Source organism: Nocardia sp. NPDC005366, from assembly GCF_040606855.1.
Lineage (GTDB): Bacteria > Actinomycetota > Actinomycetes > Mycobacteriales > Mycobacteriaceae > Nocardia.
Window position 1 is genome coordinate 1 of record NZ_JBEXFQ010000021.1, and the last position, 114,040, is coordinate 114,040.

Consider the following 114,040-nt stretch of genomic DNA (forward strand, 5'->3'; position numbering starts at 1 on the left):
GGAGGCGGGCGGTTGCGTGTCGAAGCGCGGCGGCGGCGCGGAGCGCCGCCGGGGCGCTCTTGACTCTATATAGCGAAATTCAGCAACCACATCCATGAGTGCTGGGACGGGGGCTACGAAGGGGTTCGTAGCTCTTCGACTGCGGCGGAAGCTGTCCGAGACCGCTTGTACCTGCTGTCCGTCGTGATCAGATTCGACAGTTCCCCGACTCGTTTGCGAATCCAGGAGATCTGTCGATCGTTGGGGAGGTCCAGCACAGGACGAACCGCGGCCATTGCGCCTTCGATCTCGCCTAGCTTGATCCGAGACGTTGCGAGATAGACATGGGTCAATGCCTCATCGTCCAGCGAGCGTTGCTCTACTGGCTCGTGCTCCCAAATCGCTATGGCTCTGGTTGCGCTTTCCTCAGCCACCTTCAGCGCCGCTTGGTCGGGCAACCACATGAGCGCCGAGGCAGTGTAATACTCCTGCTTTGCGGGCGAGAAGGTGAACAGCCCTTCGACCGCATCCTCTCCAGCGATGTCCCGCGCTTTTTTCGCCTGTGCGATGTATTCCATTGCCGCGCGGGTATCACCCAGGTTTGCAGAGCACTGGGCGAGTCCACAGAGTACGCGAATGGCTGACGTTCCGGCCCCGAGGTACGGACCCGCACTTAACAGCAAGTCCCGCGCGTGCTCGTAATGCTGATCAAACCGTTCAATCAGGGATTCTGTCCCATAAGCCCACGCCACCAGGTCGCTGCTCCCGGCCAGCGTTCCCATCTTGCGGGCAACCTCTGCGTGGAGCATTGCGGTGGTGGACTGCCCAAGGTCAAGGGTCGCATACGAGAGAACGCCGGATACCCGCCCGAGCGCGGTGAGCAGGTCCAACCTTTCACGCGGATGAAAAGCGCCCGACTTGACTCGTCGCACCAATTCACCGCGCAAGGCAATCCCCTGATTGAACATGGGTTCTGCCGGATTTGCCAAGTATGCAACCGCCAGATCAGCAACCGACTCGTTTATTGTTTCGATGTCGGCCGTGTCAGGTTCGATAGAAAGCAGAAAATGCGCTTCCCGTTCGGATTCTTTTATCGCATTCTTAATGCGGATATCACTGTCACGCTGAGAATTCTCGATTTCCCAGGCTGGCAACAGAGATTCCGTGCGAAGTATTGCTTGCGCACTCAGAACCCACTCCCGCGACGGCCAGCGGCGTCCAGCTTCGACATTGTTGATCCATCCACGCGATGTGTAGGTGTCGCGAGCGAGGTCATTCAGTGATGCGTTTACACTGTTCCGCGCGTCTCGGAGGACGGCTCGGAATTCCTGTCCGTGGGGCACGTGAGCGGGCTTCTCGGTCATGACATCGAGTATCGACCTGAGTCGACTGTCTCCACAGCCCTGCCTTCGTCTCCAATCATGTTGGGAGACAGACGGGAGACAGCGACAGGCTTCCTTGGGGGTCGACACCAACGGACAGTGGAAGCATGACCGAGCACAGTGATTACGACTCGCTCAGCTTTGTCTCAACAGCGCGGAGTCGCTTGTCAAGGTCGGCAACCTGCTTGGCCAAATCGGCGGCGGTGGCTGGCAACGAGTCGGCGACAAAGACACCCAGCGACGGAACGGTGACAATCCAGCCTTCGTCAGCCAGTGCTCGTATGGCCTTGCTGATGGTCATGGGGGCTACCTCATGCCTCTCGGCCAGCGCTCGAGTGGACGGAATCTTCTCCCCCGGCGCTAGCGCACCCGTTTCGATCTGCGCTCGGAGGCTGGCGGCTACCTGCTGGTACGGAGCCTTGGGAGTCGATGCGGCGCTCATCCACAAAGGATAGATAGACCCTGCCCTATATCGCCATAGGTAGGGGTGGACACTTTGCACTGTCCTATGGTGTACTAGGTTGGCATAGAACAGTGGACAAGCTGAGACATCGGGAGACCAAAACTATGAACGCACAGTCTGTTCGGACAGCTGCCACCAAATCCCTTCGCCCCTCGCGCTTGAATCTCGCGGGTTTCTGCATCTACTGCGCCAAGCGTGGTTGCTCGTCGGCTCAGTGTGTGGCCGATTACGCCCGTTCGGTGTGGGTGCTGTGCGACCGGTGCGGTGGCAGCGAGTGGGTGAACGGTCATGTGGACCCGGAGGCGGCCTGCCATCGGTGCGACTGCTTCGGCGGTCTGACCGATGCCTCCGACGACGGGGAACTGGCCGAGGTGATCGACTTCCCCGGCGCTCCCCAGGTGAAGGTGTCTTCGGGGCCGGTGGTGATCGGTTACTCGGCGCAGGGCCGTCCGGTGATCCGTGATCACGCCGGTCGGGTCTCCGAGGTGTTCGACATCAATGATCCCGAGGCGTGGTTCTGATGGCGCGGGGTAGGAGAGTGCCGCCTCCCTCGCGTGTGAACGCGGCTGGCGTGTGCCGGTACTGCCTGCGCAAGCGGTGCGAGCGGGTGTCGTGCGTCGCGACTCACAAGGTGACGGTGTGGCGGGTCTGTGAGGCGTGCAAGGGCACCGAGTACATCAACGGTCACCGGTTCCCCGATGAGGCGTTCCTGCGTTGCTGGTCGTGCTTCGGGGGTCTGGTGGCCTCGATCGAGAAGAGGGCGTGATCATGGCCGCGAATGCTGTTCTGCGGGAAGCGATCCTGAACGCCGGGATGACGCCGGGGATGTTGGCCGAACGGGTCCGGGTGGACGCGAAGACGGTCGAACGCTGGATCTCCCAAGGGCGTCGTCCGCATCCGGTGACTCGTCACGCGGTGGCGGTGGCGGTGGGTCGTTCGATGGCCGAATTGTGGCCGTCCGAGGACTCGGTACCGGTCGCCGCTGCGGTGGAGGTCGGGTCGGAGGTGTCGTTGTCGGTGGTGTTGGACCGGTTGCTGATGGTCACCGCGCATCTGGATCGGTTGACCGAACGTCTGGAGTCGCTGGAGAAGGTCACCGCGTCGATGGGAGTGATGGCGTGACGGCGGTGTCGGCTCCGCTGGGTGCTGTGGCCCCGAATCGTCAGACGGCGGCCGAACGGCGCGCGATGCCCGACCTGCGCGACATCGCCGAAGCTGCCGCGGAGAAGCACGACGTGTGTGCGCGGGTGGTGCCGATGCGGGCATTCGACCCCCACACCGCCCGCGTCTCCTACATCGGTGCCCCGTGCAAGGCCACCGTGACCTCCACCTGCCCCGCCTGCGCGAAAGCGAACAAGTACGTCCGAGTGACCCAACTCAAAGAGGGGTGGTGCGCCGAACACGAACCCGTCACCCCCGAACCCGTCGTCACCGAAGCACAGGCCCAGGTGCTCGGTGCTCGCGCGGCGCTGTTCGACTCCTTCCACGAAGCTCGCCGCGACGGTGACGGCGAACTCGCGGACGCGGTCAAGGCTCTGGTGGCCGACCTCGACACCGAGCTACGCGAACTCGGTGTGCGTGGCCGTCTCCCGGCCCTGGAGGAGAAACCACGACGTAGGGCGAAGTCGACCAAGCGGCGTGACGATCTGCCGGACCTGCCCCGCAAGAAGGTCGCCCGGACCACGGTCGGGACCGCCTACGCCAACGGCAAGTACCGACCGTCTACGTTCTGGACTCTCACGATGGGCTCCTACGGCCGCATCAATCGGGTGTGGGATCCCGAGGGCGGCAGGGACAAGCGTGGGGCGTGGGTGTCGGATGGTTCCCCGGTCGACCCGGACTCCTACGACTACGCACGCGCTGCCCGCGACATCATGCACATGAAGGAACTGTTCGATCACTGGATCATCAACCTTCGCCGCGCGGTCGGGTGGAACGTGCAGTACTGGGCCAGTGTCGAACCCCAGAAGCGCGGTGCACCCCACATCCACCTTGCCATCCGGGGATCGGTCCCGACCAAGATCCTGTACGCGGTGACCGCGGCGACCTACCGCAACATCTGGTGGCCCCACCACGGCCCCGAACACGAGGTCTATTCCGGCGATCACATGCCGGTCTGGGACCACACGGCGGGCACGTTCGTGGACCCGCGCACTCGGCGGGCGTTGACCCACTGGGATGATGCCCTGGACGTGATCGCCTCGGTCGATGAGATCGAACCCGCCCACACCCTCAAGTTCGGTGCCGAGTCCAAGCCCGTCCAGATCCTCGCGGGCACACCGGAAATGGATCGCAAGGTCGCCTACCTGACCAAGTACCTCACCAAGTCGGTCGGCGAAATCCTCGAGTCCGACAGCCCGCGTGTGAACCGCCACTACGAACGGCTCCACGCCGAACTCCAACGCACCCCGTGTTCCAAGACGTGCGCGGTGTGGCTGCGCTACGGCATCGTCCCCCGGGGCGCGAACGAGAAGACCCAACCCGGTCACTGCCGAGGCAAGAACCACCGCCGCGAACTGCTCGGCGTCCCCGGCAAACGGTGCAACAACTCCCGCCAGTGGTCCGGCAAGACGGTCCCGGATCACAAGGCCGAACGCATGGAGTACGTGCGCGAGAAGCTCTCCGCGCTCGGCATTTTCCCGCCCGACACCTCCCATCTGCGGATCACCCCGGTCGGTCCCGGTGATCGGGACGCGCCCCCACGTTCACACCTGGTCATGGCCGCGGTCGCGCTCAAGATCCGCCAGCGCGCCGAGTACGACAGGGCTTGCCTCGTGCGGGACGAGGGACCACCAGGCGACCTGGTTTCACGTGAAACCGTTGCACTGCAACAAGATTCGAGCTTTCCGGAAGCGGCCTGAGAGGAATTGATCATGAACGAGAACGACACCTTCCTACGTGCGAAGCAGTGCGAGGAACTGACCGGGATTCCGGAAGCGACCTGGCGGTGGTGGGCGCACGTCGGGCGCGGCCCGGAGAGCTTCAAGCTGGGTCCGCGTCGCCGGGTGTGGCGTAAGTCGGTGGTGCTGGCCTGGATCGCCGAACAGGAACAGGCCACCGGTAGCGGCAGGGCGGCGGCGTAGTGACTACCCGGCGCAATCCGCGTTCCGGAATCGAGGATCGCTGGTTCCCGACTGTGACCGTGGTCGATCCGGCGACCGGAGAGAAGCTGCGGAAGAAGGTGAAGTCTGCGGAGCGACACGGCAAGGTCAAGCGGTGGCGTGCGCGGTATGTCGATCCGAACGGAGTAGAGCGCACGGCGGCGTTCGCGGTGAAGGCCGATGCGCAACGGTTTCTCGACGGCGATGTAACCACGAAGGTGGTGTCTGGTACGTGGGTCGATCCGGATCGCAGTGCGGTGTTGTTCGCGGTCGTGGCCGAGAAGTGGTTTGCGACCAAGAAGCTGCGTAAGCCGAAGACGGTTGCCGGATACCGTTCGCTTCTTGACAGGCTTGTGATTCCCCGATGGGGACGAACACCGTTGCGAGACATCGAGTTCGAGGACGTACAAGCGTGGGTGGTGACCCTCTCGGAGTCGGGGGGCTACCGCTTCAAAGGGCAGGGCTTGTCGGCGTCGCGTGTGATTCAGGCGTACCAGGTGCTCGACCAGGTGCTGCGGTTCGCGATCAAGGCCAAGCGACTGGCGGTGAATCCGGCTGAGGAGATCGACCTTCCTCAGAAGTCCCCGGCTGAACGGCGGTACCTCACCCATCGGCAGGTTCTGGAAGTGGCGCTGGGATCTGGACGATTCAGGACGCTTGTGTTCGTGCTGGCGTATACCGGTATACGGTTCGGTGAGGCCATCGCGCTCCGGCGTTCGGATGTCGACCTAGATCGTCGGCGGATCATGATTTCGCGTTCAGCAACTTATGTCGTGGGTCAGGGCATTGTGCAGACCGACACAAAAAACCACACGTCACGGTCGGTGCCGGTGCCCAGATTCCTGGTTGACCAACTGACCAGCTACCTCGACGGTCGGGACCGCGAATCGCTGGTTTTCGAGGGTCGACACGGCGGACACTTGCCGCTCGGCGAATTCCGATGGGCGTTCGATCAGGCAGTTTCCGCCACTGGGTTGGACGGCTTGGTGCCGCATGGACTTCGCCACACTGCGGCGTCCCTGGCGATCAGCGCCGGGGCCAATATCAAGGTCGTTCAGAAGATGCTGGGCCATAAAACGGCCACCCTGACCCTCGATCTGTACGGCCATCTGTTCGATGACGACCTCGACCCGGTCGCCGACGCGATGCATCAAGGAGCGCTGGCCGCTGCGGACTCATTGCGGACTGACATGACCGCCGAGGAGGCCGACAAACACGACAATGGTGATCTACCTGCGGTTTCGTAGTGCCCCCAGTCGGACTCGAACCGACACTTGGCGGATTTTAAGTCCGCTGCCTCTGCCAATTGGGCTATAGGGGCGTGCGGGTCAGCCTACCGACCCGTACGCCTGTACCGGAATCCCGATGCCCCCCGGTGAGTCGAATGGGCGGCTCAGATCAATCGGCGGTATTCCACAGAATTGCCAGAGGTCAAGGTGCACAACGAGATTTGCGGGGGACGCGCGTCCGGCGGGTGGGAAGGGTGGGTGAAGGATCACAGTCCGGACGACGGCCAGGACACAAACCCTCTTCCCTACTCCGAACCCCGCTCCGGCGACGATGCCAGCCCGAGCACGGAGTGCCGTCGCCCGTAGGCGAAATACACCACGAACCCGATCAGCATCCACACCAAGAACCGCAGCCAGGTCTCCATCGACAGGTTCAGCATCAACCACAGGCAGGCCAGCACCCCGAGAACAGGGATCAGCGGTACGAGTGGGACGCGGAATCCGCGCGGCAGGTCCGGCCGGGTGCGACGCAGGATGAGAACCCCGACCGCGACGAGAACGAAGGCGAACAGGGTGCCGATATTGACCATTTCCTCGAGGGTGCCGAAGTCGACGAAGCCGGCCAGTAGCGCACAGCACACACCGACGATGACGGTGAGCCGCACGGGGGTTCCGTTCGCGCCGGTATGCGCGAGGCGGCGCGGCAGCAATCCGTCGCGGGACATGGCGAACAGCACGCGGGTCTGCCCGAGGTACATCACCATGACCACGGTGGTGAGGCCGGCGAGCGCGCCGACGGAGATGATGTTCTTCGCCCAGTCCGCGCCGTTGAGCGCGAAGGCCGTGGCCAGGGTGGCATTGTCACCGGACAGTTCGGTGTAGGGCACCATGCCGGTGAGCACCAGCGATACCGCCACGTACAGCACGGTGACGATGAGCAGCGAGCCGAGGATGCCGCGCGGCACATCGCGTTGGGGGTTCTCTGTCTCCTCCGCGGCGGTCGCGACCACGTCGAAACCGATGAACGCGAAGAACACCAGGCTCGCCGCGGCGAGCAGGCCGTACCAGCCGAAACTGCTGTTGCCCGCCCCGGTCAGGAATGAGAACAGCGACTGGTGGATGCCCTCGTCGGCCGCGCCGGACCGCGAGGGCGGAATGTAGGGACTCAGATTCGACCTGTCGAAGTAACCGATTCCGACGACGAGCACGACCGCGATGACCGCGAGTTTGATGGCGACCGCGATGGCCGAGACACGCGAGGAGAGTTTGGTGCCGACGGCAAGCAGCACGCCGAGCACCGCGATCAGTAGCACCGCGCCCCAGTCGAAGGTGACCGGACCGATATCGACGACCGCGGCCTTGCGGTCCATCAATTCCCCGAGATACTGCGACCAGCCTTTGGACACCACCGCGACGGCGAGCGCGAATTCGAGGATCAGATCCCAGCCGATGATCCAGGCGACCAACTCACCGAAGGTGGCGTAGGAGTAGGTATAGGCACTGCCGGCGACCGGCACGGTCGAGGCGAATTCCGCGTAGCACAGCGCCGTCAGCCCGCAGGCGATGGCGGCGAAGACGAAAGCCAGCGAGACCGAAGGACCGGCGACGTCACCGGCGGTGCGGGCGGTCAGCGTGAAGATGCCCGCGCCGACCACGACGGCCACGCCGAAGATGGTCAGATCCCACGCGGTCAGGTCTTTGCGGAGCTTCGAGTCTGGCTCGTCGGTGTCGCGGATGGACTGTTCCACCGATTTGGTGCGGAACAGTCCGCCGCGGCCGGAACGGCTCGAAATCGTCACGGTGTACTCCTTCTACCTCGGTTCTGCCGGGATCGATGCAGTGGACGCCCGCCGTATAGCGGCTTACCCAGGGCGCGAGCCCAGCAACAACCGCGCCGACGGCAATTGTCACCAGTCCGGTGATCGGGAAGTACACGACCTCGTGATCCGGGTCGCGGAAGACAGCCGCGGGCGCCGACGATGGCGCCCCCACCTGCCGCACAGGCCTCAGCGGTCGATCAGCGCCCGACCGGCCCGATGAACGGCAGGACGACCGCGCACGACGCGGGTTCGGCTCGCGCCGGTTCCAGAGCGTCGAGCACCGCGCGCACCGCGACCGGATCCGCGGTCAATTCGTAATGTTCGGTGTAGTCGGTGGCGCAGAGATCCTGGAGCACGATGTTGTGCACGTTCGGCCCGTCGAGCAGGCCGGTGGTGTACGGGGTGGCGATCTCGTCGTAGCGACTGACGATCATGGTGAAACGGATGTCGGGAGCGATGGCCGGATCGGCGTTGAGGGTGCGCAGGAACGGCGCGCCGTAGGAGAGCTGGCAGGGGCCGCACCGGCTGGTGAGCAATTCGTCGATGGCGGGCTGTTCGAGCAATCCGGCGAACATCGATTGCAGACCGCTCAATGTCGTGCCGTGCAGCGGTGCCCCCATGGCGATGTAATCGTCGATCTTCGACACCCCGCCGAGGTGGTTGAGGTAGTAGAAGGGCACCGCCCCACCCATCGAATGACCGACCAGGTCCACCTTCGCCGCGCCGGTGACCGTCAGCACGTGGTCGATGAATGCGCCGATCTGGACCGCGCTCTCCTCGACCGGAGTGATGGCCCCGATCGGGCCGAGCGGGCCGGTGCCGTACGTCGTGGTGAAAACGCAGAATCCGGCTCCGGCCAGAACCGGCGAGAGCGAATTCCAGGTGATGGTGTCGTTGCTCAGACCGTGCAGCAGCACAACCGGATTCGGATGGACCGAACTCGGACGGCAGGACCAGTCGTTCGCGCCGGGCGGCGGTCCACCGGGTCGGGTCACCTGCGCGGCCAGTCCGCCGACGTAGCTATAGGACGGCGCGACCGGCTCGTCATCGGCGGCGGCGACCTGGATCGCGCTCGCGACGGTCAGGGCGAAGGCGGCACAGACGCCCGCGACGTATTTCGGCCAGCGTGACATCGACTCTCCTCATCTGGTTCCAATGGACGCCCGCCGAAACGGGCGTGACCGACCGGTCGGTCATAGACTAGCGTCGGTGTGCCCGCACGCAAAGAGATCGGGGAGGATGCACCTATGCCACGACCAGCCGAGCCCGGCCGCACCGCCCTCCTGACCGCAGGCGCACTCGTCGCGGAAGACCGTGGGCTGCGCGGGCTGTCCGTCAACGCCGTGGTCGAGGCCGCCGGTATGGCGAAAGGCACCTTCTACCACCATTTCCCGGATCGGCGCAGCTACGTCATCGCCCTGCACCGCCGGTACCACGACGCGCTCGCCGAGCTCATCACCGCGCAGATCACTGATATCCCGCCGGGCGCCGAACGCATCCGTGTGGGCGTCACCGCCTACCTGGACGCCTGCCTGCAGACGCGCGGAACCAAAGCCTTTCTCGCGCAATCACGCACCGATAGCGACCTGTTGGACGAGGTCTACGCGCGGAATCGAGAGTTCGCGGGCGTCATCGAAGCCGACCTGACCGTCCTCGGCTGGCCCGATCCCAGCGCGGTGGCGCACCTGCTGGTCGCGATGGTCGCCGAGATCGCGCTCACCGAGTTGTACGGCGAGGGTTCACGCGGTGATCTGCGCGCGGCCGTCATGGATCTCATCGACCGAGGCGGGCCGGGCACTCGGTAGCGGCCAACGCGCCCGAGGGGGCACGCGACACATCCCGGAGGCGATTGCCAACCGGGAATCGCCCGCCGCCCGAGCCGGTCACGCCGGTCGGCGCGGGCGGGATCAGGCGATGGACAACGCGATGCCGTCGAGAATGTCGTGCTCGCTGACGACGAGGGCGGAAATTCCCGCGCGGCGGGACAATTCGTAGGCGAGCACCTCCGCGATCACGGCGCCGCCGCCGATCACGTCGACGCGTCCGGGGTGCATCGGGCCGAGCGCGGCACGCTCGTCGTGATTCATCCCGATCAGGCGATCGCAGACCTCGCGCACCTGATCCAGCGTCAGGCTGGTCAGGTGCACTCGTTCGGAATCGTATTCGGGCAGATCGAGTGCGACGGCGGCCAGCGTCGTCATGGTGCCAGCGACCCCCACCCAGGTGTGCGCGCCCTCGACCGGAACCCGCGCGAAGGCTTCGGTCAGGCGTTCGGTGGCGAATTCCCTTGCCGCCGCGATTTGTTCGGCGGTCGGCGGGTTGCCCGGCAGGCACCGTTCGGTGATCCGGACACATCCTATGTCGGCGGAATACGCCGCCTTCACCCCGCCGCTGTCACCGAAAACCAATTCGGTCGAACCGCCACCCAGATCGACGACGACGAAAGGTCCGGCCGCACTGGATAATTCACCGATCGCGCCGGCGAAGGACAGTCGCGCTTCCTCGTCGCCGGTGATCACCTCGGCCTGCGCGCCCGCCACGACCGAGCCGAGTTCGGCCCTGGTCATGCCGAAGAAATCCTCGCGATTGGAGGCGTCGCGGGTGGCCGAGGTGGCGACCATCCGCACCCGGCTCACCCCCGCCGCACGCATGAGTGCCGCGTAGTCGGCCAAGGCGACGCGGGTGCGTTCGATCGCTTCCGGTGCGAGTGAGCCGGTCGCGTCCACCCCCTGTCCGAGCCGGACGATCCGCATTTCGCGATGCACATCAGTCAGGCGGCCGTCGGACGAGACGTCGGCGATCAGCAGGCGGATCGAGTTGGTACCGCAGTCGACGGCCGCGACCCGGTTCCGTCCACCTGCTCCGGCCGCCGCGGTGGGTGATGCGTTCATCGGTCTTCTTTCGTCCGCTCATATGTCGGCCAATCGGCCGGGATCGCCTTGCCGCGCAACCCGTTATCCGCCGCGATCGCCACTGCCTCGTCACCGAAGGGGTTGACGCCCGGACCCTTCGCCAGCGCGTGCGCGATCAATACGTGCAGGCATTTCACCCGGTCCGGCATGCCGCCGCCGGTGAAATCGGTTCCGAGCGACTCGATGTCGTCGCGTTCGGCCAGGTAGCTCTCGTGGGCGGCGCGGTAGGCTGCGGCCAATTCCGGGTCGGAGCCGAGACGTTCGGTCATCTCCCGCATCACACCCGCCGATTCCTGCCTGCTCGCCTCGGCGGTCAGCCGTGGATCGGTCAGGTAGTACAGGGTCGGGAAGGGGGTGCCGTCGGGCAACCGCGGCGCGGTTTTCACCACCGCGGGCAGACCGTCCGGCGTCCGATAGGCGACAGCGAGAACTCCGCGCGGGGCACGGCCGAGTTGTCCGGCGATGATCTCGAGATCGCGGTCTGTCGGTGCGGTCACCTTGGTCCTTCCGGTGCGGGCGGGGCGGCGGGCTGCGGCCTGGCAGGCGACATCGGCGCGGTCGCGGCAGTGGATTGCGGCTGCGAGATGGTCTCCCACAGTTCGGTGTACCAGGGGTCGGGAGCCTTCGAGCGGGTGGGCGGCGCGGGGCGGGGCGGGGCCTCGATACCGGGCACCTGCACGATATAGGGCGTCTCCCCCGGCATCACCAGCCGCAACCGGTCGCGTGCCTCGGCGCGGATGTAGGCCGGATCCCGCTGTTGCGCACGCCGATCGCGCAGTCGTGCGAGATCGGCCTCCAGTTCCTGGCGCTGCTGGGCCAGATCCGTCGCCTCGGCCCGCTGGGCGAAATACGTGCGCATCGGCACGGCCAGGGTCAGCGCCAGCGCGCACACCACGGCCGCGAGAACGACGGCCTTACCGGTGGGCAGGCCGAGGATCGTGCGCTCGTGCCTGTCCCCCGGGTTGCCGCGCGCCGCGATCTTGCGTGGGCCCGCCTTCTTGTCGGCGTCGGTCCGCCTGCGCGCGGCCCGTTTGGCCGCCGCGGGCCTGGCCGCGGTTTCGGTATCCGCGCCTGCCCGTGGCCGCGATCCGGCGACTCGCGACGTGCGGCGGTCCCCGCGTCCGGCCGGACTGGTTCCACGCGCACGCCGCTCCGTCATACCGCTCCCTGTGCCTGTGCTGCGGTGCTCACGCGGCCTCGGCGGTGGCGTCGGCTACCACCTCCGAGCCCGGCGTTCGCACCGCGGTGATCAGCCTTCGAACGCGAACCGAGGGAACGCGACGTCCCCGGCGTACCGGGCCGAATCGCCCAGCGCGTCCTCGATGCGCAGCAACTGGTTGTACTTGGCGACACGCTCGCTGCGCGCCGGCGCGCCGGTCTTGATCTGGCCGCTGCCGACCGCGACGGCGAGGTCGGCGATGGTGGTGTCCTCGGTCTCGCCGGATCGGTGCGACATCATGGTCTTGTAACCGTTGCGGTGCGCCAACTCCACCGCGTCCAGGGTCTCGGTCAGTGTGCCGATCTGGTTGACCTTCACCAGCAACGCGTTGGCCGCACCCTTGGCGATACCCTCCTCGAGACGCTCCGGGTTGGTGACGAACAGGTCGTCGCCGACCAGCTGCACCTTGTCGCCGATCTGATCGGTGAGCGCGACCCAACCGTCCCAGTCGTCCTCCGACAGCGGATCCTCGATGGAGACCAGCGGGTAGGCGGCCAACAGGTCGGCGTAGAACTGCGCCATCTCGGCGGCGGTGCGGACGCTGCCCTCGAACTTGTAACCGCTACCGGCGGTGTAGAACTCCGTGGCCGCGACATCGAGCGCGAGCGCGACATCGGTGCCGAGTTTGAGGCCGGTCTTGTCGATGGCGACGCTGATCAGGTCGAGCGCCTCCTTGGTACCGGCGACATCCGGGGCGAATCCGCCCTCGTCGCCGAGCCCGGTGGCGAGCCCCTTCGACTTCAGCACGGCCTTGAGCGCGTGGTAGACCTCCGCGCCCCAGCGCAGCGACTCCTTGAAGGTCGGCGCTCCGATCGGGGCGACCATGAACTCCTGGACGTCGACGCCGGTATCGGCGTGCGCGCCGCCGTTGAGGATGTTCATCATCGGGACGGGCAGGACGTGCGCGTTCGGGCCGCCGAGGTAGCGGAACAGCTCGAGGCCCGAGGATTCGGCGGCGGCGCGGGCCACCGCGAGCGAAACGCCGAGCAGGGCGTTCGCACCGAGGCGGGATTTATCCGGGGTGCCGTCCAGATCCAGCAGCACCTGGTCGACAGTGCGCTGCTCGACCGCGTCCAGTCCGATGACGGCGGGAGCGATCTCGTCGAGGACGCCCTCAACGGCCTTCTGCACGCCTTTACCGAGGTAGCGATCGCCGCCGTCGCGTAGTTCGACGGCCTCGTGCTCACCGGTGGAGGCGCCCGACGGCACCGCCGCCCGGGTCAGGGTGCCGTCGTCGAGGGCGATCTCGACCTCGACAGTGGGGTTGCCACGAGAATCCAGGATCTCGCGAGCTCCGACCTGTTCGATGATGGCCACGAAAACGACACTCCTTCGCTGCTGGCACGGTGGATATCACGGGATGGGCCGTGCGGTGCCGAGCCTATCGCAGTACGCGACAGGTGCGGTCCCGGCACGGCGGGTCGAGTCGGACGCCCCTACGCGGAGCGCGCGGGATCACACTCGGCGCCCGACGCTATAGGCGGCGGCGCGATGGCGGACGGTGAGTAAATAGCTGTTGGACTGGTTGTAGGTGAGCAGGGCCTTCTGCCAACCGGGTTCGGAGGTGAGGTCGCCGCCGCTCGCGCACAGGTATCGGGCCGCCGTCAGCGCCGCGTCATCGATGTTCTGCGGGTCGGCCACACCGTCGCCGTTGGCGTCGACGCCCCAGCGCTTCCAGGTTTCCGGAATGAACTGCAGCGGGCCGACGGCCCGGTCGTTGACGTCGTCGCCGTCGAGTGCGCCGCCGTCGGTATCGCGGATCAGTGCGACGCCCGGCGAACCGTCGAGTGCGATGCCGACGATCGGCGGGCGCACGGTTCCATCGTCGTCCAGACCGGAACGGCCATGCGTCCCGTGCCTGCTCTCCACGCTGGCGATACCGGCGATGGTGGTCCAGCCGATACCGCATTCGGGTTTCGCCCGGCCCATCACCGCGGCCGCGTATCCGTATGCCTCCAGCGCGACGGAGGAAATTCCGGTACCCGACTGCTCGGAGGCCCAGTTCCGCAATTGCAGCGCGGTGCGCCCCGGACCGTCCAGATCGATCACGGGGATCACCGCGCCGGGCCCCGGCGGGATCCCCTCCGGAATCGGCGGCAGCTCCGGACCCGCCCCGCAACCGGCGATCACCAGGGTCACCAGGGCAGCGGCCATGACACCGAACGTCTTCGGGAACACCACTCCATCATCCAGATCCGCGGCGATGCCCCGGCCGATCGTGACCGAGGACTCCTTCGCCGCGCGCGGTGCGTGGCATCCTCGGCCCGGTGTGGGCGATTTTCGGCGCCGGTGCTGTGGCATACGTTCCCCCTTCGGCGGCACCTTCGGCCACCACACCGAGATTAGATCGGGAACGCCGGAACACATTCCGAGTTATCCACAGGCGGGTCGCGTGTCGCTCGCTATCCACAGGCCGGCTTCGCCGCCGGGTGACGGAGTGCGCGGTGCAGGGCCGCGACCGAGCGCGAGGATGTGTTGGGGCAGTTCGCATCTAGGCGGTCGCGAAAGACCGCGTCCATTCCCGGATCCGGCCGCGCCGACGGATGCCGCGAATCTGCTCCGGCCGAGCCGTTCTCGCGTACCCTCGCTGATGCGCTATCGCTCTCATCCGCGACTCGCCCGGGCATTCTCCGCCACGGGAACGAGAAACGCAGGCTTCCCAGATCGGATCGTCACCACCATCGTTCGGCCGATACGAAGGAAGGTACTTCCTGGTGAAAAGCGTTCTCTCCGAACGTAAGACGCTTCACCCACACGATATCGAACGACGTGAACTGCCACCGGAGGCCGGGCGGGCGGTTCGTGCTCTGGCAGATCGGATCTGCACCTCATTGGACGCGGGCCCCGGCGACCCGCGCACGCGAGCGCGCACGCTGGCCGATCCGGCGCTCATCGCCCGGATCGATGCCGGTACCTCGGAACTGCCCGCGGCGATTCGCCACGCCTTTCGCACCCCGACCGGCGCTGCCGGAGCGACGATCGTCAGCCGTTTGCCCGTCACCGACGACGAATTCGGGCCGACGCCGCCCGGATGGCGTGAGGCTGCCGCATGGAGCGGCGATCGACGGCGCCGCGCACATTCCTTCCACTTCGATGTCGTCATGCTGCTGCTCGCGCGCGCGGTCGGCGAACCCTTCGGCTGGGTCGGCCAGCAGGGTGGCAGGCTGGTCAACAACATCCTGCCGACCCCAGGACACGAATTCGAGCAGTCGGGTGCGAGCAGCACGATACTGCTCAGTCCGCACACCGAGGACGCGTTCCATCCGCACCGGGCGAACCTTCTGATGTTGGCGTGCCTGCGCAATCCGGACGGTGTCGGCACCACCATCTCCTCGGTGCGACAGGTCACGCTGACCGAGAATCAACGTCGGCTGCTCAGCACACCGATGCTGCCGATTCTGCCCGACATCTCCTACGGCGACGGCCATCAGCGTTACCCGTCCCCCCCGGTGCCCACGCTGTGGAGCGAATCCCGTGACAGCACAGCAGATTCCACGCTTCGCTACGACCCCGCCTATACCCCGCTCGCCGACGCCGGTCCCGAATTCCGCCGTGCCTACGCCCGTCTCAGCGCCGAACTGGAGCGGGTCTGCCGCACCGCTGCCTTAGGGCCCGGTGAGGTTCTGCTGGTCGACAATGATGTCGCCGTGCACGGCCGGGTGCCGTTCACCGCGCGTTACGACGGCACCGACCGCTGGCTCAAACGCATCAATATCCGCCTGCCCGAACGACGGCGACGCGGCGACGAAGCGCACGAGAGCGGGTACGGGCAGCACATCATCGCTCCGTTCCGAGGCGGAACCGAGACAGCGCGGCGCGCCACAACGCTCGATCGAGAACAGAACTAGGACAGCCGGCTTCACGCGGACACGACGGGAAGGCCGACTCGGCACCGGGGCCGAGCCGGCCTTCCCGACCGGTTACTCAGATATTGACCCCGTAATCGCGGGCGATCCCCGCCAGCCCGGACGCGTAGCCCTGACCGATCGCGCGGAACTTCCACTCGGCGCCGTGGCGGTAGAGTTCGCCGAAGATCATCGCGGTTTCGGTGGACGCGTCCTCGGTGAGGTCGTAGCGGGCGAGTTCGGAGCCGGACACGGAGTCGACGACCCGGATGAACGCGTTGCGGATCTGACCGAAGGACTGGCCGCGCGCGTCGGCATCGTGGATGGAGACCGGGAAGAAGATATTGGTGATCGTCGGGGGTGTGGCGGCGAGATCGATATTGATCGACTCGTCGTCTCCCTCCCCCTCGCCGGTGAGGTTGTCACCGGTGTGCTCGATCGTGCCTTCCGGCGAACGCAGATTGTTGTAGAAGACGAAATGCTGGTCGGACAGCACTTTCAGATTCGAACCGGTGGCGAGTGCACTCGCATCGAGGTCGTAATCCGCCCCGGTGGTGGTGCGGGTGTCCCAGCCGAGGCCTACCGTGACCTTGGTCAGGTTCGGGGCCTGCTTCGACAGCGAAACATTTCCGCCCTTGGCCAGTGTGACGCTCATGATCCCCTTCCGTTCGGCGCGTGCGCGCCGCCTTTCTTCACGATTATTACCGTTGTTCCGATTTTTGTTGCACCGGTTTCCATTTGGTGTCCGACCCGTTGTGAAAACCGGATCACTGGGAATGGCCGGCCCACTCGCGCAGAGTATCGACCCTGCCCTGCAACGCATGCAATTCACTCGCGTCGAGGACGGTGCGCTGAATGCCGTCGACGACCGCGAACGCCGACTGCCGATGATCGTCGATCACCTCGACATCGATACGCACCGCGACGTAATCCTGCGCGTCGGGCATCTCTTCGGCAATCACGTGAGCGGTGCCGCGCGCGCAGAGCGCGACATTACCGCCCCCGAGAATCAGCAATGCCACCGGCGGCCGTTCCCTCAGCCGGGCCAGTGAACCGCGATCGTACTTGAGACTGATGAGTATGGTCCGGTCGCCGGCGCGGACCGGCCACGACACCGGAATCGCATGGGGCGCTGGATCGGTGGTGACCAGTACCGCGATGGTTTGGCGTGGCCATTCCGGTAGCACGTCCAGTTCGGGATGATCGGTCGAGTGGTCCTGTCGCGTCGGGCTCGCTCCGGCTGCCATCGTGGTTCACCTCGTGGATCGCTGCGCGACGGGCTGTGCCGCGCTGATAGCAGTCTAAGTCGCTGCGGCCCTTCGCCGCTGACGGTGCGGCATTTGCCCGATCCGATCTCAGGTGGTTATCAGGCTCCGCGACCCGTCGGCTCCTTCGCGGCGATCGCACCGCCGCGGTCGGAGGTATCGGAGGTATCGGAGGTGTCGCCGAATACGGCATCGCCGAGAGGGTACACTGATGACCTCGGGAGTGCAGGCCAGACGCTGTTCCGAGCGCCGAAGGCGATTCCGATTGACGGACGCCGAAATGCGATGCATCATTCGTAGCAACTCCCTGTTCATCAGGAGTTCTTCCATCCGCCGGCCGATGATTGTCCGGTCTGTGTGCTGATTCCACCGCCATCGGCCGTCCCCGGCCCTACGCGTCAGCACCTTCCCGCACGACGTGTGAGCGTCTGTCCACGAGTGAGGTGAGAACGACATGGTTCACCGCCCGTCTGAGCATCCGGCGACGAATTCGTTCTTGCCTTACAGCACCCTCCCCCATCCCTGAATGCGACCGCGCCGGACGCGGCGTCTCCGGACCGGCTGCCGCCGGTCGGGGTCGTCGGCTGCTATCCGGCGCGGTGCCCTGCGCTTTCCGATGGAACGACCCGACGGATGGGACAAGCAAATGATGGATATGGGAGCAGCGGAATCGCGCACGGTGGATATGGTCGCCCGGCCGACCGCGGGTAACCTCGTGGTCTCGGACGCGATGATCGCCGATCTGATGTATCTACGCGGCGAGTTGGCCACGGCCGAGGTGCCGTTCCTGCTGGTGCGCGACAGTGGGCACCGGCTCGTACTCGCCGCGGACGCGGCGCACCGGACGATGGTGCAGCGGGTGCTGACCGCCGCGCTCGCCGCCGGATTCGCCTGCGTCGAAACGCGAGACAACGTCGTTCGGCTCGGCCGCGACGGCGATCCGGCCCACCATGTCGAGCTCGAACTCTGGGACTACCACGGCGACACCGTCGAATGCCCGCGTCCGAACGCGCTGACCCGCACCGTGTTCGATCTCGCCGATGTGACGCAGACCGACGTCGTGCTGTTCGAGCGCACCTGGCCGACCCTGACCGATATGTTCGCTCCGCATCCGACCGACATCGACTTCGATATCGACATCGTCTTCTCCTGGGTCGACGGGTCCGATCCCGAATTCCGCGCGCGCCGTGCCGACATGCTGGCGCAGGTCGTGGTCGGCGAGGGCGACGACTCCGACGCCAGGATCCGCCAGATCGATGAGCTGAAATACGCCCTTCGCTCGGTGTACAAGAACGCGCCGTGGATCCGCCGCATCTTCATCGCCACCGACTCCGCCGTTCCGTCCTGGCTGGCCGAGCATCCGGCGGTCACCGTGGTACGCGCACTCGACCACTTCACCGAGACCAGCGGGTTGCCCACCTTCAACTCACACGCCGTGGAATGCCAGCTCCAGCACATCGAAGGTCTCAGCGAACACTTCCTGTACTCCAACGACGACATGTTCTTCGCCCGCCCGACGCGGCCGTCCATGTTCTTCACCCCGGCGGGCATCAGCCGGTTCATCGAGGCCGACACCCGCATCGGACCCGGCCACAACACCGAGCGCCGCAGCGGTTTCGAGAATGCCGCGAGAGTGAATCGCGCGCTGCTGGCGGACCGATTCGGACATGTGATCACCCGGCATCTGGAACACACCCCGGTGCCGTTGCGCCGCAGCGTACTCCTCGAGATGGAAGCGGAATTCGCCGAGGATTTCGCGCGCACCAGGGCGAGCCGCTTCCGCGCCGCGACCGATATCTCCGTCACCAACTCGCTCTACCACTACTACGCCCTGCTCAGCGGGCGTGCGGTGCCGCAGGAGTCGGCGCGGATGCGATACGTGGACACGACGAGTCGCGCGGGGCTCGGGCTGCTCACCGGGTTGATCGAACGGCGCGACGTCGATTTCTTCTGCCTCAACGACGGCAGTTTTCCCGAGATCGCCGAAACGGAACGTGTGCGCACCGTGTCGGAATTCCTCGCGGACTACTACCCCGACCCGGCTCCGTGGGAACAGATCGACTCGCTGTCCCACCCCGTCATTCCGGAGTCGGGCGCGGCCTGACCGGTTCGTCACCCGATTCCTGAGCCGGCTGCGCGTTGCGCATGACGTGGGGAATGCGGGCCGCGGGCGGAATCACGATGCCCGCCTCCCGCAACGTCGCCGCCGCTTCCTCCGGGGTCGACGGAGCGCCGACGGTCGGACCGCGATCGATCGGCACCACTGAATGCACCACCGTGTCGGGGTAGATGTGCACGTAGTTGAAAGCCTGTGCGCCGTCACGACCGCGCAGCCCGCCCACTTCGACACCGAGATCCTGGGTGTAGCAGCTGGCCGAGGCGACCGAGACCGGGATGCCCGCGAAGGTGGCGTAGGTGGAGAAGTGCAAATGACCCGCGAGGATCGCCCGCACATCGCTGCCGTCGAGCACATCGGCCAGGCGAGGCTGATCGCGCAGTTCCACGGTGACCGCGAGATCGATCACGCACGGCACCGGTGGGTGGTGCATGGCGAGCACAGTGCCGAACGGGGCCGGTTCCGACAGCACCGAACGCAGCCAGCTCAGCTGTTCGTCGCTGATTTCGCCGTAGTGGTGGCCGGGCACCGAGGTGTCGAGGGCGATGACGCGCAACCCATCGATCATGTGCACGCGGTCCAGCGGCGCGGTCGACGGGTATTCGCCGAGCAGTCGCTGCCGCAGTGCCGCGCGATCGTCGTGATTGCCGGTGACCCACACGATCGGGGCCTGGGCCCGCCGCGCGAACGGCTCCATGATGTGGCGCAGTTTGTCGTAGGCCGCCGGCTCGCCCCGGTCGGTGAGATCACCGGTGACGACGATCGCCGTCGGACGGATACCACTACTCAGAGCCTGGTCGAGCAGCTGTCGCAGCCGCAGGTCGGCGTCGACGGCGTCGTAGAGGTCGCCATCATCCGCGATGAGATGGGTGTCACTGAAGTGGAACAACACGTGATCCGGTCGCGGGTACTCCGCGACTCTGCCGATGTGCACCGGACCGTACATCCCTCCCGGCGGTGTCTCCGCCCTTGGCATCGGGAATCCCCGCAAGAATAGCGAAGACGTACCGACAGGATTCCCGACGGACGGTGACGACAAGCTTGCGGGTAGATGTGACTTCGGTGTCGGACCGCCCGGCGTTAACGATCTACCACGAGGTGGGAGTGTCGTCACACCCAGTATTCGCGCCAGTCGGCCGGAGTGAGCGCACGGCGATCCCCACGTGCCGCTTCGGCGGCATCCTCCGCGGCGCGAATGGCGATGACGAAGGTGAGGGTGGCTTTGCGCAGGCGTTCCTCGGCGCTGTCGGGGCCGCCGAGATGGACAACGCGCAGGTCGTCCGGAATCAGGTCGGTGGGCAGACCGGCTCTGGCGCTGCGCGCGACGACCTTTTCGGCGAGAGCGAGGGCGGGCTGGGCCATCGCGATACCGTCGAGGCAGGAGCGACGCGATTTCTCCGCTGATTTGCGTTCCTCCCAGGCGGCTTCCTGGGCGGCGATCTTGGCGGCGATGTCGGCGGTGGGATCGATTCCGGATTCGATCAGATGCGGGCTGCGGTTAACGAGTTTGGCGACGAGGGCGGCGGCGACGTCATCGACGGTGAATTCCCCCGCGGCCTGGGCGATCCGGGAGTGGAAGAGAACCTGCAGCAGCAGGTCGCCGAGTTCCTCCTTGATGGTTTCCGCGTCCTCGTGCTGGATGGCGTCGAGCAGTTCGTAGGTCTCCTCCAGCAGGTACGGGCGCAGGGAGTCGTGGGTCTGGGTGACCTCCCAGCCGCCGAAATTCCACAGCCGATCCATCACCTCGACCGCGTCGGCCAGCCCGGCCGCCACCACCGCGGTATCGGTGCGCGTCGTCGGGCCGGCGGGCTCGTCCGCCACATCCATCAGCTCGCCGCCACCTCGGTCGCCACGGTGAGATCCACCGCTCCCTTGGCCTTGCCGTCCAGGGCCAGCAGCAGATCGGCGACGAATTGGAGCAGTCGGACGTCGCGTACCCGGTCAGCGCCCACGCTGTCCTGCACCCGGGGCAGCGGCAGCTGCACCACACCGCTCGCGGGTTTGTACGCCGCGCTGGGATAGATGCGCTTGAGCCGAAGTTGTTTGGAATCGGGCAGATTCAGCAGCGGCGAAATCTTCAGCGTGGTTCCGGCCACCGCGATCTCGGTGACGCCGTACTCGCGCGCGAGCAGTCGCAGCTTCGCCACCGACACCAGGCGACCGACCTCGACCGGCAGTGCGCCGTACCGGTCGACGAGTTCCTCCACCACCAGGGCGAGCGCCGAATCATCCTGGGCCGCAGCCATTTTGCGATACGCCTCGAGGCGGAGCCGATCGCTGGCGATGTAGTCGGGCGGGATATGCGCGTCCACCGGGAGGTCGATGCGGACCTCCTTGACCTCCTCGGTGAGGATCGGCTTGCCGTCGGCCGCGGCCCGGTATGCCTCCACCGCTTCGCCGACCAGTCGCACGTACAGGTCGAAGCCGACTCCGGCGACGTGGCCGGATTGTTCCGCGCCGAGGACGTTTCCCGCGCCGCGGATCTCGAGATCCTTCATGGCGACCGCCATGCCCGCGCCGAGATCGGAATTCTGCGCGATGGTGGCGAGCCGGTCGTAGGCGGTTTCGGTGAGCGGTTTCTCCGGCGGATACAGGAAGTAGGCATACCCGCGCTCACGGCTGCGCCCGACGCGCCCACGCAGCTGATGCAACTGCGAAAGGCCAAGGGCATCAGCACGTTCCACAATGAGGGTGTTGGCGTTGGAGATGTCGAGGCCGGTCTCGATGATCGTGGTGCACACCAGCACGTCGAATTCGCGTTCCCAGAATCCCTGGACGGTCTGCTCCAGCATGTCCTCGTGCATCTGGCCGTGCGCGACGACCACCCGCGCCTCCGGTACCAGATCGCGAATCCGCTTGGCGGCCTTATCGATCGAGGAAACCCGGTTGTGCACGTAGAAAACCTGCCCGTCACGAAGCAGTTCACGCCGGACGGCCGCGGTGACCTGCTTGTCGTTGTAGCCGCCGACGTAGGTGAGCACCGGGTGGCGTTCCTCGGGCGGGGTCAGAATGGTCGACATCTCTCGGATGCCGGCCAGACTCATCTCCAGGGTGCGCGGAATCGGGGTGGCCGACATGGTCAGCACGTCGACATGGGTGCGCAGCGCCTTGATGTGCTCCTTGTGCTCGACGCCGAACCGCTGTTCCTCGTCGACGACGACGAGGCCGAGATCCTTCCAGCGCACGCCGGTCTGCAACAGCCGGTGCGTGCCGACCACGATATCGACCGAACCGTCGGCCATACCCTCCAGCACCTGGCGCGATTCGGCGACATCGGTGAAGCGGGACAGCCCCTTCACCGTGACCGGGAAGCCCGCGACCCGCTCGGTGAAGGTCTGTAAGTGCTGCTGAGCCAGCAGGGTCGTCGGTACCAGCACGGCCACCTGTTTGCCATCCTGCACCGCCTTGAACGCGGCGCGCACCGCGATCTCGGTTTTGCCGTAGCCGACGTCACCGCAGACCACGCGGTCCATCGGCACCGGCTTCTCCATATCGGATTTGACCTCGGCGATGGCGGTCATCTGGTCGACCGTCTCGGTGAACGCGAACGCGTCCTCCATCTCCTGCTGCCACGGGGTGTCCCGGCCGAAGGCGTGACCGGGAGCCGCCTGCCTGGCCGCGTACAGCTGCACCAGCTCGCCCGCGATCTCGCGAACCGCCTTGCGCGCCTTGCGTTTCGTATTGGCCCAGTCGGAGCCGCCCAGTTTGGACAGACTCGGCAGCTCGCCGCCGACATAGCGGGAGAGCTGATCCAGCGATTCCATCGGCACGAACAACCGGTCGCCCGGCTGCCCCCGCTTACCGGGGGCGTATTCGATAACCAGGTATTCGCGGCGGGCCCCGCCGACGGTGCGTTCGATCATCTCGACGAACCGGCCGATACCGTGCTGATCGTGGACGACCATATCGCCCGCGTTGAGGGCGAGCGGGTCCACCTGATTGCGGCGTTTGGCGGGCAGCCGCTTGCCCTCGCCGGGCGCGGTGACCCGGTTTCCGGTGAGATCGGATTCCGCGACGACCACCAGTCCGGCGTCGTCGAAGACCAGGCCGTCGTGCAGAGAACCGCACAGCACACCGACCAGCCCGGGACTCGGCTCCGCACCGCCGTCGAGCACTCCGGCGGGCACTTCCGCGTCGGCCAGCCGTTCCAGCACCCGCTGGGCGGTGCCGTGGCCCGCGACCACCACCACCGCGCGTCCCCCGGTCGCGACGTGCGCGCGCAGGGACGCGAAGATCGTCGCGACCAACTCCTCGGAGCCGCGGGCGGTCGGGCCTGCCAGCAACGGCAGCACGACCTCGGCCGGATCACCCGAGGTGAGCGGGCTGAGGGTCCACCACGACAGACCGCGCCGGTCCGCGCTCTGGTGGACCTCGGACAGTCCGCGATATCCGGATGCCGCCAGATCCAACCCGTGCCCGCCCAGCGGCGCCGCGCCGCCGAAGGACGCGGCGGTCCACGACGCCTCGAGGAATTCCTCGCCGGTACGGACCAGGTCGGCCGCGCGGGTGCGGATCTTCTCGGGGTCGCACAGCAGCAGGTGGGTGTCGTCGGGCAGTACCTCGGTCAATAGCCGCAGCTCGCCGGGTTGCAGTACCGGCAGCAGCGCCTCCATCCCGTCCACCGGAATACCCTCGGCGAGTTTCTCCAGCATTTCGACCAGCGCCGCGTCGGCCGCGTTGTCGACGGCCGCCGCGCCCGCCCGATCCCGCACCGCCTCGGTCAACAGCAGTTCCCGGCACGGCGGCGCGACGACGAGATCCACCTCGACCTCGCCGAGCGAACGCTGATCCGCCACCGCGAACGGCCGCAGTTCGGTGACCTCGTCACCCCAGAACTCCACGCGAACCGGATGATCGGCGGTCGGCGGGAACAGGTCGAGAATGCCGCCGCGCACGGCGAACTCGCCGCGCTTACCAACCATGTCGACGCGCGTGTAGGCGAATTCCACCAGCCGCGTGAGCAATTCGTCGAAATCGAATTCCGCGCCGACCCGCAGCACGATCGGTTCGATATCACCGAGTCCCGCCGCCATCGGCTGCATCAGCGACCGCACCGTCGTCACCACCACGCGCAGCGCAACGGGGTAGACCGAATCCTCCGGATGCGCCAGCCGTCGCAGCACCTCCAGCCTGCGACCGACCGTGTCCGCGCCGGGCGACAGCCGCTCGTGCGGCAGCGTCTCCCAGGAGGGGAATTGCGCGACCGCCGCACCCAGCATCTCGGTCAGCTCGACGGTCAGGTCATCGGCCTCGCGCCCGGTGGCCGTCACCACAACGAGCGGCCGTTTGGCCGCGATGGTCGAGGAGACGAACGGTCGCGCCGCCGACGGCGCGACGAGTTCGACCGAAGACTTCCCCACCAGGTCGGCAACGGTCCGTAAGGCGGCGTCGGCACCGGCCACCGCGGCCAGTCCAGCGAGGGGTGGACGGTGGGTGGGCATCACGACTCCTGAGCTCAGGCGGTGGTTCAGAACAGCCAACTGAGTCTAAACACCACGACCGACACCCTGATCACCCCTACCGCCGGTACAGGCGGTAGGGACGATGCCGTCGGACACCCCCTGACCAACCCGGCCCCACTCCCGACTCCGCACACCCGGCCCCACACACCCGGCCCCGCACTGTCGGCCCCGTACTCCCAGCCCCGCACGGAGCGAGTCTTACGAGCGACCGTTCTCGGCCGTCTCGCTGCCGAGCGGTCGAAGCGCATGCGACGAAGTCGCGAGTCTCGACCGCTCGGCGGCGAGACATGAGGGCCGAGAACCGCCGCGCCGCAGGCGCGGCAAAATGTCACGGCACGTAGCGGCGGAGCCTGCGCGCGGCGAATTCGCGGAAGTACGAGAGCTTCTCGCCCGGTACGACGGACGGCAGCAGGAAATACCACGCGCGTTCCATGCGGGTGGCCATCTGGTCGATGGAGTCGGTGCCGACGGCGACGATGTGCACGCCCGCGGTGACTTCCTGCAGTAGCATGCCGACGACCTCGGGGTCGAGGTCGGGTTCCAGATCGCCTTGGGCGATGGCACGTTCGGCGAGCACGCGGTAGGTGTCGCCCCACGTCTTGGCGATGTTGTCGCCTTGGGCGCCGCGGTAGTCGCCGATCTGGTGCGTCAGTTTGAGCATCGCGCCGACCATGGGGTCGTTCATGGATAGGTCGGCTACCACGTAGGTGATGCCGATACATGCCTCTAGCGCGGGCACCCGGGGATCGAAGAATCCCTGGCACGAACTGACCAGGCGCTCGTTGCCCTGGTCGACCACCGCGCGTGCGAGTTCTTCCTTCGAACCGAAGTGAAAGTACAAGGCGCCCTTGGTCACGTTCGATTGCGCGATGATCTCGCTGAGGCTTGCATTCGCATACCCCAAGCGAAGAAAGACATCGGCAGCGCCCGCAAGGACGGAGTCGCGGGTGATTTCCGCGCGCGCTTGCCTAGCCATCAGATCCGCCTGTCATTCTTGAACCCAGCCATCCTGAAGTAGACCGACATCCCGAAGTAGACCGATACACCGCCCGAACAGCACCCAGAGGATGCGTGAACCGTACCACCAGGTGTACGCCCGGTAACCAATTCGAGCATTCAGCCGGGCCTCCATCGCAATTCGCTGGTTACCACCCGAGTCAGTCGGTGGTGGCCGTCGGCCACTCCGAGTTCAGTTGGGGATCGGCCTCCAGGTGGCTCAATCCGTTCCAGCAGAGGTTCACCAAATGGGCTGCCACAACCTCTTTGGACGGTGTCCGCTCGTCCAGCCACCAGGTCGCGGCGGTGGACACCATACCGACCAGAGCCTGCGCGTACAGCGTGGCCAGGCTCGTGTCGAGTTCGCGGCGCTCGAAATCTCCGGCGAGTATGTGCGCCACCTGGTTCACGGCCTCGTTGAGCAGGCTGGAGTAGCGACCGTCGTCGGTCGCGGCGGGCTGGTCGCGCACCAGGATTCGAAATCCGTCGGTGCGTTCCTCGATGTAGGTCAGCAGCGCGAGCGCGACCTGTTCGAGGCGCACCCGCGACCGGTTCCTGGTGAGCGAGGAGGTGATCATGTCCAGCAGCATCGACATCTCGCGGTCGACGACCACCGCGTAGAGACCTTCCTTGCCCCCGAAGTGTTCGTACACTACGGGTTTGGAGACTTGGGCGCGCTGCGCGATCTCCTCGATCGAGGTCGCTTCGTAGCCGCGTTCGGCGAACAGCGCACGACCTATCTCGATCAGCTGCTGCCGCCGCTGCGTCCCCGTCATCCGCGGACGCGACGGCGACGCGCCCCTGCGCAGTTTGTCGCCGGTCGGCGGCGTCTCGACGGGTTCCCTCCCCGCCGATCGCTTGGCGGCGGGCCGGCTCCTGGAGGATCCTCGCGGATTACCCATGGCCGTGCGGGGTCGGTCGTTGCGTGGGGAAGTGTGTCGTGCGCATCGTTTGCCTCCCTGCACGGACATTTACCGGTCCGCCACAACTGTTCCAGACAGCTCTGTTCGCCGCCGCGCCGACCCGCGGACTCGTCGAAAGGCGGCGGCCGATCTCGCGCGGCGGCCGGAGTGCGCCGGATTGCCCGATCGCCCGCCCTCGTAGGCGCGCGGGACGGCAAAAACCGCGGGCAGAAGGGCTAGCTCGACGTAGGGCGGGGTCTCATGCGAGGATTCATGCCGTGCCGCGGGCACAGCGGCGGGTTTCCCGATCCGCCGGTGTGACGATCCGCCGTAGTGTAATGGCAGCACCTCTGATTTTGGTTCAGATAGTTCAGGTTCGAGTCCTGGCGGCGGAGCACACCGGCACGATGGCCTATCGTTGGCCGCGCACGATCGCGGACCACGAATACGCGGACCACAAGCACACAGCGCTGACCGAGAACGAAGCCGCCGAAGCACGAATGACAGGCAGCCGAGGGAGATCCATGCCACAGCAGACCGCCGTCGTCGTTCTCGCAGCCGGAGCCGGAACTCGAATGCGGTCGAAGACCCCCAAGGTGCTGCATTCGCTGGCCGGTCGAAGCATGCTCGCGCACGCGCTGCATGCGGCGAACGAGATCGACCCCGCCTATCTCATCACCGTGATCGGCCACGACCGGGACCAGGTCGGCGCCGCAGCGAACGCCGCCGGCGCCGATCTCGGCCGCGAGATCAGTCTCGCTATCCAGGAAGAACAGCTCGGCACCGGCCACGCGGTCCGGTGCGCGCTGGATGCGCTGCCCGCCGATTTCACCGGTGATCTGCTCGTCACTTCCGCCGATGTGCCGTTGCTCGACGGCCACACCCTCGGCGCGCTGCTCGATGAGCACCGCAGCTATTCCGAACGGTCCGCGGTGACCGTGCTGACCTTCGTTCCCGAGGATCCCAACGGCTACGGACGCATCGTGCGCGACGCGGACGGGCAGGTCATCGAGATCGTCGAACATGCCGACGCGACACCGGAGCAGAGCGCGCTCACCGAGGTCAACTCCGGTGTGTACGCCTTCGACGCGGCGGTGCTTCGCGCCATGATCGGCAGGCTCTCCACCGCCAACGCCCAGCACGAGCTGTACCTGACCGACGTGTTGCGGTTGGCCCGCGAGGCCGGTCATCCCGTACACGGCGCGCGTCTGATCGACGCGGCCAAGGTGACCGGCGTCAACGACCGGGTGCAGCTGTCGCAGGCGACCCGCACGCTCAATCGCTACATCCTCGAACGGCATATGCGCGCGGGCGTCACCGTCATCGATCCGGCGAGCACCTGGGTGGACATCGGCGTGCAGATCGGCAGGGACGCGGTGCTCCGCCCCGGTGTCCAACTGCTCGGCAACACCGTCATCGGCGAGGACGCCGAGGTAGGGCCGGACAGTACGCTGACCGACGTGCTCGTCGGCGACGGCGCGAAGGTCGTGCGCAGCCACGGCGAGGGAGCCTCGATCGGGGCCGGTGCGACCATCGGCCCGTTCTCCTACCTGCGCCCCGGGACCGTGGTCGGCGAATCCGGCAAACTCGGCGCTTTCGTCGAGACCAAGAACGCGTCCATCGGCGCGCATTCGAAGGTGCCACACCTCACCTATGTCGGCGACGCGACCATCGGTGAACACAGCAACATCGGCGCGTCCAGCGTGTTCGTCAACTACGACGGTGTGCGCAAACACCACACCGTCGTCGGCTCGCATGTGCGCACGGGAAGCGACACCATGTTCGTCGCGCCGGTGACCGTGGGTGACGGCGCGTATACGGCGGCGGGTACTGTACTGCGGAGAAGCGTTCCACCCGGGGCACTCGCGGTGTCCGGTGGACCGCAGAAGAATATCGAGGGCTGGGTACAGCGCCACCGTCCAGGGACGGACGCGGCGCGCGCGGCGGCCGCGGCAATGTCTGCGGCCGATGAGATGTCGAGTCAGGTTATAGAGCAAAAGGATGGCAAACAGTAGTGACCGCGTCATGGATCGACAACCAGAAGAACCTGATGCTCTTCTCGGGACGCGCTCATCCTGAGCTGGCCGAGCAGGTCGCCAAGGAACTCGATGTCCACGTCACCCCCCAGACCGCACGTGATTTCGCCAACGGCGAGATCTTCGTCCGGTTCGAGGAGTCCGTTCGCGGCTCGGATGCCTTCGTGCTGCAAAGCTTTCCGGCACCGCTGAACCAGTGGCTGATGGAACAGCTCATCATGATCGACGCGCTCAAGCGCGGTTCGGCCAAGCGGATCACCGCGGTCCTGCCGTTCTACCCCTACGCCCGCCAGGACAAGAAGCACCGCGGTCGCGAGCCGATCTCGGCCCGTCTCGTCGCGGACCTGCTGAAAACCGCTGGCGCGGACCGCATCATCACCGTCGACCTGCACACCGATCAGATCCAGGGCTTCTTCGACGGCCCGGTCGACCATATGCACGCGCAGGTACAACTCGCGGAGTACATCCGCAACAACTACACCCTCGACCACATCACCGTGGTCTCCCCCGATTCCGGCCGCGTGCGCGTCGCCGAGAAATGGGCCGACTCGCTCGGCGGCTCCCCGCTGGCCTTCATCCACAAGACCCGCGACCCGCTGGTGCCGAACCAGATCAAGGCCAACCGCGTGGTCGGTGACGTCGAGGGCCGCACCTGCATCCTGATCGACGACATGATCGACACCGGCGGCACCATCGCGGGCGCGGTCAGTGTGCTCAAGCAGGCGGGCGCCGGTGACGTCGTCATCGCCGCGACCCACGGCGTGCTGAGTAATCCGGCCGCGGAACGGCTCGCGAACTGCGGCGCGAAAGAGGTCGTCGTGACCAATACGCTGCCGCTGACCGAGGACAAGAAGTTCGCGCAGCTGACGGTGCTTTCCATCGCGCCGCTGCTGGCCCGCACCATTCGCGAGGTCTTCGAAAACGGTTCCGTCACCGGCCTTTTCAACGGTAACGCGTAATCCGACGTCAGTAGGCGGCGGCTCGGACTCCGGTCCGGGCCGCCGTCGGCGTTACGCGGGGGCTTCGGCAGGCGATAACGCTGTGACATCGCCGTACGCCCGTGCTGCTCATCGGTGGGGGCATCGGATCATCAGGAGGGGGATCACCATGACGACACCGCGGGAACCGCAACCAAGTGTGAATCCGGAGAAGGCGCAGGACAGCACCGACGATCCGGCCAGAGTCGCCGAAACCCAGATCTACCGGCCCGCTGCCGCCCCAGAGGGGCCCGCGATACCAGCGGCGCGGCCCTCGGATGCCGGGATACCGCAATTCACGCCGCCCGGGGGTTATCCTTCCTACCCCGCGACCGATGTGCCACCGGCTCCCCCGAGTTACCCGACCTACTCGCGGCAACCGGAGACCGCCTACCCGCAGCCGGGTTATCAGCAGCTACCCGGGGCGCCTCGTCTTCAGCCGGGCTACCCGCCGCAGCACGGCTATCCGCCGCAGCCCGGCTATCCGCAGGGTGGCTACCCTCAGCAGTACGGCGTCCCCGTCTACCAGCCGTATTCGTCCTACGGGCAACCAGCCGCGCCCGTCCAGGCGTGGTCGATCGCCAGTTTCGTCTGCCTCGGACTCACCGCGGCGAGCTTCCTGCTGTGCGTCGTCCCGGTTATCGTCACCGCGCCGACCGGCCTCATCCTCGGCCTGGTCGGCCACGCGAAAGGCGAGCCACTGGGCAAGTGGGCCGCGATCGTCAACGGCGTCGTCCTCGCCCTGGCGATCGTGCTGGTCGTGGCGTTCGTCGGCATCATGGGAATCAACCGCACCTGACCCGGCTCGCGCGAATTCCACGTCCGATTCGCGTTGTCTTGGCCGGATCCGGGAATACTGTCCAGCATGGACCGTGAACCGTTGGATATGAATATGGGCGACGACGACCAGGCCGACGAGATCCGCGAGTACGAGCGAAACATCGAGGATCCGCCGGACGATCTGCGCATCCGCTACCGGGAGAACGAAGACGACGGCAGGCTCGGGATCGGTGACGAACTCGAGCAGGAGTCGGCCAGGGGCGACCGGGCCGAGGAGGAGGCGCGTGACGACCGCCCCGCCGAGGCTGCCGCGATCGAGATCGTGAAAGACACCGATCTGTAGGTAGTCATCGGCGAGCGACCGAACCGAGCGGAAGGCGCTATGACCACACCGCGGCAACCCGGCGACATTCCCGACCCGGAGCCGACCGGATATCCGGCTCCGCCGCACCACGAGCCGTTCGACCCGGCCCCGAGCACCCCTGGCCCGCCGATGCTGACCGTCATCGGCTTCATCTGCGCGGCACTCGCCCTGTTGCTGTGCCCCATCCTCTTCGGCCCGGCGGGCATCGTCTTCGGCTACATGGCGAACAACAAAGGGGAGAAATACGGCAAATGGGCCGCCCTCGCCTCGGCGATCGCGTTGATACTCGGGTTGGTCATCGGGCTGATCGTCTACAACCGGTAGCACGAAGCGGGTACCGGTCCGGGCGGACATTCCGGTGCGGCGAGCGCGGGAATCCCGCGTTCGGGCAGAGGAATGTCCGCGCGGACCGCCCGGAGCCGACGCGCGCACCGAACACCGCTACGCGGCCCACCTCACCGTAGGTGGGCCGCTGTCGCGGCGCGCCGCAGTTTGCCCGACGACGTCTTGGGCAGCGCACCGGGACCGAGCACCGCGACGGTGCGCGGGCGCACGCCGACCTCGGAGAACACCGTGTGCACGATGTCGCGCTCGATGCGCTTGACCTCGTCGGCGTTCTCGTGATCGTTGGACTCAACCACCACCGCGAAACTCTCGCGTTTCTGTCCCGCGTCGAGGCGAACCGCGACCGCGTTGCCCGCGCGAACGCCTGCCACCCGCATGGCCGCGCGCTCGATATCGGTGGGGTAGATATTGCGGCCGCCCATGATGATGACGTCCTTGATCCGCCCGCACACCACGACGAGACCCTCGTCGGTGAAGTAGCCGATGTCGCCGGTGTCGAGCCATCCGTCCGCGTCCTGGGCCGAGCGGAAACCTTCGACCGTGACGTAACCGGAAGTTACCGCGGGACCGCGCAATTCGATGACGCCGACGGATCGAGCGGGCAGCGACTGCCTTTCGCCGTCGACGACGCGGCCTTCGAGGTGGTCGACGAGGTAGCCGAGAGTCGGCAGTCGGCGCACCGTGCCGTGATGGCCGTTGGTGTCGTGCACCGGCACGGCCTTACCGAGGGCTTCGAGCAGGTCGGCGTCGACGACGTCGAGCACCTGCCCGTACCCCGGGTCCGGTACCGAAACGGCCAGCGTGGTCTCGGCCATGCCGTAGACGGGGGTCAGCGCCATCGGGTTGAGTCCGAAGCGCTCGCCCGCGGCGGCGAGCGCGTCCATGGTGTCGGGGTCCACCGGTTCGGCGCCGTTCCACATATAGCGCACACAGCTCAGATCCAATGCGCCGTCGGGGGCCTGCCGCAGCCTGCGAGCAAGCAGCGAGTAGGCGAAATTCGGTGCGGCGGTGACTGTTCCGCGATACTTGTCGATCAGCTCGGCCCACAGCAGCGGGCGCGTCAGGAAGTCGATCGGCGTTATGCACACCACTTCGGCGCCCAACTGCATCGGCACGCTGAGGAACCCGACCATGCCCATATCGTGGAAAAGCGGCAGCCAGCTGATCATGACATCGCTGTCCAGCTGGAATTTGACCCGGTCGAACATCGCGTAGGCGTTGACGAAGAAGTTCCCGTGGGTGATCTGCACGGCCTTGGGCGAACCGGTCGACCCCGATGTCAATTGCTGTAGGGCGATATCGTTTTCGTCGGTCGGCACCGGATCGATCTCGTCGCCCGCACGCAACTCGTCGATGCGCACCACCGTGATCCCGCGTTCGCGCAGCAGCGGTTCGGCCGCATCGAACGGGGCGCCGAGCACGACCGCGCGCGCCTCGATCATCCGCAGTACGGTTTCGGTATCGCGGGCCCAGACCATCAGATCGGTGCGCGGCGTCGGCTGATGCAGCATGGTGATCGACGCACCGCGCATCCAGACGGCCTGGCACGCCGGAGCGATATCGACGGGCATACCCGCCAGCACCCCGACCGCGTCGCCCGGTCCTATTCCGGCCGCCGCGAGTCCGCCTGCCATCCGCCGGGCGATCCCGTGGATCTCGCCCCAGGTCGCGCGCCGCGGCGCATCCGGTTCCCCGGTTACCAGACCGCGGTCGGAGCTGCGCGCGGTCGCGTACATCTCATCGGTGAACCTGCTCAACGTTCGGACTCCTCCGTGTGAAACGGGCCGAGCACCCGGCCTGTTCCAACTATCCCGCTGAACAGCCCCTACGTTAACCCCTTCGCCATACCCGCCGGTCACGACCGGGGTGCCGCGCCGGGATCTCTGACGCGCGCCTTCGCGAAACGCCAGCGGCGGCTACCACGCGGGTTGACGCGATCGGTGCCGGACCGCACGACGGGAACCACGGGAGCGCCCGTGGTGACGACGACCCGCTCCGGTCGGCTCGGGTGATCGAATTGCGTTTGCCCTGAACGGTATTCACAGGCGGGGCGGGAAAGGGATACGCGACAAGTCCTCGGCGATGACGATCTCGCCGGAGAAATGACGTTCGGCTTCGGCCCGGTGACCGTCGAGCGTGCGATAGCGCTGGGAGAAGTGGGTGAGGGCAAGGGTGCGCACCCCCGCGTCGGCGGCCACCCGGGCGGCTTGGGCGGCGGTGAGGTGACCGTGTTCGGCGGCGAGGTCGGCCTCCGATTCCAGGAAGGTCGCCTCGATGACGAGAAGGTCGACGCCGGAGGCCAATTCGTGGACGCCGTCACACAGTCTGGTATCCATGACGAAGGCCATGCTCTGTCCTGGCCGTGGCTCGCCCACTTCCGCGAGGGTGATGGTGCGCCCGTTGTGTTCGACCGCGCCCGAGCGCCGCAACTCCCCGACGACGGGACCGCGCAGACCCAACTCCCGCAATCGTCGTGGCGACATCCGGAAGCCGTCCGGTGCGGTGATCCGGTAACCGAACGCCTCCACCGGATGCGACAGCGGCACCGCCGAGACGGTGAACGGTGCGCCTGGGGCCTCCAACTGTCCCCGGTCCGCGATGGGATGCGGGCGCAGATCGACGGTCCTGTGGTAGGCGGTGGCATTGACCAGCCGCTGGAAGTACACCTCACCCGAGGCCGGGTAGTACACGTCCACCGGATGCGGCACCCGGTCCAGGTTGATGCGCTGGACGATCCCCGGCAGGCCCAGGCAGTGATCGCCGTGGAAATGGGTGAGCGCGATCCGGGTGATATCGGTCGCCGAGACACCCGCGTAGGTCATCTGCCGCTGGGTGCCCTCACCGGGGTCGAACAGCACGCCCTCCGCACCCCAGCGCAGGAGGTAGCCGTTGTGATTACGCGTTTTGGTCGGCACCTGGCTCGCGGTGCCGAGAACGACGAGTTCGCGCGGCGACACGGTCGCTACAGCGCTGAGACGGCCGCGACGAAGCGGTCGAGTTCGTCGAAGCCGACGAAGCAGTGCGGCGAGGCGCGTACCACCGAGGCGAGGCCGCGATCGGTCATATCCAGCAGCGTGGAACTCGCGTGGCTGACCGTCACGGTGATGTCCTGGTCGGCGAGCCGATCCCGCACGGCGAGCGGATCGATGCCGTCGACGGTGAAGGAGACGATGCCGCTGTGCCTGATACCGAGATCACGCACCGTGACCCCGGAAATCTGCGGCAACGCCTTGCGCAGATGTTCGGCGCGGGCCGCGATGGCCGCGTAGACGTCGTCGGGCCCGAGTTCGAGCAGGTATCGCACCGCGGCCCCGAGACCGAGGCGGGCCGCGACATCGCATTCCCAGAATTCGAAGCGCGACGCGTCGTCGGCCAGCTGGAAATCGTCCGGGCCGATCCACCGGGCGCCGTGCAGGTCGAGCCGCTGCGGCTGCATCGTGGCGGCGAGTTCGGGCCGCACGTAGAGGAATCCGGTGCCGCGCGGGCCACGCAGCCATTTGCGCCCGGTGACCGACAGGGCGTCGACGCCGAGCTCGGCGACGTCGAGCGGAATCTGCCCGGCCGACTGGCAGGCGTCGAGCAGCACAAGGGCACCCGCGGAATGGGCGATCCTCGTCGCCTCGGCGGCCGGATTGACCAGACCGCCGTTGGTCGGCGCGTGCAGCACCGACACCAGCTTCACCCGCTCGTCGACGATCTTCTCGAAGGCGTCGAGGTCTAGCTGACCGCTGCCGTCGCTCGGTATCCGTTCGACCGCGGCGCCGACCGAACGGGCCCGCTGCAGGGCCGCGATGGCATTGCTCGCGTAGTCCGAGCCCGAGATCAGGACGCGATCGCCCGGCCCGAGCGGCACCGAGTAGAAGAAATCCGCCCAGGACCGGGTGGCGCTGTCGCTGAGCGCGATGCTGCCGGGCGCGGCGTTGATCAATTCGCCGATCGCCGTCTTCACCGCGGTGAGATCGGGAAGACGTTCGCTCGCCGCCCGGTAACCGCCGATCGCGGCCTCCCGACGCAGATGTCCGATGACGGTGTCGACCACGACCCGCGGGGGTAACGAGGATCCGGCGCTGTCGAGGAAGACCATCCCCGTGTCCGAATCGTAAGCGGGGGTGTCGGCCCGCGCACGCCTCACGTCAAACATGTGATCGACCCTAGCGGGTGACGATCGCCACGGCCCGGGGCCGAGTCCGTCACCCAATCGTCGGTTTCTTCTCGCCCTACCTGTCAGTGCCGCTCGCTAGGCTGGATTGACCCGATGCGGGGAATAAACGCTCGCAACAGTGCGATACGGAACTACAAGACCGCGCTCGAACCAGGCAACACGAGCCACGCGACAAGAACATGCGGCGTTGGACCGGGGTCCGGCCCGCGCAGGAACTCACGGTGGAGGTTGGCATGGCGGTCACACTCGAGCATCCGGAATCGGCAGGCTCCGCCCCCGCGTCGGAGGAACTGTCCTCGCGTGCCGCGGCCGAGGCCTATGTCGGGGGCGTCTGTTTCAAATTGGGTCCACCGACGCTGATCGGCGCCGAACTCGAGTGGCTCACCGTGCAGGGTGAGTGTCCGGCGTCAGGCTCGACAGCCGCCCCACGCCCGCAGTTGGCTGCACTGGCTACTGCACTCGGACCCTACGCACCGCGGTCCATCGCCCCCGATTCGCCGGCCGTCTCGCTGCCGGGGGGCAGCCGGGTCACCATGGAACCCGGCGGTCAGATCGAACTCTCCAGCGCCCCCTTCGCTACCGCCGCCGAATTGTGCGCGCGCCTGAGCGAGGACGCCGGGCTGCTGCGCGAACTACTCGGATCCCAGTCGATCCACGCGATATCCGCCGCCGCCGACGCGGACCGCCATCCCGAACGTCTGCTGCCGCTGCCGCGCTATCGCGCCATGGAGAAATCCTTCGGCGGCATCGGCCCCTTCGGCCGGCTCATGATGTGCAATACCGCGGCCACCCAGGTCAGCGTGGACGCGGGCGCCGATGCCGCCGAAGTCGCCGCGCGCTGGACCGCGACCCATGTCATCGGCCCGGCGCTGCTGGCCGCCTTCGCCCGCTCCCCCGCCCTGAACGGCGCGCCCGCGGGGGCATGGGCCTCGCAGCGCATGCGCACCTGGCTCCGGCTGGACAACGCACGCACCCGCCCGCCCGCCGAGGACTGGTCCGATCCCATCGCCTCCTACGGTCGCTGGGCCCTGGACGTACCCCTGCTGTGTGTGCGCCGCCCCGAGGGCAGCGCCAACGGTTCGAGCGACAACTGGGCGGCGCCACCGTGCGCGACCTTCGCCGACTGGCTCGGCGGCGCACTCGACGAAGAGATCGGCCGCAGGCCCGGCCTCGCCGACCTCGACTACCACTTGACCACGCTGTTCCCGCCGGTACGGGCCTCGGGGCATCTGGAGATCCGCTACCTCGACGCCCAGCCCGACCATGTGTGGACCGTGCCGATCCACGCCGTCGACGCGCTGCTTTCGGCCCCAGAGGTCGTCGCCGAGGCGACCGCACTCGCCGCTCCGTTGACCGGCCGCTGGGTCGACGCGGCCAAGCACGGCTTGGCCGATCCTCAGATCCGCGACGTCGCGGCCGATGTTCTCGCCCTCGCCGCCGCACACGCGGCCACCCCGGCCGCGGCGACCGAACTCCACACCGCCGCGAAACGCTGCCACGCGGGGCGCACGCCGACCGGAGATCGGGTCGGAGCGAGTTCGTGAGCGGAGCGATCCGCGCCGGATATCAGCGCGAGCCGCCGCAAGCCGCGTCCGCCCACCCGTTCGCGCCGACCTACCCTCGGAGAGTCTCGTGACCACCCAGTTTTCCGCCGCCACCGATAATTCCGACGTCGAGCGATTGCGCGACAGAATCGCCTCGGCACTCGCGCGGGCCCGCGCCCGCACCCTCGGCCTCACCGATGTCATGGACGAAGCCGAACTGGTGGCCCAGCATTCGCGGCTGATGAGCCCGCTCGTCTGGGATCTCGCGCATATCGGTAATCAGGAGGAGTTGTGGCTGGTCCGCGACGTCGGTGGCCGGGAGCCGGTCCGCGCGGATATCGATGAGCTCTACGACGCGTTCAAACACGCCAGGGCCAACCGGCCGGAGCTTCCATTACTCGATCCGGCCCAGGCGCGCGAATATGTCGGCACGGTGCGCGACAAGGTGTTCGAGGTACTCGAGCGCAGCGCACTGCGCGGTGATCCCCTGGTCGACGACGGTTTCGCCTTCGGGATGATCGCCCAGCACGAGCAGCAGCACGACGAGACGATGCTGGCCACCCACCAACTGCGCACGGGTCCGGCGGTGCTGTCCGCCCCGGCAGCGCCGTCGGCTGTCACGCCGGTCGACGGCGAGGTGATCATTCCCGCCGGCGCGTTCACGATGGGCACCTCCACCGACCCGTGGGCATTGGACAACGAGCGTCCCGCCCATCCGGTGCACGTTCCCGCGTTCGCCATCGACGCCGCCCCGATCACCAACGAGCAGTACGCGGCCTTCATCGAGGACGGCGGTTATACCCGCCCGGAACTGTGGTCCGAGCGCGGATGGTCGCATCGGCAGGAGGCCGGATTGGTCGCACCCCAGTTCTGGGAGCGCGACCCGGCAGGGCAGTGGTGGCATCGCGTCTTCGGGGTGATGGCCCCCCTGCGTCCGCGTCAACCGGTGGTGCACGTCTGCTGGTTCGAAGCGCAGGCCTACGCGCGGTGGGCGGGCAAACGACTGCCGACCGAGGCGGAATGGGAGAAAGCCGCCCGCTTCGACCCGACGACCGGCCGCACCCGCCGGTATCCGTGGGGTGACACCGAACCCGACGCCGACACCGCGAATCTCGGTCAGCGCCATCTCGAGCCCGCCGATGTCGGCGCGTATCCGAAGGGCGCGTCCCCGGCTGGTGTGCATCAGCTCATCGGAGACGTATGGGAGTGGACCGCATCCGGTTTCGAGCCCTATCCGGGTTTTCGCGCCTTCCCGTACGCGGAATACTCCGATGTCTTCTTCGGCGGCGACTACCGGGTACTGCGCGGCGGATCGTTCGGCACCGATCCGGTGGCCTGCCGCGGCACCTTCCGCAACTGGGATCATCCGATCCGGCGGCAGATCTTCGCGGGGTTCCGGCTGGCCCGTGACCTGCGTCCGGCGCGACGTTGATGTGCAGACATCTCGGCTACGTCGGTCCGCCGGTGCGCGTCGGCGACATGCTCACGCTCGGCGAGCATTCCCTGCGCACCCAGGCGTGGGCGCCGCGCGATATGCGCCGCGGCGGCACCATCAACGCCGACGGTTTCGGCGTGGCGTGGTGGCGCGGGGATTCCGACGGCACGGTCACGGTGAGCCGCTACCGCAATCCGGCCCCGATCTGGACCGATCCCGCGGTGGAAGAGGTTCTGCCGCAGCTGGAATCGTGGGCGGTACTCGGCGCGGTGCGTTCGGCCACCGTCGGGATGCCGGTGGAACGGTCGGCCTGCGCCCCGTTCACGCACGGCCGCTGGGCCTTCAGCCACAACGGTGTCGTACCGGATTGGCGATCGGTGCTGACCTCGGTCGCCACCGAGTTCTCCGTCACCGCGACCGAACTCGGCGCCGGCGGCCTGTTCGATCCCGCCGCGCTGCTGGAGGCCGAATCGGCCACCGACACCGCGACGCTGTGGGTGCTGCTGCGCGGATTGCTCGCCACCGATGTACCGGACGGCGCCTGGTCGGCCGCCCCCGCGGCGCTGCGACTGTTGGTCGCCGCGGTCGTGGCCCACACCCCCGACGCCAGGCTCAACTTCCTACTCGGCGACGGCGCGCAACTGTGGGCGACCACCTGGCACCACTCGCTCTCGGCGCTGGTCACCGAGGATTTCGCCATCCTGTCCTCCGAACCCTTCGACGACGATCCGCGCTGGCAGTCGATCCCGGACCGCAGTCTCGTCATCGCTCGTCCGGATCACCTTGCCGTCGAACCGCTTTCCGATCCCGAAAGGCCCGCGCCATGAACGCCGTACCGACTCTCGAGATCCACCTCTCCGACGACGACCTCACCGCGGCATTGCGCTCCGACGCACGCCTCGGCCTGACCTCGGACCCGAAATGGCTGCCGCCCAAGTGGTTCTACGACGCCCGAGGCAGCGAACTCTTCGAGCAGATCACCGAATTGCCCGAGTACTATCCGACCCGCACCGAGCGGGCCCTGCTCGAACGGGTGGTCGGCGAGATCGCGCGCGGCGCCCGCGCCGAAGTGCTGGTGGAACTGGGCTCCGGCTCGGCCGCGAAGACCCGGCTGTTGCTGACCGCGTTGACCACCGAAGGGCCTCTCAAAACGTATGTGCCCCAGGATGTCTCATCCTCCGCATTGCGGGCAGCGGCCGACGAGGTCGCGGCCGAATTCCCGGCCCTGGCCGTGCACGGTGTGGTCAGTGACTTCACCGAAACCCTGCACAACCTGCCGCGGGGCGGACGTCGCATGATCGCCTTCCTCGGCGGCACCATCGGCAATCTCGTCCCGGCCGAACGCGCCGAATTCCTCGCGGGCATCCACGAGGTGCTGGAACCGGGCGAACAGTTGCTGATCGGCGCGGGACTGGTGACCGATCCGGCGGTCCTGGTGCCCGCCTACGACGACGCGGCCGGAGTCACCGCGGAATTCAACCGGAATGTGCTGCACGTTTTGAACAGTCGCCTCGACGCCGATTTCGTACCGGAGAAATTCGACCATATCGCCGTGTGGGACGCCGACAACGAGTGGATCGAAATGCGGCTCGCGGCCACCGAGGATATGACGGTGCGGGTGCGGGAACTGGATCTGACCGTTGAATTCGCCCGAGGCGAGCAGATGCGCACCGAGATCTCGGCGAAATTCCGGGTCGACGGTTTGCAGGCGGAACTCACCGACGCGGGGTTCCGGACCGGACAGGTGTGGACCGATCCGGACGACCGTTTCGCACTGGTCCTCGCCGGGCGAGTCTGATCCGCTACCCGCCTCGACACGACAGGTGAAGTACTGAAAACGAATCGCGCTCTACTGCGTGAAATCAGCGATGAGTCCCGCCCCGGTCCGAGCAGCACGCGTGAGGGCCGGGGCGACTATCCCGTCGGCCCGACCACCGCGGTCAGCCATTCGATGAACGGCCGCATGGTTTCCCAGGACTTGCGAACCTCCGTGGCGGTACGGGCGGTGGGCAGCCAGTCGGGCGCGCCGAACTCCTTCGAGCAGGTGATGGACTTGTGGCGCAGCAGGCCGATCCGCGGGTGGTCGGCCTCGTACCCTTTGGGCTTGGTCTTCAGTGTGTCACCGCCGATGGTGAACCCGGCCTTGCGTAGTTTCGCCAGGATCGCCTCCAGTTCCGCGCCACGCACGTCGTCATCGATGGTGGTGCGCAACTGGGCGATCTGAGCGGGGGTACCCGAGTAGAACCCGCCCCCGACGAACAGCCCGGCCGCACCGATCTGCACGTACCACCCGGTGCCCGGCGCGGTGCCGACCACCGCGCCCTGCGCGGTCTTATATGGCAACTTGTCCTTGGAGAATCGCACGTCACGATAGGGACGGAAGATCTTCGCCGTGCCGAAATCGGGTTCGAGCTGCGCGGTGAGCGCGACCATCGGCGCGCGCACCGACTCGTCGTAGACACTCTTGTGCGCGTTCCAGAACGTCTTCGAGTTATCGGCCTCTAGGTCTTCGTAGAAATCAAGTCCCGCCAGCGGGAAGCCGGTGAATCCGCTCATGGCTCGAACTTACGCCGGGCCTGTGACATGGCCACCGGGTGTCTTGATCTTCGTCTGCCGAGGTGCACCCCCGAACCCCGAATCCGTTCGAGGGACGGAGGACGACTCGAGGTGCCGTTCCGACTTCGCCGACCGGGATCGGCCGACACCGACGACGACTCAGTGCAAGCGGTTCTGGGCCGGCTCCAGCCCCAACTTCAGCAGCAGTTCCACCGCGTCGGCGGCCTGCTCCACGATCACGGGGACTTCTTTGCGTTCCGGCGCGGCGAAAGGTTTCAGCACGTAATCGGCCGGATCCTGCCGACCCGGCGGACGGCCGATACCGATGCGAGTGCGCAGATAATCCTTGGTGGTCAATGCGCTGGAGATGGAGCGCAGACCGTTGTGGCCGCCTTCGCCGCCGCCTCGTTTGAGTTTGATCTCGCCGAAGGGCAGATCGAGTTCGTCGTGGACGACGATCACCTCGGTGGCGGGCACGGAGAAGAATTTGGCCAGTGCGGCGACGGAGCGGCCGGAGAGGTTCATATACGACCGGGGCTTGGCGATCAGCACCTGACGGCCGTCCAGGCGCGCCTGCAGCAGGTCAGCGCCGGATTTCTTGTGTACGGCGAAACGGCCGCCGACGCGCTCGGCGAGCACGTCGGCGACCAGGAAGCCGATGTTGTGCCGGGTGCGCTCGTATTCGGAGCCGGGATTACCCAGTCCGACCACGAGCGCGGGCCCGGATTCGGTCATGATGAAGAACCGATCGGAATGCTTATCAGGCGCTCTCGGAGCCCTCTTCGCCCTCGGCGGCCGACTCTGCGGCAGGCGCGGCGATGATGTTGACGATCAGCAGATCAGGATCGGCGGCCAGGGTGACGCCCTCGGGCATGATCACATCGCCCGCGTTGATCTGGGTGCCGGCCTCGGCGCCCTCGATGGAGATCTCGATGGCCTCGGGCAGGTTCATCGCGTCGGCCTCGATGGAGACGGTGATGGCGTCCTGGGTGACCAGGGTGCCGGACGCGGCCTCGCCGACCAGGGTCACGGGGACATCGGCGGTGGCCTTGTCACCGGTCTTGAGGACAAGCAGGTCGGCGTGCTCGATGTAACGACGGATCGGGTGCACGACAACGGATTTGGTCAGCGCGAGCTGCTTCTCACCGTCGATGACGAGATTCAGCACCGCGTTGGTGCCGTGCTCGCGCAGGATGGCGGCGAACGCCTGGGCGTTCAGCGACAGGTGCTGCGGGTCGGACTGGTGGCCGTACAGGACGGCGGGGACGTTGCCGGCACGACGGGTGCGGCGGGCGGCGCCCTTACCGAACTCGGTGCGTACGGCGGCTTCGAGAAGGTTGGCGTCGGACATGACTGGATCTACTCCTACGGCTCTTCCGGGCTGGTCAACGGGTGCTCGCCAGTGATTATCGAAACCTGGGGTTGTCGAAATCATGGCGCGGTTGGTCTACTCGTCGGGCGAAGAGCGAACGAGGACGGCCGGAAGCCGAGCCGCGTCGATCACGGTGAACGCAAAACGTCTGCGGTCACCCTCGCCGAGACAACCCGAACACCATACCGCAGCAGCGCAGACAGATTGGAATCGGGTGGTCAGCGGTGCGCGAGCGTTGACATTCTTCCTGGCGATCATCTGCCGTCACGTACGCTGGACCGGTTGCCGATCCGGTCCTGTGAAAGGTTGTTCCGTGACCGCCCCTGAGCATGTCGTCGCTCCCACGCCGCGCGGACTACCCGCCGAGGTCTCGCGGCGGCGCACGTTCGCGGTGATCTCACACCCCGACGCGGGCAAGTCGACGCTGACCGAGGCGCTCGCGCTGCACGCGAGGATGATCTCCGAAGCGGGCGCCATCCACGGTAAGGCCGGACGCAAGTCGACGGTCTCGGACTGGATGGAGATGGAGAAGGCCAGAGGCATCTCCGTCAGCTCCACCGCGCTGCAGTTCAACTACCGCGCCGCCGGCTCCGATATCGACAATGTGATCAATCTGGTCGACACCCCCGGCCACTCGGATTTCTCCGAGGACACCTACCGCGTGCTCACCGCCGTCGACGCCGCGGTCATGCTGATCGACGCCGCCAAGGGCCTGGAACCGCAGACGCTGAAACTGTTCCAGGTCTGCCGCCACCGCGGCATCCCGGTCATCACCGTCATCAACAAATGGGACAGGCCGGGTCGGGCGCCGCTCGAACTGCTCGACGAGATCAACGAACGCATCGGCCTGACCCCGACCCCGCTGTTCCTTCCTGTCGGCATCGCGGGCGATTTCCGCGGCCTGCTGCGCCGCGGCACTGACGGCGCCGCGGTCGAGTACATCCACTTCACCCGCACGGCGGGCGGGGCGACGATCGCGCCCGAGGAGTCGCTGACCCCGGAGCAGGCCGAGGCCCGCGAGGGCGAGGCGTGGGAAACCGCGGCCGAGGAGAGCGAACTGCTGTCGGCGACCGGCCAGGACCATGATCAGGAAATGTTCCTGGCCGGTCAGACCTCACCGGTCATCTACGCCTCCGCGATGCTGAACTTCGGTGTCAGGCAGTTGCTGGAGACGCTCGTCGCCCTTGCCCCCGCGCCCGCCGCACGCGCCGATGTCAACGGCAATCCGCGCGAGACCACCGCGCCGTTCAGCGCTGTGGTGTTCAAGGTGCAGGCGGGTATGGACGCCGCGCACCGCGACCGGCTCGCGTTCATGCGGATCGTTTCCGGCGAATTCGAGCGCGGCATGGTGGTGACGCACGCCCAGACCGGCAGGCCGTTCGCGACGAAATACGCGCTGACCGTCTTCGGCCGGGAACGCACCACCGTCGACACCGCCTACCCGGGTGATGTCGTCGGACTCGTGAACGCGACAGCCCTCGCCCCCGGTCACACCCTTTTCGTGGACAAGAAGGTGGAATTCCCGCCGATCCCCTCTTTCGCACCGGAACATTTCGCGGCATTGCGCGCCGAGAGCGCGGGCAAATACAAGCAGTTCCGCAAGGCCATCGACCAACTCGACTCCGAGGGCGTGGTGCAGGTGCTGCGCAACGACGTGCGCGGCGACGCCTCCCCCGTGCTCGCCGCCGTCGGGCCGATGCAGTTCGAGGTGGTCACCGCCAGGATGCTCGCCGAATTCAATGTCGAGACCAAAATGGAATTCCTCGGCTATACCCTCGCACGGCGCACCGACGCGGCGTCGGCTCCCGAACTCGACCGCCAGCGCGGCGTCGAGGTATTCACCCGCACCGACGGCGCCATTCTCGCCCTTTTCAGCGATAAATGGCGGCTCCAGTACATCGAGAAGGAACATCCGAAACTCACGCTGGAACCTCTGGTCGCGACCGCGGACTGATTACTGTTCCGCTTCGGGTTCGCGACGAACCGGTGTCATGCCGGGATCCCTTTCCACGGGCGCGATTCCGTCCTCCCGCGCGATCAGCCCCCACCGGCTCGAGGTCACGCGCAGGCTCGGCAGATCGCTGAGCGAGAGCACGACCTCGTAGGACCGCTCGTAACCGGTGTGCGCGATCCGCCAGTAGCCGTCCTCGCAGCGCACGTAGCGGTCGGTGTAGAACGCCGCTCCGCGCAGCAGCATATTGTGCTCGGGAATGAGGACGGTGTCGGCGAGATACCAAGTGCCGGTAGCGGTATCACCGTCCACGTCGATTTCGGGGTGATCGCAGCGATGTTCGGTGATGACGTGGGGACCGAGGGTATTGCGCATGAATGCCATGAAGGCGTCACGGGATTCGAATTGCAGATATTCGCTGTAGGTGGCTGTCGCCTCGGGAATCATCGTGTCCGCGAACTCTTCCCACGATTTGGTGTCGAGTGTGCGCAGATAGCGGAATTTCAGCCTGCTGATCGCCGAGATATCGTCGAGCCCGCGTTCGTCGCGACGCGGCGGTGTCGTCCTGACCCGGGGGTCACCGTTGACGTCCGCACTCTCGGTCGAGGTGTCGGAGCCATCGGGTGAGGTGGCGGTCGGACCGCCTATCGGGGAGGTCGAATCCTCGGTCGAGGTCGCGGCATCACCGGCCGGACTGTCCGCACCGTCGGCCGGGGTCGCACCGGCGTTGCGACCGGCGGCTCCGCCGGTCGCGGCAGCGGTCACGGCGCTATCGGGGGTCGAATCGCCGCTCGGCCCTTCGGCCGCGTTCGCCCCCGGGTCGCTACGCCACTGCTCGCCGCTTCCCTGGTGCATACCTCAACAATCCCATCCGGAGCCGCCGCGCTGCACAATTTGGGAGATTTGTATCAGATTGCTATCAAAGGTCGAGCATATTCCGTGTTCGGCGGAGTAGGAAGATCAATGACCGATCGTGAAGCAGGTCCGGCAGAAATCCTCGCCGAATTCGGTCAGGCGCAAACTCTTGCGGACGATCTTCGGCGCGCGACCGGCCTTCTTCAACGCGGCCTCGACCACCGGCTGCACTTCCAGGACCATGTATCGGCTGAGTACCACCGGATCGTCGGAGGTCGACGTCAGGCCGAGCCGGTTGAGGTTGATCAGGTACGGACGGGCGCGATCCGGGTAACGCACCCCCGCCTGCTCCGGCACCGAGGTGAGATCGCCCTGCACCAGTTCCGAACCGATGCCGAGTGGACGGTTGGTCCGCACATCCACCGAGGGCTGTGGACCGTTGAGCGCCATGAAGCGAAGGATGCGCGCCTCGTCGGGGGCGAGTTCGTCGAGGATGCGGTCGTAGGCGGGATGCACATCCTCGGTGAAGTAGACGTCGGCGGAGCGGGCGAGCAGTGCGTCACCGCGACGGCGCAATTCCTGCGTGGTCGCCGAATGCAGATGCGAGCCGATCGCCACCGGCGGTTGTCCGCTCGTGCCGTTGCTCGGAGTCGGTACATAGCTGACGATTTCGCGGACGGAACCCTCGGTCACCCCGAGCGCGCTGCGGGCGATCGCACGCAGGGCGTTACCGGTGCGGTCGGCGATATCGGCCGAGGACTCACCGTCGAGCGCGGCCTTCGTAATCTCCTTGGTGACCTCGTAGGAGGTGTTGACCGCCCACTGTCCACCGCGCACAGCGGTGCCTGCCGCGAGTCCCGCCGCGCGGAACACACCGCGGATGAGCCGGGCCTCATTGCTGATCTGCCGCTCCTCGGCATCCGAGCTGCGTTCGATGGAGCGGGAACCGGCTCGGGTGATGTCCTGTCCGGCCCTGTCGTCTGCCACGTCTACTCCGATGTATTGCCAAGTTTACGAGTCTGCCCACAGATTATTGTCCGTCAGCCTTCCAGGTACGACGAACCTCGCGTTCCCCGGGCTACCCCTGTGCACATCCGTGCCGCCCCGCGCCGGAATGTGGTGGAGGCCATTGTCGCCGCCCGCCTACCGCGGCGCGACATTACCGCTCGCCGCTGTGACAGATATCTCCGGCATCCGAGTGCCGGTCACGGCGCCGAACTTCGACACGGCTCGGCGCCGCACAATGGGGTCCGCCACGGCCAGGGGTGCTAGTTTGGGGTGCCGGTGAGGCGGCGGACCACCGGTGTATCGGCAGGAGGGTGTCGTGTTGGAGAGCATTTTCGGAATCCATCCGACAATCCTTATCGAGCTTGTGACCATTCCGCTTTTCACAGGCGTCATCGGTTACATCACCAACTGGACCGGCATCCTGATGCTGTTCAAGCCGATCGCTTTCCACGGGGTCCGGCTCCCCGGTCTCCGTGCGGTTTTCCCGTTCCTGCCCAAGCGTATTCAGGTTCTTCCACTGCTGAGTTACGACGGGCGAATCGGCTGGCAGGGCATCGTGCCGTCGCGTGCGGACAAAATGGCGAGCATCGCCGTCGACAAAGGTCTGGCCAAACTCGGCAGCGTCGCGGACTTCTATCGGGAGTTGGAGCCGGACAGACTCGCCGAACATCTGACGACCATCGCCGACGCGCAGATCCAGGACATCGTCGAAGAAATCCTGCGGCGTGAACATCCGCAGTTGTGGTACAACCTGCCGACGCAGGTGCGCGAGATGGTGCACGCCCGCGTCAAACAGCAACTTCCGGAGATACTCCGGGAACTGACCGATGAACTCGGCGCGAATATCGACCAGCTCATCGATGTCAAGCAAATGGTGATCCGCTACTTCCAGGCCCGGCCGCACCTGCTCAATACGCTGTTCCAGGTGCTGGGCGCGAAGGAACTGCGGTTCATGCAGAATTTCGGTTTCTACTTCGGCGCGCCGATGGGTGTGGCGCTGGTCGGCATCCTGCATCTGACGGGCTGGTCGACGCTGGTGGTATTGCCGGTCGGCGGTGTGATCATCGGCTGGGTGGTCAACTATGTCGGCCTCAATATGATCTTCGCGCCCGCCTACCCGAAGTGGTGGTGCCCGTGGCGGCAGGGTCTGCTCATCAAACGGCAGGACGAGATCACCGCGGGCTACGCCGAACTGGTGTCGAGCCAGGTGATGACCGTCGCCAATATCGGTGACGAGTTGCTCAACGGCCCGCGCTCGGACCGCACCATGCAGATGCTGGAGGACACCCTGCGCCCCGCCGCCGACCGTGCGCTCGGCGCGGCGAGGCCCGCGGTCAAGTTCATGCTGGGCAGCCGCGAATACGACTCGTTGCAGTCGACGCTGACCACCGAGGCCATGTCGATCGCCCCGATCGCCTTCGCCGACCCGGAGTTCAACATCCGGCAGGGCAGACAGATCAACGACTACATCGCCAAACAGATGTCGGCGCTCTCACCCAACGACTTCGTCGACATGTTGCGTGCGGCCATCAAACAGGACGAATGGCTCCTTTTTCTGCATGGCGGTGTGCTGGGGCTCTTCGCCGGATACGCTCACATTCTGATCTTCGGAACGGGAGTGGCGACGACATGGCTATGACGGATGCGGACGGCGGCGAGGATACCGAGGCCGTCGAGCCCTCCGAGCCAGCTCAGCCCACCCAGTTCTCCTCGGAGATCGCGCGACGGCCGATCGGCGCGGTCGAGTTACCCGACGCGAGGCGCGGACGCGCCCTTCCCACTCCCCGCCAGACCGTGCGAGCGGCAACCGGTGTCGCCAAGGTAGCGGTCTCCGCCGCGGGCGCGGTGACCGCGTGGAGCGTCGACACCGCCCTCGGGGTTGGCTCCACGGTCGTGCGGGGCAGTATGGCGGGCACGCCGACGCGAGAGGTGCTCGCCGAAGCCGAGGCCGAATTCAAGGGCGCGGTGCGCAAAGCCCTCGGCCTGCCGGGCGCACCGGCCGCCGGCGACGCCGCCGAGGTGCCGACGCTGCGCGAACAGGGCGCGGAACTGCTGCGACTGTCCGCGAGCACCCACGCCGAGGTACAGGAGATCCACCCGGCCTTCGCGCGCATGCTGGCGGACCTGACCCCCGACGAGGCACGCATCCTGCGTTTCCTGCACCTGGACGGCCCGCAACCTTCCATCGATATCCGCAACGGACGTCCCCGCGGCCTCGGCGTCGAACGGGTCGTCTCCGGACTCAACCTGATCGGCGACCACGCCGCGCTGCGGTTCCCCAACCGGATCCAGCAGTATCTGCCCAACCTGCGCAGGCTCGGGTTGATCGACTTCGCGCGCGAGCCGGTCGGAAATCCGAACCGCTACCAGATCCTCGAGGCGCAGTCGCCGGTACGAGAAGTGCTGAAACGCTCCGGATTCGGGACCAAGGTGTACTACCGCAGCATCGTGCTCACCGGATTCGGCGCGGACTTCGTGCAAACCTGCTTACCCGTGGTCGTGCAGGACGGCCGCGCCTCCGGCACCAGCTGACTCAGGACTCGTCGGCCAATTCCAGCCAGCGCTCCTCGGCGGTTTCCTTCTCCGCGAGGACCTGTTTGAGTTCGGCGCCGAGCGCGACGAGTTTATCCGGCTCGGTGGCGGCGTCGGCCAGTGCCGTATGCAGTGTGCGCTCGCGTTCGGTGAGCTTGTCGATGGCGCGTTCGAGCTTGGACAGTTCCTTGCGGGCCGCGCGGTAGGCAGCCGAGTCGGTCGCCGCGGCGGCGGGTTTGCCCGCCGCCCCGACCTGGGTATGTCCTTGGGCCGCGCGCTTTTTCAGGTATTCATCGATACCGCCGGGCAGGTTGGTCAGTTTGCCGTCGCCGAACAGCGCCCAGGTCGAATCCGCGATGCGCTCGATCAGATAGCGATCGTGGCTGATGACGACCAGCGTGCCCGCCCAGTTGTCGAGCAGATCCTCCAGCTGCTGGAGGGTGTCGATATCGAGATCGTTGGTCGGCTCGTCGAGCAGCAGCACATTCGGCTCGGCCATGAGGATGCGGGTCAGCTGGAGTCGCCTGCGTTCGCCGCCGGACAGGTCGCCGACCGGGGTGCGCTGGCGCGCGGGGGTGAATCCGAGCCGTTCGGCCAATTGACCGGCGGAGATCTCCTTGTCGCCCAGCATGATTCGCTGCGCGACCTGCTGCACCGCCTCCAGCACCCGCATATCGACGGGCAGATCGTCGAGTTCCTGTCGCAGCCAGCCGATCTGCACGGTCTGGCCCTGAATCCGTTTGCCCGCGGCGGGTTCCACTTCGCCAGCCAGCGCGCGCAACAGTGTCGTCTTCCCCGAACCGTTGACACCGACCAGGCCGACCCGCTCCCCCGGCGCGAGACGCCAGGTCAGATCGCGCACCAACTCCCGCCCGTCCGGGGTGGTGAGGGTGGTGTCCTCCAACTCGATCACCACGCGGCCGAGGCGTTTGCGGGCGAACGCGGCCAGCGACACGCTGTCACGCGGCGGCGGCACGTCGGCGATCAGGGCTTCGGCCGCTTCGACCCGGTAGCGCGGCTTGGACGTCCGCGCCCGCGCGCCGCGGCGCAACCAGGCCAATTCCTTGCGCGCCAGATTGCTGCGGCGCGCCTCGCTCGCGTCGGCCTGCCTGGCACGTTCGGCCCTGGCGAAGATCCAGTCGCCGTATCCGCCCTCGTAACTTTCGACCTTGCCGCCGACGACCTCCCAGGTGTTGGTGGCGACGGTGTCGAGGAACCAGCGATCGTGCGTGACGACGACGAGCGCGCTACGCCGGGCGAGCAGATGCTGGGCCAGCCATTGCACACCTTCGACGTCGAGGTGGTTCGTCGGCTCGTCCAGGACGAGGAGGTCGAGGTCGCGCACCAGCGCGGCGGCCAGTGCGACCCGGCGACGCTCACCACCGGAGAGATTGTCGATCGAGGTGTCCAAGCCGAGGCCATCGATACCGATGCCATCCATCACCGTGCGGATACGCGGATTCGAGGCCCACTCGTGTTCGGCGAGATCGCCGGAGCCGCCGAAACCATCACCCTTCTGGTCGTCGGCCAGGCCAGCCAGCACCACCGACCCCACCGTCGCTCCGGCGGGCAGCACCCCGCGCTGGGTGACCACGGCTACGCGCAGCCCGCCGACCCGGCTCACCCGGCCCGAGTCCGGTTCCTCGATCCCGGTCAGCACCTCGAGCAGCGTGGTCTTACCGCCGCCGTTCAGGCCGACGACACCGATTCGCTCACCAGCGTGCACACCCAGCGACACATTGTCCAGGAGCGGGGCGATGCCGAAGCTCTTGGACACCTGTTCGAGGTTGATCAGGTTGGACATGGATCCTTCCGAAGGTCGCGCAGGCAGCGCGGTGCGTGCCCGAGCAAGCGTAGCTCGCCCGCCATGTCCGGTTTTCGGCCGATCACGGGTGCGGACCGACTCGGCCGACATCATCGCGTGAACAGCGGCGACGGCTCGCGCTCAGCGCTTGGGCTGCACCTCGCCGCCGATCACGCGCGCGCCGGGAACCGGGCCACTGGCGGTGCGCACACTACGCGCGACACCCGCACCGGCGAGTTCCGCCGCGACCGCGATGGCGGAATCCGCACCGTCACAGAGGAACGCGCAGGTTGGCCCCGAACCCGACACGATTCCGGCCAGCGCGCCCGCCGTGACTCCCGCGCGCAGGGTGCGGCGCAGTTCCGGCTTCAGCGACAGCGCCGCCGCCTGCAGGTCGTTACCGAGTAACGGGGCCAACTGCTTCGGATCTCCCGAGGCCAGCGCCTGCATCAACTCCTGCGGCTCGCCCAGCCGGGGCGGATCGCCGTTGTCCCGCAGCCGATCCAGTTCCGCGAAGACGGAGGGGGTCGATAATCCGCCCTTGGCGAGGGCGAGCACCCAATGAAAGGTATTGCGGGACAGCACGGGAAGCAGCCGCTCGCCGCGGCCGGTGCCCAGCGCGGTGCCTCCGTGTAGCGAGAAGGGCACATCACTGCCGATTTCCGCGGCGATGGCGGCCAATTCGTCGCGGGAGAGCCCGAGTTCCCAGAGTTCGTTCAGCCCGACCAGCGCGGCGGCGGCGTCCGCGCTGCCGCCCGCCATACCGCCCGCCACCGGAATGCCCTTGGTGATGGCGATCTCCACCAGGGGTGCGCGGCCCGCCAGGTGCGCCAGTCGCACCGCGACCTTCCAGACCAGATTGGTGCGATCGGTCGGCACCTGCGCCGCGCCCTCGCCGGTGACGCGCACACTCAACACCGCGGACGGGGAGATCTGCAGATCGTCGCTCAACGATAGGGCCTGGAAGACGGTCGTCAGATCGTGATAGCCGTCCGCGCGCAGGTCGCCGACTCCGAGGTGGAGATTCACCTTCGACGGCGCGCGCACGATGATGGGACCTGGCACTACTGACAACACGGTGGTCAAGCCTAATGGGTGGCTACGACACTCGTCGCGCCCCGATATGAGCCGTTCATCTGCCGGTCGTGATTCGGTGACCACGGTGGCGAGGGATCGCGGCGTCAGTGCTGCGACGCCGGGCCGCGGACACCAGCCTTGCACCGAATACCCTTAGGGGGTATGTTGTGAACGTCCGGATACCCCCGGACCGTATAATCGATGACGAGCGAAGGAGTCGGAGATGGCCACAACCACCTACACCGTCAAGGGCATGACCTGCGGACATTGCGTCAGTTCCGTCAAGACGGAGATCGGCAAGATCGACGGGGTGACCTCGGTCGACGTCGATCTCGCGACCGGCGCCGTCCGCGTGGACAGCACCGAACCCGTCACCGACGCCGCTATCACCGCCGCCGTGGACGAGGCAGGGTACGAGGTCGCCGTCTGATGCGGGACCGGCTGGGGTTCGCCGCGGAATTCACCGCCGCGGCGGAGGGCTCCGAAAAACTCACAGGCCCATCCACATCCGGTGACGGCCACGACACCGACGGTGCTCACCGCTGAGATCTGCGGTGGACGACATTCGATCGCATCGCCCGATCGACGCCTTGAACTGCACTGACGCTAGCTCGTAGCGCGAGAGGCTGTTCCGCGAACCGGTCGGCGGGACCGCCGCCGTCGGCCGGTCGAAGTAAATGACAAAAGTCGGTTATCCACAGTTGGTTTCGCCGCAACGAGGTTCAGGATTGCGCGGCGAGGCGGACGAAAGCCGCGGTGTCGAGAGTCTCACCGCGGGCAGTGGGGGCGATCCCGGCCGCGATCAGCCTGCGTTCGGCTTCCGGCGCCGATCCCGCCCAACCGGCGAGAGCCGCGCGCAGGGTCTTTCGGCGTTGCGCGAAGGCGGCGTCGACGACGGCGAAAACGCGGCGACGGTGTTCGTGGTCCATCGGCCACGGCGGTTCGGCGTAGCGCTCGACGCGGACCAGTCCCGATTCCACGCGCGGCACCGGCCAGAAGACCTGGGTGCCCACCGCGCCCGCACGGCGCACGGTGCCGAAGAAACCGGCCTTGACGCTGGGCACACCGTAGACGCGATTGCCGGGTTCGGCGGCGAGCCGGTCCGCTACCTCGGCCTGCACCATCACCAAAGACGTGGTGAGGCTGGGAAGTTCGGCGAGCAGATGCAGCAGTACCGGAACCGCGACGTTGTACGGCAGATTGGCGACCAACGCGGTCGGCACCGCGGGCAGATCCGTCGCGGCCACCCGCATCGCGTCGGCTTCGACCACCCGCAGGCGTTCGGCCAGTTCCGGCGCACGGTCGGCCACGGTGACCGGAAGATGTCGCGCGAGAACCGGATCGATTTCGACGGCAACCACCGAATCCACCACGTCGAGCAGCGCGAGGGTCAGCGACCCGAGCCCGGGCCCCACCTCGAGTACGGTGTCCGCGCGCCCGACACCGGCGGCGGCGACGATCCGCCGCACCGTATTGCCGTCGTGCACGAAATTCTGCCCGAGTTGTTTGGTCGGACGTATCCCGAAGCGCTCCGCCAGCGTCCGCACCTCGGCGGGGCCGAGCAATGCGGCGCTCCCACGCACGGAGGTATCGGGTTCGGACACCCGAAGAACCTACCAAGTCCGCGGCGTCGCGAATGTCGCGGACTCCCGAGGCCCGACTACCCCAGGCCGAGGCGTCCGGTGCAGGCGGGCCAGGCGCCCCAGCCCTGGCGGGCGCGGGTGACTTCGGCGATCGCGATCTGCTCTTCCCTGGTGGCGAGATCGGCGCGGGGAGCGTAGCGCGTTCCGCCCTGACGTTCCCAGGTGCTCTGGTCGAACTGGATACCGCCGTAGTAGCCGTTGCCGGTGTTGATCGACCAGTTGCCGGTCGATTCGCAGCGGGCGAGCGCGTCCCAGATCTCGCCGTCGCGCACCGGGGGCACCTCGGTACCCGGCTTGGCGCCCTTGCGTACGGTCTTCGGCTGCGCGGGCGTGGTGACCGCATTGGCGATCGGTTCCCTGCCGACTTCGCGGCCGTTGAGCATGGTGACCGCGAAGGTGACGTCCTGGACGCCGGGCGCACCCGAACTCTCCACGATGGTGCGGCTCATATTCATGGTGACGTCCTCGATGACGTGCTCCGGCGGATCCAGCGGCATCGTCTCGACGCGCTTCTCGATCCGCTTGCGGGTCACCACCACCTTGATCCCCTCGGTGAGCGGGGTGTCGGCGGCCGGTTCCACGCTGTCCTGCTCGATGAGCGGGATGCCGGCGACCGCGAGGAATTCGCCGACCGTCGGCGCGGCGAGGCGGACGTCGACGAAGTTGCCGACACCGTCGAGCAGCGAAATGGTGCGCGGGCTGGATACCCGCAGCGCGGCGCCCGCCAGCGGCAGCCGTTCGTCGCGCGCGGGCGAGACGAAGTTGTCGGACGGGATCTTCAGCTGTTCGAGGGCTTCGCCCGCGGTCAGGCCGGTGGTCCAGACCTTCTGCGCCTTGCCGTCCACCGTCAGCGTGATCTGCCTGGCGCGGTTGAAGACGATCGTCGCGCCGTCGACGAGCGCGGCGGCCGGATTCGGGCGCACCAGATCGCGGTCGGAGATATCGAAGCCGGCGGTGCGCAGCAGTCCCGCGACATTGCGCGACATGGTGGTCTGCGTGTACTTCTCGCCGTCCACCACGACCGTGACCGTCTTGCGGTTCACGATCGCCATCGCCGCACCCACGATCAGTGTCATCAGCAGCGCCGCGATCGCCGCGTAGAGCAGCGGCGATCGGGACCGATTGATATGCACGAAGTGGGACATGGTCACAGTACGATAACGAAGGCGGGCGGGGTCGACAAGCGATGACACGCGAGCAGTCCATACCGGTATCACGAACACATCTCGACGCCGCAGGTAAATCACGAATCGGGTTCACGAAAGTGACATAGAACACATGGCGGGTAGCTCGATTTCCACGCGGGTATCGCGTGAATTCCTCAGATTCGGTAGACCCGCCTGGCATTGAGCGTGGTGAGTTCCGCCAACTCGAACGGATCCTGCTCCCGCAATTCGGCCAGTGCGCGCACGGTGTACGGCAGGCAATACGGTTCGTTCGGCGCGCCGCGGAACGGATGCGGCGTCAGGTAGGGCGCGTCCGTTTCCACCAGGATCTGCTCGACGGGCACCACCGTGGCGGCCTCGCGCAATTCGTGCGCGTTGCGGAAGCTGACCGTTCCGGAAAAGCTGAGGAAGTATCCCTCGTCCACACACGCCAACGCCATATTCGTATCCGACGAGAAGCAGTGGAAGATCACCTTCGATGGCGCGCCCTCGTCCAGCAGCACGGTGAGCAGATCGTGGTCGGCCTCGCGATTGTGGATCATCAGCGGTTTGCGCAGCCGTTTCGCCAGATCGATATGCCAGCGAAAACCCTCGACCTGAGTCTCGATATCGGCGCAGCCCTCCAATTTGCCCGGCCAGTAGTAATCCAGCCCGGTCTCACCCACCGCGACCACCCGCGGATCAGCGGCCAGACGCTCCAATTCGGCCATGGCATCGTCGTCGAGGGCGTTGGCCCGGGTCGGGTGCAATGCCACCGCGGCGTACACCCGCGAATCCCAGTGGGCGGCGCGCACGGCCCACTGCGCGGCGGCCAGATCGTCGGCGACGGTGACGATGGTTCCGACCCCGACCGAGGCCGCGCGATCGGCCATCACCGCGACCGAATCGGCATCCGTCGCACCGCAGGCGTCCAGGTGGGTATGGGCATCGACCAGCGGCTCCAGCGGTTCCGGCAGATCGGGAGCGGGCCGATTCGCGCTCATCGGCGACCTCGGGGCAGCGGCGGCGCGCAAGCGGGGATATTCGATCGAGCGGCTGGATGCACGCGCATTACAGTAGACACACCATGAGCGAGCGAAGCGAGCGATCCACCGACACCGACGAGCGCCCCGCGTTCTACATCACCACGGCCATCGCGTATCCCAACGGTGCGCCGCATATCGGGCATGCCTACGAGTACATCTCCTCGGACGCCATCGCCCGGTTCAAACGGCTCGACGGATACGACGTGTTCTTCCTGACCGGCACCGACGAGCACGGCCAGAAGATGCAGCAGGCCGCGGTCGCCGAGGGCGTGCCCGTCGAGGAACTGGCGACGCGCAATTCGGACGTATTCGAGACGCTGGACAAGACGCTCGACATCTCCTTCGATCGCTTCATCCGCACCACCGACGAAGATCACCAGGTCGCGAGTGTGGAGATCTGGGAGCGGATGCTCGCCAGCGGCGACATCTACCTGGGCAACTACTCGGGCTGGTACTCGGTGCGCGACGAAGCGTTCTACACCGACGAGGAGACCACCGTCCTCGAGGACGGCACCAGGCTCTCCACCGAAACCAGGACGCCGGTCGAATGGACCGAGGAGTCCAACTACTTCTTCAAACTGTCGCAGTACCAGGACAGATTGCTCGCCCTGTACGAGGAGCATCCGGAATTCATCGCGCCCGCAACGCGGCGCAACGAAATCGTCAGCTACGTCAAGGCGGGCCTGAAGGATCTGTCCATCTCCCGCACCACGTTCGACTGGGGCGTTCCGGTGCCGGGCCACCCCGATCACGTGATGTACGTCTGGGTGGACGCGCTGACCAACTACATCACCGGCGTCGGCTTCCCGGATACGGAATCCGCCGCGTTCCAGAAGTTCTGGCCCGCGGACGTGCACATCATCGGCAAGGACATCACTCGCTTCCACACCGTCTACTGGCCCGCCTTCCTGATGTCGGCCGGTGTGGAATTGCCGAAACGCGTTTTCGTGCACGGGTTCCTGTACAACAAGGGCGAGAAGATGTCGAAGTCGGTCGGCAATGTGGTCGACCCGCTCGAACTCGTCGAGGAATACGGCCTGGACGCGGTGCGCTTCTTCCTGCTGCGTGAGATCTCCTACGGGCAGGACGGCAGCTACAGCCACGAGGCCATCGTCGGCCGGATCAATGCCGACCTCGCCAACGAATTCGGCAATCTGGTGCAGCGCAGCCTCACCATGGTGAACAAGAATTGCGATGCCGCGGTGCCGATCCCGGGTGAATTCACCGAGGAAGATCGGGCGCTGCTCGATCGCGCGAATTCCCTGCTCGACCGTTGCCGCGCCGAATTCGACGCCCAGCAGATGCATCTCGCGCTGGAAGCGATCTGGCTGACCCTGGGCGAGACGAACAGGTACTTCTCCGCCCAGCAGCCGTGGGCTTTGCGCAAATCGGGTACCGAGGCGGATCTGGCGCGGATGGCGACCGTTCTGTACGTGACCCTCGAGGTGGTCAGGATCGTCGCGATCCTGGTCCAACCGGTGATGCCGGGTTCCGCGGCGAAGATCCTGGATCTGCTCGCCCAGCAGAATCGCGCCTTCGCCGATATCGCGACGCCGCTGACACCCGGTGTCGCCCTGCCCGCGCCCGCGCCGGTGTATCCGCGCTACGTGGAGCCCAAAGAGGTTTAGGCCCAAAAGAGGTCTAGGCCCAGCGGTTCCGGATGACGCCGACGTACCGCGTACGTCGGCGTCATCCGTCGTGGCCTATTTCCAGCGGTCGAGCAGCCGATTGGCCTCCTCCGCCAGCGCGAACTGGAGGTAGGGCCCGAAACTGATCCGCGCGACGCCCTGGGCGGCGAGTTCGGCCTTATCGGAGGTAGCCGGGATACCGATCGCGTTGACAGGCAACGGCAATTCGGCGGTCAGGCGGCGCATATCCGCGTCCGAATGCCTGCCGACCGGGTAGAGCACATCCGCGCCCGCCTCGGCCGCCAACGTCAAACGCGCGATGGCCCGGTCGACCCGGTCGGCCTCGTCGCCGTTCTTGCGCAGGAACAGGTCGGTGCGCGCGTTGACGACGACGTGCACGCCCGCGGCATCGGCGAATTCACGCAGGCCGCGCACGAAATCGGCGTGCTCTTGCGCGGTGCGCAGCCGCCTGCCCTCGCTGTGCACGGTGTCCTCGATATTCAGCCCGACCGCGCCCGCCTCGAGCAGACCTTCGATGAGTTGGGCGGGTTCGAGTCCGTATCCGGATTCGATATCGACCGAGACCGGCACGGTGACGGCGTCGGTGACCTGCCGGACCCGGGTCAGCAGTTCGAGGAAGGTCATACCCTCGCCGTCGCTGCGCCCCACCGAATCCGAGACCGGATGACTCCCGAGCGTAAGAGCGGGAAATCCGGCGGATACCGCGAGGTTCGCCGACCAGGCGTCCCATACTGTCGGCAGCACGGCCGGATCCCCCGGCCGGTGCAGCTCGAGAAATACCTTTGCCTTCTTCTCCAGTGAAGTCATGACCCGATCATCCTCTAATCGGCCGAACGCGCCGAGAGGACCGCGTCGTACAGTTCGCGGCGCGAGACGCCCGCCATCGCCGCCACCTCGCCGCACGCGTCCTTGAGCCGCATTCCGCTCGCGGTGAGGGTCTCGACTTCGGTGACCAGATCGGCCGGGTCCGCGGATTCGGGCGCGGCGCCGGCCAGTACCACGGTGATCTCGCCGCGGACCCCGTTCATCGCCCATGCCGCGAGTTCGGCGAGGGTGCCGCGCACGACCTCCTCGTAGGTCTTGGTGAGTTCGCGGCACACCGCCGCGCGGCGATCCGGGCCGAGTACCGATACCGCGTCGGCCAGGCAGTCGGCCAGCCGGTGCGGCGCTTCGAAGAACACGCACGCCCGCGATTCGGCGGCGAGGGTTCGCAGCCATTCGCGGCGCGCGCCGGATTTACGTGGCGGGAAACCGTCGAAACAGAAACGTTCGACCGGCAGCGCGGACAGGGCCAGCGCGGTGGTCACCGCCGATGGGCCGGGCAGGCAGGTCACCGGCAGATCGCGCTCCACGCACGCGGCCACCATGCGATAACCGGGATCGCTCACCGAGGGCATCCCCGCGTCGGTCACCAGCAGGACGGTCCGTCCGCCCTCGATATCGCCGAGTAGCGCGGGGATACGGGCGGTCTCCACGTGATCGTAGAAACTCACCACGCGGCCGGTGATCTCCACGCCGAGCGCCTTCGCCAGCGCTCTGGTGCGGCGGGTGTCCTCCGCGGCGACGATATCCGCGGTGGCCAGCGCCTCGCACAGCCGCCGCGACGCGTCGCCGACATCGCCCATCGGCGTCGCCGCCAGCACCAGTCTGCCGCTCGCGTCCCCGCCCGCCGATTCGTCCGCCGCCGATTCGTCCGCCACCGCACTCCCGCCTCGACCGGATCGCCCAGCGATCGCCGGATCCGAGAGCCAAGCCTAGTGGGCATCGCCGGACTCGGGTCCGCCTCATGCGCGTTGCGCGGTCGGACGTACGCCGGTGGCCGAGGCACACGGCCGGACGTGCCCTTGCCCGCCGCCCGGCGGACAGCGCTCACCGATGCGCGACCAACGAACGGAGACCGCATACGATCGGGGCGTGACCCAGGTGACCTCCCGCACGAGCACACCGTTCGGGACTGTGCCTCAGTGGTCGAGCCCCGCCCCGCTCCGGCCGACCTCCGATTTCGGGCCGACCGACACCCTGCGGGGCTGGATCGTCACCGCGATCCTGACCGCTGTCGCGGCGATGACACGGTTGTTCCTGCTGAACAGTCCCACCGACGCGCGCACCCCGGTTTTCGACGAAAAGCATTACGCGCCACAGGCATGGCAGATGCTCACCGGCGGCGGCGTGGAGGACAACCCGGGCTATGGCCTCGTGGTGCACCCGCCGGTCGGCAAGCAGATGATCGCGATCGGCGAGGCGATCTTCGGCTACAACAGTTGGGGCTGGCGTTTCAGCGCGTTCCTCGCGGGCACGGTGCTGGTGCTGCTCGTCATCAGGATCGTGCGGCGCATGGCGCGTTCCACGCTGATCGGCGCCATCGCGGGAATCCTGCTCATCGCGGACGGCGTCACTTTCGTCTCCTCGCGCATCGGCATGCTCGACATCTTCATGGCGTTATTCGTCACGGCCGCGTTCGGCTGTCTGATCGTGGATCGCGACCAGGTGCGTCAACGGATGGCGACGGTCGACGCCGAGGGACGCATCGGTGTCACGCCGTGGGGGCCTCGGCTCGGAGTGCGGTGGTGGCGCTTCGGCGCGGGCGTCCTGCTCGGGCTCGCCTGCGGCACCAAATGGTCCGGTATCTATTTCATCGCCGCCTTCGGGCTGCTCAGCATCTTCTTCGACCTCGCGGCGCGGCGCGCGTACGGGGTGCGCTCGCCGTGGTTCGGCACGGCCGTGCGCGATATCGGGCCCGCTCTGTACGCGCTGGTCGTGATCCCGCTCGGGATCTATCTCATGAGCTACTGGGGATGGTTCGCCAGCGAGACCGGGGTGAACCGGTACGCGGTCGGCAATCAGATCGGGACCGGCGGCACCTGGTCGTTCCTGCCCGACGCGGTGCGCTCGCTGTGGTTCTACAGCGGCGAATCACTGCAATTCCACGAGGGACTGACCAATTCGGCGGGAAACCACCACCCGTGGGAATCCAAGCCGTGGACCTGGCCGATGGGCCTGCGGCCCATGCTCTACTACTACGCCGACGCCAATGTGCAGGGGTGCGGCCAAGCGCAGTGCGTCAAAGCGGTCATGCTCGTCGGAACCCCCGCCATCTGGTGGATATCGCTGCCGATCCTCGGCTGGATGCTGTGGCGCGCGATCACCACCCGCGACTGGCGCTACACCGCCGTGCTCGTCGGTTACGGTGCGGGCCTGCTGCCCTGGTTCCTGACCCTCGACCGGCAGATGTACTACTTCTACGCGGTTCCCCTCGCACCGTTCCTGGTGATGGGTATCGCGCTGGTACTCGGCGATATCCTCGGACCCGCCAGGGAATTCGCGATACGCCGAAGTCATACCGGCGCTCTCCTGCCCGCGCTGCCGAGCGAACGCCGCAGCCTCGCCCTGCTCGCGATCTGCCTCTATCTCGGCCTGGTCGTCGCGAATTTCATCTGGCTGTGGCCGATCCTCGTCGCGCATCCCATCACACCGAGCAGCTGGCACGACCACCTGTGGTTACCGAGCTGGCGCTGACGACGCTCAGCTCGATTCGAGTGCGGATTTGACGTAGCGCACGGCGGTGTCGTCATCCACGCCGAGACGACGGATCGTCGCGACGTATTCGGTCGCCGCCCGTCCCGCCGCGTCCCTGGTCGGGTCGCCGGAGGACGCGATGAACGAACCCTGTCGGCCCCTGGTCTCCAGCACCCCGTCCGCCTCCAGCTCGCGGTAGGCGCGCGCCACCGTATTCGGCGCGATGCCGAGTTCCGCCGCGAGCGCTCGTACCGTCGGTATCTTCGTGCCCGCTGTCAGCTCACCGGCCCGCACCCGGGCGATGATGCCGAGGCGCAATTGCTCATAGGGCGGAACCGGGGACGCGGTGTTGATCGTGAACAGGAACATGGCGGCTCACACGTCGTCACGGGCGAGTGGACAGGACAGGCAGCGGGGGCCGCCACGACCGGACCCCAGTTCGGAGCCCGGAACGGGCAGCACCTCGATGCCCGCGTCCATCAGTCGCGCATTGGTCATTTCGTTGCGTTCGTAGGCGACGACCACCCCGGGCGCCAGCGCCAGGGTGTTGTTGCCGTCGTCCCACTGTTCCCGTTCGGCGGTGACTCCATCCAGTCCGGTATCGATCACACGCAGTTTGCCGATACCCATCGCCTCCGCGGCGGCGGGCAGGAACGGGTCGGGCCCTCGCATGGACACCCCGCCGCCGTCACCGCGGCCACCGTAGTTGTCCTCGCGGTGAATCGTGAACGCGAGCAGCGAGTCCCGCACGGCGGGATACATCACCACGGCGTCGGTGTCGACCATCGTGCACACCGTGTCCAGATGCATGGTCGCGCGATTCTGCGCGATCGGCACCACCAGGACCGTGTGGGCGAGTTCGTCGTCGAAAAGGCTGCGCGCCAGGGCTTCCGCACCGGCGGGCGAGGTGCGCTCGCCGACGCCGACGGCGAGCACCCCCGGCGCGAGCAACAGGACGTCACCGCCCTCGATGGGCGCGGTATGCGATTCGTAGGCGCGACGCACCCCGAGAAAGCGCGGGTGGAACGCGTAGATCAGATCGGTGAGCGAGGTTTCCCGCATCCGGGCGGGCAGCGCGAGAGAGGTGATCGCGACCCTCGGGCCGACCCAGAACGACGAGTCCCTGGTGAACAGCAGATTCGGCAGCGGATCGATGACGAAATCGGCCCCATGGTGCATGCGGCGCACCAACGAGGCGGCATCCGGGCCGAACGGCAGCTCGTCGAAGGTCATCCCGGCCATGAGGATATCGGCCAGATCGTGGGCGGGCACCCCGCGTAGGAAGGCCGCGAGATCGTCGGCGAGGGCGTGCCCGAGCCTGCGCGCGTCCACTCCCGCGGAAATACCCTGGATGCGGGCGGCCCCGCTGACCTCGATGGTTTCGGCGAGCAACTCGGCCAGCAGCAGCACCTCGACGCCGCGCTCGCGCAGCACGCCCGCGAAGATGTCGTGTTCCTGCTGGGCCCGCTCCACCCATGGAATGCCGTCGAACAGCAGCTGATCGTTGTTGCGCGGGGTCAACCGGCGCAGCTCGTCGCCCGGACGGTGCAAGAGCACCGCACGCAGTGCGCCGACCTCGGATGTCACGCCGAGGCTCGTACCGTCGGCGAGGTCGGGCGTCTCGTCGGGCGGATTCGCTCCGCGCCCCCCTGGCACAGCGTCTGCTCCCATGGTCCGACCGTAGTTCGCAAATCGCCTCGGAGCACGAAATTCGCCGTTCGAATACGCCGGTGTCCGAATCTCACACCCGCCGACCCCAACCTGAAGTATTGTTGAGGTGAATGGAGGAGCGTGCATGTCGACTGCCGATTGGCGAGCGAAAGAACTAACCCCCGGGCAGCTGTCCGAGCGTAGCGGAGTGGCCGTTTCCGCGTTGCACTTCTACGAACGCGAGGGCCTCATCACCAGTCGTCGCACCAGCGGGAATCAACGCCGCTACACCCGTGAGACATTGCGCAGGGTCGCGTTCATCCGCATCTCCCAACGGGTCGGCATACCGCTCAGCGAGATTCGAGCGGCGCTGGACAAACTGCCCGAAGGCCGTACCCCGACCAGACGCGACTGGGAGACGCTGTCCACCACCTGGCGGACCGATCTCGACGACCGCATCAATCAGCTGATTCGCCTGCGCGACAATCTCACCGGCTGTATCGGCTGCGGCTGCCTGTCACTGGGCAGCTGCAAACTGGTGAACGAACACGACCGGCTCGGCGTCGACGGCCCCGGCGCCCGCGTCCTCGACACGCACCTCAACTGTTCTTCGAAACCAGCAGTCTGCTGAACGTATCGCTCACCCGGCGCATGACCACGTCGTACGGATACGCGAATTTCCGTACCCACCAATAGCCGAAACGAATATCGAACGAGCTGTAGACGAGGAACCTGTTGCGTTCGACGCCACGCAGAATCGCCGACGCCACCCGCTCCGGGGCAATGGCATGTTCGGTGAATTTCGCGGTGAGCTTGCGCACCCTCGGATCGTCCTTATCCACCCCGACCAGTTCGACGCGCTGCACCAGCGGCGTATTCACCGCGCCGGGAACCACCAGGTGCACCGAAATCCCGTGGCGCCGCAGATCGATGCGCAACACCTCGGAGACTCCGCGGATCCCGAATTTGCCGGCGCTGTAGGCGGCGTGCCACGGCAGTGCGAGCAGCCCGGCCGCCGACGACACATTCACCAGTGCGCCCCCGCGGCCTGCCCTGATCATCGGCGGCACGAAATTCTCGATCACGTGAATGGGCCCCATCAGATTGACATCGACCATCCGACGCCAGTGCCGGTGTTCCAGCGTCTCCACGGTGCCCCACGCGGAGGTGCCCGCGATATTCATGACGATATCGAGGGTGCCGTGTTCGGCGTGCACATCGGCGGCGAAGGCGGTGACCGCCTCGTAATCGGTGATATCCAACGCGCGCGTGGCCAGGACGGTACCGCCCGCCGCGCGAATGGTTTCCGCCGTGTGCTCCAGTCCGTCGGCGTCGATATCGGTGAGCACGAGCAGCGCCCCCGCCTCGGCGGCGGCCAGCGCCGTCGCCCTGCCGATCCCGCTCGCCGCACCCGTGACCAAGACCTTCGCGCCCCGCACCGTCTTACGCCCGAGTTGTCGCACCGCTGCTCCCTCACTCCAAGTCCACCCGATTCGTCCCCGCAGGCTACTCGGCCGATCCCCCGGGGGCCGCCCATGACGGAACATACGCACCCGCGTGGCCGGGAACCACTAGCGGCCGAGCACCTCCAGCATGCCCGCCACCGCGCGCGGCCAGGTGAACTGCTCGGCCCGGACGCGAGCCGCTCTGCGGCGTCCCGCGGTCGGAAGGGCGAGCACATCGGTGACGGCGTGCGCGAACGCCGACGGGTGATCGGCGGCGACCGCGCCGCAGTCGGCGGTCACGATATCGACCAGCGCCGAGGACCGGCTCGCGACGACGGGAGTACCCGCGGCCAGCGCTTCCAGCGCGGCCAGCCCGAAGGTTTCGTGCGGACCGGGCGCGAGCGAGACATCCGCCGTCGCGAGCAGTGTCGCGACCATTGTGCGGTCGGTGATGAATCCGGTGAAATGCACGGCCGACGACCCGTCCGACAGCGCGGGCAATGCCCTCGCCCGCCGTTGCAGCGCGTCCCTGCGCGGTCCGTCACCGGCGACGACCAGCCGAGCCGCCACCCCGGCCTTGCGCAGTTCACCGATCGCCTCGATGCTGCGGTCCACCCGTTTCTCGACCGACAGCCGTCCACAGTGCACCAGCAGCGGGTGCCCCGTCACGCCGAGATCCGCGCGCAGCCGGTCGTCGCGGCGACGCGGGCTGAACAGATCCAGATCCACCCCGAGCGGAACCAGCTCCACGTTCGGCGCATCGATGCGCAGGAATTCGGCCCGCGCGAATTCCGTTGTGCAGACGACGATGTCGTACTCGGCGGCGGTGCGGCGATTGGCGACGTCGGCGCAGCGGCGGGCGAGCGAGCGCGGCATGACCTGGCCGAGCAACCGGTCGAGCCGTTCGTGCGAGATCATCACACTCGTCACGTCGCGACGCCGCGCCCACCGTCCGAAACCACGCAGGGTCAGCCGGTCGGACACTTCGAGGACATCCGGTCGCAAACCGGCGAGCACATCGGCCACCCGCCGTGGATCGGCGGCCCGATATCCGCCGGTCCACGGAATCGCCAGCGCGGGCAGGGTGATTCGCACCGCCCCGGTCGGCAGCACCACCTCGTCGCGGCGCGGACCCGGCACGATCAGGACGACTTCGTGCCCCGCCGCCACATACCCCTCGCCCAGATGGTGCAGTGCGGTGCGCAGCCCACCGGACCGCGGACCGTAGAAGTTCGCCAGTTGCACGATGCGCACCAGCCGATCGTCCAGCCGACGCGGTTACCCCGGGCACCGTAGCGCTCAACGGGATGTGAACAGCAGTGGAAGAACCGGCGAAACCGCCGCTCAGCGCGCTGTCTGGGTGCGCCCGACCCGCGGCAGATCCAGATCGAGCGGTATCCGCCCGAGCGCCAGATGTGCCTCGACCTGATCCGATGGCATAGGCCGGGCGATCAGGAAGCCCTGGGCGCGATAGCAGCCGAGCCCGACGAGGGTGCGTGCGGCGACGGCGGTTTCGACACCCTCGCCGACGACGCCGAGGCCGAAGGAGCCGGCCAGGCTGATGATGGATTTCACGATCGCCAGATCGTCGGTGCTCGCGCCGAGTCGCTGGACGAAACCGCGATCGATCTTCACCGCGTCGACCGGCAGCGCCTTCAGATGTGAGAGCGAACTGTAGCCGGTCCCGAAATCATCGATGGCGATCTGCACGCCCATGCGCTTGAGTCCGCGCAGGGTGACCTGGGTCCTCGCCAGATCCTGGACGACCACGTGTTCGGTGATCTCCAGGCAGACCGAACTGCCATCGATGCCGAACAGCCGCAGGATGTCCTCGATGCGTTCGACGAAATCCAGGCTCACCAACTGCACCGGCGAGACATTGATGCGCATGACCACATTGTTCGCCAGCCCGCGCCGCCGCCATTCGGCGAATTGCGCACAGGCCGACCTGATCACCCAGCGGCCGAGCTCACCGGCGAGGTTGGTGGCCTCGGCGACGGTGACGAAGGCGGCGGGGGGTAGCAGGCCCCTGGTCGGATGCATCCAGCGAACCAGCGCCTCGAGTGCGACGATCCGCCCGGTGCGCAGATCCACCTCGGGCTGGTAGTGCAGGAGCAGGGAACCGTCGGAGACCGCGCCGCGCAGATTGAGTTCGACGTCGTCCTGCAATTCGAATTGCGCCCGCATCGCGTCGGTGAAGACCGCGACACCGTTGCCGCCCCCGGATTTGGCGGACAGCAGGGCGTGGTCGGCGCGGCGCAGCACATCGGCGACCGTGGTCTCCCCCGGAATGCCGACCGCGACACCGACGCTGGCGCCGCGACTGACCGATTCACCGCCGACCGTCACCCGCCGACCGATCAACTGCTGGATTCGCGTCGCCTCGTATTCGGCGGCGACCGCGTCCATCGGCTTGGCGGGCACGATGACGAATTCGTCGCCGCCGAGGCGGGCGATCATATCGTTCGGGTCGAGATGTTCGCGCAGCCGCGACGACAGCGTCCTGATGAAATTGTCGCCCGCGGTATGGCCGAGGAAATCGTTGAGCGCCTTGAGGCGATCCAGATCCAGAAAGAACGCCGCCACCGGTCCCGGCGCGCCCGTGCGCAATCGCTCTTCCATGTGTTCGAGCAGCGCGCGCCGGTTGGCCAGCCCGGTCAGATCATCGTGCAGCGCGATGTAGCGCAGCCGCTCCTCGGCGACCACCCGCGCCTGGAGCTGGGCGAACAACGCGGCGATGGCCTTGAGCACGTTCAGTTCCCTGGTGCTCCACTCGCGGTCGCCCTCCTTGACGAACCCGAGCACTCCGGTGGACTCACCGCGCGACAGCAGCGGCACCGCGGCCGAGGTCACCTGCGGGATACCCGACGCGCGCCGGATCGTCTCCTGATAGTCGGCGAATTCGGGTGTCGGCCTGGCTACCATCGGTTCGATCGAATGTTCGAGCTGGCGGAAGACGCCGTCGGCGTTCTCGAAGTAGATGATGCCGAGCGGATCGGGATCGGGCACCTGCTGACGGTGCGGCCACTCCGCGACCAGTACCGTCGCCCGTCGTTCGCGGTCGGTATGGCGCACGTAGCTGAAATCGACGTCGAAGTAATCGACGAGCTGGGCGAGTACGCGTTCGGTAGCCGCCACCATGGTCGTGGCGTCCACACCCATCAGCTCGGAGGCGACCTGGGTCACCAGTGAGTCGAGTGTCCGCCGAGGCACTTTGTCTCCGATCGCGCTAGCTACGGCTGTCCACGCCAGGCAGCGGACGCCGCCTGCTCCGCACCGGGGCAGTTTCGGCGGCCGGGTAACTCAGGCGCAGAACCAATGCCATGATCTCATGCCCTGGCACTCCCAGTAGGTTCAGGAAACGGCTCTGAAGTGACGTTAGTGTATCCACGTAGTCCGGTGAAATCGCGCGGAGTTCGCCGGAACCGCGCGCGTAGAGGTGCAGCGGCGATATCGGTTGCACCGCCAGACCGCGCCGTTGCGCCTCGATCCACACGCGCTGCACCGCCGCCCCCGCCCGCGCGTAGCCCGCGAGTCCGGAGTCCGCCGCATCGAATGTCACCGCGACGAGAGCCGAGCCGGTGCGCACCCGGTCCCTGGTGTAGGAGCCAAGTGCCGTGCCGCCGTCCCACGACCGCAGCCGCGCCATCACATCGGCTCGCCGTCCGATCTCGAATCCGGCCGCTTCCTTCGGGGTCAGTTCCAGGCTCCGCGCGTCGATGCCGCTATCGGGATCGTCCTCGGGCCAGCGCACCTCGTCCATCATCTCGGCGTGCGTGCGCGGTGTCAGATACCGCACCCGGTCGGATTCGCCGAGGAGCGCGGCGGCCAGCGCCAGTTCGTCTCGGCCGGTGAGCGCTCGCAGATTCGCCCCGGCGTCGACCGCGATGGCGGTCAGCGCGGGAAGGACGTCGGCGGGCAACTCCGCGCCGGTACCGAAGGCGCGGTTCGTCTCGCGGGCGAGTACGGCGGGATAGTCCGCCGCGAGCGCGGGATCGTCACCGTCCCCCAGGCTCAACACCCCGGCCAACGGAACGCGGCCATCGGATTCGACGAATTCGTGCGCGCCGAGCAGCCCCTGCGCGGCCGCGGCGGTCCGCGCATTGTACATGGCCGCACCCAGCGCGACCGCGCTGCCCCTGAACTCGATATCCATCGCGGAGGAGTACTCCGCCGCTAGCTCGACGCGGATTTCCGCGGTATCGGCGCGCAGCCGCCACGGCTGGGAATTGCCGCCGGACGGCGCCCGCCGCGCGGCTTCCATGATCGCGCCGATCGGATCGGCGGCGGGGGCGGGCTCGGGCGGGTCGTCCCAGACCAACTCCCCGTCGGGAGCGGGTTCGGCGAGATCGTCGAGGTGGTCGTCCATGTCGATCCGGATGCGGCCCGACGGCAGTTTGTGTCCGAGACCGATCCGCCTGGCCGCCGCGGCGACACTCGCCGCGCCCTGCATGACATCGCTGCCGAGCTGCGGCCAGCTGGACAACGTCTCGCCGACCTCGAACATGCTGGCCGCCAGCCGCGCCGACAATCCGCGCGCGCCGAGCAGGCGCACCACGAACGGCGCCTTGTCCTGCGCGCTGAGACCACGGAGATCCGCGGCCCGCAGGCCGCCGAGCAACCCGTGGAAGGGCGGGCGTTCCGGTTCCAGATCGAAGCGCTCGACGTCGAGCAGGCCGCGGTCGCTGGTCTCCATCAGCAGCGGTATCCGGTGCCTGCCCGCCGCCTCGCGGATCACGAGTTTGATATCGAGCGAATCACATTCCTCGACGACAATCGAAAGACCGGTGAGGAACTCATCGATGGAATCGTCGTCCACACCTGTTTCGAAGACCTCGACCGGCAGATAGGGATCGAGTTCGGCAATCTTGCGCGCCGTGACGACCGCTTTGTTGATTCCGATATCGAACAGCGTGGCTGGCACCCGATTCAGATTCGATAGTTCGATGCTGTCCAGGTCGGCCAGCCGCAGCGTGCCGCCGACGCCCTCCAGCGCGAGCAGGTAGGCGACCGCGTGCCCGACGCTCTGGCCGACGACACCGATTGTCAGCGCGCGCAAACGGTCCTGTTCCGCACGAGTCAACTTGTTGCGATTGCGATCCAGTCGAATCGCGCGGAACATACGCGGACCGGGGAGTCCGATCAGCGCGCGACGCCACGGGTAGTGGATCCATCGATCCGATTCCGGATCCGCGCCGGGAATTCCGGCATCCGCGAGCCGGTCGAACTCGGCGCGCAACGGCCCGCGCAGATCGATGGTCTCGATATGCGGCCGGTTCCGCAGTTCGGCCAGAATTCGGGCGTCTTGCGGGTCGGCCTCGTCGAGGATCAGCGGGCGGTATTCCGGCGTCAGGCCTGGATCATCGCCCATGTCCGACCGGGCCCTTCGATCCATGCCACGCGCTGGCGAGCCGCCTGCCATCGGGGCGGGGACGGGTCACCGCGAGCTCGCGCATCTCGGCACGCGTCCGCGCGCTCTGCGAGCGATCGGCGACCGCCGGATACGTGTGCGTGTCCCACCAGATCGGGACCGTCTCGTAGCGTGCGTCCGGGTACGGCACGGACGGGATGTGCTCGGCGACCACGGCGCCGCTGGCCCGGTGTCGCTGCACCGTGAAGGTGGCGACAGTGGCGAAACCGAAGCGGGCGTCGAGCAGGCGGGCACCGTGTAATACGGTGCGCGACACGACGTCGCTGAGCGCCGACCGGTGCGGTGCGTCACGCGCCACCCAGGCGCCCTTGGCCTCGATCACGCCGGCCGGAATCCGGTCGGCCACCATGCGCCGCAGATCCTCCGCGCCGCGATGTCCGGCCCAGTCACTCACGCCGCGGACCTGATCCACATCGGTGTAGCTGCCCTGCATCCGGACCCCTGCCACCGCGGTGCCCGACGGATCGATGCCGAGAAAAAAGAGCGCGGTCGACATTCCGTCGCGGATCTGTTCGTATTCGAGAGCGCTCTCCACGCCGAAATGGCGGTAGACCTCCTGCGCGCCGCGCAGATACTCGTCCCACAGCGCCGGACAGGCAGCGGGGGCGGCGACAAAGAATGTGCATCCGGATCGCTCGTCCAGAAACCGCGAGATCCCCCCGTCGAGGGAGTCTTCCGGAACGACTGCAATCGCTTCGACAGTCATCGGTATTCCTACTCCGTAGCTCCGCACTCGCGCACGGTCGTTCATACCCCATCCGACGAACCCCACACCTCGATCCACCCGGCGGTGAAGTTGCCTAGGGCAGTATCCGTCATCCGACAGGAATTCACCAGACGTCCGGCTAATCTTCCGAAAACATACAGATAGAACACGAGTTATCGCAGGTCAGATGGCTTACATTAGACCGAAAGCACAGCGAATAGACCAGTTGGTTCCTTCGTGGCAACTATTCAGCTATCAGACGAGGATGGAGATGAACAGTTCGACGGATTCCGGCCCCCGCCAGACCTCGATTTCCTCACGGTAGGCGCGGGTTATCTCGGCGGAAGCGGTCGCATCGTCGACCTGCGCCCAGACATCCTCGACCGGATCGTGATAGTCGCCATTCGGCTCGAAGCGGGCGTAGACCCCCTTCGGCACCTTGACCAGGAGGTCACCGACCGGAACCGCCTCCGGCGTCCGGTACTCGAAGCACACCATCGCGTTGTAGTTGCCCGCGGGATCGGGTACGTACACCGTGAACATGGGCTGGGCCGCGCCGGCCCGGTCGCGCAGCCGATCCTTGAGGAATTCGATCAGATCGCTGTTGCTGACCTTGAAACTCGGACGCACGCGCGGAACGACCAACCCACCGTAGATCGCTTCGTTGCGGACGACGATCGCATAGCTCATCGGGGATCTACCGCCAGATAGAGATCGATCTTGTAGGCGTGCGGATAACACTCGAAATCGCCGGTATAGGTGCGCTTGATCTGGTTGTGCTCCTCGGCATAGGCGATCTGCGTCCACAGGTCCGTCATCACCTGCGGAAAGTTACCGACCGAAGAGAATCGGGCATAGGCGCCGCCCCGCAGCCGCGCGACCAGATGCCCGCGCGTGACATCCTCGAACGCCGCGCACTGATACCCGACGATCTGGGTGTGATAGGTGCCGAGTTCACCGCTGTAGTCGGTATACGCGCTGGCCAGCGGGCCGCCGAGATCCTGATGCAGTACGGCCGCCCAAGCCGCCTCCAGATCGCGATCACGCAATTCCCCGAGCGCACGTTTCGGGCTGCGCACCGGCAATCCGGCAACCCACGTCTCGTCCCGCTCGACGATTTCAAACTGCATGAAAAGACTCTTTCGAAATAACATCCGGGGGCGGCGCCCGCATCCGGTCGGCCAGAAAGGCCATGCTATCAACACGGTCCGAATGGAAACGCTTACCTCGGCCGCCGGGTTCCCGTCAACGCACCCGCGCTGAACTGGACAGATGTCCGCCAAGGGGGGTTGCGCATCGGGGAGACCACCGTGGCCCGCCGGGCGTGCCGGGCCGTCACGTGCGCCGTCAACGCCCCCGCCGCAATCTCCGGGCAATCGATCGAGGTGCCGTCACAGCATGCTCGCGAGTCGAACGGCATCGTGAGCAGACTCGCCGCTATTCGATCATTCCTAGCGGCGTGTCGGGTCCGACGGGCCGAATCAGACAGACCAGGAATCGTGGCGGGCCGTGCGGAAGCCGGATGCAGGACAATTCGACCGGCTGCCACCCCCTCGACAAAGTGAGCAATCGCACGACCGCGCGCCCACGCTCGGTGCGGTACTCCACCAGCGCCCGCAGCGCCCGCAGATACGTCACGGCGTCCTCGGGATGGATGAGATGGGTGGTGGCAAGGTTGAATTCGCCGTCGCCCGCCGGATCGGCGCCCCGTGACGCGGGATGGTGACGCCAGGCGATATCTCCGAGCGGAGGCGTCAGCCATTCGATGATCTGCATGGTCTCGATATCGATCAGCGCGGTGGTGCCGCCGAGCAGCGCGACGGCCGCGTCGTCGTGATAGGTCGGGGTGACCAGATCGGGCGCCCGCGCGGGTTCCACCTGAAGTAGCAGCCCCCGCAGCACGTTCGGCCCGTGATGACGGAAGAACGCGAAAACGCGGGTGCTGCGATCATCCGGAGTGAGCACCTGCATCGTGCCCTGCCATTCGGTACCCGGTCGCGAATCCAACGCCGCCGTCATCAGCCGGTCGCGATCCTCGCATTCGAGGATCCGGGACAGGAACCACGCGCCGTGCAATCGCGGATGTCCCGCGGGCAGCACGGTCCCGCCCTTTCCTTCGGCCATCACGGTCCATTGCCTGCCGTCCCACAGGAACACATCGATGCCGGGCGGATCGTCGCGCCGCCGCCTGCCCACCCACAACCGGACGGCCAGCGGTTTCCCGTCCGGACCCGGCACCGGTTCGGCGTGCACATCCCGTCGTTCGCCCCGGACCAGCACCTCGCGATCGCAATGGTCGTTGGTGTCGATGGCCTGCGCCACCGCCGAACTCGCCACCGCGGAGAGCGAACTCGGCCGCACCAACCGGTGCAGCGAGCGCTCACGCGCCATCCCCTCCTCTGGCACATGCCTGATGGCCCGATCGGGCTCGGCCGCATCGATCAAATACCACATATCCCACCCCTCGATTTCGCCTCGACCGGTTGCCTACCCCTGCCCCGTCTCCGCGTGAGCGATCCGGTCCCTGTCCCGCCGGACGCTCATCGCACCGACTCTACGACCACTGGCGCGCCGCGACATCGTCGACCAGACTCGAGATCATGCGGATCAGGAACCTCGACGACGCCGCCGAATGCGCGCTCCGACAGCACAGCCGCCCGGTCGGGACCGCGATGCGGAGCCCGTGTCACCGTCGAACCGGTTCCGGCGCATGAGTCCCGCGGCCGTTCCCACCATCCGCTGCGGCGAACGGACCCGCGAGCAGCCACTGGCACATGAGCGCGCTGGACGCCTCGCCGCGACACTCACCGCGAGAGGAATCGGGCGCGGCGATCGGGTCGCGGTCATGCTGCGCAACGACATCGAATTCCTCGAGGTCTCCCTCGCCATCGCCGCCTGCGGCGCGAACCCCGTGCCGATCAACACCCGGTGGCAGCCGCCCGAAATCGCCCATGTGCTCGCCGACGGCGGCGTCGGAATCGTCCTCGCGCACACCACATTCATCGACACCGTCGAACGGGCGATCGAACTGGCCGCCGTCACCCCGCTGGTCGTCGAGGTGGCCATGCCCGTCGAACTGCTCGACGAGGCCGGACTCGACCGCGCCGCGGCGACGCCAACCGGCAGATATCCCACCCTCGAGGAGTGGATCGACGACAGCGACGCACCGCTCGGCCACGTGGCGGGCGCGATCGCCGATTCGATGGGGTTGATCTACACCTCCGGCACCACGGGAACACCCAAAGGGGTCCTGCGCGAACGGATGACCCCGCAGCAGTTGCTCGCCGTCGCGGGCGGCACCGCGCAGCGGATGGGACTGGCTCCCGGCGCACGGATGCTGGTCGCGGGGCCGCTCTATCACACCAGCCCGAACGCCGTCGCCGTGCTGGCGCTGCGCATGGGCGCCGACATCACGATCATGCCGCGCTGGGATTCCCTGCGGTTCCTGCGCCTGGTCGCCGAACGACGTATCACCCAGGCCAAGGTCGTGCCGACCATGCTGTCGCGACTGCTGTCCGTTCCCGCCGAAATCCGTTCCCGCTACGATGTTTCGAGCCTGACCCACCTGATCCATTCCGCCGCGCCCTGCCCGCCCGCGGTGAAACGCGCTGCCATCGACTGGTTCGGTGACGCGCTGATCGAGTTCTACGGATGTACCGAGGCGGGCACGATCACCTGGATCACCGCCACCGAATGGCTCGCGCATCCGGGCAGTGTCGGCCGCGGCGTCGACGGGTCCGCCGCCGTCGTCGCCACCGCGGACGGAATCCCGCTTCCCCCGGGGGAAATCGGCCAGGTCTTCGTGCGCGGCGCCGACTATTGGCCCGCCTTCCGCTATCTCGGTCGCGACGGCGAGAGCACAGGGCCGATGCCCGGCTTCCTGACCGTCGGCGATACCGGCTACCTCGACGAGGACGGTTACCTCTACCTGACCGGCCGCTCCAGCGAGATCATCATTTCCGGCGGGGTGAATATCTATCCCGCCGAAATCGAGTCGGCACTCCTGGAATTCGACGGTGTCGAGGACGTCGCCGTATTCGGCATCCCGCATCCTGGCGACCTCGGCGAGGCCGTCGCCGCCCATATCGTGCCGCGCCCCGGCGCGCGTCTTGACGCCGCCGAATTACGCGACGGATTACGCCAGCGGCTGGCCGGCTACAAGATCCCCGGCGAATTGCGGATCGTCACCGAACTCCCCCGCGACGATTCGGGCAAGGTCTACAAACGACAACTGCAAGCGCTCTACCAGCCCTAGCCAGCCACAGTCGCCTACTGGGCTTCGACGTACGCCTTGATCCGGTTCAAGGTCTCGCGCATACCTTCGCGATTCGTCTTCCCCCGCAGACGCCCGGCCAACAGCCAGTACAAACGCAGCGGCAACGTCTTGGAGAGTTCGAACGATTCGGTGACGTCGGTGCCGCCATCGACCGCGTCGAGCACGTAGCGCCAGGTGTTGATCCCCATTCCACCGGGACCGAGCACGATGAAGGCGAATTCGCGGCCGGGTTCGCTCGCGATCACGCGGCATACCGTCGAATATTTGAGTCCCCAGCCGTTGCGGTTCACATGCCCGCGGAATTTCGCGCCGACAGCGGGCCCCGTCGCGCCGCCGACCCATTCGGCGGCGAACGTCTCGGGGCTGAACCGCCCGGTATTGGTGATATCGCTGACGAGTTCCCAGATCTGCTCGGCGGGTGCGGCCATTCGAACTGTCACGCTGTCCTGCATATCCGCACGCTAGCAGTCCCGGCGGAACCCAGATCCGATCAGGCGGGTACCGGTGGCTCATCGAGCGGCGACGGCCGCTCATCGACCGCCGCGGTGAATTCGCGCAACCGGGTCCGAAAATCGATCAAATCCTGCGGATCCCAGCCGATGGCGCAGGCCAACTGCCGCGGAATGCCGCGCGCGCGTTCCCGCAGCTCCGCGCCCTCGGCGGTCAATCGGACCCGCACCGATCGTTCGTCCTCGGCGGCTCGGCTGCGGGTCAGCAGACCATTGGCCTCCAGCCTCTTCAGCAGCGGCGACAGGGTGCCGGAATCCAGTTCCAAGGCCGCACCGAGATCTTTCACCGCGACCGGTTCGCGCTCCCACAGCACCAACATCACGAGGTATTGCGGATAGGTCAGGCCGAGTGGTTCGAGCAGCGGACGGTACAGCCTCGTCACCGCGCGGGAGGCGGCGTACAGCGCGAAACACACCTGGCTGTCGAGCCGCAATTCCTCATCACGGGCGGTCTCACCCTGCGTCATGGTCACACACCTCCTCCATGAACGGTAGCGAGCAACTCAGTTGTGCACAATAACCGCAGGTGGTACTCCCCGCGCGCCGAATAGCTCGGACACCGCCCGACCGGCGAATATTCCGAGCGGGATGTGATCGGATGGTATCGATCCATATGTCGTCCTTGTCCTGTTTACCCGATTCGCATACGATCCCGCCTCCGTGAGGACAAGCGCGGCGATCGAATCGCGAAAAGAGAGATACACGTGGGGGTCGGTTACCGCGTTCGGAGTGATCGCCGGATACGCAGCAGTCCTGCTGGCAGACGTCAGGCACTACTACACCGACGACACCGAGGCCCAGTACGCGCCGATGTGGGTCAGGCTCGGAAACGAGATGCGCGAGGGGCGTTTCCCCGCTTTGGTGCCGTCGGAGTGGATGGCGGGGAACTATTCCCTGGAAGAGGCCGGTCTCTACAATCCGCCCCAACTGCTGGTCCACTTCCTCGCGCCGTCGATCGATAACCTCGCCGTATACGCCACGGTGGTGAAGCTGGTCTTCTCGATCATCGCAGGACTCGGCGTCTATCGAATCTGCCTCGCCTACGGCGCACGCGCGCCGTGGTCGGCCCTCGCTGGCGTCGCGTTCCCGCTGAGCGGATGGTTCCTATTCTTCGACCAGGCCAGTTGGATGACCTCACACACCGCCACCGCCTGGCTGGTTAACGCCTGGGCATCAGCGGTGCTCTACGCGCGCGGCCGCGGCGGGCCGATTCCGCTGTTCGTCTTCCTCTATCTGACGCTGACTGTCCAATACGCCTTTCCCGCCGTGATCGCCGGGTTGATGATCGCGGCGGTCGTCGCCGGCGAGTACATCTACCGGCGCGACTGGGCGGTGGCCGGACGGTTGATGCTCGCCTCCGGCTGCGCTGCACTCACGGCGTTGATCGCCAACCTGCCCGGCATCCTCTCCTCGCAGGTGACCTGGCGGGGCAATGCCAAGATCCACAACGACCCCTTCCTCACGGTGCCGTGGTCGGAATCCCTGAACGCGAGCCTGCCCAGCACCACCCCGGCCTTCACCGCCTGGTGGGGGCATGTGCAACCGCTGCCGATGGTCTATATCGCGTGGTTCCTGATTCCGGCCCTCGCCTTCATCGACTGGCACGCGGCGGCTCGATCCGCCCGTGAACTCAGCGGTGTCGGGTTCTTCGCGACGGCGATGCTCATGTGGACAGCGGGACCTGGCGCGATCGGCCCGCTGCGCTGGCCTGCCCGCGTCCTGCCGATGCTTGCCGTCGCCCTGCTCGTGCTGGTGTGCATCCTGCTCAGCCGCCACGGCATCTTCGGCTCATCGCGGCGGCGCGCCGTTGCCACGGCGGCACTCATCGGCCTGCTGTTCGTCCGCTCCGTCTCGGCCGCGCCGGAACTCGTCCTTCGGCATCTGATCGCCGTGGCGACCGTCGCCGCACTCGGCGCTATGGCGGTGTGGCTCGCGCGCCACCGGGGCGCCCCGGTGGCCTGTGCCCTTGCCATCGCGGCCATGCTGCCCATCGCCTTCGTCCAGGTGCGTAGCGCGCCGAGCACCCCACTGTCCTACAACTTTCCCGAACGCCGTTCGACGATGACCGCCGCCTTCCCCGACTTCGACGGCCGCACACTGCAACTCGCCGATCGGGCCCTGCTGACACCGCAGGACAGGAGTGTCACCGGCGCGTACGGATCCCTCGCCATCGGCAACTACGCCAAGAATCTCGGCCTCGAATACGTCAACGGCTACACCCCCATCGGGCATGCCGCCTTCGCCGGTCTGCTGTGCATGGCCTGGGACGGCAGCACCTGCGCCGATGCCTTCCGCCGCGCCTTCGCGACCGAATCATCCACCGGGCAAACCATTGTCGACCTGATGAAAATCGACCGGGTAGTGCTGCATCGGGCCCAGTATCCCGATGTGCGCGATCATGCCGCACCTGCGGGCTGGCGATGGGTCGACTATCCGGGCCACGAACGCTACATCGTCGTGCTCGAACGCGTCGACGGCCTCATCTCCACCCGCGACGGCATGATCGCCTACACCGATGGCGTGCTCGCCACGACGACCCCGCACAGCAGTTTCACCAGCAACGCGCGGGTGACCTCACCCAACGGCGGTCGGGTCGTCCTGTCCAGGCTCGGTTGGCCGGGACACCGAATCACCTTGAACGGTAAAGAAAAACCGTTCACCACGGTCGCGGGCACCTTCATCGCCGTCGACATCCCGGCGCACACCGAGAACGCCGAGCTGATTCTCACCTGGCGTCCGCCCGGCTGGGAACTCGGCATCGGCGGCGCCTCGGCCGGCCTGGCCGGAATCGGGCTGCTGCACTGGGCCTTTCAGCGACAGCGCCGACGCGACCTCGACGTTCCCCCGGACGAGCCGACCAGCGGTGAATCAGGCCGATCGCTGGTCACCACTGCCTGAGACCCTGCGCCGGTGCAGAACGCGGTCCCGTCAGGACCGCCCGCGCCGCGTCCGAACACAGCGCACGCGATCAGTCGACGGTCACATCCGAACTCGGGCGCGATGACGCCAGCAACTGCGATTCGTCGACCCGCTCGGGCAGCCGACCGACATCGACAACCGCGCGCCGCAACCGTCGCACGAGAACCCCCGCGCAGCCCAGCACCGCGAAATACGCGATGACGTAGGCGTTCATCAGAATCGGCGACACCGGCCAGGACGGCGGGAGCAGGAAGACCCCGATCGACACCCAGGTGGGGCTCCAGTGATAGGCCCACGCGCCGATCGACACGTAGAGCGCGACGGCGGCGATCCACCAACTCCGCCGATACTGCGCCCGATGCACCAGGTAGACGAGCAGGGGAACGAACCACACCCAGTGATGTCCCCACGCGTACGGCGAGATCACGCAGGCGGTGAGTCCGGCCAGGGTGACCGCCAGCAGCGATTCCCCGTACCGATACAGCGCCGCGACGATCGTCGAGCTGACCGTCGCGACCACACACGCGAGGATCAGCCACAGCCACACCGGCGCGGGACGCCCGAGCAGATGCGCCATCGCGCCGCGTAGCGACTGGTTGGCCGGATGCGTGTCGACCGCGATCCGGCCGGACTGGAAGAACGTCGACGTCCAGTACTGCCGGGAATCCGCGGGCAGCACCACCCCGCTCACCACGACCGTCGCGACGAGAACACCTGACGCCGTGGCGGCGGAGCGCCACTGCCGTAGGGCGAGGAACTGCAGAATGAAATAGCTTGGCACCAGTTTGATCCCCGCGGCGATGCCGACACCCAGCCCACGCCCGCGGCTGTGGGGGGCACGCGAGAAATCCCACAGCACGAGCAGCATCAGCAGCAGATTGATCTGCCCGTAGTACAGCGTCGTGCGCACCGGCTCGATGAAGACGCATGTCGCCGTCAGCAAGACGCTCAGCCCGAACAGCCTGCGGCCGATCCGATAGCCGAGAATGCGCCAACTCAGCAGAACACAGCCGAGCAGCACCACCATATTCACCGCGAGCCAGGTATCGGTGACGGCCGCCCACGGCACGCGCTCTATCGGGAGAAAGGCAAGGGCCGAGAACGGCGTATAGGTGTAGAGCAGTCCGTAGAAGGTGGGCTCGGTATAGAGCGGACGTCCGTGCAGAATCCGCCAGGCCCCGTCGCGGTAGACATGCACGTCCAATCCGCCGACCAGGATCCCCGACTTGTCCAGCCACGGATCGACCGTCGCGAAGAGCAGGATCAGCGCGACGACCGCGCCGACCGCGAGCACGATGAACGTCGGCCTGGTGCGAGGAAAATCCAGCGGCCGCGTATTACGCACGAACAGTGAACTTACCTAAAAGCCGAATCTCAAACATGCCACCGGGTTTCGGGTCAGCTCCGAAGGCAGCTCATTCCCGGGAAAAGGCGGGTGTGAACTGGCTATAAACCCGATGCCGATAGATTTCCGAGTGGGGCGTGTCACCCTATTGTCGATCGTTTCCCAGTTCGGGAAAGCTGTCGCGGAGGTTGTCGAGGCAACGACGGACCTCGCGCAGTTCACGTTGCAGCAACTGCGACTCGGTGTTCGCTCTCGGCGTTCCCCTGCTCGTCAGCCCCATGGCCGCGATAGCGGCGGCGAGCGTCTCGGCCTCCGCGACGAGCAGGTCGTGAAACACTCGCGCCTGTTCCGCGTCGGATCGATCCCGCACTCGTCCCTCATCCCGCCGCACCGGATGCCGGTTTGTCCGGTTTCCATTCATAGTCACACGCCGGTGGACAATCGGCGATCGGGAATGGGGCCGGACCGGATCACCCGATGACCTGACACGAACTGCCCGTGTCGATTCCGGTGTGCCGCACCTCGATCGTGATGTACTGCGACGAGGTGTATCTGCCCGGCTCGGACTGTATCGCGATGAGATTCTGCGAACCCTGACGCGTCGGCGTCCAGGTGGCGGTGACGGTGTTGTTCTCCGGATGATGCACGGCCTCCGACGGGATTCGTTCGCCGTTGCCGGGGATGACACCCCCGGCGAGCATGAAGAACACGGTCCCCGCCGGAACGACCGCGTCGGTGACGACAGCCGTCACGGTGTAGCGGCAGCCGACGGCGAGCCCCTCCGGTCCCGCGGCCACACTCACCGCGGTCACGTCCGCCAGCGCAGGCGGTCCGGCGATCACCGCGGCCGCTGCCGTCGTCAGGAACACCACGGCCCCCAGGGTGATTCGAGAGATGGACCTGCTCATCGCGCTACCTCCGGGACCGTTCACGGGATCCTCCACTATAGAAGCGGCATCGACGGCGTCGCGGAGATTCGGGCTCCGAGCCGAAAGCCGCTGGACCGAGCGCCGTGCGGGCACCGCCGCTGCCCGCCCCGATTCCGTACTCCGCGAGGGGTCGGCGACCGGAAGCGTCCGGCTTGTCGCCCGGACCGGCTAGCCTTGGCGCGGACGCACGCCAGATTCGGCTACCGCGAAATCGCTGGAGGTATCTTGCGCACCATTTGTCGATTCCTTGTCCTCGTACTCGCGCTGGCCGGTTGCTTCGTACTGACGGCGCCGAATACGCTCGGCGCACCGGCCGACGTCGCCATCGACGACGCCACCGGTAAGAAGATCGACGACATACTGGCGCTGCGGGCATCGGTGAGCGGCCGGGGTAAGGCGGATCTCGTCGAACTGCTGTCACGGGAGTTCCTCGGCACCCCCTACGGCGCCGATATGCTCATCGGCTCGGCCACCCAACCGGAGCGATTGGTGGTCGATTTCCGCCGGGTGGACTGCTTCACCTACCTGGACTACGTGGCGGCGCTGAGCGAATCCGCCGACCGGAACCAATTCGTCCAGAATCTGATCGGGACGCGGTATATCGACGGTCACGTCGATTTCACCCAGCGCAGGCATTTCTTCACCGACTGGGCGCACACCCAGAAGATCAACGCCACCGATGTCACCGCCGCGGTCAGCCCGCGCGCCGTGACCGTCGTCAAGGATCTGAACGCGAAGGGCGACGGCGGAAACTACCTGCCCGGCCTGCCCGTCGTGCGGCGAGGCATCACCTACATTCCGAGTGAATTCGTGGACGACAACGTCATCGCCCAACTGCGCAACGGCGACTACGTCGGCGCCTACGCCGACCTCCCCGGACTCGACGTCACCCACGTCGGCGTCTTCGCGGCGACGCCGTCGGGCCCCGTCCTGCGCAATGCCTCCTCGCTCGCGGCCGATAACAAGGTGGTCGATTCACCGTTCCTCGCATACGCGAGGTCGGTGCCGGGCATAGTCGTCCTGCGCCCTGCGTAATCCCAGCCCTCCGCCCTGCGTAATCCCAGCCCTGCGCCCGGCGTCGTCCAGCTCAGTTCGGCGGAAACTGTCCGTTCGCCTGGACCGTGGTTCCGTTCAGCGTGAACGTCACCGTGCTCGGACCTCCTTGGGGGCAGCACAGCGCGTCCTCCGGTTTCGGCCACCGGTACTGCACCGACACGGTGTCGCGGGTCTTGCCGAGCACCGTCGTGTAGGCGTACGGCTTGGCGCTCGCGGTGCCCAGGTACTTTCCGCCGGTGAAGAAGAGGATGTGGGTGCCGGGATGAATTCCCGGCCATTCCACCGTCATCCACGACAGGACGCCGGAACATCCGGCGGCGATGGGATCTTCGCTCGCCCCTTGGATCACCCAGGCGCCACCGGGGGGCGTGTCCAAACGGGCGACCGAGGAAGCCGCGAGCGCGGAATTCACGTCGAAGCACAGGCCGTGGCCGCTGCCCTCGGGAGCGGGTTCCGCGGCGGGTGACTCGGATTTCGACGTGGACTCGGGGGTGGTTTCCGCAGAGGATGATTCGGGTTTCGATGTACCCCCCGGGGCGGGTTCTTCCACCGACGCGGACGGTGTTCCGGCCGCGGTGGTCCGCGTAGCTGTCGGTACGGGGTGCGACGTGGTGATCGCACTACCCGTCGACGTTCCCGTCGATGGTTGCGAATCGCCGCCGCACCCGGCGACACCGACCATGACACTCGCCGCGATCGTCACCACAGCCGATAGCTTGACATTCACTTCGCACCCCTCGAAGCCCCTGGCCCATTGACGGTTTCGATATTCGATCGTGTCCTGACAATTACCCACGCGGCGTATCGGACGCCCCGCGTTATCGCGGAGTTACGAATCATCTTGTCCCCCTCTATTGTCAAGAATATCGCACCGATTTCCGTGGGCGTTACGGAAATATGTCGAGGGGCTCCCTGAATCCACAGGTACAGACCACACCCGTCCCGCCGGGCGCGGCGAGTACGGTCCGGATCGGACCGCCTCGCCCACAACTGCTACCCCACTAGCGAATATCGATCACACCCGAGCAGTTGACCGCAGGCACCGGAACCGGCCCGACGTTGACCGTGGTCAGATCCACGCGAAGCGGTCCCGCCCCCGTCGGCAGATCCGGGAAGAAGACAGGATTGGTCGACCCGAAACCCACCCGGTTACTTCCACTCGCCGCACCCGAAGCGCCGGTAGCCAGATTCGTCCACCGAATGGTCGGATTGGTCTGATATCCCCAGATACTCGGCTGCGCCGAGGTGATCTCGATGGTCGGCAGTCCCGGCGTCGCATCCCGCTGATACGCCGCGATCCGCCCCGCATACGGTAGGTCGACGATATTGGGACTCAACCCCCAGCAGATGACATCGGCCCGATCCACCGTGTCCGCCGCAGCGGTTCCCATCCCCATCGACAGCGCGCCGGTCGAAACCCCGAACACCGCAACGGCGACCCCGATGATCGTACGTACCTTCATGCGTTCACCTTCCGTCTTGATTCCGACTGGAACTATCTACCCTAGCGGACCGTTATCGACAATCACTACCAGCACAGTGCCCCCAAATGTCGGGGCAGCGACGAAATGTGCCTCCTGCCTACGGCTTCGACTCACGTCCTGGTCGACAATCTCCCACCGCAGTCCTCCGTGTAACCCGAACCTCCATCGGCACAGCGGACTACAGGGCCAACCCGACCTATCCAGCAACCACGTGACACTCGCGGCCTGAGCACTCAGCCATGGGAACACGCCAAACACCACAACGGGCATCGGCCAGGGGTTTGGATGCGCCAGTCCACTATCTGGTTCTCCGCGAATGATGTGGCGTGCACCACTAGCGCTTCTGGTGATGTCAATGGATCGCCCGCCGGAGGCTGCCATGCCTCGGCAACCTTGGCATATTTCGGACAAACACGACGCCCCGCCGGTTCCCAACAGGATTTACGACGCTCACAGGTGCCGTGCCCGCGCAAGCACTCTCGAGCCGGGCGCAACCGAGAGTCTCCGGTGACGGCGTCACCCCGCCGCCCACGGTCGCGGACTTCTGCGAAAGCGGCGGCGCGCGGGGCGACGATGTTGACGGTCATCGACTCGCTCTCGGATCCGTTGCTCACAGGCGCCCTCGGGATCGCCGCGACCACAGCAGACGACGGTGCTGGTGGTGGATTCGCCAGTCGAAGCCTCAACGGCGAACACGCGACTGGTTGGCAGTCCTTCTGCATCGGGGTAGCATCCCGCCGGGAGTTATGACCGACAGGTACTGGTCGGTCAGTTGGCAAATATGGGGAGGCGCGTTATCGATGACTATTATGCAGCGCGACCAATTGAACGAATTGGTCGAGAGAACCTACCATCAATTGGCCGCATTCGAGGCACGTGCTAACAATGTCTTATCGGAGGCTTCTGCCGAGTGCTTCACCGAATACTCCGGGGATCGTCGAGCACTGGCAGTGGTAAGTGGAGACGGGCGGCATGTACTCGATATCCGCTTGACGCACGGGTTCGGCGACCTGAGCCGACCGGCTTGGGCCCTCGCCGACGACCTCGATGAAGCTTGCCGAGGAATCGTCGAGGCCATTAACGCAGCCAGACACGTGGCGACAAGGAATTCGATTGATCACCTGGCTCGAGAGTTTCCCGAAGCGTTCGAGCTACTGAATGACCTTCGCCCGTGACGGACTTCGATGATATCTATGCGCTCGTTCATGAACTGAATACTGATTGGGATCGCACAGTAAGCAGTATTCGCAACAAGCGAACCGAGCTGAATCCGCAACAATTTAGACTGCCGATTGTCGACAGGTACGACGGGGTCGAATACGGCACCGTTTGCATCGATAGAAACGGGCAGTTGATCGACATTCGATTGGACGCCTACGAAGCAGCAGCGTCGAATGAAGGTCATATCATTACTCTGATTATTCAGACGGTGAATGCTGCTCTCCAGAGTCATACACCCGGATCGAATACGGGAGACAATCGATGACGGACCTCCATGTTTGCCCCGATGCTCTGCGCAACCAGGCGAATGAAATCAGGCAATGCGCTAGCCATTACACCGCTTCGTCAGCACACATTGGTGAACATCGCATGGCACCGCTAACCTTGGGCGCCTTCGGCAGGGATATCGTAGCCATCTTCAATGACGTCACTCTCGATGTCAGCAATAAACTCTCGAAGAGCGCGGAGACCATCCAGTCGGCGAGCGACGGGATTGCGCTGTGTGCAAAGCACTACGAGAATGTCGACAATGACTATTACCGACAGTTCGGTTACATAGACGAAAGTATAGGGTACTGACGACATGGGAGGTAGGACAACCAAAGGCTATCCGGTACCGGCCGACCATAACCCCGATAATCTTCCCGAGGAGCTGGTATTCCCGTGGGGACCCGCCGCGACTCTGGTCACCACGGGTGAGAAAATCGGCGTCCCGGGTATTCGAGAGCTGGTCGACAGCATTCAAGCAATGCTCGGCAATCCTAATAACGTTGTTGTGGTCACCAGCGCCTGGCGTACCTCGGTGCAAGAACTCACGTCGGCCGTCGATGGAAGCGGACAGCAGTCGATCGGCCTCCAAACAGCCAAAGATGAGCTGGGCAGCCGATGGAACGGGACAGCTCGCGAAGCTGCAGTCTCCTATGTCGATCGCGTCATCACCACAACGAATTCCATCCGCGATGTCATAAAATCGATTGCTGCCGACATCGATGGTCTGCGATCAGTAATTCTCGCGAACTACAAGGCCGCGATTGAACTAATTGTTCAATATGCGAAAATAGTCGTAGAGACTTCCGGTGGAATCGCAGCCGCTGCCGATGACATCATCAAACTCGATTTCACGGGAGTGATCAAGACGCTAACGAAGACCCTAACAGATTTCATGGATCTGGCCAGGAAGAACGTCGATGCGGTCATAACCTTCCGGGATACCGTTCAGACGAAGCTCGAATCAATACGAACCAGTGCCGCCGCGATTCCGATCCAAGCCGCGATAGCTCCCGCTGCGATCGACATAGGAAGCTGGCAGCCGCGTAAGCCTACCGGGAAGGCGTTCGGTGATGGATAGTCGGCGCCATCTGTTCACTCTCTTCGTGGCCGTTTGCGCGGTTACGTTGACGGGATGCATAGATTCTGCCAGCCCTTCGGAGCACGGCCGTTTCGACGGGCTGCCACAAGGATGTAGGACACTGACACGAGTCGTCACACCGGCCCTACCCGGATTCGCTGGCCCTATTTATATAAAGAAGGATTTATCGCCGGTCAATCTGGATGAACTGCCGCCGACACCGGGAATTATTGACTATGCGTGCATAGTTCGATTCTCCGCAACCGCTCCGGATAACAAGGTCGTCGGTCAGCCCGAAGCGAGATCGGTCCGGATCATGTTCGAACTGGGCAACGGCGGCAGCGACCCCGTCGGTGCCGCGAAGCGCACTTTCCGGGCTGCGCAGGAGCATGCCGAATCGATGTCATCGGGCTCGTCGGCCCCGGTGTCGCTTACCGGATTGGGAGAGGAGGCGTTCATCACCGATTCCGAGAACTCGGTATACGGCGCCGGTTCGCAGATAACTTTCAGGTTGAGCAACGTGGTCGTGACAACCGACGCTCAGGGAAACAACGTCGCGGACCGATCCCTGGCGACGGAACCTGTGATTTCATCGGAATTATCGGCAGCTGTCCGGGCCGCGGCCGAGGAAGTGGCACGTGACGTGGCTGCAAACATCGATTCCGTCATGAACGAATAGCGGGAATACTCTGGTGTCGGGAGTCGATCCAGCAGAGCAGCAATGAGACTCGCCGCCGTACTGCACTAGCCTCGATCTTTCGTGGGGCTGATGTGCTGGCTTGAGCGGCTTCGGATGGCTGTTTCGATCGTGGTTTCCGGGTTGTCGGTATGGCAGTCGGCTCGCGCAGCGGGCTGGCTGCCGGGTTCCACGAGCCCGGGTTGCTGGTTTCCTTGGTTGTAGGGGTAGTCGTTGGGTTGGTCAGTCGGGTTGCAGCCGTGCTGCGGCGGTGGTGAGAAGTTCGGTCCAGGGTGCGTGTCGGGCCAGGTGTAATCGGGTTTTTCGGGCGTGGCGGGCGATGCGTGCTGCCGCGGAGAACAGTCGCAGTCGTAGCGTTTTCGGTTCCCACCTGCGTGCGTGGTGATCGTGTAAGGCGAGGGTTTGCATCCAGGCGGTCAGGTCGAGGGCGAGCGCGACGAGCGCGAGCCAGATGCGGTTGGCGTCGAAGGAGTGGAACGGAAGATTGCGTAGACCGGTGTCTTTCGCGTTTCTGATGCGGTCTTCGCAGCGCGCTCGGCGTCGGTGGCGTAACTCCAGGTCGGGGAGTTGACCTCGGGTGGTGTTGGTGACGAATCCGGTCAGCCGCAACCGAGACTATTTCCATGACCGGGCGAGGATAGTCCGCACAGACATCGCAAGGGTGGACATGACGGAGGAAGCGGTCTCACTCTCCCGAACCGCGATGCAGTGACGTCAGCCGCATCGCCATCGGCCGAAAACTCGCGTGACCTCCGAATACGGTGTCGCGGACTTGGTCAGTGGGCCCGACTCCATCATCGAAGCTTCTTACCGGACAGCGATCGCGCCGCCCTTATGGTCGGCATCGATGGTTATCCAGCTGTCGGTGGTCGTCTGCTCTGCGGGCGTGCCGTAATCGACGGGACCGGGACTGTCGGCGATTCCGAGCATGTCGCGGTCGCCCCCAGGAAGAAGCAGGATGCTGTCGCCACGCCAGCAGGCACTTCCTCGAGATCGACGGATTCGTCGGCTTGCTCGCCGAAGAGGCAGAGCCGCTGGGCGAACCCTACGCCCGGTATCTTGCCGATGGGGTCCGCGAGCTACGCCCAACACCGGATGGCGCAGCCATCCGCATCACCTACAGGCTCGCACCAATGCGACGAGCCATCCCGCTGACGGTGTTCCGCAAGACTCGGATGCGAGAAGATGCGAAAAGCGCAGCGCCCCACCGAAATCAACACTTTCCAGCGTGACATGACAGCACCCGCCGGTTTGCGTAGGTGTAACCGCGAACACCAGCGGAGCGAGAACGGCTCGCGCTCTTCAAGCCCGTTGGCCTCGTCGTGCGAGTTCGGCCACGCGGCCACTGAATGCCTTGCCGAGTGCCGCGTGCGATCTACAAGGGGCATCTGATCACGTACATCATCCTGTACCATCGCAGAACGGCGAGGAAAGGAGCTCCATGCGAGCCATGCACAGCACCGAAGCGCGTCAGAACTGGTCTGAAGTACTGGACGCAGCCACCGAAGACAACGACGAAGTCGTGATTACTCGGTCCGGCGGGAAGGAGCCCGCCGTGGTGATCTCGCTGGCCGAATACAACTCCTTGAAAGAAACCGCCTACGTCCTGTCTACCAGGGCCAACACCCGCCGCCTGCTCGAGTCGATCGCGAACTTGGAATCGGGCAAGGTGGAAGCCCGCGAGCTGATCGAACCCGAGGACAACGACGAGTGAGCCGCAAGGTGGTGTTCGACTCCAACGGGTGGGAGGACTACAGCGGATGGCTCGCCCGTGACCGTAGGTTGCTCGGCAAAGTCAACCGCCTGATCGAGGATATCCGGCGCAACGGCAACGCTGAGGGCATCGGCAAGCCGGAACCTTTGCGGCACAACTTGGCCGGACTCTGGTCACGGCGGATAACCGACGAACACCGGTTGATCTACGTGGCCGACGACGACACCGTGACGATCGTTGCCTGTCGTCACCACTACGACGACTGATCACGCCCGCAAAGCTACCTGGAGAAGAGAGCCGCAGGTCACTTGACCTGTGGCAATGCCGAGTCGACGGCACCTCCATCGCGTATGCCGAAGCCGGGACGAGCATGTCCGACAGCCGGTTTTCGGTCGCCTCTGACACGGCCATCCACGCCGGAGGAGCATTACTCGACGCATTTCGACATCCCAAGCCTGACTCGCACACAAAACCCGCCACAACCGCGACACCATCGCCGCGCCGGGCCACCAACGCGTCACATATGAAAGTAGCCCTGAACAGCGAAAATCACCGTTCAGGGCCACTGGATAGCTGTTCGCGCAATGGCGGACTAGTGGGCCTAACGATCCACAACCCGAACACTTTGACGGTCGAAGGGCCACCGATTCGGATCACACCGGTGGGTACCCGGCGGGTATGAGTGGTCATTCGCCAACGGCACCGACACACGGGCGCGCCCAGCCGGAGGGCGGCGGGGACTACGTCGCAGCGCTCCAGTTCCCAGCCCTGGTCACCGATAGCCATGCTTGCGACGGAGTCGCTGAGTTGAATGGCCCCCACAGGCTCGGGAAATAATGTGGCGCGATGAGCCATTCGACCCCGTTCATCTCATCGATGGGCATCGAAGCCAGAACCACCAGAATGGTTTTCGACGCCCCGGAACATCTCGATCACGACGGACTCCCACAACGCCGATCCGCACGCCATGTCCGGGACCGAACCCCTTCCGCTTCTTGTCACAGGGTTGTGACAAGTGGCCATAGCTCATTCGGGGCGTTGTCGTAGTCGTGCTTACGAACCCACTCCACAATCGAACGCAGTTCACTGCGCTGCTCAGCCGAGAAGTCAGGCCCCATGGCGCGCAAGGTGGCGATCAGCAGATCGCCCGGATAGAAGTCCCCCGAAGCGAGAGGCGTATTGCGCAATTTATCGATGACGGAGGGCAACACGTATTGGACCCCTACCTGCTGCGCCATCAAGACCCGCAAATCCTCAGTACCCAGACTTGCGAGTGGCTTTCGCCTCAGTCGGTGCACTGTGCGGACAAGCCGGGTTGCGTCGGGGCCTGGATCCGGCCAGCGCCCATCCAGATCCTCCAATGTCATGGACTGGGGGTCTTCGGTAGTCACAATGCCTCGCTGTGTCGTCATTTGGACCGAGGAACGAATTGTTCGGAGTGGTCGAGAAGTCTACTTGCCTCAGAGAGTTCATCCTCAAGTGCAGCGCGTTCGGCATCGGTGAGTTTGGGCCAGCCGAGCCGCCGGTTGATCTGGTCGATCCGGTTGACAAGACCTTGCTGCGCATCACGCACTTCTTGAACATGGTCCCACGGTGTGCCATCCGGTTTGCGGGCAACGACCTCGCCTTCGAGCTCACGCCGCGCGGCATCGAGGTCACGGTCGGTCAGGTGCTCCTTGATCCGATCCGTAGGCCGGGTAGTTGACCCGTCCTGTGCACCACCCTGGCCGTCGGAACTGTCATCCATCGACGTGACGAGGACAGCCAGCCCCGCGATAGTCGCCAGTCCACCCGTGGCTACCGCGACCGAGGTGAAGCTGATACCGCTGAGCGTGGTGAAGAACGTCCCGATCGTCCGGGCTATCGCCACAGCGGCGGTGTCGAGGGTCGCGGCTTCGACCCCAGCTGCGGCCTGCGGCTTCTTGATCAGCACTACCGCTGCCGCGATCACGACAGACGCGCCGACCACGGCCATCGCGAACTGGGTGTTGATGTCGGCGCGCATCGCCGACAGGGCGACGTTGTGGGATTCGGTCGCGGTAGCAAGATCATGGGCGGCCAGTTCGATCTCGCCCGCGCTTGTCGCCATCGTGCGAAGGTGCGCGGCCAGATACGGAATGTCTTGCGGAACGCTGGTCCCGTAGCCGCGTTCGAGCCCGTCAGCGACCATTTTCAAGCGGGCCTGGCCACCGAATACCGGGGTGGAGACAGCAAAGGTTTTCCACGCGGTCGCAGCGCGTGCGAGTTTGACGGTGTCGCCGTCGGGGATCTCGCCACCGGCGATCTTCACGACGACCTTGTCGTAGAGGTCGGGGATCTCGGATTCGAGACCATGGCTGTTGCTGCCTGAGGCGGCGACGCCGATGACCGCGTTTCCGTCGTAGGGCAGCTCCGAAGGGACCGCGTTGGGCAGGGTCGGTGCCGCCCCCTTGTTGAGGTCGCGGTTGGCTTTGTATTCCGCGCATGCCCAGTTGTATCCGGCCGCGGTGAGCACGTCTCCGAAGTGTTGGAGCGCGCGGGCATAGTTGGTGGCGACCAGGGTGATCGCCGCAGCTCGCTCGTCGTAGGCTTTCGACCAGGCTTTGACCGCTTGGTATCCGCCCGCCATGCGACTGGTTTCCAGCAGCGCGACCTGGAGCGGGTTGTAGACGGTTTGGAACTGTTTCGACAGCGCGTAGCACTCTCTCGCAGCGCTTTGGTAGGACTGCGGGGAGATCGAAACCACGAGCTAGCCGCCGCTCATTCGCAGGTTCATTTCCGCTGCTGTGTTGTAGGCGTCGCGGGCGGTGATCACGGCGGTGTGCATCGCGGTGATTCCCTCGACGACCTCGGCGGCCCCGATCGCCCATGCTCGATAGGCTTCCTCTTGGGCGGTTGCGGCTTGCCCGTGCCAGTTCTGTTGGATGGCGGCCATGCGATGGTTGATGCCGTCGAGGCTTTCGGCGAGGAAGCCGATGAATCCGTTGGCGCGAGCGACGAGTTGGTCGAGCTCGTCGGTGTCGACCGTGAAGTCGCGGGTGCCGTCCATCAGATGTTCAGACTCGGGAGGTCGAGAGAGCTCAGATAGGTCGCGCCAGCGGTGTCTTGGTGGGCGATGGTTTCGCTGGCGACTCCGAGGAGTCCGGCCATGATCGCGAGGGCGTCCAAAACGTCGGCGGCGCCCTCTTTGGTCTCGGTCCAGCCACCCCCGAACGCATCCGCTGCCGCGCCGGTCCAATTGCCGAGCACGTCGGCTACCTCCCGGTCCAGAGAGCTGAGACCGTCGATCAGCGATTCAGCGACTTGCTGAACGTAGGTCCCAGCATCGGTGACCTCGTCTGGAACCATCGCGAAGTCTTGTCCGGACATGCCCGGTTCTGCCGACATACGGCCCCCTCCCAGAAACAGAACGAGGTCGAGCATAGCCGCGACCGGCCTTGCGAGCGAGAACCTCGCGCGCTGAACAGTTTCGGCCAAACCGGTTGATGCACCACGCCGGCCCTGTCAGATCGTTTGGTTCCAGAGGGGTATCATGACAACCGTGTAAATCCAGGCCGTCTATGACCGTAATGCCCTGGACGGGTTCGAGCCCCTGCGCGGGCACATCGAAGAGGGATTTCGCAACCACTTGTGTCGCACATCACCGGAGAACGGCTCGACGATGACCGCGTGGCGATCCTCATAAATGATCGTGCCAGGACTGTCGGTGTCGAGGCAGGACCAGCCGATGCTATGCGTCGAAAATCGCCGGGTAACCGTCCAAATGTGCGATCAACTGGGTCACCGAGAATTTGAACCCGACCGTCGCCCCTGGATGACTATCGGGACCGATGAGATTATCGTGATACCAATCATTTCGGGCCAACGGGAGCGTTCCCGCGCTGTAGTCAACAGCCGACTTCGACAACCCTTGATCGCTTGACCCAAAAACGACATTCGTGGGTTGTTGAGGGCACCGGTGTTCGCGCAACACCATACGACAGCGAAGCCGAAGGTCATTGACCTGCGGCTTCGCTGCGAAGTGGAGCTAAGGGGAATCGAACCCCTGACCTTCTCGATGCGAACGAGACGCGCTACCAACTGCGCTATAGCCCCGTGCGGTCCCCGGGAGAACCGCGCGGGGGTAACTGTAGCAAACGTTGCGGCCAGACTCCGAATCGGTGGTTTGAGCTGCGGAAATACTATGCCCCCGCCGCTCGGCGTATCTCTGCCGACGTGCCACGGCGCAGGGCCCTGGCGGTGGCGGGGTCGAAATGGTCGAGGTCGACGAAGGCGGGGTCCTCGTCGTCGGGTTCGAGCAGGACGGAGCGGCGGCGCAGGGCGCGGGCGGTCTCGCGGTCCATGGCGCGACGGGCCTGTTGTTCGGCGTGACGGGATTCCTCTTCGCTGTCCGCGTCTTCGCCGGAGTGCTGGCCGCGGGTGAGGCGGGCGGCGCGGCGACGGCGGATGTCCTCTTCCATGCGGACCTGCTTGCGCAGGTAGGCCAGGTAGGTGACGAGGATGACGATCGACAGGCCGCAGGCCGACCAGAGCCTGGGGTCGAAGACGATGCCGGAGGCTCCGGACAGCAGAGCGGCCAGGACGAGGCCGAGTACCGCGCGCTGCCGGAAGGTGTAGCGGGCGGCGCGGGCGATGGCGTCGGCTTCGGGGTCGTAGCCGCCGCGACCGCGGCGGGATGGCACGAATTCCGGTTCGCCGGACTGATATTCGGGATCGTGGGCCTGGGCCGGTGACCGGGCGGGCGGGATGCGGGCCGCGGTCGGTTCTGGGTACTCGTCGGCCACGTCGTCATCATCGGCCGGTTCGCCGGTATTCGCAGCGCTTCTGGGGGGCGCGTCCGTTATTTCGTCCGAATCGATATCCTCCGAACGCGTTTCGAGCATTCCGTCATCGCCGTCGGCGAAATCGGCGGCGAGTTCCGCGCCGGCGCTGTCATCGGCGAAATCCTGGTCGTCGAAATCGGCGTCCGCGATCTCGACGTCGGCGATGCGGGCGGCGAGTGGCGCGTCGGCGATATCGGCCTCGGCTGCCGTGGTGTCCGGCGGATATTCGCCCGCCTCGAGTTCGGGGACGTACCTCTGTTCGGTGTCGGCCTCGGTGACTAGTTCGTCGGCCGGTGCATTCATCCGGTCCTCCGCATCATCGCTATGGGAAAGCTTTCTGTGCACTCGGGTCGGCCGATAGTCGGGGTCGCTGTCGTGATGACCGGCGGCCGGCCCTTTCCGTGGGCGCCGCTTGGAACCGCCGCGGTGCAGTACGCGGGTGGCCAGGGCTGCGTCGGTGGTCTGCCGGATCCGTGGATGGCGGTCGGCGAGTATCGGGAACAGGACGAAGACCCAGAGCACGACCAGGCCGATCCACAGAATCGAATTCGGCATCTCGCCTCAGCTACCTCCGTCCCCGCGTGAATTGTCCATTCGGCCCGCGACTTTCCCGCACCGTGCCCCCACTGCCGTGCGTTCGCTCAGTGCAAAACGGACGGACCCGAGTCCGGTCGCCGGTCGCCTCGCAGGCTCCCTGCCGAAGAAGCAAGACGCACCTCCGACGTCCGTAGGTTAATTCCGCGCCGTGGGACTTTCCGGCAGGCGCGCCGTGCACACAAGTCACACTGGTAACAAGATTCCCATCACCTGGGCGCGTGTGAACGCGGCGTGTCGCCCTCATTCCGTGCGATGTCTACGGGAGGATGACCCGGCCGTCGCGGACCAAACGATCCACGACTGTGCCGTTCACCTCTTCCACGGTCAGCCCGACGAGCAGATGGTCGCGCCAGTCGCCGTCGACGTCGAGGTAGCGTCGCAGCAAACCCTCTTCGCGGAATCCGACATTGCGTAGCACGGCTTGGCTGGCCAGATTCTCCGGACGCACCGTCGCCTCGACCCGGTGCAGACCCACCGGGCCGAAGCAGTGATCGAGTCCGAGCGCGAGCGCGGCCGTCGCGACGCCCTGCCCACCGAGATCCTTCGCGACCCAATAACCGATCCAGGCCGAACGCAGCGCGCCGCGCACGATATTGCCGACGGTCAACTGCCCGCTGAAATTCCCGTCGACCTCGATCACCAGGGGGATCATCGCGCCGCGCCTGGCCTCGGCCTTCAGGCTCGACCACAGCGAGGGCCAGTTGGACGCGTGGTTGCGCGCTTCCCAGGCGCCGCGGCCGGTTGGCTCCCACGGCTCGAGATGTTCCCTGTCGCGCAATCGGATCCGGCTCCAGGCCGACGCGTCGCGCAAACGCACTGGGCGCAGTGTCACCCGGCCCGCGGCGGCGGTCACCGGACCGAGATGAGCGGGCCACCCCGGATGTTGTGTCACCCGGAAAACGTTCATTGTCTCCACGCCTCAACCACGCTGTGCGAGAAAGGCGACGCGCACCTCGTCGCCGGTCCTGATCTCGGTATCGTCCGGGTCCAGGACGATGAGGCTGTTCGCCTCGGCCAGCGTGGCCAGCAGGTGCGAGGATGATCCGGCCGCCCCGCCCAACGGCTGGACGAGATAGTCGCCGGTGGATTCGTCCCGCATCAATTGCGCACGCAGGAAACCTTTACGGCCCTCCATCGAACTGATCGGGGTGATGGTTCGCGCCCTGATGATGCGCCGCATCGGATGTCTGCGTCCCAACGCGATTCGGATCAATGGCCTCACCATCACCTCGAATACCACAAGCGCGCCAACGGGATTCGACGGCAGCAGAAATGTCGGCACCTCGTCGCGGCCCAGCCTGCCGAAGCCTTGGACGGAGCCGGGATGCATGGCGACGCGGGCGATCTCCAGTTCACCCAGGCCCTCCAGCGCCTCCCTGACCTGTTCGGAGGCCCAGCCGCCGACGGCGCCCGCGATGACGACGACTTCGGACCGGACCAACTGGCCTTCCACGACATCACGCAGTCGGCGCGGATCGTCGCTGACGATGCCGACGCGGTTCACATCGGCTCCCGCGTCCCGCGCGGCGGCGGCGAGTGCGTAGGAGTTCACGTCGTAGACCTGCCCGGGGCCGGGGGTGCGATCGATATCGATGAGTTCACCGCCGACCGCGATCACCGACAGGCGAGGCCGCGGATGCACGAGCACTTTGTCCTGGCCGACCGCGGCGAGCAGACCGACCTGCGCGGGACCGATGATGGTGCCTGCGCGCACCGCGACGTCGCCGGGCTGCACGTCGTCACCGATGCGTCGCACGTAATCGCCCGAGCGCACCGGTTCGTAGACCTTGATCCTGGCCCTGCCGCCGTCGGTGAAATCCAAGGGCAGCACGGCGTCCGCCAGGGTCGGCAGCGGCGCGCCGGTGTCGACCCGCACGGTCTGGCGCGGTTGCAGCCGGATCGGCTGACGCGAACCGGCCACCACCTCGCCGACCACGGGCAGCGTCAGATCGACGAGATCGCCTTCTTCGTTGCGGATATCGGAACCCGCGGCGGCCACGTCGACACTGCGCACCGCGTAGCCGTCGATAGCGGCCTGATCGAATCCGGGCAGCGGCCGCTCAGTGACCACATCCTCGGCACACAGCAGGCCCTGAGCCTCGGAGATCGCGACCCGGACCGGCCGGGGCGCGACCGCCGCCGCGGTCACCTTGATCTGCTGATCCTCAACCGAGCGCATCCAGCCCTTCCCTGATCCTCTCCGCGTCTAACGAGTGCGCCGCCTCCGCGCGGACGAGTGTGCGCACCGCGTCCGGCGCCCGACGGTGGAACCATCATTCGTACCCGACGGTCCATCGTCGGCGAAACCCGACCGGGCCGCGATCCTCACGCCGCGTCCTCAGGCCGTGTCCTCAGGCCGTGTCCTCAGGCCGTGTCCTCAGGCCGTGTCCTCAGGCCCGCGTCCTCAGTCGTAGGTCGTCAGCTGCGGATCCCAGTCCGGACCGAGTCGATGCTGCAACCACTCTCGCAGGGCGGGGCCGTATTCCTCCCTTTCCAAGGCGAAATCGACCGCAGCACGAAGATAACCGCCCGGGTTGCCCAAATCGTGGCGCGACCCACGGTGCACCACTACGTGAACCGGATGACCCTCTTCGATCAGCAGCGCGATCGCGTCGGTCAGCTGCAATTCACCGCCCGCGCCCGGGGTGATCCGGCGCAGCGCGTCGAATACGGCCCGGTCCAACAGATATCGTCCCGCCGCGGCGTAGGTGGAGGGCGCGTCCTGCAGTGCGGGCTTCTCCACCATCCCGTTCACCCGGAGCACATTCGGGTTCACCGCGTCGGGCACGACCGCGACATCGAAGACTCCGTAGGCGCTGACCTGGTCCTTCGGAACGTCGATGGCGCACAACACGGTTCCGCCGCGCTTGCGGCGCACCCGGCTCATCACATCGAGGACACCGCTGGGCAGCACCAGATCGTCGGGGAGCAGTACCGCGATGGCGTCCTCGTCGTCATCGAGCACGGCTTCGGCCTGGGCCACCGCGTGTCCGAGACCGAGCGGCTCCTCCTGGACCACGGAGGTCACGTCGAGCAGGCCAGGGGCCTTGCGGACCTTTTCGAGCAGCTGGAATTTGCCGCGTTCGGCGAGGGTGCTCTCCAGCACGAGATCCTCGACGAAATGCGCGACGACACCGTCCTTACCCGGGGAGGTGACGATCACCAACCGCCGCGCGCCCGATTCGGCGGCCTCGGCCGCGACCAACTCGATGCCTGGGGTGTCGACCACAGGCAGCAGTTCCTTGGGCACCGTCTTGGTCGCAGGCAGGAACCGTGTTCCCAATCCGGCCGCGGGCACGACGGCAGTGCGGAAACACGACACCGGAGCGCCGTCGGCGGACTGTCCGGCCTTTGCTGTCATTCGTCTACCCTATCCATCCATCACTCAGCCCATCGCCGTCACGACGGCCTGGCATCCCGGTGAGCTTATGGTGATCAGCATGGAGATGCCCGGTCAGCCCGACAAACATGCATGGCGCTCCGAAATTCTCGCGCGGCGAGCGGCCTCGACCGCCGACTCGCACGCGGCCGACGCCGCGGCACTCGCGAAAGCGATCGGCGACATCGAGATTTCCGACTGGGTGTGCGCCTACGTCCCCGTGCGCGGAGAGCCCGGCTCGACGGCCATGCTCGACGCCCTGCGCGAGGCGGGCGCGCGGGTGCTCGTACCGATCACCGGGTCGCCGGGACCACTGGAATGGGCCGAGTACACCGGGGCCGCCGCGTTGCATGCGGCCCGCTGGGGCCTGCTGGAGCCGAACGGTCCCGTGCTGCCCTGCGAAACGATCGGGCGGGCCGGACTGATTCTGATACCGGCGCTCGCGGTGGATCGTCGCGGTGTGCGGCTCGGACGCGGGGCAGGGCATTACGACCGGACGCTCGGCGCGGCGCGCGAGGACGCACGGCTGGTCGCGGTGGTTCGCGATGACGAACTCGTCGATCTGCTTCCCGAGGAACCGCACGATCTCCGCATGGGGTGGGCACTCACGCCCGCTGCCGGATTACAACAGCTCGGCATCGTCGACGTCGCGGAATGAAACCCCGATTAGCGGTGTTGGCACTGTCGGCTGTAGAGTGCCAATCGACGAAACCCTGCGGAGGATCCTGTGCCAACTTATTCGTATGCGTGCACCCAGTGTGACAACCGCTTCGACATCGTTCAGTCCTTCTCCGACGATGCGCTGACCGTATGCGACAAGTGCTCCGGCAAGCTGCGCAAGCTGTTCAACTCCGTCGGCATCGTCTTCAAGGGCAGCGGCTTCTACCGCACCGACAGCCGTGGCGGCGCGTCCACCGCGAGCGAGCCGGCGAAATCCGACAGTTCGAGCAGTTCGTCCACCTCGGATTCGAGTTCATCGAGCAGCGGCAGCGGTTCGTCCAGCAACTCCTCCGCGAGCAACTCCTCCACGAGCAGCTCCTCCGCCAGCAGCACTGCCGTCGCCAGCTGAGACCGGTGCGCCACCGCGCACCGAGTTGTCCACAGCCCCGAGGTTATCCACAACCACCCGTTTTCAGGGGTCGACAAAGGTTTTCTCGGATTTCTCGGCCATAGGATCCGGCCATGATCCGATCGCGCACCGACCTGGGCCGGGGCAGCCCCTTGCGCTTCGCCCTGTGGAATCGGCCGTCCTGGGCCGACCAATTACTCGCCCGCCGACTCCTCGCCGCCGCGCTCACCGTGCTGGCGGCGGTGCTGTTCTTCCGGGGTGATCCTGATGCCCAGCGCGCCGACGTCGTGGTGGCCGGACGCGACCTCGCACCGGGACGGCTGTTGGAAGCCGGTGATCTGCGCGTCGTCGCGCACGAATCGGGCACGCTTCCCGACGGCGTGGTGCGCGGCACCGCGACCCTGGTCGGCGCGACGCTGACCGGCGCGATGCGATCGGGTGAGATCTTCACCGATCTCCGCGTCGTGAGCCCACGGTTGGCCGCGGCGGCGACCGGCGCCGGCGAGGCTCGCATCGTCCCGATCCGTCTCGCCGATACCGCGGTCGCGGATATCCTGCGCGCCGGTGACCGGGTCGACGTGATCGGCGCCGAGGAGCAATCCGGCCCCTCCGCGCGACCCGCACGGACACTGGCGACCGATGCCGCGGTAGTGCTCGTCTCCGCACCGGGCGATCGGCGCGCGGCGACCGAGCGGGTGGTACTCGTCGCGATGGACGCCGAACATGCCACGACGGTCGCCGCGGCATCGTTACGCACCGCCCTCACGGTCGTATTCCACTGAGTTCGAGCACCGGGCGAACGAAGCCGGAATTATTTACCGAATATTTGCCGGAACATAAACTAGCATCCGTCATACGGCAGGCATCCCTACCGGAGAGCGCAGCGAATCAGCTCCAACCCGAAGGAGACAACGGCAATGCTCAAGGGTTTCAAGGATTTCATTCTGCGCGGAAATGTCGTCGACCTGGCCGTCGCCGTCGTTATCGGCACCGCTTTCGTCGCCATCGTCACCGCGTTCACTACCGGGATCGTGACTCCGATCCTCGCCGTCTTCGGCGGCGATAGTGAAATGGGATTGGGTTTCCGGCTGGTAGCCGATAAACCCGCGACCTTCATTCAAATAGGTTCGATCATTACCGCTGCCATCAATTTCATCATCATCGCGGCGGTGCTCTATTTCATCCTGGTACTCCCCGCGACGCACGCCAAGAAACGTTTCGCCAAGGACGACGAGAAGCTCAGCGACTCCGAGGTTTTGATCCAGATCCGCGATCTGCTCGCCGAGGGTCAGCGCGGCTCGGGCGGACGGCACGAGTTCTGAGCGACGAACTTCTCTGCGCCACAACGCAAACGGGCCCGTCGCCATGGCGACGGACCCGCTCTCTGATCAGTTGCGGTGACCCGACGATCAGCCGATGCTGAACGGCTGGCCGTACAGGGTGATCCAGGTGACGACACTCTCGGTCTCGACCTCGACGCTGACGAACGCGCGGGCCTGCGCGTAACCGCCACAGCCGCTCAGGCCGATGGTCGAATCGGCCCAGGTGACCGACCCGTTCGAGCCACTGAAAACGTTGCGCTTCTTGTGGGTCTCGCTACCGAAGTCGTCGGCCTGCTCCAGATCGAGGATGTAGAACGACTGCGCCTGGCCGGGGCCGAGGGACAGGTCGCCGCCGGTACTGGCGCCGACGCCCGGCTTCACGTTCTCGCCGTCGCTCCAGTCCACAGAACCTTCGACGCCGCCGGTGGCGCCGCCACCCGCGATGTTCACCTGGCAGCCCACGGTGTAACCCGGGAAGATCTTGCCGCCGACATCCGAACCGGTGCCGGACAATTCGACCTGGGCGCTACCGGAGACCCACGCGTTGCGGTGCGCGGGGGTGGAGCCCATGGACGGGTTGATGTTGGCCGACTCGCCGACGAGGCGAACCGTCACCACGGTCCCGTCGGAGAGGGTTTTGACGATTTCGCCGCCCGGCAGCGGAACGAAGGTATCGGCGTTGGCGGCGCCTGTGGAGAACAGGCCCATGGCGACAGTGGCAGCGGCGCCGACACCGGCCACCCGCGCCAAGTTCTTACGGTTGATCATTTGATTGTGCCCCTCGAGGGTTGAATTCGCTTCAGCGAGAAGAATGTTCGTTAGAGATTCGACAGACGTCAGCCGATGCTGAACGGCATCCCGTAGAGGCTCGTCTTCGAGTAGTGGTCACCGATGATTTCGACAACGGTGTACGCACGCGCCTGCGCGTAGCCGGCGCAGCCCTGGATCTCGATCTCGGCATCCTGGTACTCGACCGAGTAGACACCCGGCTTCAGAATGTCCTTGTAGTCGATCTGCACGAACTTCACTTCACCCGGGCCGAGCTGGAGGCCGAAGGAGCCGCCGAGACCGGCGCCGTCGAGGTTGACGCTGCCCGAAACACCCGCGGAAATGGCGTCGTCGGCGATGCTGACCTGGCAACCGACGATATAGCCGGTGCTCAGCTGCGACGCACCGTGCGTCGACGAGTTATTGCTGCCCGGGCCGCCTGCGGGGCCGTTGTTCGGGCCCACTTCACCCTCGGGGGTGACAGTCACATCGGCGGTGGCATTTCCGGAGACCCAGACAACGCGACCTGCGCCGTTGCCGGAAAGGGACGGCGAAATCAGGGCATGTTCTCCGGTGCGGGTCAGGGTAACGCCAGGTCCGACCTTCTGACCGTCCGGCAACGGTACGAAGGTATCGGCATTGGCAGCACCGGTCGAAAGCAGGCCCATGGCAACGGCCGCGGCGGCGCCGACGCCCGCGGCGCGGGCACCGCGGCGCAGACCGTTGGTGCGGTTCTCGCTCATACTTCCCCTCATCAGGTTCAAACAGTCGACCTCGACCATCGAGGTGGACATTGGTCCTCTCAGGCCCAGCTCAGTGTGTCGCCCCTTTGTTGCCGGTATGTAACCGGCTGTTATTTCGGCGCAACGGCCTCAGCTGGTAATTGGAACCGAGCCGGGTTCCACCGGGGATGGCGAGAATATGTGTCATACCCGGGCCTTCGGGGTCCAGTGTTGGATGGCTCTCGCGAAGATTAAACCTTCGGTAACAGCCTGGCAACGCGAGCTTTCGCAATGTGAGATGTGAGGTAGGTCACTGATGAACGCATGCCCATATCAATCGGTGTGCATAAACGCAGACAGGGGATGCCACCTGGCATTGACCACCGCATTCGCGGCACAGCGAGGCCGAGCGGCCACCATGGGACACAGCCGTATACGGTGACTAAGATCACAAGGCAATCTCGGCGAGGAACAGTAGATCACGGAACGATCACGGCGTATCTACTGGTCGCAGCGGTAACTGATGCTCAGCCGTGGTGCGGGGGCACCTGGGAGCGCAGCCAATCGTCGGAGGAGTTGTCGCCTCCGGAATCGCGTTCGTCGGCGGTGGTTTCCGGGAGGGCTTCACCGAAAATGCGGTCCAGCCGCGCGATATCCCTCGCCCGGCGCTGCGCCGGGCGAGGGTCGTCGGAAGGTCCGGTGGCAGAAATTATTCGACCAATCCGGAGAGTTCACCGATCACTTTGCTGGCGAGCGGTCCGAGAGTCGCCATACCGTCACGGACCGCCGCGCGGGTGCCAGGCAGATTCACGACGAGGGTGCTGCCCGACACGCCCGCGAGGCCGCGCGACAGGCCCGCGTCGAGCGATCCGGCAACCCGGCCGGACGCGCGCAGCGCCTCGCTGATGCCCTGCAACTCCCGGTCGAGGACCTGCGACGTCGCCTCCGGCGTGACGTCACGGGGGGACAGACCCGTGCCACCGACCGAGATCACGAGATCGACGCCGCCGATCACCGCGGTATTGAGAGCGTTGCGAATCTCCACCTCATCGGCCTGCACCGTCACCGACGCGTCGACGAGGAAACCCGCCTCGGTGAGCAACTCGGTGACCAGCGGGCCGAGCGAGTCCACACCTCCATGTGCCGTTCGATCATCGACCACCACCACCAGTGCACGCCCCGCCACAGGAGCATCGATTTCCATGGTGCTCACCGTAGCGCCTGCGAGGTGGAGTTCGACCGCGGTGCTGGTCGATCCGGGTGGGAGCAGAAAGGGACCGCGCGGGGTCGACCGCATCACCGGCCGCCGTCCGCGGGCGCGGCGGTGAGCGTGACCTCGACCGTCTTCGGATTGCCGCCCTGTTCGTCGGTGTAGGTGACCTTCACCTTGTCCCCCGGCTGATGCGAGCGGACGGCGGCGATGAGCGCGTTCCCCGAGTCGATGGACCGACCGTCCACCGCGGTGACGACCGCGCCCGAGGGGATGCCCGCCTTGGCGGCCGGGCCGTCCGCGGTGGACTCGAGCACTCGCGCCGCGGTGTCCTGCGGCCGCAACTTGATGCCGATCTGCGCGTAGGTGGCGTGACCGGTCTTGATCAGTTCGTCGGCCACGCGGCGGGCCTGATCGACCGGTATGGCGAAACCGAGGCCGATCGAACCGCTCTGCGCGCCCGACCCCTCACCCGCGCCGAGGCTGGCGATGGCGGTATTGATACCGATCAATTTGCCGTTGGCGTCGACCAACGCGCCGCCGGAATTGCCAGGATTGATCGCGGCATCGGTCTGGATCGCGTCGATCACCGGGTTCACCTGACTGGTCGCGCTCTCCCCCTGGGTCGATACCGGCCTGTTGAGCGCGGAGACGATACCGGTGGTGACGGTGCCCGCCAGCCCGAGCGGGGAACCGATGGCGATCACCGACTGGCCGACCTGGAGGCCGCCGGAGGCGCCGAGTTCGATCGGAGTCAGCCCGCTCTTGCCGGTGACACGGATGACCGCGAGATCCGAGACCGGATCGGCGCCGACCAGCGTGGCGGGCGCGGTGCTGCCGTCGGAGAACACGACCTGCATCGTGGCGTTGGCACCGCCGCCGGTGGCGACGTGGTTATTGGTCAGGATCAGCCCGTCCGAGGACAGGATGACACCGGAACCCTCACCTTCGGCACGGTTGCTCGCGACCTTGATCATCACGACGCTCGGCAGCACCTTCTGCGCCACCGCCTGGGTGGATCCGGCAGGTGCGTTCGCGACGGGGCTGACGGCGGGTTTCGGGGCGTCCAGCGCATTGGTCACCGGTGCGCGTCCGTTGTCGGTCTGGGTGGCGAGCGTGCCGACCGCGCCGCCGACGCCGCCGCTGACCAGAGCCAAGGCCACCGCCCCCGCGACGAGACCCAGGCGGATCGGACGCCGCTGCGGTTGCGGCGGCTGAGCGCCGAAGGCCGCGCCCTGTGGTGGCGGGAACTGGGGCGTCCCGTAGTTTCCGCTCGTCTCGTGGCCGGGGTAGGGCTGGGTCGCGTACTGCGGCATCGAATGGGTCGCACCGTGGTCCGGCCTGGCCCACGCGGCGTGCGGATCGGAATGCGCGGCGGGCACGGGCTGGATCTGCTCGGTCGGGCGTGGGCCGGGAACGCCGCCGTCCGGCTCTCCCGCGCGGTTCTGGAAATCCTCGGTCATCACTTCTCGTTTCTCCTGAACGTCTGTCACCAAGCTTGACGACGACGGCTTAGAGGGGACTGAGACCCCGCTATCAGTTTTCCGAGATCTGCTTATCGGAAACGGGAATTCCGGCTTCGCCGGGGAGCACGATGCGGATGAGAGCGCCACCGCGCGTCGAATTGTCGACCGTGATGGTGCCGCCGTGCTTGGTCACCACCTGTTTGACGATGGCGAGGCCCAGTCCAGAGCCCGGCATCGACCGGGAGACGGTGGTTCGGTAGAAACGCTCGAAAACCAGTTCCCGCTCGCCGGAAGGAATACCGGGACCGGCGTCGTCGACGTCCAGTTCCAGCAGTCCCCGCCCGGTCTCGCGCATGGTCACCAGCACCTGCGCACCCGCCGGACTCCACTTGGCGGCGTTGTCGAGCACATTGAGCACCGCGCGTTCCAGCCCGGCTTCGTGGCCGTAGATGAACCACGGACGCAGTTCAGCGACGAATTCGATGGAGCCGCGGCGTCGGCGCGCGCGTTCGAGGGCCCGCTCGGTCACCTCGCCGAGATCGATCCGGTCGTAGACGGTTTCGGGCGCGTCCTCGCGCGCCAGGTCGACCAGATCTCCGACGAGGGTGGACAGTTCCTCGATCTGGGCGATGACATCGGCGCGGAGTTCGGCCATATCCTCGTCCGGGATCTGCGGCGCTCCCGGACTGCCCGAGGCGATGAGCAGTTCCATATTGGTACGCAACGAGGTGAGCGGCGTCCGCAACTCGTGTCCGGCGTCGGCCACCAGCCTGCGCTGGCGATCCCGCGATTCCGCGAGCGCCCGCAGCATGGTGTTGAAACTCTCGGTCAACCGCGCCAATTCGTCGTCACCTGTCACCGGAATCGGGGTCAGGTCATCGGTGCGGGCGATCCGCTCGGTGGCCGCGGTGAGCCTGGCGATGGGCCGCAGCCCGGTTCGCGCGACGGCGGTGCCCGCGGCTGCGGCCAGCACGACCCCGCATCCGCCGACCACGAACAGCAGCCACGCCAGCCGGTCCAGCACCTCCCTCGTCGGCTCGAGGCGCTGCGAAATGATCAGGGTGGCCCCGGAATGGGTCGGCACCGCGAGCACCCGCTGATTGTTGACCGTGCGCAGCGAGGAGGGCAGTTCCCCGTCGGCGACGGCCAGTTCCTGACTGCCGACGGGCGGCGTCGTCTGCTGCGGCGGCATATACGGCTTGTGGTCGGCGAAGATCAGCGCGACACCGACGTCGTTGGAGAACAGACCCGCGAGCACGATGGATTGAAAACCGAGATTCTCGAAATTGTTGTTGATCATCGTGTTCGCGCGCGCCCGCAACTGCGAGTCCACGTCGGCGTAGAGGGCCCGCGCGACCATCGCGTAGGCGGCGATGGAGGTGACCGCGACCGCGACCGCCACCAGCGAGGCCGCCAGCAGGGTGACCCGCCAGCGCAGCGAGACCGTACGGGTCAGCGGCATCGGCGGGCGCATCTCCGCGGCGTCGGGCGGACGCTGCTGACCGAGTGGGGCGACCATCGGTCGCCGTGGAACCGTTCGGGCCATTGTCGAGCCGGCTTACGGAGGAGTTTCGCGGAGCACGTACCCGACTCCGCGGACCGTATGGATCAGCCGCGGTTCGCCCTCGGCCTCGGTTTTGCGTCGCAGATAGCCGATATAGACCTCGAGCGCATTGCCGGAGGTCGGGAAATCGTATCCCCAGACCTCTTCCAGAATTCGACTGCGGGTCAGCACACGGCGTGGATTCGCCATCAGCATTTCCAGCAGTGAGAACTCGGTGCGGGTGAGGCTGATGGACCGGTCGCCCCTGGCGACCTCTCTCGTCACCGGATCCAGTGACAGATCGGCGAACTGCATGGCCTCCGAGGTCTCCCCCGGATCGGCGGCGCGGCGGCGCAGCAATGCCCGCAATCGGGCGAGCAATTCTTCCAAGGCGAAGGGTTTCGGCAAATAGTCGTCGGCCCCGGCATCGAGCCCGGCAACTCGTTCCGATACCGAATCCCGCGCTGTCAAAACCAGAATCGGCAGATCATCACCGGTGCTGCGCAGTCTGCGGCAAACTTCCAGCCCGTCGAGGCGCGGCATCATCACATCGAGCACGAGGGCATCCGGACGCTGCGCGGTGGCTTTCTCCAGAGCGTCCATGCCGTCCACCGCGAGGTCGACGGAGTAGCCGTTGAAGGTCAGCGAGCGGCGCAACGATTCACGGACGGCACGATCGTCGTCGACTACCAGAATGCGCATGCCACCAGTTTGACCACATCGACTGAGAGTCGACTGAGAGGGCGGCCTCCGACACGCCGTGGCGGTCTCGAGCTTCGGGGCCGAGTCAACCAACAGCGTGACCAGCGTCTTTCTCAGCTATCGACCGATTTCCGCTACCGGCCGCGCCGCACGGAAAACGAAAGACGTTCTGCGTAGCCATATTCGAGAGTTCTCAAAGCGGGTGTCTCAGATTGCCGATAACCAGCTAGCACGGTATGTTCCCAGCGGTAAAAAGAAGACCTCGAGTTGGTTCTCAGCAGGTTCAATCCCATCCTCATGTTGAACAGCCACAAGCCACCGGGGACCCCGCGCGGAGTGGAGGCGACGGAAGCGGATGGAATCAGCACCGCGTTCCAGGCAATTCAGGCTGTCCAACTGGTCCGTCACCCGCAAGGTCGGCGTCGTACTGCTGCTACCAGTAGTGCTCGCCTCGACATTCGCGGTGTTGCGTATCAACGACGAGCTCGACATGATCTCGCAGCTCGACGCGGCCTCGGAACAGGCAAGGATCATCCGCCCGATGCTCGGGTTCGGTTCGGCCACCGAGCAACTCGCGTTGTCTGCGGCGACCTCATGGGAGGATCAGCCTGTTTCGTCGATCGATAACATCGCGGGCAAATTCGACCAGGCGGCGGCCGATCTCGAGACTGCGCTGAAGTCGACCAGGGCGCCCGACAGTGTGAGCAAGGAACTCGATCTCGCGCTCGTCGCGGGCCGCGCCATGCGCAACAGCCTGCGCAGCTCGTCCCCGGTGACGATCGGGCAGCAGGCCGACGACGTGGCGGCGCGCATCGGTAACGCGATCGCGGTCTCGACCACGATCGAAGAGCTCACCATTCAGCGCTACTTCCTGCAGCTCGGCGTGACGACCAACGCCCGCCGCCTGCTGGCCCAGCAATACATGCTGATCGGATCGCCCGGCGCCGACAAGAATCCCGCGGTGCGCCCGACGGTTCTGACCACCGCGGGTGGTGAACTGGTTCTCATCATGCAGTTCGCCCAGTTGCAGCCGTCGTCGGCGCTGAACGCCAACACGCTGATCGACGCGATCAACACGCGACTAGGGGCATTCGGACAGAACCTCGGTGATCCGACCACCAATCCCGCTGTCGTCGATTCGCTGCGCACCAGCGCCACCGCCTACGACCAGACCACCATCAGCCTGGTCGACACCATCGATGTACGCCTCAACGACCGCACCTCGGAATTGCGCGGCATCGTGCTGCGCGATATCGCGATCGTGGTCGCGACACTGCTCGCCGGCCTCGCGCTCGCGCTGGCGGTCGCCCGCTCGCTGGTCGTCCCGATTCGTCGTCTGCGCCACGGCGCGTTGCAGGTCGCCCATGTCGACCTGCCCAACGAGATCGAGGTGGTGCGCTCCGGCGGTTCGACCCCGGACACCAGTCAGATCGACGTGCACACCACCGAGGAGATCGGCCAGCTCGCCCGCGCCGTCGACGATATCCACCAGGCCGCGCTCTATCTCGCCGGCGAACAGGCCCGTCTGCGACTGCAGATCGGCAGCATGTTCGAGACCCTGTCGCGGCGCAGCCAGTCCCTTGTCGAACAGCAGCTCTCCCTCATCGAGGAACTCGAACACGACGAGGACGATTCGGAGCGGTTGCAGAGCCTGTTCCGCCTCGACCACCTCGCGACCCGCATGCGCCGCAACGGCGACAACCTGCTCGTGCTGGCGGGCACCGCGCTGCGGCGCGGCCACCTGCCCCCCGTCCCGTTGTCGGACATGTTGTGGAGCGCGGTCTCCCAGGTCGAGGATTACCAGCGGGTCGAGATCGGCACCGCCCCCGACGGCATCGTGCCCGGTGAGCCCGCCGTCGATATCGAGCATCTGCTCGCCGAACTCATCGACAACGCGCTGCGCTACTCGCCGCCGACCACCCCGGTGGCGGTGTCGGTGGCACGCGCGGTCGACGGCGGCTACCTGATCGAGATCATCGATCGCGGTCTCGGCATGTCCACCGACGATCTGCAGACCACCAACGATCATCTCGCCTCCGGTGGTGAGGTCACCGTCGAGACCGCCCGCCGTATGGGCCTGTTCGTCGTCGGCCGTCTCGCCAAACGCCACAACATCACCGTCAATCTGCGCCGCACCTCGGCCATGGCCCAGCAGCCCGGCATCACCGCCAGCGTGCATCTGCCGGGAACCCTGGTGTCGCCGGTGCCGATCTCGCCCGACGGCGGTTCGCAGCAGATGCCATTGGCGCCGTTGCAGATCGCGCGCCAGGAGACGACGGCCCCGCAGCCGCGCACGCTGGTGCCTGTGCCGAGTCTGGCGCTGCCCGAGCACACCTCCGCGTTCGAGCCGACCTCCGCGTTCGAGGTGGGCGGCGGGTTGCCGCAGCGCAGGCCCGCGATCAGGGTCGCGGTACCCGGCGAGCGGGATAACTCAGGTCCGTCCCCGGTGATCGATGTCGAGGCCACCGATCCCGGCCGCACCTCTCGCGGGTTCATCGACCGCAGGGAAAACAGCTACCGCCCGTCCGAACCGCTCGCCCTGCCCGCCTCCGCACAGAACGAGTCCGCATACTCCTCCGAACCCGCACAGGTCGATGTCTGGGCCGAAACCCAGACCTTCGCACCGGAACAGCTCACCCCGCGGCCTGCCCCCGCGCCCGAGCCCGAGCCGATGGCGATCACCGCGACCACCACCGTGACCGGTCTGCGTCCGGTGAACGCGGAGACGCCGACGCCGATCTACCAACGTATGGTCTCGGAGTGGCTGGTCGAACCCGCGTCCTCGGGATCCGAAGGCGCGGGGGAGGTCACGCCGTGGACGTCTCCCGCCGACGAGGGTTGGGCCGCTGCCGCCGAGGCGAGTCACCCGACCACATCGGGGCGCACCTCGGGCGGACTACCTATTCGTCAGCCCGGCGCCCAGTTGGTGCCCGGCGGGCTCTCCCCCGCCGAGGAAGCCAACACCAGGAATCCGGATGAAATCCGTAACAGCCTGACCAGGCATCTCAGCGGGGTCCGCAGTGGGCGGGCCGACGCCCAGTACAACGACGGAGGGCTTGTATGAGCGAGAACCCGAGCACCACGACGGACGAAAACCTGAATTGGCTGGTCACCCGGTTCACCCGGGATGTGCCCGGCGTGACGCACGCGGTGCTGGTATCGGCCGACGGACTGTTGCAGGCGACCAGTCCGCATCTGCCGAGCGACCGGGCCGAGCAGCTCGCGGCGGTGACCGCGGGGCTGGCCAGTCTGGCGGCGGGCGCGGCGCAGCTGTTCAGCGGCGGCAAGGTCATGCAGTCGATCGTGGACATGCAGCGCGGCTACCTATTGGTGATGACCGTCGGCAATGGTTCGCACCTGGCGGTTCTCGCCAACAAGTCCCACGATATCGGCCGCATCGGCTACGAAATGGCTCTGCTCGTCGACCGGGTCGGGTCGGTGGTCTCGGCTACTGCCCGTACGGCTGTCTGAGAGTGCGATGTCCAACCCTTCCGGCGGGGGGCCGGGAACACCCCCGACCCGCGTCCGCCCCTATGCGCTGACTTCCGGACGTACCGAGCCGGCGGTCGATCTTCCCCTGGAGGCGGTGATCGAGACCATCTCGTACACTGCCCATTTCGAATGGCCCGTCGGCGATCTTCGCACCGACATCGTGCGGCTCGGCACCGCGCGATTGTCGGTCGCGGAGATCGCCGCCAAACTACAACGACCCCTCGGCCTAATCCGGGTCGTCATCGGTGATCTGGTCGTCGCAGGGACGCTGCGGGTGCATTCGACGCTGAGCGATCAGGCAACATATGACGAGCGCCTAACACTGATGGAGAGGACTTTGCGTGGACTCCGCGCCCTATAACGCCCAGCCCTACGGCTCGGCACCCACGGACAACCGTACCGCCTCGACGAAAATCGTTGTCGCAGGCGGTTTCGGCGCGGGCAAGACGACCTTCGTCGGTGCGGTATCGGAGATCGTCCCGCTGCGGACCGAGGCCATGGTGACCGGATTCTCCGACGGCATCGATGATCTCGCCGCGACGCCCGGCAAGGAAACCACCACCGTCGCCATGGATTTCGGGCGCATCGTGCTACCCGGCAATCTCGTGCTGTACCTGTTCGGTACGCCGGGCCAGCGCCGGTTCTGGTTCATGTGGGACGACCTGATCCGCGGCGCGATCGGCGCTGTGGTCCTCGTCGACACCCGGCGCATCGAGGACAGTTTCGCCGCCGTCGATTTCTTCGAGGCGCGCGAACTTCCGTTCCTCGTCGCGGTCAACCGGTTCCCCGACGCACCGCGGTTCCCGGTTGCCGAACTGCGTGAAGCACTGTCGGTCCGTGCCGGTGTGCCGATCGTCGACATCGATGCCCGCAATGCCATGGAAGTCCGCCAATCGCTCGCGGCGGTCACCGAATACGCCATTCAGCGCCTCGCCGAACAAAACCGCGAGCAGCCGGTCCGGCAGGGGTAAGGAAACCTTCGCGTGAGCTATTTCGCTATGGGCTACTGGGTGCTCGGTCTCTCGGTCACCGTCTCGGCGGCGGGCGCCCTGGTCGGCTTCACCTGCATCAAGCAATCGAAGAAGTCCGTGACATCCCGGTTCCGGATGGTTTGGCTCACCGCGGCGGCCGTGTCCATCGGCGCGATCGGTGTCTGGCTGGCGATTTTCGTGTCGATGCTCGGCGTCAACGGTCCCGGCGGTGTGTCGTTCCGCTACGACGTGCCCCGACTGCTCAGCGCCGCCATCCTCGCCGGGCTCGCGGTTTTCGCGGGACTGATCTTTCTCGGTCGAACCCTGGAGTGGCTTCGGCTGATCGGCTGTGCGCTCGCCATGAGCGCCGGACTCTCGCTGGCGATGTATGTGGGCATGGACGCCATCCAGGTCCGGGGTTCGGTCGAATTGCGATGGGCGCCCATCATCGGATCCATCGTGCTGCTGATCGCCCTCTCGGTCGCCACGCTGTGGTTCATCCTGCACCATTGGCCCGCGCCGGCATTGGTCATCGCGGCGCTGGTGGTGGGACTCTCGGTCATCGGCGCGCACTATCTGTGGCTCGCCGGACTCGATGTCCGCGTCGACCCGCGCGTATCGGCTCCCGACGGCGAAGACCTGTTCACATTCCTGGTGCCGATGTTCGTGATCGGCATGCTCTCGCTGGCCATTCCGATCACCGCGGTGCTCGTCGCCCCCGATCGTCGCACCAGCGGATCCATGCCGTCGGCCGCACGCGGCGCCGAACCCGAGATGATCCGCTGACGCGGACCGAGGAACACCGCGGATTCCGCTTCTGGCCCGGCCCGACCTACAGTGGGAGACATGCGATTCGGCGGCCTGCGCTGCTGTCGACGAGGTCGTGCCCCGGCGATCTCGGTAGTGGGAGGTCGCACAGGAGGAGCCGGACGTGACGCCGGAACAAGAGGTAGTGCTGCGCGACATCCAGATCCAGCTGCGAGGGCCGGGTTTGGCCGGGTGGCCGCAGCTCGGCTCCGACGACGAGAGCGACGGCCGCACGCTGGTCGAGGGTGTCGCCGCCGCATTGCGACGGATCGGCGAGCTCGAGGATCAGACCTCGGCACTGCGCGCGCAGGTAGGCGCCTTGCGCACTGAGATCAGCGAATTGGAGGCCACCACCGCCGATCTGGCCGACGAGGTGAAAAGGCTGGAGTGCAAGCAGTTGCCCTGGCCGCTGTCGCTGATCGAGGGGTCGGCGGAATTCGTGGGGGCGCAGCTGAATCGGTTGGAAGCGTTGCTGTCGCCCCCGCCCGGCCACGGCGCGGATGATCCGCGGGCTGTGACGAATCGGGGCACGGCTACCGAAGCGGCACGCGGAGAATGAACAGCGCTGTCACGCGAAGTGCTTCTGGCAGATACGGTCGAAGACCTGAACTTTGGCGATGAGCGGGTTCTCCCGAAACCGGGAGAACCCGCCCTCTCGGATGAGGGTACCGGCGAGTGAGCACGATTTCATCACTTCCCCAGGACTTTTACGGCCACGAAAATCCAACTCTCGGTATGCATTTCGATTGGCAGCAATCTCTTCGCAAGCGGTGATTTCACCCTAGGCCCATGTGATATCGAATACAACATTTGCCGAGTAATTGCCCCTTCATCACGATCGCTACCGCCCGACCCCCTCATGCTCCGCGACGACGCCGACACGGTCGATGCCCCCGCCCCGGCGCGTTCACCGCTCACCACACCACCCGGCGCGTTATCGTCGGCAAGCAGGACTCGGACCGACGATGTCCGATCGTACGCACGACAGGTTCATTCCGAAGGTTCATTCCGAAGGAGTTCGTATGCCCGTCAATGTGGTGCTCGACAAGGTGCTCGACAAAGCTTACGAGAACAAGTCACTCGCGGACATTCTGTCGGCCCCGCCCTCGGCCCTGGCCGGCCTCACGCCCGAACACGACAAAGCGCTGGCGGCGTTGAAGATCAAAACCATCGCCGACCTGGGCAGCAACAAGTATTTCCAGCTCGCCGCCACCCTGGTCGACCTCGGAACAAAACAGGGCTGAGATTCCGGTCGACAGATCGCTCGTTCCCGGAACTCCGCCGGACGAAGGGCGACACGGTTGCGGACCGTGAGGGGCGCGACCTCGGTCCGCCCCTCGTTCCGGCCGATTCAGCGGCGGTCCAGGTCGATCAGAACTCCGGACCTGGCGAGGAACCGCTTTCCCGTACTCGAATCCTCGAGGACCACCGGGCGATAGTGCGGATGTACGCCCATCTTCACCGATTCCCTCCCTGATTGTTCTGCCGCGCCGCCTCTGCCGAACTCCAGCGCGGGCAGCGGCTACACATATGTCACCCCGCAAGAAACGGCGCAACAATCCCGACCCAATGGCGCTGCGCAAATATGATCCCGTCGTCCGCGATCCCGCCACTTCACCGGCCGATCGCGAGACCGCGCAGTCCGCGCCGCAACGGCTTCCGCGCGATGCCAGTCCGGTACGATTGCGCAATCGGGACGCCGCGGACGGACGTCCGCGCGGTCACCTCCGGAAGTTCGGACTCTCCCGTGTGCGTGTGCGCGAGATGGCCCACCGAGGCGAACTCCCCGGTGTGCACAAGTCGAGCTGGTAGAAACCACCGATCCCGCAGAAGGAATACCTGATATGGCAGTCAAGCGAGCACCGTCGAAAAAGGTCCGCGCCGAACAGGGCCGCCGTCCGAAGAAGAACCCGCTGATCGCCGCGGGGATCGAAACCGTCGACTACAAGGATGTGAACCTGCTGCGCACGTTCATCTCCGATCGCGGCAAGATTCGCAGCAGGCGTGTGACGGGGCTCACACCACAGCAGCAGCGGCAAGTCGCGGTCGCGGTGAAGAACGCCCGCGAGATGGCCCTGCTGCCCTTTACCAGCCGGTAACCACCGCGGGCACAAGCCCGCGAATATGCCGTGGCGGGAGCCCGGATGCCGAGCATCCGGGCTCCCGCCGTCGTTTCCGATGCCCGAGACCCCGGCATCCTCGCTGCACAGAGCGACGGCGCCGCAGCCGCCCGTCATCGAGAGAATATTCAGCTATCGATGGCCTCGGGGGAGAGAATTTTATTCCCCAGGTCTTATATCCGACAATCGGCGAATTTCACGCATCCGGATAGCAACGAGTCGGAGAATAGTTAATCCGCTGCTATCGATAGCGAATCGTACGCCCGAGCTCGAATAATCGAACGATGTCAAGCGTCTATGAAAAAACGTGACCTTCGTCACACATTGCTGTTATACTGGCGTTATAGCCATGTGATCTGATTCGACAATTCTTGCCGGGTGATACATTGATTCATACATAATTGACACATATCACCTCTCGGGGGTGGAAATATGACGGCCTTATCCGCCGGAATGTTGACGATCGGAACCTACCGTCCCGATCGAATCGTTTCCAATTCCGAACTCGCACCTGAACTAGGTGTGGACGAAGCTTGGATAACAACGCGGACCGGAATTACTGAGAGAAGATTTGCGGGGGCACACGAAACAGTAATTTCCATGGCGGCACAGGCCGCGCAGTTCGCATTGGACGCAGCCAAAATATCCGCCCACCAGGTAGATGTCGTCATGTTGGCGAGTTCCACCCATTTGAATCAAACCCCAGCCGCTGCGCCGATAATCGCCGCCGAGCTAGGCTGCGACCGCCCCGCCGCGTTCGATATCTCCGCGGGATGTTCCGGATACGCGCACGGCATAGGACAAGCGGCAGCGCTCATCAATGCCGGACAGTCCGACACCATTCTCGTGATCGGCTCGGAGAAGCTCAGCAACGTCATCGACCTCGGTGAGCGATCGGTGGCCCCCATCTTCGGCGACGGCGCCGGAGCAGCGCTCATAAGCCGAACCGAGTCCGGGCACATTCGCCGGACGATCTGGGGCAGCCTCGGCGAGCAATCCCACCTGATCCGTCAGGAACCGACATGGGAACAGCAGCGCGCCGACCCAGCGGGAACGCCGACTCCCTTCCTGAAAATGGAGGGTACCGAGGTATTCCGCTGGGCCACGAATGCAGTACCGAAAATTGTTTCCGACATCGCCGAAGCCGGGGGTGTCGCACTCTCCGATGTGGAAGTATTCGTACCCCATCAGGCAAATCTCCGAATTATCGACAGTGTGGCCCGCAAACTCGGCTGGAACGACGAATCGGTAGTTATCGCCGATGATGTCAGGCGAGCCGGGAACACGTCCGCCGCCGCACTTCCGCTCGCCATCAACGATCTGATTTCATCGGGTCGCGCGAAACCGGGACAACTCGCTCTGCAAGTGTCCTTCGGCGCCGGCCTGTCCTACGCGGGCCAAGTTTTCGACCTACCCAAGATTGCCTGACCGAATTATCGAATTGCTCCTCGAAAGTGTTGTGCGATGACCGTTACATTTTCCAGCTACGACGAGCCCCTCGGACCGCAGTCCGATCGTTACTTCGGTGAGGGCTACAAGAAAGTCTGCCCCGACCTGTCCGACCTGCGGATCAGCAGATCGACTCAGCCCGGCGCCGAGCACGCGGGCCTCGCCCGGCTGACTTACCCCGCGGCGTGGTCGCGTAAGCAGCACCGGGAATTGGTGCCGCATGTGAGCAGCGTGGACACCATCATGCTCGCCGCCTCGCTCTGCGACGCCGCGCTCAGCCACGCCCGAGATCTGCGGCCCGCCGAATCGGCCCGCATGTGGGTGCGTCACGCGTCGGTGCGCGCGGGCGCCCAGCCGCACGAGGATCTCGAGCACATCCCGGTCACCGCCACGATCACGGCCA

Annotated in this window: 112 protein-coding genes, 3 tRNA genes and 1 pseudogene (1 of these 116 cut by a window edge); 51 read left to right on the forward strand and 65 right to left on the reverse strand. The window is 66.1% G+C overall.

The window, feature by feature from the left end; all coding sequences use genetic code 11:
- Positions 1–113: 113 nt before the first annotated feature.
- Together ABZS43_RS22910 and ABZS43_RS22915 are read right to left on the reverse strand one after the other, a co-directional pair.
- A complete protein-coding gene (locus ABZS43_RS22910; RefSeq protein WP_355037976.1) occupies positions 114–1,343 on the reverse strand; it encodes a helix-turn-helix transcriptional regulator in 1,230 nt (409 codons plus the stop codon).
- A 142-nt stretch (positions 1,344–1,485) separates the two neighbouring features.
- On the reverse strand, positions 1,486–1,803 hold the full coding sequence (locus tag ABZS43_RS22915) for a winged helix-turn-helix domain-containing protein (protein ID WP_355037977.1): 318 nt from the start codon (positions 1,801–1,803) through the stop codon (positions 1,486–1,488).
- A gap of 239 nt (positions 1,804–2,042) precedes the next feature.
- Here ABZS43_RS22915 and ABZS43_RS22920 point away from each other — a divergent pair, with 239 nt between their 5' ends.
- The 5 genes from ABZS43_RS22920 to ABZS43_RS22940 all read left to right on the forward strand — a co-directional run bounded on the left by ABZS43_RS22920 (position 2,043) and on the right by ABZS43_RS22940 (position 6,172).
- Entirely contained in the window at positions 2,043–2,345 is a 303-nt protein-coding gene (locus tag ABZS43_RS22920; RefSeq protein WP_355037978.1) for a hypothetical protein, read from the forward strand.
- A 247-nt stretch (positions 2,346–2,592) separates the two neighbouring features.
- Positions 2,593–2,946 (forward strand): helix-turn-helix transcriptional regulator, encoded by a 354-nt coding sequence (locus ABZS43_RS22925; RefSeq protein WP_355037979.1) that lies wholly within the window; start codon positions 2,593–2,595, stop codon positions 2,944–2,946.
- A complete protein-coding gene (locus ABZS43_RS22930) occupies positions 2,943–4,685 on the forward strand; it encodes a replication initiator (RefSeq protein WP_355037980.1) in 1,743 nt (580 codons plus the stop codon). Before ABZS43_RS22925 ends, ABZS43_RS22930 begins: the two co-directional genes overlap by 4 nt.
- Before the next feature lie 12 nt (positions 4,686–4,697).
- Positions 4,698–4,907 carry an AlpA family phage regulatory protein gene (locus tag ABZS43_RS22935; RefSeq protein ID WP_355037981.1) on the forward strand — a complete coding sequence of 70 codons (210 nt, stop codon included), beginning with the start codon at positions 4,698–4,700 and terminating at the stop codon, positions 4,905–4,907.
- Between the two features lie 53 nt (positions 4,908–4,960).
- A complete protein-coding gene (locus tag ABZS43_RS22940) occupies positions 4,961–6,172 on the forward strand; it encodes a tyrosine-type recombinase/integrase (RefSeq protein ID WP_355037982.1) in 1,212 nt (403 codons plus the stop codon).
- On the opposite strand, the gene ABZS43_RS22945 is transcribed toward ABZS43_RS22940, so the two are convergent.
- The 3 genes from ABZS43_RS22945 to ABZS43_RS22955 all read right to left on the reverse strand — a co-directional run bounded on the left by ABZS43_RS22945 (position 6,173) and on the right by ABZS43_RS22955 (position 9,107).
- Positions 6,173–6,246 (reverse strand) — tRNA-Leu (locus tag ABZS43_RS22945).
- A gap of 213 nt (positions 6,247–6,459) precedes the next feature.
- The gene (locus tag ABZS43_RS22950) at positions 6,460–7,953 is read right to left on the reverse strand and encodes an amino acid permease (protein WP_355037983.1); all 1,494 of its coding nucleotides are present in this window, start codon (positions 7,951–7,953) and stop codon (positions 6,460–6,462) included.
- A 218-nt stretch (positions 7,954–8,171) separates the two neighbouring features.
- Positions 8,172–9,107 (reverse strand): alpha/beta fold hydrolase, encoded by a 936-nt coding sequence (locus ABZS43_RS22955; protein ID WP_355037984.1) that lies wholly within the window; start codon positions 9,105–9,107, stop codon positions 8,172–8,174.
- 114 nt (positions 9,108–9,221) lie between these two features.
- Between ABZS43_RS22955 and ABZS43_RS22960 the strand changes: the two genes are divergently transcribed.
- Positions 9,222–9,779 carry a TetR/AcrR family transcriptional regulator gene (locus ABZS43_RS22960; RefSeq protein ID WP_355037985.1) on the forward strand — a complete coding sequence of 186 codons (558 nt, stop codon included), beginning with the start codon at positions 9,222–9,224 and terminating at the stop codon, positions 9,777–9,779.
- Between the two features lie 102 nt (positions 9,780–9,881).
- Here the strand turns inward: ABZS43_RS22960 and ABZS43_RS22965 are convergent, their stop codons facing one another.
- The 5 genes from ABZS43_RS22965 to ABZS43_RS22985 form a co-directional block, all read right to left on the reverse strand.
- A complete protein-coding gene (locus tag ABZS43_RS22965; RefSeq protein ID WP_355037986.1) occupies positions 9,882–10,865 on the reverse strand; it encodes a Ppx/GppA phosphatase family protein in 984 nt (327 codons plus the stop codon).
- Entirely contained in the window at positions 10,862–11,383 is a 522-nt protein-coding gene (locus ABZS43_RS22970; protein WP_355037987.1) for a DUF501 domain-containing protein, read from the reverse strand. Before ABZS43_RS22970 ends, ABZS43_RS22965 begins: the two co-directional genes overlap by 4 nt.
- Positions 11,380–12,045: a septum formation initiator family protein gene (locus tag ABZS43_RS22975; protein WP_355037988.1), complete on the reverse strand. Its 666-nt coding sequence runs from the start codon at positions 12,043–12,045 to the stop codon at positions 11,380–11,382. The genes ABZS43_RS22970 and ABZS43_RS22975 overlap by 4 nt, the downstream gene beginning before the upstream one ends.
- A 90-nt stretch (positions 12,046–12,135) precedes the next feature.
- On the reverse strand, positions 12,136–13,422 hold the full coding sequence (gene eno / locus ABZS43_RS22980) for a phosphopyruvate hydratase (RefSeq protein ID WP_355037989.1): 1,287 nt from the start codon (positions 13,420–13,422) through the stop codon (positions 12,136–12,138).
- Between the two features lie 138 nt (positions 13,423–13,560).
- On the reverse strand, positions 13,561–14,259 hold the full coding sequence (locus ABZS43_RS22985; RefSeq protein WP_355038101.1) for a lytic murein transglycosylase: 699 nt from the start codon (positions 14,257–14,259) through the stop codon (positions 13,561–13,563).
- Positions 14,260–14,819: 560 nt separating this feature from the next.
- On the opposite strand from ABZS43_RS22985, the gene ABZS43_RS22990 reads away from it, so the two are divergent.
- The gene (locus ABZS43_RS22990) at positions 14,820–15,953 is read left to right on the forward strand and encodes a TauD/TfdA family dioxygenase (RefSeq protein ID WP_355037990.1); all 1,134 of its coding nucleotides are present in this window, start codon (positions 14,820–14,822) and stop codon (positions 15,951–15,953) included.
- Between the two features lie 76 nt (positions 15,954–16,029).
- On the opposite strand, the gene ABZS43_RS22995 is transcribed toward ABZS43_RS22990, so the two are convergent.
- On the reverse strand, positions 16,030–16,605 hold the full coding sequence (locus tag ABZS43_RS22995; protein ID WP_355037991.1) for a TerD family protein: 576 nt from the start codon (positions 16,603–16,605) through the stop codon (positions 16,030–16,032).
- A 112-nt stretch (positions 16,606–16,717) separates the two neighbouring features.
- The gene (locus ABZS43_RS23000; protein ID WP_355037992.1) at positions 16,718–17,197 is read right to left on the reverse strand and encodes a pyridoxamine 5'-phosphate oxidase family protein; all 480 of its coding nucleotides are present in this window, start codon (positions 17,195–17,197) and stop codon (positions 16,718–16,720) included.
- Positions 17,198–17,900: 703 nt separating this feature from the next.
- On the opposite strand from ABZS43_RS23000, the gene ABZS43_RS23005 reads away from it, so the two are divergent.
- On the forward strand, positions 17,901–19,319 hold the full coding sequence (locus ABZS43_RS23005; RefSeq protein WP_355038102.1) for a stealth family protein: 1,419 nt from the start codon (positions 17,901–17,903) through the stop codon (positions 19,317–19,319).
- Here ABZS43_RS23005 and ABZS43_RS23010 read toward each other — a convergent pair.
- From ABZS43_RS23010 to ABZS43_RS23030, 5 genes are all read right to left on the reverse strand, one after another.
- Entirely contained in the window at positions 19,294–20,265 is a 972-nt protein-coding gene (locus ABZS43_RS23010; protein WP_355038103.1) for a phosphodiesterase, read from the reverse strand. The two genes, ABZS43_RS23005 and ABZS43_RS23010, sit on opposite strands and share 26 nt — an antisense overlap.
- Positions 20,266–20,441: 176 nt before the next feature.
- Positions 20,442–21,071, reverse strand: coding sequence for a MazG family protein (locus ABZS43_RS23015; RefSeq protein ID WP_355038104.1), 630 nt, complete (start codon positions 21,069–21,071; stop codon positions 20,442–20,444).
- Between the two features lie 86 nt (positions 21,072–21,157).
- On the reverse strand, positions 21,158–24,772 hold the full coding sequence (mfd, locus tag ABZS43_RS23020; protein WP_355037993.1) for a transcription-repair coupling factor: 3,615 nt from the start codon (positions 24,770–24,772) through the stop codon (positions 21,158–21,160).
- A 349-nt stretch (positions 24,773–25,121) separates the two neighbouring features.
- The gene (locus tag ABZS43_RS23025) at positions 25,122–25,769 is read right to left on the reverse strand and encodes a TetR/AcrR family transcriptional regulator (protein ID WP_355037994.1); all 648 of its coding nucleotides are present in this window, start codon (positions 25,767–25,769) and stop codon (positions 25,122–25,124) included.
- 181 nt (positions 25,770–25,950) lie between these two features.
- Entirely contained in the window at positions 25,951–26,565 is a 615-nt protein-coding gene (locus ABZS43_RS23030) for a TetR/AcrR family transcriptional regulator (protein ID WP_355037995.1), read from the reverse strand.
- Positions 26,566–27,015: 450 nt separating this feature from the next.
- Between ABZS43_RS23030 and ABZS43_RS23035 the strand changes: the two genes are divergently transcribed.
- From ABZS43_RS23035 to ABZS43_RS23060, 6 genes are all read left to right on the forward strand, one after another.
- Positions 27,016–27,086, forward strand: a tRNA-Gln gene (locus ABZS43_RS23035).
- Between the two features lie 129 nt (positions 27,087–27,215).
- Complete coding sequence (glmU, locus tag ABZS43_RS23040) at positions 27,216–28,706, forward strand: bifunctional UDP-N-acetylglucosamine diphosphorylase/glucosamine-1-phosphate N-acetyltransferase GlmU (protein ID WP_355037996.1); 1,491 nt, start codon at positions 27,216–27,218, stop codon at positions 28,704–28,706.
- Positions 28,706–29,686, forward strand: coding sequence for a ribose-phosphate diphosphokinase (locus ABZS43_RS23045; RefSeq protein ID WP_355037997.1), 981 nt, complete (start codon positions 28,706–28,708; stop codon positions 29,684–29,686). Before glmU ends, ABZS43_RS23045 begins: the two co-directional genes overlap by 1 nt.
- Before the next feature lie 148 nt (positions 29,687–29,834).
- Complete coding sequence (locus tag ABZS43_RS23050) at positions 29,835–30,503, forward strand: hypothetical protein (protein WP_355037998.1); 669 nt, start codon at positions 29,835–29,837, stop codon at positions 30,501–30,503.
- A gap of 66 nt (positions 30,504–30,569) precedes the next feature.
- Complete coding sequence (locus ABZS43_RS23055) at positions 30,570–30,827, forward strand: hypothetical protein (RefSeq protein WP_355037999.1); 258 nt, start codon at positions 30,570–30,572, stop codon at positions 30,825–30,827.
- Positions 30,828–30,866: 39 nt separating this feature from the next.
- Positions 30,867–31,172 (forward strand): hypothetical protein, encoded by a 306-nt coding sequence (locus ABZS43_RS23060; protein WP_355038000.1) that lies wholly within the window; start codon positions 30,867–30,869, stop codon positions 31,170–31,172.
- Positions 31,173–31,303: 131 nt separating this feature from the next.
- Here ABZS43_RS23060 and ABZS43_RS23065 read toward each other — a convergent pair whose 3' ends face one another.
- The 3 genes from ABZS43_RS23065 to ABZS43_RS23075 form a co-directional block, all read right to left on the reverse strand.
- Entirely contained in the window at positions 31,304–32,950 is a 1,647-nt protein-coding gene (locus tag ABZS43_RS23065) for a fatty acyl-AMP ligase (RefSeq protein ID WP_355038001.1), read from the reverse strand.
- A 282-nt stretch (positions 32,951–33,232) separates the two neighbouring features.
- Positions 33,233–34,150, reverse strand: coding sequence for a ribonuclease Z (locus ABZS43_RS23070; protein WP_355038002.1), 918 nt, complete (start codon positions 34,148–34,150; stop codon positions 33,233–33,235).
- A gap of 5 nt (positions 34,151–34,155) precedes the next feature.
- Positions 34,156–35,334, reverse strand: a complete 1,179-nt coding sequence (locus tag ABZS43_RS23075) for an aminotransferase class V-fold PLP-dependent enzyme (protein WP_355038003.1) — start codon at positions 35,332–35,334, stop codon at positions 34,156–34,158.
- Between the two features lie 254 nt (positions 35,335–35,588).
- On the opposite strand from ABZS43_RS23075, the gene egtA reads away from it, so the two are divergent.
- The 4 genes from egtA (at position 35,589) to egtD (ending at position 40,132) form a co-directional block, all read left to right on the forward strand.
- On the forward strand, positions 35,589–36,899 hold the full coding sequence (egtA, locus tag ABZS43_RS23080) for an ergothioneine biosynthesis glutamate--cysteine ligase EgtA (RefSeq protein WP_355038004.1): 1,311 nt from the start codon (positions 35,589–35,591) through the stop codon (positions 36,897–36,899).
- Positions 36,900–36,987: 88 nt separating this feature from the next.
- Positions 36,988–38,331 (forward strand): ergothioneine biosynthesis protein EgtB, encoded by a 1,344-nt coding sequence (gene egtB, locus ABZS43_RS23085; protein WP_355038005.1) that lies wholly within the window; start codon positions 36,988–36,990, stop codon positions 38,329–38,331.
- A complete protein-coding gene (gene egtC, locus ABZS43_RS23090; protein WP_355038006.1) occupies positions 38,331–39,161 on the forward strand; it encodes an ergothioneine biosynthesis protein EgtC in 831 nt (276 codons plus the stop codon). Before egtB ends, egtC begins: the two co-directional genes overlap by 1 nt.
- A complete protein-coding gene (egtD, locus tag ABZS43_RS23095; protein ID WP_355038007.1) occupies positions 39,158–40,132 on the forward strand; it encodes an L-histidine N(alpha)-methyltransferase in 975 nt (324 codons plus the stop codon). Before egtC ends, egtD begins: the two co-directional genes overlap by 4 nt.
- A gap of 116 nt (positions 40,133–40,248) precedes the next feature.
- Here the strand turns inward: egtD and ABZS43_RS23100 are convergent, their stop codons facing one another.
- The 3 genes from ABZS43_RS23100 to ABZS43_RS23110 all read right to left on the reverse strand — a co-directional run bounded on the left by ABZS43_RS23100 (position 40,249) and on the right by ABZS43_RS23110 (position 42,241).
- Positions 40,249–40,890 carry a DUF2461 domain-containing protein gene (locus ABZS43_RS23100; protein ID WP_355038008.1) on the reverse strand — a complete coding sequence of 214 codons (642 nt, stop codon included), beginning with the start codon at positions 40,888–40,890 and terminating at the stop codon, positions 40,249–40,251.
- 159 nt (positions 40,891–41,049) lie between these two features.
- Positions 41,050–41,625 carry an aminoacyl-tRNA hydrolase gene (gene pth / locus ABZS43_RS23105; protein ID WP_355038009.1) on the reverse strand — a complete coding sequence of 192 codons (576 nt, stop codon included), beginning with the start codon at positions 41,623–41,625 and terminating at the stop codon, positions 41,050–41,052.
- 25 nt (positions 41,626–41,650) lie between these two features.
- Complete coding sequence (locus tag ABZS43_RS23110) at positions 41,651–42,241, reverse strand: 50S ribosomal protein L25/general stress protein Ctc (protein ID WP_355038010.1); 591 nt, start codon at positions 42,239–42,241, stop codon at positions 41,651–41,653.
- A gap of 334 nt (positions 42,242–42,575) precedes the next feature.
- Here ABZS43_RS23110 and ABZS43_RS23115 point away from each other — a divergent pair, with 334 nt between their 5' ends.
- A complete protein-coding gene (locus ABZS43_RS23115; protein ID WP_355038011.1) occupies positions 42,576–44,216 on the forward strand; it encodes a peptide chain release factor 3 in 1,641 nt (546 codons plus the stop codon).
- On the opposite strand, the gene ABZS43_RS23120 is transcribed toward ABZS43_RS23115, so the two are convergent.
- Both ABZS43_RS23120 and ABZS43_RS23125 read right to left on the reverse strand, forming a co-directional pair.
- Positions 44,217–44,738, reverse strand: a complete 522-nt coding sequence (locus ABZS43_RS23120) for a nuclear transport factor 2 family protein (protein WP_355038105.1) — start codon at positions 44,736–44,738, stop codon at positions 44,217–44,219.
- A gap of 435 nt (positions 44,739–45,173) precedes the next feature.
- Positions 45,174–46,004 (reverse strand): Abi-alpha family protein, encoded by an 831-nt coding sequence (locus ABZS43_RS23125; RefSeq protein WP_355038106.1) that lies wholly within the window; start codon positions 46,002–46,004, stop codon positions 45,174–45,176.
- 388 nt (positions 46,005–46,392) lie between these two features.
- On the opposite strand from ABZS43_RS23125, the gene ABZS43_RS23130 reads away from it, so the two are divergent.
- Positions 46,393–47,715, forward strand: coding sequence for a hypothetical protein (locus tag ABZS43_RS23130; protein ID WP_355038012.1), 1,323 nt, complete (start codon positions 46,393–46,395; stop codon positions 47,713–47,715).
- Positions 47,706–48,608, forward strand: coding sequence for an Abi-alpha family protein (locus ABZS43_RS23135; protein WP_355038013.1), 903 nt, complete (start codon positions 47,706–47,708; stop codon positions 48,606–48,608). Before ABZS43_RS23130 ends, ABZS43_RS23135 begins: the two co-directional genes overlap by 10 nt.
- Position 48,609: 1 nt before the next feature.
- On the opposite strand, the gene ABZS43_RS23140 is transcribed toward ABZS43_RS23135, so the two are convergent.
- Together ABZS43_RS23140 and ABZS43_RS23145 are read right to left on the reverse strand one after the other, a co-directional pair.
- Positions 48,610–50,412, reverse strand: a complete 1,803-nt coding sequence (locus ABZS43_RS23140) for an ABC-F family ATP-binding cassette domain-containing protein (RefSeq protein WP_355038014.1) — start codon at positions 50,410–50,412, stop codon at positions 48,610–48,612.
- Between the two features lie 141 nt (positions 50,413–50,553).
- Positions 50,554–51,489: a 4-(cytidine 5'-diphospho)-2-C-methyl-D-erythritol kinase gene (locus ABZS43_RS23145; RefSeq protein WP_355038015.1), complete on the reverse strand. Its 936-nt coding sequence runs from the start codon at positions 51,487–51,489 to the stop codon at positions 50,554–50,556.
- 223 nt (positions 51,490–51,712) lie between these two features.
- Between ABZS43_RS23145 and ABZS43_RS23150 the strand changes: the two genes are divergently transcribed.
- Positions 51,713–51,919: a copper ion binding protein gene (locus tag ABZS43_RS23150; protein ID WP_355038016.1), complete on the forward strand. Its 207-nt coding sequence runs from the start codon at positions 51,713–51,715 to the stop codon at positions 51,917–51,919.
- A 292-nt stretch (positions 51,920–52,211) separates the two neighbouring features.
- On the opposite strand, the gene rsmA is transcribed toward ABZS43_RS23150, so the two are convergent.
- The 3 genes from rsmA to ABZS43_RS23165 form a co-directional block, all read right to left on the reverse strand.
- Positions 52,212–53,093 carry a 16S rRNA (adenine(1518)-N(6)/adenine(1519)-N(6))-dimethyltransferase RsmA gene (gene rsmA, locus ABZS43_RS23155; RefSeq protein WP_355038017.1) on the reverse strand — a complete coding sequence of 294 codons (882 nt, stop codon included), beginning with the start codon at positions 53,091–53,093 and terminating at the stop codon, positions 52,212–52,214.
- Between the two features lie 56 nt (positions 53,094–53,149).
- Positions 53,150–54,277 carry a transglycosylase family protein gene (locus tag ABZS43_RS23160; RefSeq protein ID WP_355038107.1) on the reverse strand — a complete coding sequence of 376 codons (1,128 nt, stop codon included), beginning with the start codon at positions 54,275–54,277 and terminating at the stop codon, positions 53,150–53,152.
- A gap of 176 nt (positions 54,278–54,453) precedes the next feature.
- Entirely contained in the window at positions 54,454–55,281 is an 828-nt protein-coding gene (locus tag ABZS43_RS23165) for a TatD family hydrolase (protein ID WP_355038018.1), read from the reverse strand.
- An 83-nt stretch (positions 55,282–55,364) separates the two neighbouring features.
- Between ABZS43_RS23165 and metG the strand changes: the two genes are divergently transcribed.
- Positions 55,365–56,951, forward strand: a complete 1,587-nt coding sequence (gene metG, locus ABZS43_RS23170; protein ID WP_355038019.1) for a methionine--tRNA ligase — start codon at positions 55,365–55,367, stop codon at positions 56,949–56,951.
- 75 nt (positions 56,952–57,026) lie between these two features.
- Here metG and ABZS43_RS23175 read toward each other — a convergent pair whose 3' ends face one another.
- Together ABZS43_RS23175 and rsmI are read right to left on the reverse strand one after the other, a co-directional pair.
- Entirely contained in the window at positions 57,027–57,779 is a 753-nt protein-coding gene (locus ABZS43_RS23175; RefSeq protein ID WP_355038020.1) for an isocitrate lyase/phosphoenolpyruvate mutase family protein, read from the reverse strand.
- Positions 57,780–57,793: 14 nt separating this feature from the next.
- Positions 57,794–58,672, reverse strand: coding sequence for a 16S rRNA (cytidine(1402)-2'-O)-methyltransferase (rsmI, locus tag ABZS43_RS23180; RefSeq protein WP_355038021.1), 879 nt, complete (start codon positions 58,670–58,672; stop codon positions 57,794–57,796).
- Between the two features lie 214 nt (positions 58,673–58,886).
- Between rsmI and ABZS43_RS23185 the strand changes: the two genes are divergently transcribed.
- Positions 58,887–60,488 carry a phospholipid carrier-dependent glycosyltransferase gene (locus tag ABZS43_RS23185; RefSeq protein WP_355038022.1) on the forward strand — a complete coding sequence of 534 codons (1,602 nt, stop codon included), beginning with the start codon at positions 58,887–58,889 and terminating at the stop codon, positions 60,486–60,488.
- 6 nt (positions 60,489–60,494) lie between these two features.
- On the opposite strand, the gene ABZS43_RS23190 is transcribed toward ABZS43_RS23185, so the two are convergent.
- Positions 60,495–60,857: a GntR family transcriptional regulator gene (locus ABZS43_RS23190; protein WP_355038023.1), complete on the reverse strand. Its 363-nt coding sequence runs from the start codon at positions 60,855–60,857 to the stop codon at positions 60,495–60,497.
- A 6-nt stretch (positions 60,858–60,863) separates the two neighbouring features.
- Positions 60,864–62,159 carry an arginine deiminase gene (locus ABZS43_RS23195; RefSeq protein ID WP_355038024.1) on the reverse strand — a complete coding sequence of 432 codons (1,296 nt, stop codon included), beginning with the start codon at positions 62,157–62,159 and terminating at the stop codon, positions 60,864–60,866.
- A 124-nt stretch (positions 62,160–62,283) separates the two neighbouring features.
- On the opposite strand from ABZS43_RS23195, the gene soxR reads away from it, so the two are divergent.
- The gene (gene soxR / locus ABZS43_RS23200; RefSeq protein ID WP_355038025.1) at positions 62,284–62,769 is read left to right on the forward strand and encodes a redox-sensitive transcriptional activator SoxR; all 486 of its coding nucleotides are present in this window, start codon (positions 62,284–62,286) and stop codon (positions 62,767–62,769) included.
- On the opposite strand, the gene ABZS43_RS23205 is transcribed toward soxR, so the two are convergent.
- The 8 genes from ABZS43_RS23205 to ABZS43_RS23240 all read right to left on the reverse strand — a co-directional run bounded on the left by ABZS43_RS23205 (position 62,738) and on the right by ABZS43_RS23240 (position 72,174).
- Positions 62,738–63,601, reverse strand: coding sequence for an SDR family oxidoreductase (locus ABZS43_RS23205; protein WP_355038026.1), 864 nt, complete (start codon positions 63,599–63,601; stop codon positions 62,738–62,740). The genes soxR and ABZS43_RS23205 overlap by 32 nt on opposite strands.
- A 108-nt stretch (positions 63,602–63,709) precedes the next feature.
- The gene (locus ABZS43_RS23210; RefSeq protein WP_355038027.1) at positions 63,710–64,837 is read right to left on the reverse strand and encodes a glycosyltransferase; all 1,128 of its coding nucleotides are present in this window, start codon (positions 64,835–64,837) and stop codon (positions 63,710–63,712) included.
- A 90-nt stretch (positions 64,838–64,927) separates the two neighbouring features.
- On the reverse strand, positions 64,928–66,745 hold the full coding sequence (locus tag ABZS43_RS23215; protein WP_355038108.1) for a bifunctional diguanylate cyclase/phosphodiesterase: 1,818 nt from the start codon (positions 66,743–66,745) through the stop codon (positions 64,928–64,930).
- 67 nt (positions 66,746–66,812) lie between these two features.
- Complete coding sequence (locus ABZS43_RS23220) at positions 66,813–68,954, reverse strand: Rv1355c family protein (RefSeq protein WP_355038028.1); 2,142 nt, start codon at positions 68,952–68,954, stop codon at positions 66,813–66,815.
- Positions 68,944–69,720 carry a hypothetical protein gene (locus ABZS43_RS23225; RefSeq protein WP_355038029.1) on the reverse strand — a complete coding sequence of 259 codons (777 nt, stop codon included), beginning with the start codon at positions 69,718–69,720 and terminating at the stop codon, positions 68,944–68,946. Before ABZS43_RS23225 ends, ABZS43_RS23220 begins: the two co-directional genes overlap by 11 nt.
- Positions 69,721–69,975: 255 nt before the next feature.
- Positions 69,976–70,410, reverse strand: a complete 435-nt coding sequence (locus ABZS43_RS23230) for a GyrI-like domain-containing protein (RefSeq protein ID WP_355038030.1) — start codon at positions 70,408–70,410, stop codon at positions 69,976–69,978.
- Positions 70,407–70,850 carry a GyrI-like domain-containing protein gene (locus ABZS43_RS23235; protein ID WP_355038031.1) on the reverse strand — a complete coding sequence of 148 codons (444 nt, stop codon included), beginning with the start codon at positions 70,848–70,850 and terminating at the stop codon, positions 70,407–70,409. The genes ABZS43_RS23230 and ABZS43_RS23235 overlap by 4 nt, the downstream gene beginning before the upstream one ends.
- A gap of 307 nt (positions 70,851–71,157) precedes the next feature.
- The gene (locus ABZS43_RS23240) at positions 71,158–72,174 is read right to left on the reverse strand and encodes a GAF domain-containing protein (protein ID WP_355038032.1); all 1,017 of its coding nucleotides are present in this window, start codon (positions 72,172–72,174) and stop codon (positions 71,158–71,160) included.
- A gap of 256 nt (positions 72,175–72,430) precedes the next feature.
- On the opposite strand from ABZS43_RS23240, the gene ABZS43_RS23245 reads away from it, so the two are divergent.
- Entirely contained in the window at positions 72,431–73,975 is a 1,545-nt protein-coding gene (locus tag ABZS43_RS23245; RefSeq protein WP_355038033.1) for an AMP-binding protein, read from the forward strand.
- A 14-nt stretch (positions 73,976–73,989) separates the two neighbouring features.
- Here the strand turns inward: ABZS43_RS23245 and ABZS43_RS23250 are convergent, their stop codons facing one another.
- Both ABZS43_RS23250 and ABZS43_RS23255 read right to left on the reverse strand, forming a co-directional pair.
- Positions 73,990–74,448, reverse strand: coding sequence for an SRPBCC family protein (locus tag ABZS43_RS23250; RefSeq protein ID WP_355038034.1), 459 nt, complete (start codon positions 74,446–74,448; stop codon positions 73,990–73,992).
- Between the two features lie 38 nt (positions 74,449–74,486).
- A complete protein-coding gene (locus ABZS43_RS23255) occupies positions 74,487–74,972 on the reverse strand; it encodes a MarR family transcriptional regulator (RefSeq protein ID WP_355038109.1) in 486 nt (161 codons plus the stop codon).
- A 262-nt stretch (positions 74,973–75,234) separates the two neighbouring features.
- Here ABZS43_RS23255 and ABZS43_RS23260 point away from each other — a divergent pair, with 262 nt between their 5' ends.
- Complete coding sequence (locus tag ABZS43_RS23260) at positions 75,235–77,403, forward strand: hypothetical protein (protein ID WP_355038035.1); 2,169 nt, start codon at positions 75,235–75,237, stop codon at positions 77,401–77,403.
- A gap of 70 nt (positions 77,404–77,473) precedes the next feature.
- On the opposite strand, the gene ABZS43_RS23265 is transcribed toward ABZS43_RS23260, so the two are convergent.
- From ABZS43_RS23265 to ABZS43_RS23275, 3 genes are all read right to left on the reverse strand, one after another.
- On the reverse strand, positions 77,474–78,769 hold the full coding sequence (locus ABZS43_RS23265) for a glycosyltransferase 87 family protein (protein ID WP_355038036.1): 1,296 nt from the start codon (positions 78,767–78,769) through the stop codon (positions 77,474–77,476).
- Positions 78,770–78,914: 145 nt separating this feature from the next.
- A complete protein-coding gene (locus ABZS43_RS23270; RefSeq protein WP_355038037.1) occupies positions 78,915–79,139 on the reverse strand; it encodes a hypothetical protein in 225 nt (74 codons plus the stop codon).
- A 100-nt stretch (positions 79,140–79,239) separates the two neighbouring features.
- The gene (locus tag ABZS43_RS23275; protein ID WP_355038038.1) at positions 79,240–79,677 is read right to left on the reverse strand and encodes a hypothetical protein; all 438 of its coding nucleotides are present in this window, start codon (positions 79,675–79,677) and stop codon (positions 79,240–79,242) included.
- A gap of 246 nt (positions 79,678–79,923) precedes the next feature.
- Here ABZS43_RS23275 and ABZS43_RS23280 point away from each other — a divergent pair, with 246 nt between their 5' ends.
- Positions 79,924–80,733 (forward strand): DUF1460 domain-containing protein, encoded by an 810-nt coding sequence (locus ABZS43_RS23280; RefSeq protein ID WP_355038039.1) that lies wholly within the window; start codon positions 79,924–79,926, stop codon positions 80,731–80,733.
- Positions 80,734–80,785: 52 nt separating this feature from the next.
- Here the strand turns inward: ABZS43_RS23280 and ABZS43_RS23285 are convergent, their stop codons facing one another.
- Both ABZS43_RS23285 and ABZS43_RS23290 read right to left on the reverse strand, forming a co-directional pair.
- On the reverse strand, positions 80,786–81,481 hold the full coding sequence (locus ABZS43_RS23285; protein WP_355038040.1) for an LppP/LprE family lipoprotein: 696 nt from the start codon (positions 81,479–81,481) through the stop codon (positions 80,786–80,788).
- A gap of 274 nt (positions 81,482–81,755) precedes the next feature.
- Positions 81,756–82,217: a hypothetical protein gene (locus tag ABZS43_RS23290; protein ID WP_355038041.1), complete on the reverse strand. Its 462-nt coding sequence runs from the start codon at positions 82,215–82,217 to the stop codon at positions 81,756–81,758.
- 821 nt (positions 82,218–83,038) lie between these two features.
- Between ABZS43_RS23290 and ABZS43_RS23295 the strand changes: the two genes are divergently transcribed.
- The 5 genes from ABZS43_RS23295 to ABZS43_RS23315 all read left to right on the forward strand — a co-directional run bounded on the left by ABZS43_RS23295 (position 83,039) and on the right by ABZS43_RS23315 (position 85,486).
- Positions 83,039–83,413, forward strand: coding sequence for a hypothetical protein (locus tag ABZS43_RS23295; RefSeq protein WP_355038042.1), 375 nt, complete (start codon positions 83,039–83,041; stop codon positions 83,411–83,413).
- Positions 83,410–83,724, forward strand: a complete 315-nt coding sequence (locus ABZS43_RS23300; protein ID WP_355038043.1) for a hypothetical protein — start codon at positions 83,410–83,412, stop codon at positions 83,722–83,724. Before ABZS43_RS23295 ends, ABZS43_RS23300 begins: the two co-directional genes overlap by 4 nt.
- On the forward strand, positions 83,721–84,038 hold the full coding sequence (locus ABZS43_RS23305; protein WP_355038044.1) for a hypothetical protein: 318 nt from the start codon (positions 83,721–83,723) through the stop codon (positions 84,036–84,038). Before ABZS43_RS23300 ends, ABZS43_RS23305 begins: the two co-directional genes overlap by 4 nt.
- Positions 84,039–84,042: 4 nt before the next feature.
- Positions 84,043–84,807: a hypothetical protein gene (locus tag ABZS43_RS23310; protein ID WP_355038045.1), complete on the forward strand. Its 765-nt coding sequence runs from the start codon at positions 84,043–84,045 to the stop codon at positions 84,805–84,807.
- A gap of 316 nt (positions 84,808–85,123) precedes the next feature.
- On the forward strand, positions 85,124–85,486 hold the full coding sequence (locus ABZS43_RS23315; RefSeq protein ID WP_355038046.1) for a hypothetical protein: 363 nt from the start codon (positions 85,124–85,126) through the stop codon (positions 85,484–85,486).
- A gap of 240 nt (positions 85,487–85,726) precedes the next feature.
- On the opposite strand, the pseudogene ABZS43_RS23320 reads toward ABZS43_RS23315, so the two are convergent.
- Positions 85,727–86,110 (reverse strand): annotated as a pseudogene (locus ABZS43_RS23320) (transposase); the annotation flags it as partial.
- Positions 86,111–86,283: 173 nt separating this feature from the next.
- On the opposite strand from ABZS43_RS23320, the gene ABZS43_RS23325 reads away from it, so the two are divergent.
- From ABZS43_RS23325 to ABZS43_RS23335, 3 genes are all read left to right on the forward strand, one after another.
- A complete protein-coding gene (locus ABZS43_RS23325; RefSeq protein WP_355038047.1) occupies positions 86,284–86,736 on the forward strand; it encodes a type II toxin-antitoxin system RelE/ParE family toxin in 453 nt (150 codons plus the stop codon).
- A gap of 209 nt (positions 86,737–86,945) precedes the next feature.
- Positions 86,946–87,218 carry a type II toxin-antitoxin system prevent-host-death family antitoxin gene (locus ABZS43_RS23330; RefSeq protein WP_355038048.1) on the forward strand — a complete coding sequence of 91 codons (273 nt, stop codon included), beginning with the start codon at positions 86,946–86,948 and terminating at the stop codon, positions 87,216–87,218.
- Positions 87,215–87,484 carry a Txe/YoeB family addiction module toxin gene (locus tag ABZS43_RS23335; protein WP_355038049.1) on the forward strand — a complete coding sequence of 90 codons (270 nt, stop codon included), beginning with the start codon at positions 87,215–87,217 and terminating at the stop codon, positions 87,482–87,484. Before ABZS43_RS23330 ends, ABZS43_RS23335 begins: the two co-directional genes overlap by 4 nt.
- 732 nt (positions 87,485–88,216) lie before the next feature.
- On the opposite strand, the gene ABZS43_RS23340 is transcribed toward ABZS43_RS23335, so the two are convergent.
- The 9 genes from ABZS43_RS23340 to ABZS43_RS23380 form a co-directional block, all read right to left on the reverse strand.
- Entirely contained in the window at positions 88,217–88,630 is a 414-nt protein-coding gene (locus ABZS43_RS23340; protein WP_355038050.1) for a contact-dependent growth inhibition system immunity protein, read from the reverse strand.
- Complete coding sequence (locus tag ABZS43_RS23345) at positions 88,627–89,712, reverse strand: polymorphic toxin type 28 domain-containing protein (RefSeq protein WP_355038051.1); 1,086 nt, start codon at positions 89,710–89,712, stop codon at positions 88,627–88,629. The genes ABZS43_RS23340 and ABZS43_RS23345 overlap by 4 nt, the downstream gene beginning before the upstream one ends.
- 234 nt (positions 89,713–89,946) lie before the next feature.
- Positions 89,947–90,246: a WXG100 family type VII secretion target gene (locus tag ABZS43_RS23350; RefSeq protein ID WP_355038052.1), complete on the reverse strand. Its 300-nt coding sequence runs from the start codon at positions 90,244–90,246 to the stop codon at positions 89,947–89,949.
- Positions 90,246–90,584, reverse strand: coding sequence for a WXG100 family type VII secretion target (locus ABZS43_RS23355; RefSeq protein ID WP_355038053.1), 339 nt, complete (start codon positions 90,582–90,584; stop codon positions 90,246–90,248). Before ABZS43_RS23355 ends, ABZS43_RS23350 begins: the two co-directional genes overlap by 1 nt.
- Before the next feature lie 635 nt (positions 90,585–91,219).
- A tRNA-Ala gene (locus ABZS43_RS23360) sits at positions 91,220–91,292 on the reverse strand.
- Between the two features lie 86 nt (positions 91,293–91,378).
- A complete protein-coding gene (gene glpR, locus ABZS43_RS23365) occupies positions 91,379–92,575 on the reverse strand; it encodes a gephyrin-like molybdotransferase receptor GlpR (RefSeq protein ID WP_355038054.1) in 1,197 nt (398 codons plus the stop codon).
- Positions 92,576–92,873: 298 nt separating this feature from the next.
- Positions 92,874–93,524, reverse strand: a complete 651-nt coding sequence (locus ABZS43_RS23370; RefSeq protein ID WP_355038055.1) for a GNAT family protein — start codon at positions 93,522–93,524, stop codon at positions 92,874–92,876.
- A gap of 12 nt (positions 93,525–93,536) precedes the next feature.
- A complete protein-coding gene (gene glp, locus ABZS43_RS23375; protein WP_355038056.1) occupies positions 93,537–94,796 on the reverse strand; it encodes a gephyrin-like molybdotransferase Glp in 1,260 nt (419 codons plus the stop codon).
- Between the two features lie 225 nt (positions 94,797–95,021).
- Positions 95,022–95,978: a UTP--glucose-1-phosphate uridylyltransferase gene (locus tag ABZS43_RS23380; protein ID WP_355038057.1), complete on the reverse strand. Its 957-nt coding sequence runs from the start codon at positions 95,976–95,978 to the stop codon at positions 95,022–95,024.
- Positions 95,979–96,057: 79 nt separating this feature from the next.
- On the opposite strand from ABZS43_RS23380, the gene ABZS43_RS23385 reads away from it, so the two are divergent.
- From ABZS43_RS23385 to mscL, 4 genes are all read left to right on the forward strand, one after another.
- Positions 96,058–96,654 carry a 5-formyltetrahydrofolate cyclo-ligase gene (locus tag ABZS43_RS23385; RefSeq protein WP_355038058.1) on the forward strand — a complete coding sequence of 199 codons (597 nt, stop codon included), beginning with the start codon at positions 96,058–96,060 and terminating at the stop codon, positions 96,652–96,654.
- Positions 96,655–96,723: 69 nt separating this feature from the next.
- Positions 96,724–97,065, forward strand: coding sequence for an FmdB family zinc ribbon protein (locus ABZS43_RS23390; protein ID WP_355038059.1), 342 nt, complete (start codon positions 96,724–96,726; stop codon positions 97,063–97,065).
- Between the two features lie 113 nt (positions 97,066–97,178).
- Positions 97,179–97,847: a flagella basal body P-ring formation protein FlgA gene (locus ABZS43_RS23395; RefSeq protein ID WP_355038060.1), complete on the forward strand. Its 669-nt coding sequence runs from the start codon at positions 97,179–97,181 to the stop codon at positions 97,845–97,847.
- Between the two features lie 135 nt (positions 97,848–97,982).
- Positions 97,983–98,387, forward strand: coding sequence for a large conductance mechanosensitive channel protein MscL (gene mscL, locus ABZS43_RS23400; RefSeq protein WP_355038061.1), 405 nt, complete (start codon positions 97,983–97,985; stop codon positions 98,385–98,387).
- Between the two features lie 87 nt (positions 98,388–98,474).
- Here the strand turns inward: mscL and ABZS43_RS23405 are convergent, their stop codons facing one another.
- The 6 genes from ABZS43_RS23405 to ABZS43_RS23430 form a co-directional block, all read right to left on the reverse strand.
- On the reverse strand, positions 98,475–99,155 hold the full coding sequence (locus ABZS43_RS23405) for an MspA family porin (protein WP_355038062.1): 681 nt from the start codon (positions 99,153–99,155) through the stop codon (positions 98,475–98,477).
- Between the two features lie 68 nt (positions 99,156–99,223).
- A complete protein-coding gene (locus tag ABZS43_RS23410) occupies positions 99,224–99,898 on the reverse strand; it encodes an MspA family porin (RefSeq protein ID WP_355038063.1) in 675 nt (224 codons plus the stop codon).
- 688 nt (positions 99,899–100,586) lie between these two features.
- A complete protein-coding gene (locus ABZS43_RS23415) occupies positions 100,587–101,081 on the reverse strand; it encodes a MogA/MoaB family molybdenum cofactor biosynthesis protein (protein ID WP_355038110.1) in 495 nt (164 codons plus the stop codon).
- Between the two features lie 92 nt (positions 101,082–101,173).
- Complete coding sequence (locus ABZS43_RS23420) at positions 101,174–102,550, reverse strand: trypsin-like peptidase domain-containing protein (RefSeq protein WP_355038064.1); 1,377 nt, start codon at positions 102,548–102,550, stop codon at positions 101,174–101,176.
- A 73-nt stretch (positions 102,551–102,623) separates the two neighbouring features.
- A complete protein-coding gene (locus ABZS43_RS23425) occupies positions 102,624–104,072 on the reverse strand; it encodes a HAMP domain-containing sensor histidine kinase (RefSeq protein WP_355038065.1) in 1,449 nt (482 codons plus the stop codon).
- 39 nt (positions 104,073–104,111) lie between these two features.
- On the reverse strand, positions 104,112–104,798 hold the full coding sequence (locus ABZS43_RS23430; protein WP_355038066.1) for a response regulator transcription factor: 687 nt from the start codon (positions 104,796–104,798) through the stop codon (positions 104,112–104,114).
- 355 nt (positions 104,799–105,153) lie between these two features.
- Here ABZS43_RS23430 and ABZS43_RS23435 point away from each other — a divergent pair, with 355 nt between their 5' ends.
- The 11 genes from ABZS43_RS23435 to ABZS43_RS23485 all read left to right on the forward strand — a co-directional run.
- A complete protein-coding gene (locus ABZS43_RS23435; RefSeq protein WP_355038067.1) occupies positions 105,154–107,862 on the forward strand; it encodes an ATP-binding protein in 2,709 nt (902 codons plus the stop codon).
- Positions 107,859–108,269, forward strand: coding sequence for a roadblock/LC7 domain-containing protein (locus ABZS43_RS23440; RefSeq protein ID WP_355038068.1), 411 nt, complete (start codon positions 107,859–107,861; stop codon positions 108,267–108,269). Before ABZS43_RS23435 ends, ABZS43_RS23440 begins: the two co-directional genes overlap by 4 nt.
- Positions 108,270–108,276: 7 nt before the next feature.
- Entirely contained in the window at positions 108,277–108,651 is a 375-nt protein-coding gene (locus ABZS43_RS23445; protein ID WP_355038069.1) for a DUF742 domain-containing protein, read from the forward strand.
- Positions 108,632–109,261: an ATP/GTP-binding protein gene (locus tag ABZS43_RS23450; RefSeq protein WP_355038070.1), complete on the forward strand. Its 630-nt coding sequence runs from the start codon at positions 108,632–108,634 to the stop codon at positions 109,259–109,261. The genes ABZS43_RS23445 and ABZS43_RS23450 overlap by 20 nt, the downstream gene beginning before the upstream one ends.
- A 12-nt stretch (positions 109,262–109,273) precedes the next feature.
- On the forward strand, positions 109,274–110,047 hold the full coding sequence (locus tag ABZS43_RS23455; RefSeq protein ID WP_355038071.1) for an MHYT domain-containing protein: 774 nt from the start codon (positions 109,274–109,276) through the stop codon (positions 110,045–110,047).
- A gap of 145 nt (positions 110,048–110,192) precedes the next feature.
- Positions 110,193–110,627, forward strand: a complete 435-nt coding sequence (locus ABZS43_RS23460) for a hypothetical protein (protein WP_355038072.1) — start codon at positions 110,193–110,195, stop codon at positions 110,625–110,627.
- Between the two features lie 463 nt (positions 110,628–111,090).
- Entirely contained in the window at positions 111,091–111,312 is a 222-nt protein-coding gene (locus ABZS43_RS23465) for a hypothetical protein (RefSeq protein ID WP_355038073.1), read from the forward strand.
- 325 nt (positions 111,313–111,637) lie between these two features.
- Positions 111,638–111,880, forward strand: coding sequence for a 30S ribosomal protein S14 (rpsN, locus tag ABZS43_RS23470; protein ID WP_355038111.1), 243 nt, complete (start codon positions 111,638–111,640; stop codon positions 111,878–111,880).
- A gap of 32 nt (positions 111,881–111,912) precedes the next feature.
- Complete coding sequence (gene rpsR, locus ABZS43_RS23475) at positions 111,913–112,167, forward strand: 30S ribosomal protein S18 (RefSeq protein WP_355038074.1); 255 nt, start codon at positions 111,913–111,915, stop codon at positions 112,165–112,167.
- Between the two features lie 453 nt (positions 112,168–112,620).
- Positions 112,621–113,616, forward strand: coding sequence for a beta-ketoacyl-ACP synthase 3 (locus tag ABZS43_RS23480; RefSeq protein ID WP_355038075.1), 996 nt, complete (start codon positions 112,621–112,623; stop codon positions 113,614–113,616).
- Between the two features lie 36 nt (positions 113,617–113,652).
- Positions 113,653–114,040: the beginning of an AvrD family protein gene (locus ABZS43_RS23485; protein WP_355038076.1), read on the forward strand. 602 nt of this gene lie beyond the right edge of the window; only the first 388 of its 990 coding nucleotides appear in the window; the start codon lies at positions 113,653–113,655; its stop codon lies beyond the right edge, outside the window.

What these genes read in the sequence shown, in the direction of transcription:
- glp (WP_355038056.1), bottom strand. Translation starts at nt 94,796, where the DNA reads ATGCGCTCGGTTGAGGATCAGCAGATCAAGGTGACCGCGGCGGCGGTC.
- egtA (WP_355038004.1), top strand. Translation starts at nt 35,589, where the DNA reads ATGGCGGTCACACTCGAGCATCCGGAATCGGCAGGCTCCGCCCCCGCG.
- rpsR (WP_355038074.1), top strand. Translation starts at nt 111,913, where the DNA reads ATGGCAGTCAAGCGAGCACCGTCGAAAAAGGTCCGCGCCGAACAGGGC.
- ABZS43_RS23480 (WP_355038075.1), top strand. Translation starts at nt 112,621, where the DNA reads ATGACGGCCTTATCCGCCGGAATGTTGACGATCGGAACCTACCGTCCC.
- ABZS43_RS23245 (WP_355038033.1), top strand. Translation starts at nt 72,431, where the DNA reads ATGAGTCCCGCGGCCGTTCCCACCATCCGCTGCGGCGAACGGACCCGC.
- ABZS43_RS22935 (WP_355037981.1), top strand. Translation starts at nt 4,698, where the DNA reads ATGAACGAGAACGACACCTTCCTACGTGCGAAGCAGTGCGAGGAACTG.
- ABZS43_RS23235 (WP_355038031.1), bottom strand. Translation starts at nt 70,850, where the DNA reads ATGCAGTTTGAAATCGTCGAGCGGGACGAGACGTGGGTTGCCGGATTG.
- mfd (WP_355037993.1), bottom strand. Translation starts at nt 24,772, where the DNA reads ATGCCCACCCACCGTCCACCCCTCGCTGGACTGGCCGCGGTGGCCGGT.
- ABZS43_RS23355 (WP_355038053.1), bottom strand. Translation starts at nt 90,584, where the DNA reads ATGTCGGCAGAACCGGGCATGTCCGGACAAGACTTCGCGATGGTTCCA.
- ABZS43_RS22955 (WP_355037984.1), bottom strand. Translation starts at nt 9,107, where the DNA reads ATGTCACGCTGGCCGAAATACGTCGCGGGCGTCTGTGCCGCCTTCGCC.
- ABZS43_RS23295 (WP_355038042.1), top strand. Translation starts at nt 83,039, where the DNA reads ATGACTATTATGCAGCGCGACCAATTGAACGAATTGGTCGAGAGAACC.
- ABZS43_RS22910 (WP_355037976.1), bottom strand. Translation starts at nt 1,343, where the DNA reads ATGACCGAGAAGCCCGCTCACGTGCCCCACGGACAGGAATTCCGAGCC.
- ABZS43_RS23165 (WP_355038018.1), bottom strand. Translation starts at nt 55,281, where the DNA reads ATGAGCGCGAATCGGCCCGCTCCCGATCTGCCGGAACCGCTGGAGCCG.
- ABZS43_RS23135 (WP_355038013.1), top strand. Translation starts at nt 47,706, where the DNA reads ATGGCTATGACGGATGCGGACGGCGGCGAGGATACCGAGGCCGTCGAG.
- ABZS43_RS23395 (WP_355038060.1), top strand. Translation starts at nt 97,179, where the DNA reads ATGATCCGATCGCGCACCGACCTGGGCCGGGGCAGCCCCTTGCGCTTC.
- ABZS43_RS22925 (WP_355037979.1), top strand. Translation starts at nt 2,593, where the DNA reads ATGGCCGCGAATGCTGTTCTGCGGGAAGCGATCCTGAACGCCGGGATG.
- ABZS43_RS23350 (WP_355038052.1), bottom strand. Translation starts at nt 90,246, where the DNA reads ATGGACGGCACCCGCGACTTCACGGTCGACACCGACGAGCTCGACCAA.
- ABZS43_RS22985 (WP_355038101.1), bottom strand. Translation starts at nt 14,259, where the DNA reads ATGGCCGCTGCCCTGGTGACCCTGGTGATCGCCGGTTGCGGGGCGGGT.
- ABZS43_RS23405 (WP_355038062.1), bottom strand. Translation starts at nt 99,155, where the DNA reads ATGATCAACCGTAAGAACTTGGCGCGGGTGGCCGGTGTCGGCGCCGCT.
- ABZS43_RS23465 (WP_355038073.1), top strand. Translation starts at nt 111,091, where the DNA reads ATGCCCGTCAATGTGGTGCTCGACAAGGTGCTCGACAAAGCTTACGAG.
- ABZS43_RS23005 (WP_355038102.1), top strand. Translation starts at nt 17,901, where the DNA reads ATGGTCGCCCGGCCGACCGCGGGTAACCTCGTGGTCTCGGACGCGATG.
- ABZS43_RS23160 (WP_355038107.1), bottom strand. Translation starts at nt 54,277, where the DNA reads ATGTCCCACTTCGTGCATATCAATCGGTCCCGATCGCCGCTGCTCTAC.
- ABZS43_RS23430 (WP_355038066.1), bottom strand. Translation starts at nt 104,798, where the DNA reads ATGCGCATTCTGGTAGTCGACGACGATCGTGCCGTCCGTGAATCGTTG.
- pth (WP_355038009.1), bottom strand. Translation starts at nt 41,625, where the DNA reads ATGACCGAATCCGGGCCCGCGCTCGTGGTCGGACTGGGTAATCCCGGC.
- ABZS43_RS23310 (WP_355038045.1), top strand. Translation starts at nt 84,043, where the DNA reads ATGGGAGGTAGGACAACCAAAGGCTATCCGGTACCGGCCGACCATAAC.
- ABZS43_RS23445 (WP_355038069.1), top strand. Translation starts at nt 108,277, where the DNA reads ATGTCCAACCCTTCCGGCGGGGGGCCGGGAACACCCCCGACCCGCGTC.
- ABZS43_RS23225 (WP_355038029.1), bottom strand. Translation starts at nt 69,720, where the DNA reads ATGACTGTCGAAGCGATTGCAGTCGTTCCGGAAGACTCCCTCGACGGG.
- ABZS43_RS22975 (WP_355037988.1), bottom strand. Translation starts at nt 12,045, where the DNA reads ATGACGGAGCGGCGTGCGCGTGGAACCAGTCCGGCCGGACGCGGGGAC.
- ABZS43_RS22915 (WP_355037977.1), bottom strand. Translation starts at nt 1,803, where the DNA reads ATGAGCGCCGCATCGACTCCCAAGGCTCCGTACCAGCAGGTAGCCGCC.
- egtD (WP_355038007.1), top strand. Translation starts at nt 39,158, where the DNA reads ATGAACGCCGTACCGACTCTCGAGATCCACCTCTCCGACGACGACCTC.
- soxR (WP_355038025.1), top strand. Translation starts at nt 62,284, where the DNA reads ATGTCGACTGCCGATTGGCGAGCGAAAGAACTAACCCCCGGGCAGCTG.
- ABZS43_RS23055 (WP_355037999.1), top strand. Translation starts at nt 30,570, where the DNA reads ATGGACCGTGAACCGTTGGATATGAATATGGGCGACGACGACCAGGCC.
- ABZS43_RS23275 (WP_355038038.1), bottom strand. Translation starts at nt 79,677, where the DNA reads ATGAGCAGGTCCATCTCTCGAATCACCCTGGGGGCCGTGGTGTTCCTG.
- ABZS43_RS23435 (WP_355038067.1), top strand. Translation starts at nt 105,154, where the DNA reads ATGGAATCAGCACCGCGTTCCAGGCAATTCAGGCTGTCCAACTGGTCC.
- ABZS43_RS23330 (WP_355038048.1), top strand. Translation starts at nt 86,946, where the DNA reads ATGCGAGCCATGCACAGCACCGAAGCGCGTCAGAACTGGTCTGAAGTA.
- ABZS43_RS23190 (WP_355038023.1), bottom strand. Translation starts at nt 60,857, where the DNA reads ATGTTCCTGTTCACGATCAACACCGCGTCCCCGGTTCCGCCCTATGAG.
- ABZS43_RS22995 (WP_355037991.1), bottom strand. Translation starts at nt 16,605, where the DNA reads ATGAGCGTCACACTGGCCAAGGGCGGAAATGTTTCGCTGTCGAAGCAG.
- ABZS43_RS23370 (WP_355038055.1), bottom strand. Translation starts at nt 93,524, where the DNA reads ATGAACGTTTTCCGGGTGACACAACATCCGGGGTGGCCCGCTCATCTC.
- ABZS43_RS23195 (WP_355038024.1), bottom strand. Translation starts at nt 62,159, where the DNA reads ATGGGAGCAGACGCTGTGCCAGGGGGGCGCGGAGCGAATCCGCCCGAC.
- metG (WP_355038019.1), top strand. Translation starts at nt 55,365, where the DNA reads ATGAGCGAGCGAAGCGAGCGATCCACCGACACCGACGAGCGCCCCGCG.
- ABZS43_RS23425 (WP_355038065.1), bottom strand. Translation starts at nt 104,072, where the DNA reads ATGGTCGCCCCACTCGGTCAGCAGCGTCCGCCCGACGCCGCGGAGATG.
- ABZS43_RS23410 (WP_355038063.1), bottom strand. Translation starts at nt 99,898, where the DNA reads ATGAGCGAGAACCGCACCAACGGTCTGCGCCGCGGTGCCCGCGCCGCG.
- ABZS43_RS23230 (WP_355038030.1), bottom strand. Translation starts at nt 70,410, where the DNA reads ATGAGCTATGCGATCGTCGTCCGCAACGAAGCGATCTACGGTGGGTTG.
- ABZS43_RS22965 (WP_355037986.1), bottom strand. Translation starts at nt 10,865, where the DNA reads ATGAACGCATCACCCACCGCGGCGGCCGGAGCAGGTGGACGGAACCGG.
- ABZS43_RS23215 (WP_355038108.1), bottom strand. Translation starts at nt 66,745, where the DNA reads ATGGGTGTGGACGCCACGACCATGGTGGCGGCTACCGAACGCGTACTC.
- ABZS43_RS23030 (WP_355037995.1), bottom strand. Translation starts at nt 26,565, where the DNA reads ATGACGGGGACGCAGCGGCGGCAGCAGCTGATCGAGATAGGTCGTGCG.
- ABZS43_RS23015 (WP_355038104.1), bottom strand. Translation starts at nt 21,071, where the DNA reads ATGGATCGGCTGTGGAATTTCGGCGGCTGGGAGGTCACCCAGACCCAC.
- ABZS43_RS23050 (WP_355037998.1), top strand. Translation starts at nt 29,835, where the DNA reads ATGACGACACCGCGGGAACCGCAACCAAGTGTGAATCCGGAGAAGGCG.
- ABZS43_RS23440 (WP_355038068.1), top strand. Translation starts at nt 107,859, where the DNA reads ATGAGCGAGAACCCGAGCACCACGACGGACGAAAACCTGAATTGGCTG.
- ABZS43_RS23380 (WP_355038057.1), bottom strand. Translation starts at nt 95,978, where the DNA reads ATGACAGCAAAGGCCGGACAGTCCGCCGACGGCGCTCCGGTGTCGTGT.
- ABZS43_RS23240 (WP_355038032.1), bottom strand. Translation starts at nt 72,174, where the DNA reads ATGTGGTATTTGATCGATGCGGCCGAGCCCGATCGGGCCATCAGGCAT.
- ABZS43_RS23100 (WP_355038008.1), bottom strand. Translation starts at nt 40,890, where the DNA reads ATGAGCGGATTCACCGGCTTCCCGCTGGCGGGACTTGATTTCTACGAA.
- ABZS43_RS23385 (WP_355038058.1), top strand. Translation starts at nt 96,058, where the DNA reads ATGGAGATGCCCGGTCAGCCCGACAAACATGCATGGCGCTCCGAAATT.
- ABZS43_RS23000 (WP_355037992.1), bottom strand. Translation starts at nt 17,197, where the DNA reads ATGGCAGCCGGAGCGAGCCCGACGCGACAGGACCACTCGACCGATCAT.
- ABZS43_RS22960 (WP_355037985.1), top strand. Translation starts at nt 9,222, where the DNA reads ATGCCACGACCAGCCGAGCCCGGCCGCACCGCCCTCCTGACCGCAGGC.
- egtC (WP_355038006.1), top strand. Translation starts at nt 38,331, where the DNA reads ATGTGCAGACATCTCGGCTACGTCGGTCCGCCGGTGCGCGTCGGCGAC.
- mscL (WP_355038061.1), top strand. Translation starts at nt 97,983, where the DNA reads ATGCTCAAGGGTTTCAAGGATTTCATTCTGCGCGGAAATGTCGTCGAC.
- ABZS43_RS23175 (WP_355038020.1), bottom strand. Translation starts at nt 57,779, where the DNA reads ATGACTTCACTGGAGAAGAAGGCAAAGGTATTTCTCGAGCTGCACCGG.
- glpR (WP_355038054.1), bottom strand. Translation starts at nt 92,575, where the DNA reads ATGCCGAATTCGATTCTGTGGATCGGCCTGGTCGTGCTCTGGGTCTTC.
- ABZS43_RS23420 (WP_355038064.1), bottom strand. Translation starts at nt 102,550, where the DNA reads ATGACCGAGGATTTCCAGAACCGCGCGGGAGAGCCGGACGGCGGCGTT.
- ABZS43_RS23110 (WP_355038010.1), bottom strand. Translation starts at nt 42,241, where the DNA reads ATGTCCGACGCCAACCTTCTCGAAGCCGCCGTACGCACCGAGTTCGGT.
- ABZS43_RS23415 (WP_355038110.1), bottom strand. Translation starts at nt 101,081, where the DNA reads ATGGAAATCGATGCTCCTGTGGCGGGGCGTGCACTGGTGGTGGTGGTC.
- rpsN (WP_355038111.1), top strand. Translation starts at nt 111,638, where the DNA reads ATGGCGCTGCGCAAATATGATCCCGTCGTCCGCGATCCCGCCACTTCA.
- ABZS43_RS23150 (WP_355038016.1), top strand. Translation starts at nt 51,713, where the DNA reads ATGGCCACAACCACCTACACCGTCAAGGGCATGACCTGCGGACATTGC.
- ABZS43_RS23025 (WP_355037994.1), bottom strand. Translation starts at nt 25,769, where the DNA reads ATGGCTAGGCAAGCGCGCGCGGAAATCACCCGCGACTCCGTCCTTGCG.
- ABZS43_RS23315 (WP_355038046.1), top strand. Translation starts at nt 85,124, where the DNA reads ATGTTCGAACTGGGCAACGGCGGCAGCGACCCCGTCGGTGCCGCGAAG.
- ABZS43_RS23340 (WP_355038050.1), bottom strand. Translation starts at nt 88,630, where the DNA reads ATGACGACACAGCGAGGCATTGTGACTACCGAAGACCCCCAGTCCATG.
- ABZS43_RS23075 (WP_355038003.1), bottom strand. Translation starts at nt 35,334, where the DNA reads ATGTTTGACGTGAGGCGTGCGCGGGCCGACACCCCCGCTTACGATTCG.
- ABZS43_RS23305 (WP_355038044.1), top strand. Translation starts at nt 83,721, where the DNA reads ATGACGGACCTCCATGTTTGCCCCGATGCTCTGCGCAACCAGGCGAAT.
- glmU (WP_355037996.1), top strand. Translation starts at nt 27,216, where the DNA reads ATGCCACAGCAGACCGCCGTCGTCGTTCTCGCAGCCGGAGCCGGAACT.
- ABZS43_RS23140 (WP_355038014.1), bottom strand. Translation starts at nt 50,412, where the DNA reads ATGTCCAACCTGATCAACCTCGAACAGGTGTCCAAGAGCTTCGGCATC.
- ABZS43_RS23290 (WP_355038041.1), bottom strand. Translation starts at nt 82,217, where the DNA reads ATGAAGGTACGTACGATCATCGGGGTCGCCGTTGCGGTGTTCGGGGTT.
- ABZS43_RS23250 (WP_355038034.1), bottom strand. Translation starts at nt 74,448, where the DNA reads ATGCAGGACAGCGTGACAGTTCGAATGGCCGCACCCGCCGAGCAGATC.
- ABZS43_RS23220 (WP_355038028.1), bottom strand. Translation starts at nt 68,954, where the DNA reads ATGGGCGATGATCCAGGCCTGACGCCGGAATACCGCCCGCTGATCCTC.
- ABZS43_RS23255 (WP_355038109.1), bottom strand. Translation starts at nt 74,972, where the DNA reads ATGACGCAGGGTGAGACCGCCCGTGATGAGGAATTGCGGCTCGACAGC.
- ABZS43_RS23060 (WP_355038000.1), top strand. Translation starts at nt 30,867, where the DNA reads ATGACCACACCGCGGCAACCCGGCGACATTCCCGACCCGGAGCCGACC.